General features: G+C 52.2%; 90 protein-coding genes, 4 tRNA genes and 7 pseudogenes (1 of these 101 running past the window's edge). 30 read left to right on the top strand and 71 right to left on the bottom strand.

The genetic code is table 11. The annotated features are described in order from the left end of the window. The 4 genes from BITS_RS05430 to BITS_RS05415 all read right to left on the bottom strand — a co-directional run. On the bottom strand, positions 1-729 hold the 5' portion of the coding sequence (locus BITS_RS05430) for an MFS transporter (protein WP_026642062.1). Its footprint begins 621 nt before the window's first position; the window shows 729 of its 1,350 coding nt (coding positions 1-729); the start codon lies at positions 727-729; its stop codon lies beyond the left edge, outside the window. 54 nt (positions 730-783) lie between these two features. Further along, positions 784-1,752, bottom strand: a complete 969-nt coding sequence (locus BITS_RS05425; protein WP_026642061.1) for a sugar kinase — start codon at positions 1,750-1,752, stop codon at positions 784-786. A 123-nt stretch (positions 1,753-1,875) separates the two neighbouring features. Continuing rightward, complete coding sequence (locus BITS_RS05420; RefSeq protein WP_202961125.1) at positions 1,876-2,478, bottom strand: orotidine 5'-phosphate decarboxylase / HUMPS family protein; 603 nt, start codon at positions 2,476-2,478, stop codon at positions 1,876-1,878. 78 nt (positions 2,479-2,556) lie between these two features. Next, positions 2,557-3,546, bottom strand: a complete 990-nt coding sequence (locus BITS_RS05415) for a phosphotriesterase family protein (protein WP_026642059.1) — start codon at positions 3,544-3,546, stop codon at positions 2,557-2,559. 231 nt (positions 3,547-3,777) lie between these two features. On the opposite strand from BITS_RS05415, the gene BITS_RS05410 reads away from it, so the two are divergent. Continuing rightward, positions 3,778-4,752 carry a sugar-binding transcriptional regulator gene (locus BITS_RS05410; protein ID WP_026642058.1) on the top strand — a complete coding sequence of 325 codons (975 nt, stop codon included), beginning with the start codon at positions 3,778-3,780 and terminating at the stop codon, positions 4,750-4,752. Positions 4,753-5,045: 293 nt separating this feature from the next. Here BITS_RS05410 and BITS_RS05405 read toward each other — a convergent pair. The 5 genes and pseudogenes from BITS_RS05405 to BITS_RS05385 form a co-directional block, all read right to left on the bottom strand. Next, a tRNA-Gln gene (locus BITS_RS05405) sits at positions 5,046-5,116 on the bottom strand. A 286-nt stretch (positions 5,117-5,402) separates the two neighbouring features. After that, entirely contained in the window at positions 5,403-6,437 is a 1,035-nt protein-coding gene (locus tag BITS_RS05400; protein WP_044259566.1) for a ribose-phosphate diphosphokinase, read from the bottom strand. Positions 6,438-6,568: 131 nt separating this feature from the next. After that, the gene (nadD, locus tag BITS_RS05395; RefSeq protein ID WP_229774904.1) at positions 6,569-7,231 is read right to left on the bottom strand and encodes a nicotinate-nucleotide adenylyltransferase; all 663 of its coding nucleotides are present in this window, start codon (positions 7,229-7,231) and stop codon (positions 6,569-6,571) included. 74 nt (positions 7,232-7,305) lie between these two features. Next, positions 7,306-7,793: pseudogene (locus tag BITS_RS05390) on the bottom strand (phosphoribosylglycinamide synthetase). Positions 7,794-7,849: 56 nt separating this feature from the next. Continuing rightward, positions 7,850-9,160 carry a glutamate-5-semialdehyde dehydrogenase gene (locus tag BITS_RS05385; RefSeq protein WP_034533796.1) on the bottom strand — a complete coding sequence of 437 codons (1,311 nt, stop codon included), beginning with the start codon at positions 9,158-9,160 and terminating at the stop codon, positions 7,850-7,852. 232 nt (positions 9,161-9,392) lie between these two features. Between BITS_RS05385 and thrC the strand changes: the two genes are divergently transcribed. After that, a complete protein-coding gene (gene thrC / locus BITS_RS05380; protein ID WP_026642053.1) occupies positions 9,393-10,874 on the top strand; it encodes a threonine synthase in 1,482 nt (493 codons plus the stop codon). Between the two features lie 152 nt (positions 10,875-11,026). Here thrC and BITS_RS05375 read toward each other — a convergent pair whose 3' ends face one another. The 3 genes from BITS_RS05375 to BITS_RS05365 form a co-directional block, all read right to left on the bottom strand. Continuing rightward, positions 11,027-11,674 (bottom strand): HAD family hydrolase, encoded by a 648-nt coding sequence (locus BITS_RS05375; RefSeq protein ID WP_026642052.1) that lies wholly within the window; start codon positions 11,672-11,674, stop codon positions 11,027-11,029. Positions 11,675-11,762: 88 nt separating this feature from the next. Continuing rightward, on the bottom strand, positions 11,763-13,478 hold the full coding sequence (gene recN / locus BITS_RS05370; RefSeq protein WP_026642051.1) for a DNA repair protein RecN: 1,716 nt from the start codon (positions 13,476-13,478) through the stop codon (positions 11,763-11,765). After that, positions 13,471-14,532, bottom strand: a complete 1,062-nt coding sequence (locus BITS_RS05365; protein ID WP_081693513.1) for an NAD kinase — start codon at positions 14,530-14,532, stop codon at positions 13,471-13,473. The genes recN and BITS_RS05365 overlap by 8 nt, the downstream gene beginning before the upstream one ends. Before the next feature lie 126 nt (positions 14,533-14,658). Between BITS_RS05365 and BITS_RS05360 the strand changes: the two genes are divergently transcribed. Both BITS_RS05360 and BITS_RS05355 read left to right on the top strand, forming a co-directional pair. Beyond that, entirely contained in the window at positions 14,659-16,122 is a 1,464-nt protein-coding gene (locus BITS_RS05360) for a potassium transporter TrkG (RefSeq protein ID WP_081890984.1), read from the top strand. Between the two features lie 166 nt (positions 16,123-16,288). Further along, positions 16,289-16,942, top strand: a complete 654-nt coding sequence (locus BITS_RS05355; RefSeq protein ID WP_026642049.1) for a potassium channel family protein — start codon at positions 16,289-16,291, stop codon at positions 16,940-16,942. A gap of 123 nt (positions 16,943-17,065) precedes the next feature. Here BITS_RS05355 and glgA read toward each other — a convergent pair whose 3' ends face one another. The 6 genes from glgA to lepA all read right to left on the bottom strand — a co-directional run bounded on the left by glgA (position 17,066) and on the right by lepA (position 22,832). Then, positions 17,066-18,304, bottom strand: coding sequence for a glycogen synthase (glgA, locus tag BITS_RS05350; RefSeq protein ID WP_026642048.1), 1,239 nt, complete (start codon positions 18,302-18,304; stop codon positions 17,066-17,068). Positions 18,305-18,454: 150 nt separating this feature from the next. After that, positions 18,455-18,805 (bottom strand): DUF2200 domain-containing protein, encoded by a 351-nt coding sequence (locus BITS_RS05345; RefSeq protein ID WP_026642047.1) that lies wholly within the window; start codon positions 18,803-18,805, stop codon positions 18,455-18,457. Further along, positions 18,783-18,971, bottom strand: a complete 189-nt coding sequence (locus tag BITS_RS09105; RefSeq protein WP_156097484.1) for a hypothetical protein — start codon at positions 18,969-18,971, stop codon at positions 18,783-18,785. Before BITS_RS09105 ends, BITS_RS05345 begins: the two co-directional genes overlap by 23 nt. Before the next feature lie 24 nt (positions 18,972-18,995). Next, positions 18,996-19,445 carry a hypothetical protein gene (locus BITS_RS05340; protein WP_026642046.1) on the bottom strand — a complete coding sequence of 150 codons (450 nt, stop codon included), beginning with the start codon at positions 19,443-19,445 and terminating at the stop codon, positions 18,996-18,998. A gap of 129 nt (positions 19,446-19,574) precedes the next feature. Then, entirely contained in the window at positions 19,575-20,834 is a 1,260-nt protein-coding gene (gene hemW, locus BITS_RS05335; protein WP_026642045.1) for a radical SAM family heme chaperone HemW, read from the bottom strand. A gap of 117 nt (positions 20,835-20,951) precedes the next feature. Next, positions 20,952-22,832 (bottom strand): translation elongation factor 4, encoded by a 1,881-nt coding sequence (lepA, locus tag BITS_RS05330; RefSeq protein ID WP_026642044.1) that lies wholly within the window; start codon positions 22,830-22,832, stop codon positions 20,952-20,954. 245 nt (positions 22,833-23,077) lie between these two features. Between lepA and rpsT the strand changes: the two genes are divergently transcribed. Beyond that, positions 23,078-23,338, top strand: coding sequence for a 30S ribosomal protein S20 (gene rpsT, locus BITS_RS05325; protein ID WP_026642043.1), 261 nt, complete (start codon positions 23,078-23,080; stop codon positions 23,336-23,338). An 82-nt stretch (positions 23,339-23,420) separates the two neighbouring features. Here the strand turns inward: rpsT and BITS_RS05320 are convergent, their stop codons facing one another. From BITS_RS05320 to BITS_RS05310, 3 genes are all read right to left on the bottom strand, one after another. Continuing rightward, the gene (locus tag BITS_RS05320) at positions 23,421-24,170 is read right to left on the bottom strand and encodes a trimeric intracellular cation channel family protein (protein WP_044259550.1); all 750 of its coding nucleotides are present in this window, start codon (positions 24,168-24,170) and stop codon (positions 23,421-23,423) included. 422 nt (positions 24,171-24,592) lie between these two features. Beyond that, complete coding sequence (locus BITS_RS05315; RefSeq protein ID WP_026642042.1) at positions 24,593-25,720, bottom strand: branched-chain amino acid aminotransferase; 1,128 nt, start codon at positions 25,718-25,720, stop codon at positions 24,593-24,595. Positions 25,721-25,911: 191 nt separating this feature from the next. Then, a complete protein-coding gene (locus BITS_RS05310) occupies positions 25,912-26,529 on the bottom strand; it encodes a 50S ribosomal protein L25/general stress protein Ctc (protein WP_026642041.1) in 618 nt (205 codons plus the stop codon). A 319-nt stretch (positions 26,530-26,848) separates the two neighbouring features. Here BITS_RS05310 and BITS_RS05305 point away from each other — a divergent pair, with 319 nt between their 5' ends. The 3 genes from BITS_RS05305 to BITS_RS05295 all read left to right on the top strand — a co-directional run bounded on the left by BITS_RS05305 (position 26,849) and on the right by BITS_RS05295 (position 28,885). Beyond that, a complete protein-coding gene (locus BITS_RS05305) occupies positions 26,849-27,208 on the top strand; it encodes a YccF domain-containing protein (protein ID WP_026642040.1) in 360 nt (119 codons plus the stop codon). 165 nt (positions 27,209-27,373) lie between these two features. Then, positions 27,374-27,790: a peptide deformylase gene (locus BITS_RS05300; RefSeq protein WP_026642039.1), complete on the top strand. Its 417-nt coding sequence runs from the start codon at positions 27,374-27,376 to the stop codon at positions 27,788-27,790. Positions 27,791-28,165: 375 nt separating this feature from the next. Further along, entirely contained in the window at positions 28,166-28,885 is a 720-nt protein-coding gene (locus BITS_RS05295) for an alpha/beta hydrolase (protein ID WP_162141986.1), read from the top strand. A gap of 249 nt (positions 28,886-29,134) precedes the next feature. Here the strand turns inward: BITS_RS05295 and BITS_RS05290 are convergent. The 3 genes and pseudogenes from BITS_RS05290 to BITS_RS05285 all read right to left on the bottom strand — a co-directional run. Then, a pseudogene (locus BITS_RS05290) lies at positions 29,135-30,543 on the bottom strand (NAD(P)(+) transhydrogenase (Re/Si-specific) subunit beta). Next, a complete protein-coding gene (locus BITS_RS09350; protein ID WP_026642036.1) occupies positions 30,540-30,863 on the bottom strand; it encodes an NAD(P) transhydrogenase subunit alpha part 2 in 324 nt (107 codons plus the stop codon). The pseudogene BITS_RS05290 and the gene BITS_RS09350 overlap by 4 nt, the downstream one beginning before the upstream one ends. A gap of 24 nt (positions 30,864-30,887) precedes the next feature. After that, positions 30,888-31,997, bottom strand: a pseudogene (locus BITS_RS05285) (NAD(P) transhydrogenase subunit alpha); the annotation flags it as partial. Positions 31,998-32,499: 502 nt separating this feature from the next. Here BITS_RS05285 and BITS_RS05280 point away from each other — a divergent pair. Then, on the top strand, positions 32,500-34,512 hold the full coding sequence (locus tag BITS_RS05280; RefSeq protein WP_154568655.1) for an AMP-dependent synthetase/ligase: 2,013 nt from the start codon (positions 32,500-32,502) through the stop codon (positions 34,510-34,512). Between the two features lie 189 nt (positions 34,513-34,701). On the opposite strand, the gene era is transcribed toward BITS_RS05280, so the two are convergent. The 7 genes from era to BITS_RS05245 form a co-directional block, all read right to left on the bottom strand. Further along, the gene (gene era, locus BITS_RS05275) at positions 34,702-35,655 is read right to left on the bottom strand and encodes a GTPase Era (RefSeq protein WP_034533791.1); all 954 of its coding nucleotides are present in this window, start codon (positions 35,653-35,655) and stop codon (positions 34,702-34,704) included. A gap of 24 nt (positions 35,656-35,679) precedes the next feature. Next, the gene (locus BITS_RS05270) at positions 35,680-37,095 is read right to left on the bottom strand and encodes a hemolysin family protein (protein ID WP_034533789.1); all 1,416 of its coding nucleotides are present in this window, start codon (positions 37,093-37,095) and stop codon (positions 35,680-35,682) included. 48 nt (positions 37,096-37,143) lie between these two features. After that, entirely contained in the window at positions 37,144-37,686 is a 543-nt protein-coding gene (gene ybeY / locus BITS_RS05265) for an rRNA maturation RNase YbeY (RefSeq protein WP_026642031.1), read from the bottom strand. 3 nt (positions 37,687-37,689) lie between these two features. Then, positions 37,690-38,781, bottom strand: a complete 1,092-nt coding sequence (locus tag BITS_RS05260) for a PhoH family protein (protein WP_026642030.1) — start codon at positions 38,779-38,781, stop codon at positions 37,690-37,692. 7 nt (positions 38,782-38,788) lie between these two features. Next, complete coding sequence (locus tag BITS_RS05255; RefSeq protein WP_026642029.1) at positions 38,789-39,127, bottom strand: histidine triad nucleotide-binding protein; 339 nt, start codon at positions 39,125-39,127, stop codon at positions 38,789-38,791. Positions 39,128-39,246: 119 nt separating this feature from the next. Further along, positions 39,247-40,119, bottom strand: a complete 873-nt coding sequence (locus BITS_RS05250; RefSeq protein ID WP_026642028.1) for a TrmH family RNA methyltransferase — start codon at positions 40,117-40,119, stop codon at positions 39,247-39,249. An 83-nt stretch (positions 40,120-40,202) separates the two neighbouring features. Then, positions 40,203-40,290, bottom strand: a tRNA-Leu gene (locus BITS_RS05245). A gap of 94 nt (positions 40,291-40,384) precedes the next feature. On the opposite strand from BITS_RS05245, the pseudogene BITS_RS05240 reads away from it, so the two are divergent. Both BITS_RS05240 and glgC read left to right on the top strand, forming a co-directional pair. After that, a pseudogene (locus tag BITS_RS05240) lies at positions 40,385-41,190 on the top strand (16S rRNA (uracil(1498)-N(3))-methyltransferase). A gap of 422 nt (positions 41,191-41,612) precedes the next feature. Then, on the top strand, positions 41,613-42,857 hold the full coding sequence (gene glgC / locus BITS_RS05235) for a glucose-1-phosphate adenylyltransferase (RefSeq protein ID WP_026642026.1): 1,245 nt from the start codon (positions 41,613-41,615) through the stop codon (positions 42,855-42,857). A 139-nt stretch (positions 42,858-42,996) separates the two neighbouring features. Here the strand turns inward: glgC and BITS_RS09720 are convergent. The 13 genes and pseudogenes from BITS_RS09720 to aroC all read right to left on the bottom strand — a co-directional run. Next, positions 42,997-43,356 (bottom strand): annotated as a pseudogene (locus BITS_RS09720) (metal-sulfur cluster assembly factor); the annotation flags it as partial. Between the two features lie 95 nt (positions 43,357-43,451). Next, positions 43,452-43,563: pseudogene (locus tag BITS_RS09715) on the bottom strand (metal-sulfur cluster assembly factor); the annotation flags it as partial. Positions 43,564-43,577: 14 nt separating this feature from the next. Then, positions 43,578-44,123: a Fe-S cluster assembly sulfur transfer protein SufU gene (gene sufU, locus BITS_RS05225; protein ID WP_026642024.1), complete on the bottom strand. Its 546-nt coding sequence runs from the start codon at positions 44,121-44,123 to the stop codon at positions 43,578-43,580. A gap of 9 nt (positions 44,124-44,132) precedes the next feature. After that, positions 44,133-45,413, bottom strand: coding sequence for a SufS family cysteine desulfurase (locus tag BITS_RS05220; RefSeq protein ID WP_026642023.1), 1,281 nt, complete (start codon positions 45,411-45,413; stop codon positions 44,133-44,135). 131 nt (positions 45,414-45,544) lie between these two features. Further along, positions 45,545-46,324, bottom strand: a complete 780-nt coding sequence (gene sufC, locus BITS_RS05215) for a Fe-S cluster assembly ATPase SufC (RefSeq protein ID WP_026642022.1) — start codon at positions 46,322-46,324, stop codon at positions 45,545-45,547. Between the two features lie 2 nt (positions 46,325-46,326). Beyond that, positions 46,327-47,556 (bottom strand): Fe-S cluster assembly protein SufD, encoded by a 1,230-nt coding sequence (gene sufD / locus BITS_RS05210; RefSeq protein WP_026642021.1) that lies wholly within the window; start codon positions 47,554-47,556, stop codon positions 46,327-46,329. A gap of 6 nt (positions 47,557-47,562) precedes the next feature. Then, on the bottom strand, positions 47,563-49,017 hold the full coding sequence (gene sufB, locus BITS_RS05205; RefSeq protein ID WP_044259559.1) for a Fe-S cluster assembly protein SufB: 1,455 nt from the start codon (positions 49,015-49,017) through the stop codon (positions 47,563-47,565). A 411-nt stretch (positions 49,018-49,428) separates the two neighbouring features. Beyond that, positions 49,429-51,090, bottom strand: a complete 1,662-nt coding sequence (locus BITS_RS05200) for a CTP synthase (RefSeq protein ID WP_026642019.1) — start codon at positions 51,088-51,090, stop codon at positions 49,429-49,431. 150 nt (positions 51,091-51,240) lie between these two features. Further along, positions 51,241-52,203, bottom strand: coding sequence for a zinc ribbon domain-containing protein (locus BITS_RS05195; RefSeq protein WP_026642018.1), 963 nt, complete (start codon positions 52,201-52,203; stop codon positions 51,241-51,243). Between the two features lie 180 nt (positions 52,204-52,383). Continuing rightward, the gene (gene pulA / locus BITS_RS05190) at positions 52,384-57,576 is read right to left on the bottom strand and encodes a type I pullulanase (RefSeq protein ID WP_026642017.1); all 5,193 of its coding nucleotides are present in this window, start codon (positions 57,574-57,576) and stop codon (positions 52,384-52,386) included. A 336-nt stretch (positions 57,577-57,912) separates the two neighbouring features. Then, entirely contained in the window at positions 57,913-58,362 is a 450-nt protein-coding gene (locus tag BITS_RS05185) for a type II 3-dehydroquinate dehydratase (protein WP_026642016.1), read from the bottom strand. A 35-nt stretch (positions 58,363-58,397) separates the two neighbouring features. Continuing rightward, positions 58,398-60,029, bottom strand: a complete 1,632-nt coding sequence (locus BITS_RS05180) for a bifunctional shikimate kinase/3-dehydroquinate synthase (protein ID WP_026642015.1) — start codon at positions 60,027-60,029, stop codon at positions 58,398-58,400. A 21-nt stretch (positions 60,030-60,050) separates the two neighbouring features. Then, a complete protein-coding gene (gene aroC, locus BITS_RS05175) occupies positions 60,051-61,244 on the bottom strand; it encodes a chorismate synthase (RefSeq protein ID WP_026642014.1) in 1,194 nt (397 codons plus the stop codon). A 45-nt stretch (positions 61,245-61,289) separates the two neighbouring features. On the opposite strand from aroC, the gene BITS_RS08930 reads away from it, so the two are divergent. Next, positions 61,290-61,769, top strand: coding sequence for a prepilin peptidase (locus BITS_RS08930; protein ID WP_026642013.1), 480 nt, complete (start codon positions 61,290-61,292; stop codon positions 61,767-61,769). A 98-nt stretch (positions 61,770-61,867) separates the two neighbouring features. Here BITS_RS08930 and mltG read toward each other — a convergent pair whose 3' ends face one another. The 6 genes from mltG to BITS_RS05140 all read right to left on the bottom strand — a co-directional run bounded on the left by mltG (position 61,868) and on the right by BITS_RS05140 (position 67,929). Continuing rightward, positions 61,868-63,043 carry an endolytic transglycosylase MltG gene (gene mltG / locus BITS_RS05165; protein WP_026642012.1) on the bottom strand — a complete coding sequence of 392 codons (1,176 nt, stop codon included), beginning with the start codon at positions 63,041-63,043 and terminating at the stop codon, positions 61,868-61,870. Then, positions 63,033-63,512: a Holliday junction resolvase RuvX gene (gene ruvX / locus BITS_RS05160; RefSeq protein ID WP_026642011.1), complete on the bottom strand. Its 480-nt coding sequence runs from the start codon at positions 63,510-63,512 to the stop codon at positions 63,033-63,035. Before ruvX ends, mltG begins: the two co-directional genes overlap by 11 nt. Positions 63,513-63,523: 11 nt before the next feature. Next, complete coding sequence (gene alaS, locus BITS_RS05155; RefSeq protein WP_026642010.1) at positions 63,524-66,199, bottom strand: alanine--tRNA ligase; 2,676 nt, start codon at positions 66,197-66,199, stop codon at positions 63,524-63,526. A 123-nt stretch (positions 66,200-66,322) separates the two neighbouring features. Continuing rightward, positions 66,323-66,559 carry a hypothetical protein gene (locus tag BITS_RS05150; RefSeq protein WP_026642009.1) on the bottom strand — a complete coding sequence of 79 codons (237 nt, stop codon included), beginning with the start codon at positions 66,557-66,559 and terminating at the stop codon, positions 66,323-66,325. Then, positions 66,560-66,952 (bottom strand): DUF948 domain-containing protein, encoded by a 393-nt coding sequence (locus BITS_RS05145; RefSeq protein WP_026642008.1) that lies wholly within the window; start codon positions 66,950-66,952, stop codon positions 66,560-66,562. Positions 66,953-67,254: 302 nt separating this feature from the next. Then, a complete protein-coding gene (locus BITS_RS05140) occupies positions 67,255-67,929 on the bottom strand; it encodes a histidine phosphatase family protein (RefSeq protein ID WP_026642007.1) in 675 nt (224 codons plus the stop codon). A gap of 88 nt (positions 67,930-68,017) precedes the next feature. Between BITS_RS05140 and BITS_RS05135 the strand changes: the two genes are divergently transcribed. After that, positions 68,018-68,383 carry a phage holin family protein gene (locus BITS_RS05135; RefSeq protein WP_026642006.1) on the top strand — a complete coding sequence of 122 codons (366 nt, stop codon included), beginning with the start codon at positions 68,018-68,020 and terminating at the stop codon, positions 68,381-68,383. Between the two features lie 237 nt (positions 68,384-68,620). On the opposite strand, the gene rpsD is transcribed toward BITS_RS05135, so the two are convergent. After that, a complete protein-coding gene (gene rpsD / locus BITS_RS05130) occupies positions 68,621-69,247 on the bottom strand; it encodes a 30S ribosomal protein S4 (protein ID WP_026642005.1) in 627 nt (208 codons plus the stop codon). A 202-nt stretch (positions 69,248-69,449) separates the two neighbouring features. Further along, positions 69,450-72,158 carry a UvrD-helicase domain-containing protein gene (locus BITS_RS05125; protein WP_026642004.1) on the bottom strand — a complete coding sequence of 903 codons (2,709 nt, stop codon included), beginning with the start codon at positions 72,156-72,158 and terminating at the stop codon, positions 69,450-69,452. A gap of 247 nt (positions 72,159-72,405) precedes the next feature. Here BITS_RS05125 and BITS_RS05120 point away from each other — a divergent pair, with 247 nt between their 5' ends. From BITS_RS05120 to BITS_RS05110, 3 genes are all read left to right on the top strand, one after another. Continuing rightward, positions 72,406-72,987, top strand: coding sequence for a xanthine phosphoribosyltransferase (locus BITS_RS05120; protein ID WP_026642003.1), 582 nt, complete (start codon positions 72,406-72,408; stop codon positions 72,985-72,987). A 176-nt stretch (positions 72,988-73,163) separates the two neighbouring features. Continuing rightward, on the top strand, positions 73,164-74,480 hold the full coding sequence (locus BITS_RS05115; protein ID WP_034533782.1) for a nucleobase:cation symporter-2 family protein: 1,317 nt from the start codon (positions 73,164-73,166) through the stop codon (positions 74,478-74,480). Between the two features lie 141 nt (positions 74,481-74,621). Beyond that, entirely contained in the window at positions 74,622-76,913 is a 2,292-nt protein-coding gene (locus BITS_RS05110; RefSeq protein WP_051264332.1) for a cation:proton antiporter, read from the top strand. 274 nt (positions 76,914-77,187) lie between these two features. Here BITS_RS05110 and BITS_RS05105 read toward each other — a convergent pair whose 3' ends face one another. From BITS_RS05105 to BITS_RS05095, 3 genes are read right to left on the bottom strand one after another with little or no spacing between them, the layout of a single operon-like run. Continuing rightward, positions 77,188-78,435 carry an ABC transporter permease gene (locus BITS_RS05105; RefSeq protein ID WP_026642001.1) on the bottom strand — a complete coding sequence of 416 codons (1,248 nt, stop codon included), beginning with the start codon at positions 78,433-78,435 and terminating at the stop codon, positions 77,188-77,190. A gap of 12 nt (positions 78,436-78,447) precedes the next feature. Continuing rightward, positions 78,448-79,653: an ABC transporter permease gene (locus BITS_RS05100; protein WP_044259545.1), complete on the bottom strand. Its 1,206-nt coding sequence runs from the start codon at positions 79,651-79,653 to the stop codon at positions 78,448-78,450. Between the two features lie 34 nt (positions 79,654-79,687). After that, complete coding sequence (locus tag BITS_RS05095) at positions 79,688-80,659, bottom strand: ABC transporter ATP-binding protein (protein WP_034533778.1); 972 nt, start codon at positions 80,657-80,659, stop codon at positions 79,688-79,690. A gap of 222 nt (positions 80,660-80,881) precedes the next feature. Between BITS_RS05095 and BITS_RS08720 the strand changes: the two genes are divergently transcribed. Together BITS_RS08720 and BITS_RS05085 are read left to right on the top strand one after the other, a co-directional pair. Next, a complete protein-coding gene (locus tag BITS_RS08720; RefSeq protein WP_051264331.1) occupies positions 80,882-82,201 on the top strand; it encodes a sensor histidine kinase in 1,320 nt (439 codons plus the stop codon). A gap of 121 nt (positions 82,202-82,322) precedes the next feature. Next, a complete protein-coding gene (locus BITS_RS05085; RefSeq protein WP_026641998.1) occupies positions 82,323-83,012 on the top strand; it encodes a response regulator transcription factor in 690 nt (229 codons plus the stop codon). Positions 83,013-83,092: 80 nt separating this feature from the next. Here the strand turns inward: BITS_RS05085 and BITS_RS08925 are convergent, their stop codons facing one another. Then, positions 83,093-84,001, bottom strand: a complete 909-nt coding sequence (locus tag BITS_RS08925) for an Rrf2 family transcriptional regulator (protein ID WP_081890983.1) — start codon at positions 83,999-84,001, stop codon at positions 83,093-83,095. Positions 84,002-84,340: 339 nt separating this feature from the next. Here BITS_RS08925 and BITS_RS05075 point away from each other — a divergent pair, with 339 nt between their 5' ends. Further along, positions 84,341-84,970 (top strand): SDR family oxidoreductase, encoded by a 630-nt coding sequence (locus BITS_RS05075; RefSeq protein ID WP_026641995.1) that lies wholly within the window; start codon positions 84,341-84,343, stop codon positions 84,968-84,970. A gap of 230 nt (positions 84,971-85,200) precedes the next feature. Here BITS_RS05075 and BITS_RS05070 read toward each other — a convergent pair whose 3' ends face one another. The 3 genes from BITS_RS05070 to guaA all read right to left on the bottom strand — a co-directional run bounded on the left by BITS_RS05070 (position 85,201) and on the right by guaA (position 88,475). Continuing rightward, on the bottom strand, positions 85,201-86,244 hold the full coding sequence (locus BITS_RS05070; RefSeq protein WP_026641994.1) for a threonine aldolase family protein: 1,044 nt from the start codon (positions 86,242-86,244) through the stop codon (positions 85,201-85,203). 98 nt (positions 86,245-86,342) lie between these two features. Beyond that, positions 86,343-86,693: a GNAT family N-acetyltransferase gene (locus BITS_RS05065; protein WP_202961124.1), complete on the bottom strand. Its 351-nt coding sequence runs from the start codon at positions 86,691-86,693 to the stop codon at positions 86,343-86,345. Positions 86,694-86,912: 219 nt separating this feature from the next. Beyond that, a complete protein-coding gene (gene guaA, locus BITS_RS05060) occupies positions 86,913-88,475 on the bottom strand; it encodes a glutamine-hydrolyzing GMP synthase (protein WP_026641993.1) in 1,563 nt (520 codons plus the stop codon). Between the two features lie 436 nt (positions 88,476-88,911). Between guaA and BITS_RS05055 the strand changes: the two genes are divergently transcribed. The 3 genes from BITS_RS05055 (at position 88,912) to BITS_RS05045 (ending at position 94,663) form a co-directional block, all read left to right on the top strand. Beyond that, entirely contained in the window at positions 88,912-91,389 is a 2,478-nt protein-coding gene (locus BITS_RS05055) for a phosphoketolase (RefSeq protein WP_238556553.1), read from the top strand. A 291-nt stretch (positions 91,390-91,680) separates the two neighbouring features. Next, positions 91,681-93,360, top strand: coding sequence for a phosphate acetyltransferase (pta, locus tag BITS_RS05050; RefSeq protein ID WP_026641991.1), 1,680 nt, complete (start codon positions 91,681-91,683; stop codon positions 93,358-93,360). 73 nt (positions 93,361-93,433) lie between these two features. Next, on the top strand, positions 93,434-94,663 hold the full coding sequence (locus BITS_RS05045) for an acetate/propionate family kinase (protein ID WP_026641990.1): 1,230 nt from the start codon (positions 93,434-93,436) through the stop codon (positions 94,661-94,663). A gap of 197 nt (positions 94,664-94,860) precedes the next feature. Here the strand turns inward: BITS_RS05045 and aroA are convergent, their stop codons facing one another. The 4 genes from aroA to BITS_RS05025 all read right to left on the bottom strand — a co-directional run bounded on the left by aroA (position 94,861) and on the right by BITS_RS05025 (position 99,335). Continuing rightward, on the bottom strand, positions 94,861-96,303 hold the full coding sequence (aroA, locus tag BITS_RS05040; protein WP_026641989.1) for a 3-phosphoshikimate 1-carboxyvinyltransferase: 1,443 nt from the start codon (positions 96,301-96,303) through the stop codon (positions 94,861-94,863). 238 nt (positions 96,304-96,541) lie between these two features. Further along, complete coding sequence (locus BITS_RS05035; RefSeq protein WP_026641988.1) at positions 96,542-97,576, bottom strand: hypothetical protein; 1,035 nt, start codon at positions 97,574-97,576, stop codon at positions 96,542-96,544. Between the two features lie 108 nt (positions 97,577-97,684). Then, positions 97,685-97,981 (bottom strand): hypothetical protein, encoded by a 297-nt coding sequence (locus tag BITS_RS05030; RefSeq protein WP_026641987.1) that lies wholly within the window; start codon positions 97,979-97,981, stop codon positions 97,685-97,687. A 490-nt stretch (positions 97,982-98,471) separates the two neighbouring features. Then, on the bottom strand, positions 98,472-99,335 hold the full coding sequence (locus BITS_RS05025) for a hypothetical protein (RefSeq protein ID WP_026641986.1): 864 nt from the start codon (positions 99,333-99,335) through the stop codon (positions 98,472-98,474). Between the two features lie 564 nt (positions 99,336-99,899). Between BITS_RS05025 and BITS_RS05020 the strand changes: the two genes are divergently transcribed. From BITS_RS05020 to BITS_RS05000, 6 genes are all read left to right on the top strand, one after another. Beyond that, positions 99,900-99,973 (top strand) — tRNA-Pro (locus tag BITS_RS05020). 600 nt (positions 99,974-100,573) lie between these two features. Beyond that, positions 100,574-100,876 carry a hypothetical protein gene (locus tag BITS_RS05015; protein WP_026641985.1) on the top strand — a complete coding sequence of 101 codons (303 nt, stop codon included), beginning with the start codon at positions 100,574-100,576 and terminating at the stop codon, positions 100,874-100,876. 6 nt (positions 100,877-100,882) lie between these two features. Further along, a complete protein-coding gene (locus BITS_RS05010; RefSeq protein WP_026641984.1) occupies positions 100,883-101,314 on the top strand; it encodes a hypothetical protein in 432 nt (143 codons plus the stop codon). A 184-nt stretch (positions 101,315-101,498) separates the two neighbouring features. After that, a complete protein-coding gene (locus BITS_RS09100; RefSeq protein WP_154568517.1) occupies positions 101,499-101,669 on the top strand; it encodes a hypothetical protein in 171 nt (56 codons plus the stop codon). Positions 101,670-101,745: 76 nt separating this feature from the next. Next, positions 101,746-101,943, top strand: coding sequence for a hypothetical protein (locus tag BITS_RS05005; protein WP_026641983.1), 198 nt, complete (start codon positions 101,746-101,748; stop codon positions 101,941-101,943). Between the two features lie 365 nt (positions 101,944-102,308). Beyond that, positions 102,309-102,476, top strand: coding sequence for a hypothetical protein (locus BITS_RS05000; protein ID WP_345914458.1), 168 nt, complete (start codon positions 102,309-102,311; stop codon positions 102,474-102,476). A gap of 245 nt (positions 102,477-102,721) precedes the next feature. Here the strand turns inward: BITS_RS05000 and BITS_RS04995 are convergent, their stop codons facing one another. Both BITS_RS04995 and BITS_RS04990 read right to left on the bottom strand, forming a co-directional pair. Further along, on the bottom strand, positions 102,722-103,816 hold the full coding sequence (locus BITS_RS04995) for a polysaccharide deacetylase family protein (RefSeq protein ID WP_044259542.1): 1,095 nt from the start codon (positions 103,814-103,816) through the stop codon (positions 102,722-102,724). Positions 103,817-103,825: 9 nt separating this feature from the next. After that, positions 103,826-104,212, bottom strand: a complete 387-nt coding sequence (locus BITS_RS04990) for a hypothetical protein (protein ID WP_026641979.1) — start codon at positions 104,210-104,212, stop codon at positions 103,826-103,828. Between the two features lie 193 nt (positions 104,213-104,405). Between BITS_RS04990 and BITS_RS04985 the strand changes: the two genes are divergently transcribed. After that, a complete protein-coding gene (locus tag BITS_RS04985; protein ID WP_051264330.1) occupies positions 104,406-105,629 on the top strand; it encodes a hypothetical protein in 1,224 nt (407 codons plus the stop codon). Positions 105,630-105,857: 228 nt separating this feature from the next. Here BITS_RS04985 and glgX read toward each other — a convergent pair whose 3' ends face one another. The 6 genes and pseudogenes from glgX to BITS_RS04955 form a co-directional block, all read right to left on the bottom strand. Further along, the gene (glgX, locus tag BITS_RS04980) at positions 105,858-107,978 is read right to left on the bottom strand and encodes a glycogen debranching protein GlgX (RefSeq protein WP_026641978.1); all 2,121 of its coding nucleotides are present in this window, start codon (positions 107,976-107,978) and stop codon (positions 105,858-105,860) included. An 85-nt stretch (positions 107,979-108,063) separates the two neighbouring features. After that, the gene (locus BITS_RS04975; RefSeq protein ID WP_026641977.1) at positions 108,064-108,711 is read right to left on the bottom strand and encodes an NUDIX hydrolase; all 648 of its coding nucleotides are present in this window, start codon (positions 108,709-108,711) and stop codon (positions 108,064-108,066) included. Positions 108,712-108,750: 39 nt separating this feature from the next. Continuing rightward, a complete protein-coding gene (locus tag BITS_RS04970) occupies positions 108,751-109,689 on the bottom strand; it encodes a Nif3-like dinuclear metal center hexameric protein (protein WP_026641976.1) in 939 nt (312 codons plus the stop codon). 83 nt (positions 109,690-109,772) lie between these two features. Next, positions 109,773-112,625 carry a DNA polymerase I gene (gene polA, locus BITS_RS04965; RefSeq protein WP_026641975.1) on the bottom strand — a complete coding sequence of 951 codons (2,853 nt, stop codon included), beginning with the start codon at positions 112,623-112,625 and terminating at the stop codon, positions 109,773-109,775. Further along, a complete protein-coding gene (locus BITS_RS04960; RefSeq protein ID WP_026641974.1) occupies positions 112,618-113,415 on the bottom strand; it encodes an ANTAR domain-containing response regulator in 798 nt (265 codons plus the stop codon). The genes polA and BITS_RS04960 overlap by 8 nt, the downstream gene beginning before the upstream one ends. A gap of 487 nt (positions 113,416-113,902) precedes the next feature. After that, positions 113,903-114,495, bottom strand: a pseudogene (locus BITS_RS04955) (NUDIX domain-containing protein). A 505-nt stretch (positions 114,496-115,000) separates the two neighbouring features. Here BITS_RS04955 and BITS_RS04945 point away from each other — a divergent pair. Then, positions 115,001-115,074, top strand: a tRNA-Leu gene (locus BITS_RS04945). The last annotated feature ends 269 nt before the right edge of the window (positions 115,075-115,343 follow it).

Genomic DNA, 115,343 nt, shown 5'->3' with positions numbered 1-115,343 from the left:
GGAGGCCTTCTTATCCACATTGACATGTGGCATTGTACCGACTTCGCTTTCCGGGAGATTCAAAGCCCACGCCAACGACTTGCGGGCTTTGTCTTCTTGACCGTGCAGAAGATAGAAGCGAGGAGATTCGGGAACGGTATGAATCCAAATGAGAAGCAAAACCGATACCAGGCTCAATGAAACCAAAACACGCCAATTGTCTCCGACAATCCTCTGGCATATCGAACCGAGCAGCAGTCCCATCGGGATGAAAACGGAAGCCAGACCCGATAGCAAACCGCGTTGTTTGGAAGGAACGAATTCCTGAACATAGGGAATGGAAGTGATATTCAATCCCCCTACGCCCATGCCCACGCCGACGCGGCACAGTGCATACATCCACCATCCGCCATCCGGTATAAACAAGGTGAGCACAGTGAAGATCAGGAAGAACATAACGCACCAGCGGAATGCACCACGTCGTCCTATGCGATCCGAAAGGCGTCCCCACAGAATCGATCCGGCAACCGTGCCCAAACCGGTGCATGAGGTGATGATGCCGGCTTGTAGACCGGTCAATCCCCATGCGTCGGTCAGAAGGGCGATAACGAATCCCACCATGAAGATATCGAAGAATTCGGCGATATTGCCGACAACCGCCAAAGCCACCAAACTTTTCTGATGTCCTGTCAGCGGACGGGAGTCGATTTGCTCATACGCTGTTAACGCTGTGGTTTGTGCATTGGTCATATTCTCTCCTTTGAGTGATAACCACATACCGTTTTTGCAAGAATCGCGATGCGACTATCGGTTGATATCCGATCCGAGCGGAATCTGCAATTCATCAGGGTGAATTCGGGTAAGGTCACCGGTATGTGTCAGGGCAAAGCTGGATGCACGCTGTCCCCACTTGACACCTTCTTCGATATCGCCGGAAAGATATCCGTGAATGGTGGCTGCGACAAAAGAATCGCCTGCGCCCGGACGGTCGATAACCGTCACCGGCGTGGTCTTGTACTCACGGAATCCTTCCGGTCCGCGCAAATATGGCCCTTCCATATGGTTGGTGGAAACCACATACTTGCAGCCAAATCGCTTGCGCAAATCTGCAGTCACATCTTCAGGTGTACCGGTGATGCCGAATACTTCACGAGCATCGGCGATCGAGCAGAAGAGCACGCTGGTCTGCTTGGCGATGGGTTCAAGGACTTCACGGGCTTTTTCTCCACTCCACAGCTTGCTGCGATAATTGACATCAAGGATGACCTCCACGCCGCGCTTTGTCGCTTCATCCGCGGCATGACGAATGACCTCCGCCGTGATATCGGTGAGCGAAGCCGTGATGCCGGTAAGGAAGATCACCTTGGTATCCAGGATCGTGTCCCAGTCATAGTCATCGACGCCGACTGCTCGGAAAGTGGTCCATTCACGGTCGTAGATCACATTCGCAGGCATTGGATATTCGCCCGGTTCCATGAAATACAACGCTGTGCGGCCTCCTGGCCTGCGCACCATGGCATCCATATGCACACCGACTGAACGGTATTCCGAAAGAATGTAATCGCCGAGATCTCCATTGGGTAGAGCACTGGTCCACAATGCCTCACGGCCTAACTGTGCAAGCAGTCCCGCCACATTTGCCTCTGAACAGGCTGGGTTCATATGCACGTTGCGGGTGAACATCAATCGTTCGCCACGGTTCACGGTAAATCTAATCTGACCTTCGCCGATTGTTGAAATATCGAATTTCGGCTCTTGTGTTGCAGTAGTCATCACACACTTCCTTGTGGTTATGTTGGGTTTTAATTATTGAGAAGAGCCGTTGATTCAGGACCTTTGGTCGCAAGGCGATCGTCCTGAATCAACGGTGAGAATGGCATCTAATGCCTAGGCCGACTATTGCGGCCAAACAGTGTTGATAGTGTTTTTCAATTCCGTAGCCGCAGCCAATGGATCGTCAGCTTTGACAATGCCACGTCCAGAAATGACGACTCCGACCGGAGAGCCTTCGAAGAACGGAAGGTCTGCAGCGTTCACTCCGCCCGTAATGGTGACGGTGAACCCCATGTCATGCAGTTCCTTGATGCGTTCGACGTCATCTTCTCCCCACTTCAAGGTTCCTGCGACCTCGGCGTCACGAGATCTGTGAACGATGACGTGCTTGGCACCAAGTCGCTTCCATTCCCTTGCCTGGTCCGCATCGTAATGCTCTCCAAGTTCGATCTGTACTTCACCGCCGAACTCGTTGGCGACCTTCACTACTTGTTCTACCGTTGTCATCGAAGCACCGGCCACAACAGACACCCAATTGGCTCCCGCCTCGAAGCAATTGCGGGCAATAAGCGCTCCGGCTTCGGCAATGCGCACATCGGCGAGAATCGTTTTATTTGGATACAATGCCCGGATTTCTCTGACAGCCCTCAACCCCTCGGCGATGATGAGAATCGTGCCACACTCGATCACATCAACCTGATCGATGGCTGCATTCAGAGGGCGCAAGGCACTGGCATATCGGTGGTGTCAAGTGCAATCTGCAACCGTGGTCTTTCGAGCTGCGTATTGATATCAGCCATGAGTTCAGCCCTCCTTCTTGAAGGTGAAGAACTCCTGAGCATTGCGCATCAGCAGCTTTTCAACATAGTCACGATCGAAGCCTTCGTCGATCATGCGTGGCCCGTCTACTGCTGGATTGTAGTCGACGCCTGAGGTTGCACCGTATGCCTTCTGATAGCCACGCTTGCCGGAATCAGTGCCCAGCAGGATTCGATCGGCATACCCATCCTCATAGAACGCCTTGAGTTCCATCATGCGGTTGGAATCAGGCTGGTACTTGATGCGGTTAGTGCCGTCGATTTCCAGATAGACCCCGAGTTTGAGGATTTGCTCCAGATAATACACATCGGCATTGCGCTGAATATGGCCGATCGCTATCTGATTTGCCGGCACGCCAAGCTCCAAAAGCGTTTGTGCTTGCTCGAGACCGCATGTGCCATAGGTGGTGTGGGTGTTGATCGGGCATCCGGTCTCGATGGCAGCCAAAGCTGCGGCTTCCATGCACTTGTGCTCGAACGGGGTGATCTTGCCATATGCCGTACCGATCTTGATGACACCGGCCTTGTATTGGGTGCGATTCACGATGGGGCCGGAATAATCATTGGCATCGATGCCTTCGCGGATGTCGGCAATCACCAGCTGTGCAATGTCCTTGACATCATAACGATTGATCCAGTGGGATTGCGTTTCCAGATACACATGCTCACGGTGGAATCCGGTGGCTGCAATAATCTGAAGTCCGTCTACGGATTTGGCCACCTCAGCCAACTTGTTGAGGTCACGACCGCAGTTGATCGGGCACATATCGACAACCGTGCCGCCCTTATCGCTCCACTGCTTGGAAGCCTTGGCAAAATACGTTGCCTCCTCAATTGCCTTGGGCACTGAATCAAGCTGATGGTCGCCGTCAATATAGACTTCGCCAGCTCCGACTCGAATCAGATGATCGTGGCTATCAACCACGCCTAGACTTTGCGGATCGACATCACCGAAAATGGTACGTGCAAAACCCATGATGAAACTCCTTTGTGTATGGGGTACGGCCTCGCGTCCGTTGCGTTATCGCCGTTGACATGGTTCACGATATGTGGTTTGCTCTGCGAAACAAAGGAGTTCCATGTACATATGTTTATGGGATTTTGCGATATGCAATGCGATAAAAGCGAAATAACCCTTAAATATTGCGGTATTTCAGAAGATATCGAACTAAATCAGACCATTAGAAAATAGAGTTATCATGTACATATGTTCAACGATGACATACTGTTAGCTACTCAGGAATCCCGCAAACACGTCGAATTGGTTCTGCATGTTGCCAGGGAATACTATCTGGAAGATCATTCTCAAGCGCAAATCGCCAAATCCATTGGATATTCAAGACCGAGTGTCTCTCGTTTGCTGAAGGAAGCTCGCGAACGAGGTATGGTCCATATCACCATAGGGCATTCATTGGAACGCATGCAGGCCTTGGAGCGCAAGATCCAACAAAGGTTTGGTCTCAAACATGTGCGAGTGGCGGAAGTACGACCTGGTGAAGATCCAGGTGTCGTTGTGCCCAGATATGCCGCCGCATTGTTTACTGAGATCTGCACGCCCGATTCATTGATTACCGTGTCCAATGGACGGGTTGTTGCAAATACCGTTCGCGAGATAATGCCGCAGAATTGGCCTGAAACCAATGTGACGCAAATGATTGGCACACTCTCGCCGGATAACCCCATGACCGATTCGCCAGATATCTGCCGCATGTTAGCGGACAGGCTCGGTGGCACCTACACATTGCTCCCCTGTCCTATGGTGCTGTCTTCACGCGATACGGCATCAGTCATGCGAAAAGAACCGCAAATCGCCACGGCGATCAAATTGGGAGGAGGTGCAGACGTGGCAATCGTTGGCGTGGGTGCAACCACCAGTGAGCGATCTGGCCATATCTTCGACGCCTATGTCGATAAACGTATGTCCGAACACATCCAAGCATTGGGAGCGGTCGGCCATATTTGCGGCCATCATATCGATGTACATGGCAACCATGTGCGCACACCACTGTGCGACCGAACGATCAGTGTCGATCTGGAACGATTGCGCAAAATCCCGAACGTTATCGGCGTTGCCGTTGGAAAGCGCAAGGTTGAAGCAATCAGGGCATGTCTCAATGGTTCGTTGCTGAGTTCGTTGGTCACCGATCATGAAACGGCTCAATTGTTGGCTGAAACGGCATAGGCAAGCCTCCGATATCAATGCGAAGAGCCATCAATGCGTAGGAAAGCTCCATTTTCGATTCCGCACGCAAGCTCATAACAGCTTGGAGGTAAGGCCAAAAGCAACACATCAAAACAATTTCCTCAAGGCCGTTGATACAGGTCCATGACGCATACATGTCAATGCACACGAATTTCGCATGGAAACAAGGCCATTCGACACGGCAGCGATTCAACAAGAACCGGAAATATCAACCTTTAGAGCGGTGCAACAATGAATTCGGGCTTCTGCCTTGCGACAGAAGCCCGTTCGAGCTCCCCCACCTGGATTCGAACCAAGACAAAGGGTTCCAAAGACCCGTGTGCTGCCATTACACCATGGGGGAACGGCGGAACGAATTCCGCCAAGTGTTTATTATGCCATACCATCTGACAAGCGACTTAGATACACGGCTAAATCATTGATATTTCAATGGTTCATAGGCGTGTCAGAAATAAATCCGAGGTATTCGTTTCATCAGTTGCGCATGCAATCAAGTATTCCCTGCAACAAAAGGAATGTGCATCGTTTGCACCTCGAAATACAAAATGGGTGCTGATTCATCACGACGAATGGAATCAACACCCAGCAAAATGACTTTTACTAGATCAAATACTTATGCAACAAGGCTTTTATGCAAATAAGAAGCCCTGACCGTGATGCTCTGGATATGTATCGAATAGCTCGGCCACGGAACCGTCTTCAAATACCGCACGAATCGCACTGCCAAGCAATGGCGAGATCGACAGCACAGTCAACCCGTCCCAGCGCTTCTCTTCAGGAATCGGCACAGTGTCGGTAAGCACAACTTCACGCGCACCGCATTCCTTCAAACGCTCCACCGCAGGGCCGGAGAGCACGCCATGAGTGGCGACAACGGTTACAGACTTAGCGCCAGCCTCTTTCAGTACCTTGCATGCGCCGGCAATAGTTCCCGCAGTATCGATGAGGTCATCTACCAATACGCAGTCTTTTCCATCCACATCGCCGACGACACGATTGGCAACAGCCTGGTTTGGTCTGGTGATGTCGCGTGTTTTATGCACGAATGCCAACGGCCCGCCGCCCAAACGCTGGGCCCACTGCTCCGCTACGCGGATACGGCCGGCATCCGGGGAAACAACCGTCACATTTTCCAATTGATTGGCAAAGCGATCTCGGATATAGTCCACCAAAACCGGCATTGCGATCAGATGGTCAACGGGACCGTCAAAGAAGCCCTGCGATTGTGCTGCATGGAGATCCACGCTCATAATGCGATCGGCACCGGCGGTCTTCAACAGATCGAACATCAAGCGGCAGGAAATAGGCTCGCGGCCGCGATGCTTCTTATCTTGACGAGAATATCCAAGCAATGGGCAAACAGCCGTGATAGAACGCGCCGAAGCTCGTTTCAAGGCGTCGATCATGATGAGCTGTTCCATTATTGACTTATTGATCGGATCGCAGTGGCTTTGCAAAACAAACACGTCCGCGCCACGCACCGATTCGGTATAACGCACATACATCTCACCATTGGCAAAGTCATATGCGGTTGTTTCCAGCACGTCAATGCCGAGCTGTTCGGCGACTGCAGCCGCCAACTTGGGATGTGCCCTACCCGTAACGAGAATTAGGTTCTTGTCCGGCTTACCTTCGAGGATTGCGCTCACCGTATCTCCAAACATCATTCGCTGAAGTTGTCTCGAACCATGGTACCCATTTGCGTTGACTGTAAAGCCCCTACGCTTTGCCGCAATACCAATACTTTCACAGTGCTTGTAAGCTCTTCAACGGCGTGTCAACACCGTCTCGGTTTTCATTGCAAATACAAACCGTGTTTGCCGATATATTGCACCACGCCATCGGGAACCAAATACCATACCGGTTCGTGACTGCTTGCACGCCGTCGCACATCAGTGGAGGAAATGGCCAAAGCAGGAATTTCCAAAGTATCCACTTTCCCATCAGGGATGTGCGCACCCTCAGGGCTGGAATATCCCGGTCTGGTCACGGCGACGAAATGAGCCAGCTCCCACATGCTGGCCGCATCTTTCCATTCCATGATTTCCGCAACAGCGTCGGCGCCGGTTATGAAGAAGAGTTCGGCCTGCGGGTACTGCTCATGAATATCACGCAATGTGTCGATTGTGTAGGTCACTCCTGGCCTGTCGATATCGACGCGGGAGACGGTGAATTTTGGATTTGAAGCCGTTGCAATAACGGTCATCAAATACCGATCCTCGGCATTGGTGACTTTCTTGTCCAATTTGAACACCGGCCTACCTGTTGGCACGAAAATAACTTCATCCAGGTCATACACCCATGCGACTTCGGAGGCGGCAACCAAATGCCCATTATGAATTGGGTCGAAAGTGCCACCCATAATGCCGATTCTAGGCCGGTCATGCCAATTGCCTCTCGTGGATCGCCTGCTGGTAGACGAGGTAACGCCGATACCCGGGACGGGGATCTCCGACATTTTTCGGGTTACCGAGACGTTGCCTTCTTCGTTTTCGAATGCAACATCCAAAGGGTCGTGAACAAAGGCGTCACTCATTGGGACTCCTTGGATTCAGCCTCGGCATCCTTGGTCTCTTCCTCGATCTGTTCTGCGGTGGGATCGTCTTCCTGCGGGTCGATTTTGCCCATATCCTCATCCCATTCTTCCTGAACGACCCTGCGGATCTCAGCAAAGGTCGGCAAAGGGAATCCGGCTGATACATGCGGCGCACTTCTGCCACACGTTCGGTGATACGGATGAGCGTATCGGTCATGCCATCGGCGTCGCCCTCGCGTTCCATCCGGCTGAATGATGCAATGTATTGCTCCATTACCTGCATATATTCCCGAACGGCATGATACTGGTCTTCTTCAATGCGGATTACTTCAGGCGAATCGGCATCCGGCCATCCAATAAGCACCGCATCCGAATACTCAAGCGAAGCTCGTTGTGCAGCCGAGGCAATGCCACCCTCGACCTGAACGAGAAATACATATCGGACGATGCTCAGCCGTTCTGCAGCCACTTTCAACGGCAGCATGGGGTCGTTGACATCGATGCCACGATCCGCTGCCAGTTCTTCAGCACTCATTGAAGTCATGGACGCACCTGCCCCGAACCATAGCCAATCCATTTGGTCGTCGTCATTTCACGCAGCCCCATGGGCCCACGAGCATGCATTTTCTGGGTGGAGATTCCCAATTCAGCACCAAAGCCGAACATGCCTCCATCCGTAAAGCGCGTAGAGGCGTTGGCAAACACCACTGCGGAATCGACACGGCTGGTAAAACGATCAATGGCTTCGTAATCCTGAGACATTATGGTCTCGGTGTGGCCTGTTGAATGCTGATTGATATGCGCAATCGCCTCGTCGATATCGTCCACCACTTTGATACCAATCGTCATGGCAAGATATTCGGTATCCCAGTCTTCATCAGTCGCATGAATGAGGTTGCCCCCATCGATTTTCTCAGCATCGATGATGTCGTATGCAGCCGTATCAGCGTGCATCTCCACGCCAGCATCACTGAGCGCCTTGGCCATCGCAGGTAGGAAATACTGTGCGACTTGCTTGTGCACAATCAACTTCTCGGCGGCATTGCACACTCCGATACGCTGGGTTTTGGCATTGATGACGATTGGAATCGTCTCTTCCAAATCCGCACCGCGATCGACATAGATATGGACATTGCCCGCGCCGGTTTCGATAATCGGCACCTTTGAGTTTCGCACAACAGCCTGAATCAACTTGGCGCTGCCGCGTGGTACCAACAGATCGATATGCCCACGGGCTTCCATCATGGCAGTCGCACCCGCACGTCCGAATTCATCAACCGTATTGACCAAATCGGCAGAGAATCCTTGTTCCGCCAACGCCTCGCGAATCGCATGAACCGTTGCTGCATTCGTCCTCTCGGCAGCGTGTCCGCCTCTGAGCAACACGGCATTGCCTGATTTGAGACACAATGCCGCGACGTCAACGGTCACATTCGGTCGTGCCTCATAGATCATGCCGATAACACCCATGGGCACCCTAATTTGGGTCAGACGAATGCCATTGGGCATGGTGTATCCGCGAACCACTTCGCCAATGGGATCAGGCAATGAAGCGACATGACGCATTCCCTCAGTCGCCTGATGGATTCGTTCTACGCCAAATTCCAATCTATCGATCTTGCCTGCGTCCATGCCATCGGCCTCGGCATCGCGGACATCTGCTTCATTGGCTTCAGCAATATTCCCCGCATAGGCATCAATGGCATCGGCTATGGCCAGCAATAACGCATTTTTGGTCTCACTGACTGCCTGTGCCAAATCTAGTTGGGCATTCGAGGCAGCATCGGCTCGCGCGCATACCTTTTCAAAAAAGTCTTGGTTCACGGCTTCGCGCTCTGCAATATTGGTCATAGCCCACAGATTACCGCAATTTCGGACAATATGCCGTCAATGGAGTGAACACTTCCCATATATGATTTCTCGTACAAAGATGAACCCTGGCTCAATGGCACATGTTTGCACGGCAATACGGATAATTTCCGTGGTCCAATGCATTGCAAGATATGGGATGCCGGTACGCAATGCCCTCGGATACGGCTAGAATGAGGCCAACCCTAGTAACTCTATATTCCAAGGACATCACGTGACCATCTTCCACAGCACGCGCAGTACCACTGACTCCTTGACCTCAAAGCAGGCCATCCGCAAGGGAATCGCCGATGATGGCGGTTTATTCGTGACCGACTCGCTCGGTGAACGACAAATAGATATCGCACAGTTGACCGGCAGGAGCTATCAGGAAATTGCTCTTGACGTGCTTTCAGCGCTATTGCCCGATTTCACGGAAGATGAATTGACTCAGTGCATCCACGACGCCTATGGCGAGCAATGGGCCGATGAAAGAATCACCCCGCTCAAGCCCCTGGGCGATGATTATGTTTTGGAATTGTTCAACGGGCCCACTTCCGCTTTCAAAGATGTTGCTTTGCAGATCCTGCCGCGATTCATGGCTCATACCACAGCTCAACAGGAAAATGAGCGGGTCATGATTCTTACCGCCACTTCCGGAGATACAGGCAAAGCGGCATTGGCGGGATTCGCCGACGTTCCAGGAACGGCCATCACCGTGTTCTACCCAGAAGGAAAGGTCAGTGAAGTCCAGGAATTGCAAATGACCACTCAGTCCGGTAGCAATGTGCAGGTATGTGCGGTTCGAGGCAATTTCGATGACGCCCAGAGCGCAGTAAAACGCATTTTCGGTGACACGCAATTCGCTCAGCAGTTGCGCAGCGAGTCGAATACGGTTCTATCTTCTGCGAACTCCATCAATGTCGGCCGTCTGGTTCCGCAGGTCGTGTATTATTTCGCTGCCTATGCACAGCTCCTGGAACAGCAGGTCATCAATGTCGGCGATGAAGTGGAATTCTGTGTTCCCACAGGCAACTTCGGCAATGTTTTGGCCGGATATTACGCCAAACTTCTCGGCTTGCCGGTCAAGCACCTCATCGTTGCCAGCGACAAAAACAATGTGCTTTTCGATTTCCTGAGCACCGGCACATACAACCGCCAACGCCCATTCTTCCAGACCATCTCACCGTCGATGGATATTCTCATTTCCTCGAATCTGGAGCGCATGCTCTATTACATGTCCGATAAGGACACGCGCCTTATCCAAATGTTGATGAACGATCTGAACCAATGGGGCGCATACGAAGTGCCTGAGGCAATGATGACAAAAATACAGTCGCTTTTCGGCTGTGGATGGGCAGATGAAGATCAAGTACGTGACTGCATCAAGGAATGCTGGGATCGCAACCACTATGTTATCGATCCGCATACAGCTTGCGGATACTTTGTTATGCAGCAGATCCCGCGCGATCCACTGACTCCTCGGGTTTTGCTCAGCACAGCCAGCCCTTATAAATTCCCGCGAGTGGTCAATGAATCTCTGGGTTTGGACACCACTGGAAGCGATTTCGATTGCATGGACGAACTCTCCAAGGCCACCGGAACGAAGGCTCCTGAAGCTCTACGCGACCTCGAACATGCAGAACTGCGATTCAACACAGTGGTGGATATCGACGGTATGGAAGATGCCGTTCATCAGGCGGCTCAAAGGAACTGACTCCCGTCACTTCTGACCACGGTATGACGGAATTGCAACAGGCCGTGTCCCAGTCTCCTCGAGATTGGGACACGGCCTGTTGTTATAGCCAACTTCAACCAGTCCGCTACCGCAAACACAGCGCGCCATGAATGGTCAACCAAGTTAAAAACTCACAAAACCAAAGGTGCGTTGGAAAAATCAAAAAGAACCCCGTCTGCAACTTCGCAGATCTGAGGCCACAGAGCATCCGAAGAATCATCATGCATAGCCCATGCTTTCATGCCAACGGATTGCGCCGCTTGCAACCCGGGAAGAATATCTTCGAATACCGTGCAATGATGAGGTTCAATATTCAATAACGATGCGGCATGGAGATACACATCAGGCTGGTCCTTGCCGACGAATTGGACGTCATCCGTACTGCAGATCTCATCGAAAAACTGCGCTATGCCGACATGGTCCATTGCAGGATCCCTCAATTGCGGCGGCAAGGTCGTTGCTACCGCGAGTTTTGCTCCACTAGCCTTGAGAGATGCCAGATATTCAACTGCATGCGGCTTGACTTCCACAATCGTGGCATACGCCTCGCGTGCCAATGCGTTCCACTCATCCATAAGGTCCTGGGGATCGTCGCTGAGATTGAATCGTGCGATAGTGTAGTCGGCTATTTCGCGAAACTGCATGTGCGAGACGGCTTGGGCATAATCTTCAGGGACGGCGATGCCTCTTGAATTCAACGACACATCGTCCACATGGTCCCACACGCCCATGGAATCAAGCAAGGTTCCATCAAGATCGAATATCGCCGCTTTGCCGATATTGTTGCCTTTCATACAGTCTCCTCGCATGGATTGTTACCTGATCCGCGTATATGACACATTGGTTGGCTAACATCGCACAGCTGAATCATGATGACTGCTTTACAATACTGGATCCAAGCAATTCCTTAGCATGTTCCAAAGATGTTTCCGATTCGGCACCCGACAGCATACGTGCTATCTCCATAACCCTGGCATCGCCCACGACTTGATTGACAGTCGTAGACACAGGGCTGTCACCATCTTCCTGCCCTTTGCTCACCACAAATTGCGACCCTGCCCATGAGGCCACCTGCGCCAAATGGGTGACCACGATGACCTGTGCACTCTGGGCAAGTCGTGCCAGACGTTTTCCCAGCTCAACCGCTGCTTTGCCTCCCACACCGGCATCCACTTCATCGAATATGAAGGTCATGTCCTGATGATCAGCATGTGAATCTGCCGCGGACAGTTCAAGCGCCAACATTAAACGACTGAGTTCGCCACCGGATGCACTCTTCCCCATAGGCAAGCGACCTGCGCCCGGATACGGTGTGAATAAGAACTGAACATCATCAATGCCGTTGGCGTCCAAAGCATTTTCGCCTGTGCGTTGCACGACTTCAATGTCCAGACGAGCGCCTGCCATTGCGAGGGAATCCAATTCCTTCGTTACAGCAGCCGAAAGCCTTGCAGCGGCATATCGACGACTTTCACTCAGCTTTCCTGCGACTTGCACAGCGGTTTCAAAGGCCTTTTCACGCTGTTCGCTCAGCTCTGCCAATTTCTGGGGAGAATCGTCCAAATCCTCTACTTCGAATTGAGCGCGATCGCGCCACTGCAAAACGTCATCCAGACTCGGTCCCCAGCGTCTTGTCAATTCGCCTAATTCATGAATGCGACTGTTGATGCCATCCAGATCATTGATATCACCGTCGATATCATCTTGCTCACTGAGCGAAAACACCACATCCGCCAGTTCATCATTCATCTGGCGGAGTCTTGAGACTGCTTCGTCATATGGTCCCGTGGCATGGATTGATTGCAATGCCTGTATGGCCTGCGCAATCAACTGAGATGCCCCTGGTTCATCCGATTCCGCTTCGACTTGTGATGCGTCCAAAGCAGCCAGCGCCTTATTGGTTCCCAAGGTGATTTCGGCCGCATTCTCTATACGCGAACGCTTGGCCTTGAGCTCATCGTCTTCGCCTGCATGGGGATCGACACGATTGATACGTTCGATGGACTCACGCAGATAATCCGCCTGCTGACGCATCGAGGCTTCTTGGTTGCTCAACCGTTCGAGCCGTTGGTCCAGATCGCGAAGCTCATTCCAAACCTGGGCGTATTGTGCCGTTATTTCAGCGTTATCTGCCACCATATCCAAGAATTCGCGCTGCCTAGAAGCAGATGCGATACGCAACTGGTCAGCCTGACCATGAATGACTACGACTTGTGATGCGATGTCCTGCAATACGGCGCGTGGGACGATATGCCCATTCAGCACAGCACGAGAACGACCACTGGCCGGAACCGTTCGGGAGAGGAATAGTTCCCCATCCTCCACATGCACGCCCGCCTCGATGGCGCTTTGCACAGGTAATGCTTCCTCATCCACACGAAACACACCCTGTGCCCAGGCTTCGTCAGCCCCTGTGGACACACGTCCTGATTGGGCTGATTCACCGGAAATAAGCCGTATTGCGCTCAGCAACATGGATTTGCCAGCACCGGTCTCACCCGTTATTGCAGTCATCCCCTGACTGGGTGCCAAGATTGCATGACGAATGGGGCCCAGGTTTCGGATTTCAAGCTCTTCAAGCATGTGAATTCTCTGCTCCTTGCTCCTCGACATGTGGTTGGCCGCCATCGGATTGATTCGGCGATGTCTCACCAAATGCTCCTGAAGAATCTGGATGCGCTCCGCTCATATAGCTCCGGCATTCACGACCTTGCACATATTTGACACCATTCGCCCTTTGAACCTCAGGAGTCTGCGATCTGACATGTTCGCGCCAACCTATAACAGGCAGATCAAACTTGGTCACCAAGCGTTCGGTGAATGGGGCGTCAGACAATCTGACCAACTGCAAAGTGTCCTTCGATTCTCGTATCTGTACACGCGAACCCTGAGGCAACTGGCATTTGCGCCTACCATCGCAGCTGACCACACCGCTTGTCGCCGATTGTTCCAGAACATCAAGTTCGAATGTGGAACCAGCGCCGACGATCAAAGGACGTGAAAACAGTGCATGCGCAGCCAGGGGCACCAATTGCAGCGCCTTGACATTTGGCCAGATAACAGGCCCTCCTGCAGAAAACGCATAGGCCGTCGATCCAGTAGGCGTGGAAACAATAACACCGTCACAGCCGAATGAGTTCATTTCCACATCATCGACACGGACGGACAGTTCAACCATGCGGTCAAGATCTTCATGCATCAAAGTGACGTCATTCAATGCCCAATCCTGCAACGGTTGGTCCTCTCCGGGAAGCCATACGTCAACATGCGCTATCATGCGTTCGTCGATCGAATATTCATGCGCAGCCACTTTGGAAATGGCTTCGCTGAGTTGGAAACTCTCAAATTCTGCCAGGAATCCGACATGGCCCATATTGATGCCCAGAATTGGCACCTGAGTGCAATGGACCAATTCGGCAGCTCTCAGTATCGTGCCGTCTCCTCCGAGAACAAGCACGAATTCAGTATCCGTATCAACGACAGTGGGTCGAACAGAAAAATCAGGCGCCTCGAGATTGTCGATTATGCTCACGTCAAAGCCGGCTCTTCGCAACTGGTCCACAGCTTCAGAGACCACCGTTCCGCTATTGCGAAGTCTGGAATGGGTTACCACCACTGCTCGTCGTCTTGCATTCATGTCACGCCTCATTTCTGCCAACCATCGCAGCCAGGAACCACCGCTAGGCTATATCCTAGCTGAAACACCGTTACAATAGCGTCAGTAACGCATATCGCCAAGCCGAAGAAGGAGCGTGCCGAGCGTATGGCGAAACTGGCTTTTGACGAGTCCTCCTCGAATAAGGAGACCTCGCGTGGATATGCCTGGTGGTTCTCCGGCGACACCTTTGAGCAAGCGGCCGCCGCCGATCGGAAACCACGGCGTCGAGACTTGCTGACCAATCTGGTCTCGCACCCCGGAAGGTTGACGATACTCTATTTGGTGACCTTAATCGTGATTGCCACTTTCCTTCTGCAATCGCCACTTTCCACACAATCTGGCTTATCCACTTCGGGCATCGTCGCATTTTTCACCGCTGTATCAGCCCTGTCCACATGTGGCATCCAAGTGGTGAACACCGCAACTCACTGGTCGACTTTTGGCCAAGGTGTCATACTGCTCTCAGTCCAAATGGGCGGGCTTGGAGTGATGACATTCGCATCGATTGTCGGCTTGGCTGCGAACAGGCATTTGAAGGCCTCACAAAGGTTGCTGACCGCCAATGAATTGGGCACCAATAAGCTCAGTGAAATAAAAGGCGTATTACGGGTCGTGCTGGGCACGACCTTCATCATTGAGGCCATAACATTCATCGCGTTGTTCCCGGGTTTGTGGCGCATCAATAAAGGCGATCTGATGCATACCTCATGGCAGGCGTTGTTCTTTGCCGTCGCCTCATACAACAACGCCGGATTCACTCCTGATATCGCAGGCCTTCATGTCGACAGCTGGGCCGTTGGCCTGCCCATATTATTCAGCGCATTCTGCGGTACTTTGGGATTTCCTGTGATCCTCAACCTGGTACGCTCAGCGAAACAACATAGGCCGCCTCGTCGTTGGTCCTTGCATACGAAGATCACATTGGCCACCACATTTTCCTTGCTCGCATTGTCTTTGATATGGTTCTTGGCCGTCGAATGGAACAATCCGCAATTATTCCATAATGCCGACGCTCCTCACGACTCCGCATCGCGCTCACCGCTGCGGTTATGCCAAGGACTTCGGGATTCGACCCCCTCGGTTATTCCTTTTGTGAGTGAACCTACCAAGGTCTTTATGAGCGCCATCATGTTCATAGGAGGCGGAAGCGCCTCAACAGCAGGCGGCATTCGTGTGACCACCTTTGCTGTGGTGCTATTGGTATGCCGTTCGGCTTTTACCGGCAAGCAGGATGTGAATGTGTTCCACAAACGCATAGCAGCTCAAACCCGCATGACCGCTGTGAGCGTTGCCGCAGCCTGCTTGGCATTGGTGTATGTCATTTCGCTATCCATTATGCTGGTGACCGGCGCAACGTTCAGCGCCGCATTATTCGATACCTGTTCGGCTTTCGGATTGGGCGGATATTCCGTCGGCGTTGCACAGGCAGGCAATCCTGCCGCATTGACACTGCTCGCAGCAGCCATGATCATAGGCCGATTAGGCCCGATGACAATTGCATATGCCATAAGCCGACCGCAACATTCCGAAGCGGTGCGTTACCCTGTCGAGCCGGTGGTCGTTGGCTAATCGATCGATGACACAAACAGTCACCGATCTTCGATAATTGATTTCCGCAAAATGCTGTCTTCCAGCGCTCATGCCGACGTGTCCAGCGATATGAAAGAATGGAAGCTAGCCACCATGCAGGGTCCCATCCCGGCATGAGTGCAATTGCAATGTGAAAGGCATCGAAATGGCACACACCAATAGAAGCGTACTGGTCGTAGGACTCGGACGGTTCGGGAGCTCAATAGCCACAACGCTGGATGAACAAGGCCAGGACGTACTTGCCGTTGATATCAGCGGAGAAATGGTGAATCGCTGGTCGCCGTATTTCCCGACCGCCCAAGCCGATATGACCGATGTCATTGCGTTGGAGCAGCTAGGCGTAAGCGACTTCGGAACAGCCGTTGTCGCCATTGGTGACAGCATCGAGGCGTCGGTTATCACAGCAGGTAATCTGCTTGATGCCGGCATCAATGATTTATGGGCGAAGTCCGTGTCAAAGGAACACGCACGCATTTTGCAGCGCATCGGAGTCCGTCACATCATCAATGCCGAGATGGATGCAGGCAAACGAGTCGGGCACTTGGTATCAGGCAATTATCTCGATTACATCGAACTTGAAGGCGTCCACTCAGTGGTCAAAATCCATACGCCGGCTCATGTCGCGGGGTACTCGATAGGCGATGTCAAGGTGCTGGACCGTTATGGCGTCACCGTTGTCGGCCTGAAAGCGCCTGGACGCGATTTCGAATACGGTTCGAAGGATCTGGTTATGCATCGCAATGACGAACTGGTCATTATGGGTACGCAAGACCAAATCGATCGTTTTATTCGAGGCTGAATCGGAACCCGTTCTTCAAAGGAATCTGGTAAAGCTATTTTGACTATCAAGCAATTGGCCGATGCCTCTCAATCATGCGAGACAACGGCCAATGACATGCATCGGTAGATAGGTATTTGTCTCCTACTGTTTCAATACCTTCTTGTACACTTCAATGGTCTGTTCCGCGATGCTCTCCCAGCTGAACAGATCGCGTGCACGCTCATATCCCGCCTGCCCCATGGCCTTGGCTCGTTCAGGATCGGACATAATGCGGTTGATGGCATCAGCCATATCATGAACGAATTTGTCAGGATTCGTGGGAGTTCCGGTTCCGTCATGCAATTGCTCGATCGGGACCAGATAACCGGTCACATTGTCGTCCACGACTTCCGGAATGCCACCCGTTGCACTTGCCACAACAGGAAGGCCACAAGCCATGGCTTCGAGATTGACTATGCCCAATGGCTCGTAGATGCTTGGGCAGATAAACGCATCACAGCCATGTTCCAAAGCATTCAATTCGGGCTTCGGCAGCATCTCTTCGATCCATATGATATTGCCTCGCTCTTCATCAAGCTTGGCGAAAGCAGATTTGACCTCTTGAGCAATTTCAGGAGTATCAGGAGCTCCGGCACACAACACCACCTGAATCTCAGAATCGACGAAATGCAGGGCCTGCAAAAGGTAAGGCAACCCTTTTTGCCGTGTAATACGACCAACGAACAGCAGAGTCGGCTTATTCTTGTCGATGTGGTATCGCTCGAAAACCTTCCACCCTTCATCGTCGGCAGAAGGAGTGGCAAAATCACTCAACGTGATGCCATTGTGCACCACATGCACTTTGTCAGGATCGACATTAGGATAGGCTGCCAGAATATCCTGCCGCATACCTGCTGAAACAGCAATAATGCCGTCGGCATGCTCATAGGCATCCTTCTCGGCCCACGAGCTCAGATTGTATCCTCCGCCGAGCTGTTCTCTCTTCCACGGACGGAACGGTTCCAGGCTGTGCGCTGTGATGATGAAGGGGATCTCATGCAATTGCTGCGCCAAGCGCCCGGCAAGGCATGAATACCACGTATGCGCATGAACGAGGTCGGCATCGACATCATTGGCCATCTGCAGATCCACACCGAAAGTCTTCAATGCCGCATTGGCCTGATCCAATTCGCTGACATTGTCATAACCCACCACTTGAAGGCTGCCTTGAGGGTTCTCACCAGGGATGGTGGGAATTTGGTCCGCGGTTCTGGGACCGTCGAAGGCACGTACTGTAACATCGATACGTTCGGCCAATACCTTTGCAAGTTCATCAACGTGAACGCCTGCGCCCCCATAGATATGAGGCGGATACTCTCGAGTTAGAATGTCAACTTTCATCGTGTCTCCTTTGCGAAGAGCTTCTTCGGCTCCCTTAACCAGTGTAGGGCTTCAACTCGTGAAGACCCGCGACTGATCCATAAGGACACTCATTGTTTTTCCTCTATTCGTGTAGATCATCATTGGCGGATTATGGTCATGCCTAAGGATTTAGGAACGCAATACTTTGTCCATTGACTTCCCTTTGGCCAATTCGTCGACGAGCTTATCCAACCATCGTGCCTGTTGGGTGAGCGGATCTTCGATATCTTCAACCCTGATGCCGCACACGACACCGGTTATCAATCCTGCATTGGGATTCATCCTCGGTGCATGAGCGAAAAATGTCCGATAATCCGTTTCTGAGTTGGACATCTGCTCCAACTGTTCCTGGGAATATCCAGTGAGCCAACGGATCACCTCATCAACTTCGTCTTTTGTCCGTCCTTTACACTCCACTTTGGTAACAAGCAACGGATACACCTGCGTGAAGCTTATGTCACCGATCTCTCGTCTTGCCATATTCACCAACTTTCTGTGCTTTTTCGGTTGGTTCAATCATGACAGAAAAACCGGCATATCGCTTGATATCATCTCCTGTTCTCTCACAGGCGATAATCCAGCGAATGCCGGTTTCATATTCACTAGACACAGGTGTTATGAATCGCTCCATCAAGGGAAGTTCCAAGACACCTTGTCTGCTCAGTACGATTCACACAGCCGTGCCATTGCCGTCAATATTGGGATTGTGTTTCGGATCTCCAGCCACAAAGAACAGACTGATCACTGCAACTGCGAAAACCGCTGAAATGGTGATGACCAACCACAAAGGCTTGGTGGGCAACCACATCACCACAAAGAAGCCTATGATCGACAAGGCGATAAGCGTCCAGCTGACGATGCGGAACCATTGACGCACTGAATGCGGCGCGTTCATTTCAGGATTGGCAATGGTAGGATCGCTCTCCTGCGTCGCCACAACCGTACTCGAGCTTGGCTTCCATTCCGCATCGCCATTCTCGATCAAGCGACGAGAACGTTCCTGCAATTGGTATTCATCCAGCATGCCGCTGCGTGCGCGGCCACGAGTCCTGTCATACTGTTGCGGAACTCCCTTATTTCCACCCTTAGCTGCGGCTCTGCGCTCAGCGCGATTCGGCATAGTCTTCTCCTTTGGAACTACCGGTCAGTGTTGCCTGACACCATACTCTACTGCAATCCGTGATGATTGTGCCAACCTCGAGTCGCCAACAGGTCAATGATCGGCAAGAATTCCGACTCATACTTGCGTTTACAAACCACACATTGCGAATAATCGTTCGATCATGCTGTCATTGAGCAATCTTCCGCGCACAGTCGGGATGAGCCTATTGTCATCAATCGTGGCCAATCCTTCCCTGACGAACTCGTCAGCTTGTTCGCGTTGGAATCTCCCGTAGCTGACAGCATCGAGGACGCTAAGATCAAGACCCTCACGCAGCCGGATACCCAGCATAATCGTCTCTTCCAGATGTTCCTTCTCTAATATGCGCTCGCTGCCTGCCCATGGGACATGCTCCTCACGCAGCGATTGCAACCACCAACGCGGATGGGCGATATCCCAGCTTCTCAGCCCATGCCGCATGTCGTTGCCCTGCGAACCATTAGACTCGTTCTTCACAGAGTGATTGACTTCAGTCGTTTCCGATTGCTCATCCGTATCTGGCTGCACTGAACCGTAATGGCTATGCGCCCCTGGGCCGATTCCAGCCCAATCAACATTGCGCCAATATCCCAGATTATGTCTGCTTTCATATCCAGGACGAGCCCAATTGCTTACCTCATACCACTCAAGACCTGCTGCGCTGAATAATTGATCGGCTATTTCATATTTCGCAGCTTCGTCATCATCGTCCGGCTTGGGCAAAATCCCCGCTGCTATTTGCCTACCCATCTTGGTCGTGGGTTCAACCGTCAATGCATATGCGGAAATATGATGAACTTGCAGTTCCAGAGCCGTTTGGACCGAAATACGCCAATCCTCGACGCTCTCCCCCGGTGCCCCGTATATGAGATCAACACTGGATTCCAGACCAGCGCGCCGAGCAGCAGCCACGCCACTGGTCACATTCTCCGGGGTATGCGTTCGATCCAAGGTTTTCAGAACATGAGGTACCGCAGATTGCATGCCGAAGGAAATCCTGGTGAAACCATTGCACGCAAGAGTGTCAATATATTGTTGATTCACAGTATCCGGATTCGCCTCGGTGGTCACCTCCGCATCCGCCTTCACACCCCATATGTTTCGAATGGCATTGAGCATCGCCGCAAGATCCTCAGCAGGAAGAATAGTCGGGGTGCCGCCTCCAAAGAACACCGTGTCGGCGGCAGGTTCTTCAATGCCATGGTCCAATTGCCATCGGCGGACGAGTTCCATTTCCCTGATCGCCTGTTGCGCATAACCTGTGCGAGTGGCGCCGCCACCGAGATCTCTGGCCGTGTAGGTGTTGAAATCGCAATATCCGCAGCGTCGCATGCAAAATGGCACATGCACATACACTTCAAAAACCATAACCATCTCCTTCAAGCAATCGGCAGACATCGATTATGCGCAACAAATAGGCGGCAGAACCAACCGGGCATTGCCCACAGGTCCGCCGCCTTTCCAATGCTGCGTTATTGTCAAGACTCAGTTCTCGCTCTTCTGAGCAGCACGAATCTTGTCTTTGGTGTCACGATCGGAGGCACCATCACTTGTCGCCAATGCCGCAACAAAGGCTTCCTGTGGCACCTCCACATGTCCCAGCATCTTCATGCGCTTCTTGCCGGCCTTCTGCTTCTCCAGCAGCTTGCGCTTTCGTGTGATATCGCCGCCATAACATTTGGCAAGCACATCCTTGCGCAATGCGCGAATATTCTCGCGTGCGATGATTCTCGATCCGATGGCGGCCTGAATCGGTATCTCAAATTGCTGCCGAGGAATAAGCTCTCTCAGTTTCTTCGTCATCTTGACACCGTAGCTATATGCCTTGTCACGATGCACAATGGCGCTGAAGGCGTCGACCTTCTCGCCTTGAATCAGGATATCCACCTTCACAAGGTCGGCTGACTGTTCGCCATCCTCGTGGTAGTCCAAAGATGCATACCCCTTGGTTCGGCTCTTCAACTGATCGAAGAAATCAAAGACGATTTCAGCAAGTGGCATGCGGTAATGCATTTCCACACGTTCTGTGCTGATGTATTCCATGGTGCCCATCTCACCACGATGCTCCTGGCACAGATCCATCACTGCGCCGATGAACTCCTTCGGGGTTATGATATCCGCTGCCACCATGGGCTCCACGATGCTCTTGATCTTGCCTTCGGGGAACTCACTCGGATTGGTCACATGGTGCAATGTTCCGTCTTCGGCAGTAACCTCATACGGCACATTGGGGGCCGTGGAAATCAGATCAAGACCGAATTCACGGCTGAGTCGTTCCGAAACGATTTCCATATGCAACAGGCCAAGGAAACCGCAACGGAATCCGAAGCCCAAAGCCACCGATGTCTCAGGTTCGTATATCAATGCCGCATCGTTGAGCTTGAGCTTGTCCAATGCCTCTCGCAAATCGGGATATTGTGCATTGTCAATGGGGAACAATCCCGCATACACCATCGGTTGAGGGTCTTGATAGCCTTCCAAAGGCTCGTTGGCCGGATTGACCGCCGAAGTAATGGTGTCGCCGACCTTTGACTGGCTGACATCCTTCGCTCCTGTGATGACATAGCCTACTTCGCCGGCGCCCAGGGCCTTGGTCGGCATCATTTCCGGACTGATCACACCGATTTCGATGGGATCGTGTGTCATGCCTATTCCCATCATATGGAGCTTTTCGCGGGCTTTCAGTTCGCCATCAACCATTCGGATATAGGTCACGATCCCTCGGTACGAGTCGTAGACCGAATCAAAGATCAGCGCGCGTGCAGGGGCATCCGGCTTTCCTGTCGGTTCTGGCACCTCCATGACGATGCGGTCGAGCAGCTCTTGCACCCCTTCGCCGGTTTTGCCGGAAACACGCAGCACTTCTGATGGATCACAGCCGATAAGTCCGGCGATTTCCTCAGCATGCTTTTCTGGTTCGGCACTGGGCAAATCGATTTTATTCAAAACCGGGATGATCGTCAGATCATGGTCGATGGCCATATACAGATTCGAAAGGGTCTGCGCCTCGATGCCCTGTGTTGCGTCGACAAGCAGGACCGCACCTTCGCATGCAGCAAGTGCGCGAGATACCTCGTAGGTGAAATCCACGTGTCCAGGGGTGTCGATCATGCCGAGTGTGTATTCCGTGCCATCAACGGTCCAGGGAACGCGCACAGCCTGGGATTTGATGGTGATGCCTCGCTCCTGCTCGATATCCATGCGGTCGAGGAAACGATCATGCATTTCTCGCTGCGAAACGATCCCCGACATTTGCAGAATACGATCTGCAACAGTTGATTTGCCGTGATCTATATGGGCGATAATGCAGAAATTGCGAATCAGCGACTGATCGGTAAAACCTGGCTTGTTCTTCGGTTCAATCACCTAATCCGTCTCCTTTACGCTCGATATGCACAACGATATGACACATTAATTCCAAAGCAACAAGTCTAACTGCCCCCTTGGGCATTGTCATTCCTACGCAGTCCCCTGATGCACTGAAACGAAGCCAGTTGGTCTGGTATTATCCACAAGGAAAGCGACACTCTCTGCCCACTCGCATATTATCCCGATGGCGTGTTAGTATGAACGTTTGTATGTCCTTATAGTAAACGTCGTTTGGAGTAACAGTGGCAAATATCAAGTCACAGAAGAAGCGCGTTCTCACCAATGAGAAGGCACACAAGCGCAATGTGTCCGTGAAGTCCGGACTCAAGACCGCTATTCGCGCAACCCGCGAAGCTATCGAAGCCGGCGATAAGGCCGCAGCTGAGGCAGCTTTCAAGATTGCATCTCAGAAGCTTGACAAGGCTGCCGGCACTGGTGTCATCCACAAGAACCAGGCTGCCAACCGCAAGTCCGGTCTCGCTGTGGCCATTAACGCCCTCTGAGTCTTGGCTCTCGTTTCGGGTTGCATGACCTGAACGAACTTCGCTCCCGCCCCCAAAAAGGAAGCGGGAGCTTTTGTTTGATCTAGGCAGTGATATCGTTCCCTGAATCATCAACCTTTTTCCCGCGGCCGGCTCGCAGTCTGCCGAGCGTGCGAAATTCGCCGGGCAAGTAACTGTGACTGCGGACCACTGCGCCGGGAACGATAAGATCGAATTTCACCGAGATCAAACGCAATGCGACCACTGTAGCAACAATCACCATGTCAAGAATCATTTCTTCTCGAAGGCCCAGCAATCCTGCATTGACGGCCTTGCCGACGAATACGGTGAGTACGCACCCTATCGCCGAAGGAACCGCGTACCAGTGCTTATCTCGCATAACAAATGGGACTTCGTTAAGCAGCATGTCTCGAACCAGTCCCCCGCCCAAAGCGGTGAACATGCCGAGGAAAACCGCCGTCATCCCTGAAGTGTGATGCATCATTGCCTTTGATGTGCCATTGACCGCAAAAAGGCCAAGCGCCAATGCATCGAAGGCGATCATAGACCACTTGAGATGGTCAACCTCTGGATGAATAATAGCGACTGCAACTCCTGAGGCCAATGCAGTAAGCACAAAACCGCGATCTGCGATACCGACGGGCGGCAAAGAACCGAGCATAACATCTCTGATAATGCCGCCGCCAAGGGCAGACATCCATGCCGTGAGAACTATGGCGAAAAGATCAAATCCCTTGCGCACCGCAGCCAAGCCGCCGACCATGCCACAACAGAAAATAGCAGCATATTCTATACCCAGAAAGAATGCATTGCTTTCCAATGCCACTTCCATGCTCACTCCATTCGAGTCATGAACTTCAGGTTCTGTGTTTGCGACCAAGATGAGGGTACATCACCCTGCGGTTCGACGCGCGTAATCCTTGAACGCACATCTGTTGGGTAAGACACCTCATGCACAATCCACCGTTAGGCAGGCACCTCATACACAATGCGGGAAACAGCATAATTGCCCAAGCATTGTGACTTGCAGGATGAAGACAGCAATATTGTCTTTCCCTAATCACTTCAAAGCCATAGAGAACCTGCCTCAAGCATAAAAATGGCAATCTCGCCGAATCGCAGGTATAACGCTTGTTGCAATGCCGCGCTCAATTTCATATTCCAACAACCGGCAATACTGCAAAAAGGCGATATGGAATATCCATACCGCCTTCAACCGTGGACTCAGTCCGAATCAAAGCATCGCTTCTCGGCTCAGCACACCTTCCACATCCAGTTATGCTTGTCTTCGACCTCGCCCAACTGAATGCCCAATAGTTCATCACGCAGAGAGACCGTGAGCTCACCAGTGGCATTGTCGGAAACGGTCACATCGAATTTCTCGGACTTGAAGCGCCCGATTGGGGTGATGATTGCCGCGGTACCACAAGCGAATACTTCGGTGACCTCGCCTGACTTGATGTCTTCAAGCAACTGATCAAGTCGGATCATGGTCTCGACCACATCATGGCCGCGATCCTGAGCAAGCTGAATCAGAGAACGGCGGGTCACACCCGGCAAAATATTGCCGGTCAGCGATGGCGTTTCCAAATGGCCATCCTTGTGCACCACAAACATATTCATGCCGCCCAGCTCTTCCAGATAGGTCTTGGTGGCAGCATCGACGAAGCATACCTGCTCGCAGCCGTTATCAATGCCTTTGTATTCACCCAGAAGCGAAGCGGCATAATTGCCACCGCACTTGGCGAATCCGGTGCCGCCAGGGCCGGTACGGAACCACTTGTCTTCAACCCAAATGCTGACCGGCTTCACTCCACCTGGGAAGTAAGGGCCGGAAGGTGAGGCGATTACACAGTAATCCACCTCTTGCGGAGCGCGAACGCCAAGGAATGGCTCAGATGCGAACATGAACGGACGCATATACAAGGTGTATTCGCGACGGGTCGGAACCCATGCACGATCACGTTTCACCAAAGCCGCCACAGAACCGAGGAAATCCTCGGTTGGGAGCTCAGGAAGGTAGAGGCGCTTGGAGGAATTCTGGAAACGTTCGGCATTGGCATCAGGACGGAACAGCCACACTGAACCATCCGAATGATAGTATGCCTTCAGGCCTTCGAAGCATTCCTGTGCATAATGCAGCACAGAAGCACCCGGGTCCATCTTCAGCGGAGCATACGGTTCAATCCGCCTGTCAGACCAACCCTCGCCCTTCGTCCAGCTCATGTGTGCCATATTGTCTGAGAACACCTGGCCGAAAGCGGGCTTGTCAATCAGTTCGGCACGCTTTGAATCCGAAGCCGGATTGTCATTTGGCAATACGGTGAACTTATCCGCATAGGAATTCAGTTCTTGAGGATCAAGGTGAGATTGTGCTGTCATATTCACTTCTTCTACGTGGGAACCGTGCCAGCGGCTCCATCATCGTTTACCATCGTCAGGGCTTGCCGCCCTTGTCATGCTACTGTTCCACACTTCAGCGGATGAGTAGCCATAAACGTTCACATTATGAAAAGAGGGCCACTTTCGTGACCCCCCTTGCAACATCGTATCAATCCGATGCCGTTAGCGCATTATTCAGCATCTGCCTCAGCTGCAGGAGCCGCCTCTTCAGCTGCAGGCTCAGCAGCAGCGGTGGACTCGGTGGCATCCTCAGGAACCACTACGCTGACCACTGGCTCTTCCATGGCATCGCCATCGAGTTCAACGCCTTCAGGCAGCTTGACATCCTTGACGAGGATCTTGGTGCCGTCGACCATGCCGTCAACGTCAACCACGATGCGCTCAGGCAGGTTGGTGACGTCAGCACGAACCTTGAGCTCCTGCATCTCAACGAATGCAACAGCAGCACCCTTCGGGGTACCTTCAACGAAGACAGGCACTTCGACGTCGATCTTCTCGCCGGCCTTGACCTCATAGAAGTCGATATGCTCAACGATGCGCTTGACAGGGTTGCGCTGCACGTCCTTGACCACCGCAGTGCGCTTCTCATCGCCGAAGGAAATGGTGAACAAAGCATTGGTACGACGCAAAGCCAGAGTGGTCTCACGCATAGGCAATGCGATGAATGCAGGTTCAGCGCCACCAGCGTAGATAGTCGCTGGAATCTGCTGTGCCACGCGCATACGGCGGGCAACGCCCTTGCCGAACTCGGTACGTACTTCACCCTGAAGTGCAATAGTATCAGTCATGATATTCCTTTTATTTAGGCCAACTGATCAAGCTGGCGAAATGTGTTGTTCTGGCGCGCCGACGCGCCAACGGAACACATCACACGGAATACCGCACGAGTACTGCCATCAGCTCAGTCGATAACGGAGATCCCTCTCCCTCGCCAAAGCGCAGCGGATGAAACATCCACCAAAGCAACAGCTCACCAGTATACAGCATGGCCGGACGTGTGGCATCCGAAGCCGTTCCGCTGATGCACCGCTGGGTTGCTTGCTCTCACCTAACTCTTCGCGCGTTGCATAACTTGCAACCTGGAGTTGGCGGCGATAGCGTTGGAATATGAGATTTCTTGGCAATGTGTTGTGGCTGGTTCTGGGCGGATTGTTCATCTCAATCGGCTGGGCTGTCGCAGGATTGGTATTATGCATCACCATTATCGGAATCCCCTCGGGAATGCAGGCTTTTAAAATGGCGAAACTGACGCTTACTCCTTTTGGTACAACCGTGGTGTATGGCGGCGGCACCGGTTCCTTCTTGCTGAATTTGATTTGGCTCGTTTTGGTGGGTTTGTGGATGGCTATCGCCTACGTGTGTGCCGGCTTGTTGAACTGCGCAACGATTATCGGAATTCCCTTTGGCTTGCAATCATTCAAAATGGCGAAACTGGCTTTGTTCCCATTCGGGGCGCAGATTATATAGGGACAATTGTGCCCGACATGACTTCAATTGAATTTGGACTGCACTGGTCCCCTGCTCTCTCCGGGCCGCTTCCAGACATATTCTGGTGATGCTGCAGAAGCTACGAGCCATATGGAGATGGCCATATTCAAACACCATATTCAATTACACGAAGGAATCAGTAGTATGAAGAGACCGATTATGACATCCACAGCCGTATTGAGAGAACCATCCCTCGATGCAACGCCGAATGATGCGGCCGTGGCACGGGATTTGCAGGATACTTTGGCTTCACACGCAGAGGAATGTGTCGGGATGGCAGCCAATATGATCGGCGTGAATAAACGAATCATTGCCTTTCAGGACGATGCACTCAATCGGATAGTCGTGATGTTCAATCCGCAAATCATTCAACAGAATGGAGAATACACCACAGAGGAAGGGTGCTTGTCTTTGCAAGGTCTTCGGGCAACAACAAGATTTCATAACATTACGGTGCAGTATGCTGATGCCGATTTCAAAGAAAAGATTGCACTATACTCCGGTTGGACGGCACAGATCATCCAACACGAAATCGATCACTGCTCAGGCATACTCATCTGATCCTTCCACACTATCCTGCAGCGTTTTCGTTGATTCGCTAGAATGCTGTAGAGGCGAGTTCATTGAAGAATTGAGGGGGAACTGAAATGACGAATAAACGAACGATGGCATTGGGTGCGGTTTTTTTCCACTGCTCTCGCTGTTTCATCGCTTTCCCTTGTTGCCAGGTCACTCTTCGACTCAGTCGTGGACACGCAATCAAGAAAAGTTCAGCACAGGCGTCATCCCCTTGCACCGTCTGCTACGAACTCGAATACTCAAAATACTCGAAACTCTCGTAACCAGCCTTCTCATCAAACTCATCATGATTGGTTTCGTGCGGCAAGACGAGAAGTCGCAATCCGCAGTGAAGACGGCCTTATGCTGCGCGGGTGGATGTTTGATGCGGACAGTGCGCTGGGCAGCCATAATTATGTGATTTGTTGTCACGGTTTCGGTTCATCCCCTGAGGGGATGGCATCTCATGCATATCACCATGCACAATCCGGATTTCATGTCCTGCTGCCGGCATTGCGTGCACACCAACCCAGCGAAGGAAGATATGTTGGGCTCGGTTGGCTCGACAAACGGGATTTAATCCGTTGGATCGATATGATTATCGCAACGGATTCTTGTGCACGCATCATTCTTCATGGCATCTCATTGGGCGCGGCAGGCGTCATGATGTGTGTGGGCGAAGATGATTTGCCGGAAAACGTCGTAGGAGCCATAGAAGACAGTGGATTTTGCAGCGCAGCAGAGCAATTCACACATCTGGCCAAGGAAAACTATCATATTCCTTCACTGCTGATTCCCCCTGTGCTGTCCCGTATCAACAGTCTTGCCAAACGGTACGCAGGCTATGACATCACTCAGATATCAAGTCTGGATAGTTTGCGGCGTGCACGCATCCCGATGCTATTCATCCATGGAGGCAAAGATCTACTGGTTCCTGCGAGTTGCGCGGATCGCTGCTATGAGGCGTGCAGTAGCCCCGACAAACAAAAACTCATCATCCCTGATGCCGAGCACGGTATGGCAGCACTAGCGGTACCAGGCGCATACTGGTTCACCGTTGACCGCTTCATGCGCCGTGTTATTGAACAGTATTCATAGCACTGACCGACCGTGGGTCGAGTCCTTCCCTCAGACGATGTGCAACACACTTATGTTGTCAAACACAATGGGCGTCAAACACAAAAGGGTGGGTGTTCCCATCCTCACATGATAGGAACACCCACCCCAATGAGTTTTCAGGTGCTTATGACCTTGCGGTCATATCGATGCGATTCCTGTATGCACCAGCACATCGACCCTCTCAGCGCTCAAGACCGAGCAGCCAAGCACCTGACAAATGCTTCCTGACTAGGCGATCAGCTCTTTCACCGCTGCAATAACGGCTTGGAGACCCGCCTTTGCATCGCCGAAGAGCATTTGCGTATTGTCCTGGAAGTACAACTCATTCTCAATACCTGCGTAGCCCTTTCCACGGCCGCGCTTCATCACCACGACATTCTGCGATTTGTCGACATCCAATATCGGCATGCCGGAAACAGGAGTGCCGGGACGACGAGCGGCGGGATTGGTCACGTCATTCGCGCCGACCACCAATGACACATTCGTTGAGGAGAACTGAGGATTGATATCGTCCAGATCAATGAGTTCCTCATAAGGAACATTGGCTTCAGCCAACAACACATTCATATGTCCAGGCATACGACCCGCCACGGGATGGATGGCATAAGAGACCTCTACACCATGATTCTTCAATAGCTCGCCCAGATCGGCGAGTTCACGCTGAGCCTGGGCTTGTGCCAAACCGAATCCAGGGACGAAGACGACCTTTTCCGCGTAGACCAACTGAACGGCGACGTCGTCTGCTGTGGTCTCTCGCATGGTTCCTGAAGGACCGTCTGCATCGCCTGAAGCAGCCGAACCGCCACCGAAGCCACCGGCAAGTACGCTCAACAGAGGCCTATTCATGGCCTGGGCCATAAGAATAGACAAGGTCACACCCGCTGCACCGACTAGTGCGCCGGCCACAATCAATGCAACATTATCGATGGCAAGACCGCTCATAGCCACTGCGGTGCCAGTGCATGCGTTCAATACCGAGATCACGACTGGCATATCGGCGCCGCCAATAGGAACGACAAATACAAGGCCATAGATCAAAGCGCACACAGTGGTCAGCACCGACCACAGCAGTCGCTGTTCAGGCTGAACACACAACATGACAAACGAAGCAATGGTCAGGACGATGAATAGCACATTCCATATGCCCTTGCCCGGCAGGCTCATCTTCTTGACGAAACCGATGCCCTGCAACTTGCCCGCTGCGATAAGCGAACCCGTAAAGGTAACCGAACCAATCACCACGCCAAGACCGGCAGTGATCAGTACGACCAAAGAAGGCGTGCCGTCAGTGGTCAAGATATCGTTCAAAGCCACCAAGGCAGCAGCGCCACCACCGACGGTATTGAATACCGAAACGAGCTGAGGCATATCCGTCATCTTGACCTTGACGGCAGAGATGACACCGGCCAAAGCACCGATGACAATACCGACAACCAACACCACAACCGCGGTAACAGAAAGGAAACCCTGCACAAAGAGATGGATAAAGGCCATTACGACGGCCAGTACCATGCCCACCGCTGAAATCTGGTTTCCCTTACGTGCGGTCTTGGGTGAATTCATGAAATGCAGCCTACGACGAAAAGTACCGCAGCCAGCAAATAGGCAAACCATGCAATTATTTCGATGGCGCTCACTTGGCACCTTCCTTATCCTGATCAGCGCCTGCCTTGGAAGGTTTGGAGCTTTTGAACATTTCCAACATGCGATCGGTCACCACATATCCGCCGACCACATTCATGGTTCCCAGCACTGCCGCCAGGAAAATGAATACATATGCCAGAGGCGAATCGGCATGTGCTGCAACGATGACCACACCGACAATGACGATGCCATGGATGGAGTTGGCGCCGGACATCAGCGGCGTGTGCAGGGTTGCCGGCACTTTGCCGATCACTTCCACGCCAATCAGCAACGCCAGCACGAATAAGGTTATGGCAACAACGAGGGTGTTCATGCTACTCGCTCCTCTCTGTGCGTCCGCTACCACGAGCGCATTATCCAATTCATCATCAAGATCCATCGACAGCTTGCCGTCGCGAACAAAATGGGACACGATATCGGCAACATTGCGAGCCAAAAGGTTAGAAGCGGTATTAGCGACCTCGCTTGCCAGATACGGAGCACCGATGAGCGTGACACCACCTTCGGTCTGTGTGGTTCCCACCACTGAGCCTTCGACATTGCCGCCCAGATCACTCGCAGCACAATCGACGATCACGGCACCGCGATGCATGCCGCTGACACCTGCAGCAGTGAGCAGGCATGGGGGCTTGCGCCCCGGAACCTTCGCAGTGGTAATTACCACATCAAAATCGGCTGCCTTCTTATCCACTGCAGCCTGTTGTGCCGCCTGTTCCTCCGCTGTGAGCTGGCGAGCATATCCGCCTTCGCCCTGGCCTTTCGAAAAGTCCAGACCAAGATCGAGGAATTTGGCACCCAAGGATTCGACCTCATCCTTCGACGCCGGGCGAACATCGTAGGCAGTGACGACCGCACCAAGACGCTTAGCGGTACCGATTGCCTGCAAGCCCGCAATGCCTGCGCCTAAAATCAACACCTTTGCCGGGCGGACGGTACCTGCTGCGGTGGTCATCATCGGGAAGAAAGAGCCATACGCATTTGCCGCGACCAGTGCGGCTTTATATCCCATAACGGAATTCTGCGAAGTCATCTCATCCATTGACTGGGCAGAGCTCAATTGACGCGGCAACCGCTCAATGGCGATGCCCACCATTCTCGCCTGCGCAAGCTGAGCGATATAACTGTCGTCATTGAAGGAGTCCAACATGCCGACAATCCATGTCCCCTGCCTCATGCGGGAAACGAGTTCATTACTTGGACGATCGACAAAACCCATCACATCTGCCTGAGCGATGATCTCATCTGCGGCAAGAACCTGAGCTCCTGCTTTGATGTAATCGTCATCGACATAATGTGAGGGCAGACCAGCCCCATATTCGATAAGGCAAGACACGCCCGCCTTGCGCAATCGAGTGACGATATCCGGCGTCAACGCGACGCGGGACTCATACTCCGAGGTCTCATTCAAGACACCGAAGGTCACTGTGGCTTCTGGTATTGCAGCCATGAGAGCCCTTTCTAGCTTCTTTGATATGCGTACACACTTTGTACAAAGCGAAAGTGTAACCGAAGAAAATCACCGATATTGTTTCTATTCCATAACGTGAAGTGCCACCGCCGCTTGTAGCAGCGGGACTTCCTTCCCATAGAATCTTTGTGCGAGTTCGACGAGAAGCACTCATTGTGCAGTACTGGTACATTCATTGGAATTTGGCGCACGAACAATCTTGGACGTATCGTGGCTGAAATCAGGCCTACACATCTACTCCCCTTTGTGCCCAATAAGGCTCCACTTCACTACCCCCACAGGCATCGTTAGCCGTCCGCATTCCATGCTCGGTCTACGCATTGGATTCGGCGTCAAGTTTGCATCCAACTGCTTCGTTTATGAGTTCTCGCTCTCCCCTACGTCACCGTAAGGTGACGGTTGACCAAACTGAGACTATTATTGAAGGGTTGAGAAGCTTACATTCAGGTCAAGGAGCATTTACGTGACCGTCATCACCTCAATGAAAGAACGAGTACAGGAACTTACGCGTAAGGCATTGCGCGTAGGAGGTGACTTTGTACATCCAATCAGCGACGACCGACCTGACAACTGGGGATGGCACGGCACCCCGGATGCCGATGAGGCCAGCACACTTCCACATGTCAACGAATGGGGTCCAGGATTCCCAACCACTACCTTTATCGATCCAGAAACCGGTCTGCTGACCAGCGAAACTGCCGGTAAAGCGCCGATCCCGGATGGCATGTCGATTTACGACATCTATGCCGACCGCGCGGCACGTATGGGAGATGATCCGCTCTACACATTCAAGCGTAATGGCACATGGGAAACGCGCACGGCAAACGAATTCCTCGCTGAGGTTCGCGCCACTGCAAAAGGATTGATCCATATCGGCCTGGCAAAAGGCGACGGCGTTGCATTTATGTGCCGCACCTCATACGAGTGGAATATCGTCGATGCAGCGGTCATGGCTTGCGGCGGTGTATTGGCCACGGTGTATGACACGGATTCTTCCGAACAGATCCGCAATATCGTCAACAATTCTGACGCTCGATTGCTCATTGTCGGCACAACCGACATGGAAGCAAAAGCCGAAGGTGCAGTAGAGGCATGCCCAACCTTGGAACAGGTTATCTGCATCGAGACCGGCGGCTTGGCAGAACTTCAGGCCTATGGCAGCACCGTCAGCGATGAAGAGCTTGATCAGCGCATCGATTCGGTTCGCAAAACCGACCTGTGCTCGATCGTATACACATCCGGTTCCACTGCAGCGCCCAAGGGTGTGGAAATGACCCATGAGCACTATTGCACGACTGCGATGAATCTTCCGGACTATATGCCGGATTTGCTGCACGACCGCAATAACACCGTATTGCTTTTCCTCCCTCAGGCCCACTCCTTTGCCCGCGCCATCAACTACATCGTGGTGGCCAGCAATATGCACGCATATATAGCGCAAGGAATATCCTCACTTATCTCCGACCTTCAGGTCGCCAAGCCCTCGGTCATGATCGTGGTTCCACGCGTTTTGGAGAAGGTCTACAATGCCGCCTCGCAGAAGGCCGGTCATGGTGCCAAGGGAATGGCATTCGCAGGCGCTGTGGTAACCGCGCAGAAATATATGAAGGAGATCAACGAAAACGGCAAAGCACGTGCCCGGACTCGCACCGGACGCATGATGTATGACCCTCTGGTGTACAAGTCATTGCGTCAGGCATTGGGCGGCCGTGCACGATGGATTGTCGCAGGCGGCGCGCCTCTGGATCCTGAATTGCTCGCCTTCTATCGTGGCGCCAACATACCTGTATATGAGGGATACGGTCTGACTGAGACGACTGCGCCTTGCGCATTCAATCCTTTGGGCACCCCGTTCCGCGAAGGATCGGTTGGCATTCCTTTCCCAGGTTTCTCAATCCGCATTGCAGAAGATGGAGAAATCCAAGTCAAGGGCACATGCGTCTTCCCCAAATACCATAAGAACGACGAGGCTACAGAAACCTCATTCACCGAAGACGGCTGGTACGCCACCGGCGACCTGGGACATTTGGATAACGAGGGATTCCTGTTCATCACGGGCCGCAAGAAGGATCTCATCATCACGGCTGGCGGCAAGAACGTCTCCCCCGGACCCATTGAAGATGTGATTCGTCGTTCTGAACTCGTTTCCCAGGCTCTGGTCTTGGGAGACAAGCGTCCTTTCATCTCAGCACTGATCACCTTGGATGAGGATTCGTTGCGTCCGTGGTTGGAATCAAAGGGACTCAATCGAGATATGTCGATTCAAGAGGCTGCGGAAAACGCTGCAGTGCGTGCCGAAGTGCAAAAATACATCAATATGGCCAATGAGGGTGTATCTCGAGCCGAATCGGTGCGCAAATTCATCATCCTGCCTGAAGAGTTCACCCAGGATAACGGATTGCTCACAGCATCAATGAAGGTGATTCGTCCTAAGGTCATCAAGCATTATGCGACATTGCTCAATACCCAGATGTACACAGGCAAGAAGAAGTAACGATAATTCACGCCTAGTCTTCTGAATGCATGGAGGCGGGTGGAACCGTGTTTGAGTGGTTCCACCAGCCTCCGCGCATATTCGATTGAATTATGTGGTACTACTCGGCAAACCCGAAACCGCCCATTCCCTCGCCATAGGCGAATATAGGGAGCGTCGAATATCAGTCCGCGTAGTTTCGATCTATTGTCAGAATCCGAGGCGCTCCAACTTCTTGGGGTCTGACTGCCAACCTTTGGCGACCTTGACATGCAAATCCAGATGCGCCTTGTGCCCCACAATGCGGTTTACGGCAGTACGTAGTTTCTTCTTTACTCTGACCAGATGCTCTGCCTTATGGCCGATGATAATGGGCTTCTGAGAATCGCGCTCCACATAGATCGACACCATCACCTGTGCTTTTTCGGAATCATCCTGAGGATATTCGATATCGTCCACAACGACAGCCAATGAATGAGGCAATTCGTCATCCAGTTCTTCGAGGAATGCGCCGCGTATCAGCTCTGCTATGGTATCTTCCGCTCCTTCTTCACTGATTTGCTCGGCGGGATACATTTGTGGGCCTTCAGGCATATGCTGGATGAGCACCGACTTCACTTCTTCAAGATTGTCGTGTTCCAATGCACTCACCGGCACGATATCTGTAAAATCAGCGAATTCATTGATGGCAATCAATTTGTCGACGAGTTCGGAACGATTTAACTCATCGATTTTCGTCACGATGGCAATCAACGGGACTTTCCAAGTGAACTTCCCGTCATCCTCTTTTTTGGCGAACTCAGAGCGCAGACGACTCAGAATGCGCTTGTCTCCCGGGCCGATCTCCTGATCTGCAGGCAGCAGAAATGCAATCTCATCCACATCGGATAATGACTCGTCTACGACATCATTGAGTCGCTGACCAAGCAAGGTTCGGGGACGGTGAATTCCGGGAGTATCCACCAAAACCAGTTGAGCATGTTCACTGGTCATGATGCCACGAATCGCTTTTCGCGTGGTTTCAGGCCGTGACGAGGCAATGGCAATTTGCGTACCGATCAGTGCGTTGATCAGTGTAGATTTGCCCACATTCGGTCTGCCCACAACGGCGACAAATCCGGATCGGTACGGTGTCTGTTCTTCAGATTGCATTGCTTCGCTCATAGTATCCTTGCAGATTCGATATTCTTATTCTTCTTCATGAGTTTGCGTATGGTCCTGACCAGTACGCTCATCGGTAGTAAGTTCAGTTTCCCCGTCGGCATCGACGTGAGCGGGTTCAACGACGATCGTGGACACCTTTTTGCGTCGACCGGCCGAATCAACGGCTGTGAGTCGCAGGCCTCGGGTTACGGCTGATGCGCCAACTATTGGCATACGTCCGAGCAGCTTGGTCAGCAAGCCGAAAACCGTGTCGACATCGTCTTCGTCGATATCAACTTCGAAGATCTCTTCCAAATCCGCAATGGATGTGCGGGCAGGCATTTTCCATGTGTGCTCGCCAATCTGCTCGGGTTCGCTATGCTGTGTCCGATCGTGTTCATCGGCAAGCTCGCCGACGATCTGTTCGATCGCGTCTTCGATGGTCACCAAACCTGCTATGCCGCCATACTCATCAACCACGACGGCCACATGCTGACGTGTGCGTTGCATCTCGTGGAACAGATCGTCCACTGGCTTGGATTCGGGAACCAGCATTGGATTGCGGACGATGGAAACCACATCTCGTTCAGCCGCAGCAGGATTAAAAGCCGTGGCGCGAACGGCATCCTTCAAATATGCGATACCCAGCATGTCGTCAACGGAATCTCCGATTGCAGGGATACGGGAAAAACCCGATCGTGAGCATAATTTGAGCAGATCCTCCAAGGATTCCGTGCCCTCGATACAAACCATGTCAGTTCGAGGCACCATGATTTCACGGGTAAGGGTGTCTGAAAGCATAAGCACATTACGGAGCATTTCCGAAACTTCCGGATCGAAATCATTGGCTTCGACCAGTCGGTCAATCGTGGCTTTACCTTGCTCGATCTGAATCTTCTCCAAGGCCTCATCGTCAGAAAGATTCGAATCCTTGCTACGTTTGATCGCGGATTGTTCGCTGCCGATATGCGCAAAGGGTGTCAACACAACCGCCCAAGTGATAACACCTGAATATCGCAGCATCACATCGACCGGTTTCAACGCTCCTGCAGACCGAGGGCGCAATAATACGGAAACGATGGCGATTGCCAAAGCAAACACCATTCCTGCAACCAATTGCATCCACAGCGGCAAACCCCACAAGGCGATGAAACTCGCCACGAGAACACCGTCGAGTACATTGCAGGCTATCCGGAAGAAGGTGCAGGCACCGATTGTCGCATATCTGTTGGCGATGAGTTTTTGCACTGAATGAATACGAGAGATTTTCTTCATCCGGACGAAATGGCTCGTGTCAGCATCGGTTTGCACTTCAAGGATCAGATTGTTCAGGCTGGCTCGCGTGACGCGTGAAACCGCTCCTTCCACAGAAGCCATAGTCAAAGACATCCAAACCAATAGCGCAGCGACAACCACCAAAGTCACCATGATGACTATGGTCATCGCATCCAAGTCCGGCATAATAGTCCTTCCCATATGCCTATTCGATATTCGTATTATTCAAACATATCAATGCTTGCGAGTGCTGTTTTCATGCTCGGACTCATAGAGTTCAAGAGCGTCGGGGACGCCTGCAGGCAGGGTCGCCATTTCGATACTGCCTTGGCGAACCGCGAAGAAGGTCAGCAGCAGTTGGCGTTGCAAGCCAAACATCTGTCGCTCTTGTTCAGGCGTGACATGGTCATATCCCAAGAGGTGCAGAATACCGTGAATGGTGAGCAGCAGCATCTCTTCCATGGCGCTGTGCCCGGCAGCCGTTGCCTGTTGCGAGGCCACCCAAGGGCAGATCACGATATCTCCCAGAACACCCTCAACCGTGGTTCTGCCATCCCCGGGACGCAGTTCGTCCATAGGGAAGCTCATCACATCGGTAGGGCCGTCCAGATTCATCCATCGCTCATGAAGTTCAGCAATGGGCTCCGGATCAACGAACATTATGGCTAGATCCGATTGGGTGCTCACCTTCATCTGATCGAGCACCCAGATTCCCAGATCGGAGAAAACCTTTGGGTCGATATCCCATACGGTTTCATTCGATACTTCAACACTCATCTATTATTCCCCCGTAGCTTGCCTTGTGTGATGCTCTCGTTCCGCCGTATGACGGTCATAAGCCTCCACAATTCGGCCGACCAATTCGTGACGCACAACATCTTCCGCATCCAGATGCGCGAAGGCGATACCTGGTACAGAACCAAGGATGCGTTCAATCGTGGCAAGACCGGAACGAGGCACCGTCAGATCGATCTGCGTGATATCGCCGGTGATCACCATCGTGGTATTGAATCCAAGTCTCGTAAGGAACATCTTCATCTGCTGTTCAGTGGTGTTCTGCGCCTCATCGAGTATCACAAAGGCATCGTTCAGCGTTCGGCCTCGCATATAGGCAAGAGGAGCCACTTCGATCGTGCCGTCATCCATATATCGCTTGAGCTGGTCCGCGCCGAGCATATCCGAAAGTGCGTCATAGAGAGGACGTAAGTAAGGATCGACCTTCTCATTGAGCGTTCCGGGAAGGAAACCGAGGTTCTCCCCCGCTTCCACAGCCGGTCGAGTCAGGATGATCCGGCGGATGCGACGATCCTGGAAGGCTTGAACCGCTTTTGCTACGGCCAAATATGTTTTTCCCGTTCCTGCAGGCCCTATGGCAAATGTGATGGTATGCGACTCGATTGCGTTCACATAGGCAATCTGTCCTGCGGTTTTCGGACGAACAGGAAGACCCGCCGCGAAGGTGATCACTCCTGGGACCCGTGGCTTATGCCGCTCATCCTTGGACTCATGCGATACTTTGCGTTCCTGCCCAGGAATGCGAACAAGCTCACGTTTTGACGCCGCTTTGTCCGCAAGATCAGCACGTGCGGGATTGCGCAGAATGCCCTGTTCCAACATTCGTCTTACCGAATCAGCATCCAGAGGCGCGGAATAAGCGGCTTGCACGATGGACTCAATGACTTGCTGAGCCTGGGATGCCTGAGCCTGAGTCTGTTTGGAGCGTGACATTATGGCGACTCGGTTGCCGCGAACAATTATCGTAAGTGCAGGAAAGGCTTTTTCCACTTCGCGGAGCACCTCATCCACAGGGCCCAGTACGGCGACAGGATCGAGTTCGGTTGGGATGGTGACGATACGTGTTGTCGTAGCCACAACGCTCCTATTCGTCTAAGGTTTCGCCGGTGAGTACATGCGCATGCACATGGAATACGGTTTGTCCGGCATCGATGCCGGTGTTGAAGATAAGACGGTATGCGCCGTGGAACTCACGGTCGGCGATTTGCTGCGCTACTTCAACGATATGCCCCAATTGAGCACTGTCTTCACGAGCCAGTTCGGCCACATTGGCAAAGTGCTGCTTGGGAACGATAAGCACATGCACTTTGGCCTTAGGATTGATGTCCTTGAAAGCGTAGGTGGTGTCGTCTTCGTATACCTTTTCGCTAGGAATCTGACCCGCAATGATCTTGCAGAACAGGCAATCATCGGATTGGCTCATCATGCTCCTTCAATCTGTGCCTGCGGCCCTCGCCACAAGCAACCTCTTCCATGCTATTGTGCCGCGAGGATATTGGAAACCAATTCGCTTCGAGCCTAGTCAAGTCGCGCTAGGCTTTCCTATTCTTCATGGACACGTGTGGCATAAAAAGCGACTGCGCTGGAAGCGGCCACATTCAAGCTATCCACGCCATGTCCCATGGCGATTTTCACGGTGAGATCCGCTCGAGCGATGGTATGCGCAGACAGACCATCGCCCTCAGTGCCGAAGATCAAAGCCAGTTTGTCAATATGCTGCGGATCCGACTCAGGAACATTCAATCGACGGGATAATTCGTCCATGCTTATCGAATCATCCTCCAAAGCCATGGCCACCGTGGTGAATCCAAGCTCTTTGAGATCCTGAATTCCTTGGAATGGCCAATAATGCTTGTCTTCTCCGCCAATTCTGGTCCACGGCACTTGAAATACAGTGCCCATGGAGACACGCGCTGCCCTGCGATACAGAGGGTCGGAACATGAAGGGGTAACCAGAACCGCATCGACATCAAGCGCTGCCGCCGAACGCATCAAGGCTCCGACATTGGTGTGATCGACGATGTTTTCCATAACTGCTATTCGGCGCGCACCCGAACACACCTCTTCGACACTCGGCAGAGTCCAACGCCGCATGGCAGCCAACGCGCCACGATGCAATCGATACCCTGTAAGTCGCTTGAGCTGTTCTGCCGTCGCAACATACACAGGGATGCCATTGCCCCATTGGGCGTCAATGGCTTGGAACATATCTGCCATGCCTTCAATCCAGGCTTCTTCGACAAGCAATGATATCGGCTCTCTGCCCGCAACCAATGCCCGCTCAATGACCTTCGGTGATTCCGCAATGAACAATCCCCGTTCAGGCTCCAAACGATTGCGCAATTGCATTTCCGTAAGGTTCACATATGCTGCCACCCTCTCGTCATCCACGGAATCCAAGGTGATGAATTGCATATGCGTTCCTTTCGCGCCTGTATGACAGATTGCCACATACGAAATCGGCCGGTTTCCAACAATCTGGAAACCGGCCTTTTCTGTGTCCGGAGCGGGACTTGAACCCGCACGCCTGTATAAAATAGGCACTAGCACCTCAAGCTAGCGCGTCTACCATTCCGCCACCCGGACAGGTGCCTTTTTGGCAACGTGTAGAACTATATCACCTTTTTCAAGCATGATGAACGGTGTGTCGCGAATTGATGGCACAAGGTAGCCTTGAACCATGACTGATGCCCTGTTTCTGCTCGATACAGACCGTGACGATACGCCTATCAACAGCGATGAACTCCATACCGGATGGAATGTGACACTGCCAAAGCCCGTTCAACGTCATGCCGTGCAAGTGATGCGCTTGAAGTATGGAGATCATTTGCAGCTCTCCGATGGCCGCGGACTGCGGGTTCATGCCGAACTCGTCGATCCTGAACAGGGCATTGCACAGGTTGTTGAATTCGGCAGAGAACCCCAGCCGGTAACGCGTTTGGCTCTTGTGCAGGCACTTGCCAAAAACGGCCACGACGAGCAGGCCATCGATATGGCCACACAAATCGGCGTCGACACCGTCGTGCTTGGCAGGCAGATCGATCTATAGCGAAATGGAAACAAGGAAGGACCGACCGAAAATGGGGTCAGGTTCTTGACGCAGCGACAGAACAGTCACGGCGTGCTTGGAGACCTTCATTGGAAGATTGCGTCTCAAGCAAACAGGTTGTCGCGATATGCCGAAGGGCCAATGTGCACGGCGATCTGGTCATCGTGCTTCACCAAGATGCCACCGCCACCTGGCAGGATGTTGAAAATAATGTGGCGCGACTTTCAGAGCGTTGTCTTGCCGACGGAAAAGCACGAAGCATATATGTTGTTGTCGGTCCAGAGGGCGGAATCAGTGATGATGAAGTGACTCAATTCATTGACGCCGGAGCATTGAGTTGCGTTTTGGGCTCGAATATATTGCGCGCTTCCACGGCCGGCCCCGTTGCATTGTCATTGTTGTCACGGGCTTTGGGAAGATACGACATTCAGGCGTGAAGCTCCATCCGCTGATTCTGGAGTCCTACAGCACGCGGAAACCTCATATCTAATATCATCACCCGGCACAGCGTACGGGAGCTATTCGCCATCCCATACGCTATGCCGATATCTCGAATGACTGAGATCCAAAAGAGACATCCCCTCCAGCATTTCATCCATTAACCGAAAACAACAAACGCCGACCTCTTCATGCCGCACTTGCCGCTTTTGGCGCAACATATCAAGGATTGTTCACACAGTCGCACATAGTGTGTCGCCTATCGCACAAACATATTGTTACATCTCGATGAATTTGTGAGACGCGCGGCAGTGCACCCTTGCATCTGACTTTTTTTGTGGAATTATGGAAATTGTTCGCAACGTAGCGAATGACTGGATGCTACATGACGTCGCAAGACGTCTGACAGAGAGGAACCATTATGGCAAAGAATCCAAAGATTCTCTCGATCGTATTGGCAGGCGGCGAGGGGACACGACTGATGCCATTAACGCGCGATCGCGCCAAGCCGGCAGTGCCTTTTGGGGGTGTGTTCCGTCTGGTCGATTTCCCGTTGAGCAATCTGGTCAATTCCGGTTACCGCCAGGTCGTCGTGCTCACCCAGTACAAGTCACATTCACTCGATCGTCATATTTCACAGGTTTGGCGTTTTTCCCCGCTGCTGGGTTCCTATGTTTCCCCCGTTCCAGCACAGCAACGTTTGGGCAAGCATTGGTATTTGGGATCTGCTGACGCCATCTATCAGACGATCAACATCATCGAGGATGTGCAGCCGGATATCGTGGTTATTGTGGGCGCCGACCATGTGTATCGCATGGACTTTGAACAGATGGTGCAGCAGCATATCGAATCCGGAGCTGAATTCACGGTTGCAGGCATCCGCCAACCTTTGAGCCAGTCCAACCAATTCGGAGTCATCGAGGTTGACTCCCAACACCACAATATGATCAAGAGCTTCCAAGAGAAGCCGGAAACCACTACCGGTCTTCCCGATGCCCCTGACCAGATTCTGGCTTCTATGGGCAATTATGTGGCCAATACCGATGCACTGTTTGACGCTTTGGCTATCGATGGAAAATCCGAGAATACCAAGCATGATATGGGCGGCGATATCGCTCCGTATTTCGCATCACGTAATGAAGCCGGCGTGTATGACTTCAACTCGAATGAAATACCGGGAGCCACTCCGACCGATCACGCATATTGGCGCGATGTGGGTACCATCAAGCAGTTCTACGATGCCCATATGGATTTGATTGCCTATGTGCCGGAATTTAACTTGTACAACACGGAATGGCCTATTTACACCATGTCCGGAAACCTGCCGCCGGCCAAATTCGTTCACGCCGGACGCGACCGGCTGGGACACGCCACTGATTCCATCGTCTCTCCAGGCGTAATCGTTTCAGGCGGTGAAGTGCACCACTCCATCCTCTCCCCCAATGTGCGCATTCACTCGTGGGCTCAGGTCGTGGATTCGGTCCTGTTTGACGGCGTGGTCATCAATCGCAGGGCTCGCGTATACAAGGCGATTCTCGATAAGAATGTCGTGCTCACTGAGAACTCGACCGTAGGCATCGATACGGAGCACGATATGGCACGAGGATTCACCGTCACGCCAGATGGCATCACCGTGGTACCAAAGAATACCGTGGTCGACGATTGATCCCTGAAGTGAGCCATTGGAGGCTCACTGGCACATACAAGTAGTGCCCGCCATCTTCCATATATGAGGATGGCGGGCACTACTTGTATGTGATGCCCATGAAACCTGAGTATCAATCAAGCCTCACGATTGCATATGCCTAATACGTAGGCAGATTATCAAAATTAAATCCAAGAGCAGCTAATTGATCGCGTCCATCAGGCGTGATCATCTCTGTGCTCCAACGAGGTTGCCAAGTCCAATCGATACGGAACTCTTCCACCAATCCCGCCAAAGTGCTGGCACACTCATCCTCTATGAGATCGGTGAGCGGACAAGCCGGAGTCGTCAATGTCATGGTGATAATCGCCCTGCTCAGGGAATCGATTTCAATGCCATACACGAGTCCAAGATCGATAACATCCACACCCAATTCAGGATCAATGACCTGATGCAAAGCCTCTTTGACATCTGCAGCCGTGGCACGCCCGATATCATCCACTGCCTTGAGAGGGATCCCACCCTCGGCCACGCCGGACAGAGAGCTCCCGGCATCCGGGTCAGAACTAGAATCGAGTGATTGCTCATCGCCAGCATTGCCGGTATTGGTCATTGCTGCGAACTGCGGATTTGCCATGACCTTACGCGCCGCAAGCTCATCGCCCATAACCTTGGTCACTGAGTCAAATACACTCGACTCAGGCTCGGGAACCAGATTGTCATTCATGCTTACAACACTCCTTATTCCTGCGCAGCAAGGGCTTTGGCAACCGAATCCTTCATGCCTTCCCAGCCGAGCAACGCACACTTGATACGCATAGGATACTTCGATACGCCTTGAAATACCACAGCATCGCCCAATTGTTCTTCAACAGCGTCATCCTGCAACCCCATGCCACGGGATTGCATAAGCATATGGAAGTCTTGCGAGAGCTTCATGGCTTCTTCCACGCTCTTCCCATCCACCAGATCGACCATTATGGAAAGGCTTGCCTGAGATATGGAACATCCCTGACCATCCCAAACGATCCGTTCGATCGTATGCGGTTCGGATTCACTCACTTCAACACGAATGGTCGCCTCGTCACCGCAGGTGGGGTTGAATTGGTGCGATTGCCCGGGAGTGCAGTATTCATGCTGTGCGCGAACCGTTGACTCCCCCGCTTCGGAGGCATTGTCCGACGATTCCACACGCAGATCGGGAGCAAAGTGCTCTTTTCCGTGTGGATCACGAGCCGCTTCAAGAATTACCTCTTGATACATCTGTTCAAGATCGCTGGTTGCCATCTCACATTCCTAACGTGTCGAAATACCGAAAAATGAACGGATGCCGGAAACGGCTTCCACCAAGGTTGCAGCATCATCGACGGTATTGTATATCCCGCTGGACGCCCGGTTAGAGGCATACACACCAAAATGTCGATGAACCGGTTGGGCGCAATGGTGCCCGACTCGAATAGCTATGCCTTGTGCGTCCAAGTATTGCCCTACATCATGTGGGTGGACGCCCTGAACCTCAAAAGCCACAGTCCCTATGCGATTTTCAGCATTGGTCGGTCCAAGGATCCGGACTCCGTCAATAGTTCCGAGTTTGAGCAGCTCCTGCGTCAAAACCTGCTCATGCGAGGCGATGGCATCCATGCCGATATGCATCATCCACTCAGCAGCCACACCTGCCGCCACAACCTGTGCCACGGGCTGAGTTCCTGCCTCGAACCGCGCAGGAGGCATCATATATTGCGCTGGTTGGTCCATCCAGGCCAGCTCGACCATGGAACCGCCAAAATTGGCCGGATGAAGCGCCTCCAATAAGCCGCGTTTGCCATACAGGAACCCTACGCCTGTGGGACCATACATCTTATGCGCACTCCACACGGCAAAATCAACATCCAACGCGTGCACATCCACAGGAATATGGGGAACGGATTGGCATGCATCGAGCACCATGATCGCGCCAACTTCATGTGCCCGCTTGACTATCGGAGCCACGTCAGTGATGGCACCTGTGGTATTGGACACATGAGTCACCGCCACGACTCGAGCACGCTCATCGATTATGCTTTGAGCATCCTGGGAACGGATGCGCCCATCCTCCTCAAGATCGAACCAGCGTAATTCGGCACCGGTTCTTGCAGCCAACTCTTGGAACGGGAGCAAAACCGAATGGTGTTCCGCGCGAGAAACCACGATATTGTCACCCTTATGAATGGCAAAGCGCTGCGCCGCCTTGCCACCACGTCCCATCGATGCATAGCCAAATGCCGCTGCCAGGAGGTTGAGTCCTGCAGTGGCCCCTGAGGTGACAACGATTTCCTCATTGCCCTCCTCGGCACTGGCTCCCACCAATGCAGCTACTTTGCCGCGCGCTTCCTCAAATGCCATGGTGCTGCGGGCCGCAAGTTCATGAGCGCCACGGTGCACGCCCGCGTTGATCGTGGTGTAGAACTTCTGCTCGGCTTCGACCACAGCCATTGGCTTCTGCGCTGTCGCAGCTGAATCCAGATACACCAAAGGATGACCATGAATATCCTGATTCAGAATTGGGAATTCGCGACGGATGGATGAGAAATCGGTCATACTCTTCCTTGATTGGTTGATGACTGAGTAGTGCGCAGTGGCTATCATCACGCATCAATGTGCCACTGCACACCGCTCCATTGGGTGTAGGTTTCGATGAACAGGCGCCTTATGCTGAGTCGACCTATTGCTTACGCCAGAGCGGATTCTGAGTCAGCGCCTTCTGGCAGATATTCGTCATAACCGTTTTCCTCAAGCTCATCGGCAAGCTCAGGACCACCCGTTTTCACGAAATGACCATCTGCGAAGACATGAACGATATCGGGCTTGATATATTTCAGGATTCGCGTGTAATGCGTCACCATCATGATGCCCAATCCGGTATTCTCCTTGGCGCGGTTCACACCCTCAGACACAATCCGCAGGGCATCCACATCCAAACCGGAATCGGTTTCGTCAAGAATCGCGAATTTCGGTTTGAGCAATTCAAGCTGCAGCACCTCTGCGCGCTTCTTTTCACCGCCAGAGAATCCTTCATTGACGGAACGGGTTGCAAACTTGGGATCCATACGCAGTTTGTGCATGGACTCGTTCAATTCCTTGGCCCATGTGCGGATAGCCGGAGCTTTGCCGTCAACAGCGGTTTTGGCTGTGCGCAGGAAGTTGGTCATCGATACGCCCGGCACTTCGACAGGGTATTGCATAGCCAAGAACAGACCCGCCTTGGCACGCTCATCAGGAGTCATGGTGAGAATGTCCTGTCCGTCCAACAGCGCCTGGCCAGAATCCACTTCATACTTGGGGTGTCCTGCCAATGTGTATGCAAGCGTTGACTTGCCGGAACCATTTGGCCCCATAACCGCATGAGTCTCACCTGAATTGACGGTCAGATTCACGCCTTTGAGGATTTGCTTGCGACCTTCCTTGGTTTCCACCGAGGCATACAGATCCTTTATTTCCAATGTGGCCATGCTTAATTCTCCTCTACTACGACCTGTGCGGCCTTGTCCTCGCCTTTAGCCAAGCGCCGGTCAATAACGTTCATTAAATGCTGTGCAATGCTTTCGATGCCTATTTCTTCGACCAATTCACCGAAGAAACCGCGGACCACGAGTTTGCGAGCCTCAACTTCGCTGATGCCTCGTGACTGCAGATAGAAGAGCTCTTCATCGTCGAATCTTCCCACCGAGCTGGCATGCCCTGCGCCAACGATATTGCCGTTTTCGATTTCCAGATTCGGTTCGGAATCTGCTATTGCGCCCGGGGTAAGCACCAGATTACGGTTCAATTCATAGGAATCGGTTCCTGGTGCGGTTGGTTCGATCAAGGCGTTGCCCACCCACGTGGAATGCGCGTCCTTGCCATCCAATGCACCCTTATACACGACGCGGGACTTGCATTCGGGGTGATTGTGAACCACCATGGTGCGATGCTCAATATGTTCGCCTGGATCCACGAAATATATCCCCAGCATATTGAGATCGCCTTGTTCGCCACCAAAGTCCTGATCCATGCGGATACGCACCACATCGCCTCCCAGTGTGACCACTGAATGACGCAATGATGCACCCTCACCCACATGAATACGCTGGTTGCCGATATGCTTGCTCCCCTTCTCCCATTCCTGGATGAAGGTCACCGAAACATGGGAATCCTTGCCTGTGCTGATTTCGACACCTTCGGCAAGACGCGCCTTACCCGCATGCTCGACTACCACGTCTCCATGAACACGATCCTCCGTGACAATAGCCATATGCAATGCATCGAGTTCAGTCGATTCACCAACGATCCGTATCAAAACGGGCTGATGCAGATCGCGCAGCACATGGACCACCAATGTGCTGGATGCGCTATTCCATTCGACAGCCGAAACGCGATCATTGGGCTTTGCAATGGTTCCTGAAGGAGCCTGCCCCATAGCGACCGTTTCGACACTCACATCATCAGAATCTATCGAGGATCCGTCGATATTGCTCACTTCGACAGCGAGTTTTCCTGCAGGCTGGAAGACTTCGAAAAATTCTTCCATGCGCTCGACAGGAGTGAACCGCCAATCATCCTGCTTGCGCGTCGGAATGGCGAAATCCGCCACATCGAATGAGCGAGGAGCACGGTCAGCGCTGGACGGCATCGCCGCCGGAATCGCATATGGATCGTTGGGATCCGCAGTGGGAATAGAAATTTCCTTACATTGTGATGCCATCTTGACTCAGCCTACCGATCCTTCCATCTGCAATTCCACCAGTCTATTGAGCTCCAAAGCGTATTCCATAGGCAGCTCACGACTGATTGGCTCAACGAAGCCTCGCACTATCATGCCCATGGCTTCCTTCTCTTCCAAGCCACGGCTCATCAAATAGAACAACTGGTCTTCAGAAACCTTCGAAACCGTGGCCTCGTGTGCCATTGACACATCGTCTTCGCGCACATCCACATGAGGATATGTGTCCGAACGTGAGAAATCATCAACCAACAGGGCATCGCACACCACATTCGAGCTCGATCCCTCAGCACCGTCGATGATCTTGACCAGACCACGATATGCACTGCGGCCACCGCCACGCGCAATCGACTTGGCAATAATCGTGGAACTCGTATGCGGCGCCAAATGAATCATCTTTGCGCCGGTATCCTGATACTGCCCCTTGCCAGCGAATCCCAGCGACAGGGTTTCCGCCTTGGCATACGGCTCAGCCAGAATGCAGGCAGGATATTTCATGGTTGCCTTTGAACCGATATTGCCGTCCACCCATTCCATGGTGCCGCCTTCGCGCACATACGCACGCTGGGTCACCAAGTTATACACGTTATTCGACCAATTCTGCACAGTAGTGTAACGCACGCGAGCATGGGGTTCCACAAAAATCTCCACGACACCCGAGTGCAGGGAATCAGTGGAATAAATCGGTGCCGTACATCCCTCCACATAATGCACATACGAACCTTCGTCAGCAATGATCAAAGTACGTTCGAACTGGCCCATATTCGGGGTGTTGATGCGGAAATATGCCTGCAGGGGGATATCGACATGCACGCCCTTCGGCACATAGACGAATGAGCCGCCTGACCATGCTGCGGTATTCAAGGATGCAAACTTATTGTCGTCGCTGGGAATGCATTTACCGAAATACTTCTGAACCAATTCAGGGTATTCTCGCACGGCAGTATCGGTGTCGACGAAGATCACGCCTTGATTCTTCAGATCGTCGCGAATCGAGTTGTAAATCACTTCGGATTCGTATTGGGCAGCAACGCCTGATACCAAACGGTTCTTCTCAGCCTCGGGAATGCCCAATTTGTCATAGGTATTGCGGATATCATCAGGAAGGTCTTCCCAAGTGGCCGCCTGCTTTTCCATCGGCTTGACATAATACTTGAAGGAATCCGCGTTGAAATCGCTGAGATCGACTCCCCAATCAGGCATGGGACGATTGATGAAATCACGGTAGCCTTGGAGTCGTTTCTCCAGCATCCATTCCGGTTCGTGCTTGTCTGCAGAAATCTCACGAACAACATCCTCGCTGATACCCTTTTTCGCAGCCTCGCCAGCAGCATCGGAATCATGCCAGCCGTAGCTGTAATCACCGAATTGCTCGATGATCTGTTCATCCTGTCGCAGTTTGTCTTCGTTGAGATGGGAGCGATCAGCCACATACTGATTCATCTCCACGTCGGCTGCCGCAGCATCATGTGCCGTAGCAACCGTGGTCTCGTCACTCACGTTCAGTCTCCAATCTGTCGAACGCCATAGGCTTCACAGCCACCTGCCTAGCATACTATCGCGAGGCGGTCACGATATCGGCTCAGCGCAAAGGGTATTGCTTTTTCTATGAATGCGCGTATGAGTGGCGCATTTGACCGGCGCTTATGGGAACAAACTATCGGGTACATTCTGTGCCGCATTGTCTGTGAAACAACCACAGCAATGATCTTGATTAATATTCGATCGCATGCCTTCTGACATTGACCATCAAGCAATCTTGTGACCGGGCGTATGTGCCTGCGCGTTCCCGTCTATACATTGGCGGCCCATCCTGCAAAGAATGGGCCGCCATATCGCCGCTATCAGCTCAGGCTATTCTGCCGACTGATGGTCCAAAGCTGCCTTGACCAATCCAGCGAAGAGTGGATGTGGTTTGGTCGGGCGAGACTTGAATTCAGGATGCGCCTGAGTCGCCACATAGAATGGATGCACTTCCTGAGGAAGCTCGACGAATTCGGTAAGCGAGCCGTCCGGGCTTTGGCCGCTGATTCGCAGACCAGCCTCACGCAAGCGATCCTTGTATGCAACGTTCACCTCATAACGGTGACGATGACGTTCGGTCACATGGGTGCTGCCGTAGAGTTCAGCAACCAACGAGCCTTCTTCAAGATCCGCAGGATATGAGCCAAGGCGCATGGTGTGTCCCATATCGCCCTTGCCAGCCACGATGTCCTTCTGTTCTTCCATGGTCGCGATGACCGGATTGGCGCATTCTGGCTCGAACTCCGTGGAATTCGCATCACTTATGCCCAGCACATTTCGGGCATATTCGATCACCATGGACTGCAGGCCCAGACACAGACCCAATGCCGGCAAACCGTTTTCACGGGCGTATTTCAACGCGCCGATCTTGCCGTCAATGCCGCGGATGCCGAAGCCTCCTGGAATAACGATGCCATCAACCTGATCAAGGGCCGCTGCAGCACCCGCTTCGGTTTCACAGGTATCGGCCGCAACCCACTTGACATTGACCTTGGCATAGTTGGCGAAACCGCCCGCCTTGATGGCTTCTGTTACGGAAAGATAGGCATCTGGCAAGTCGATGTACTTACCGACGATTGCGATATTGACTTCGTGCTTGGGATGATGCACTCGTTCGAGCAGATCTTCCCACTCGTCCCAATCTACGTCGTGGAAAGGCAAGCCCAGCTCACGCACGACATAAGCGTCCAATCCCTCGTCGAATAGGATCTTGGGCACATCGTAAATGCTGCGGGCGTCAACGCAATTGACCACGCCTTCTGCATCCACATCGCACATCAGTGAAATCTTGTCCTTGATGGACTGGCTGAGCGGACGGTCGGAACGCAATACCAACGCATCGGGTGAGATACCAAGCTGTCGAAGCATCATCACAGAATGCTGAGTCGGCTTGGTCTTGAGTTCATGTGCCGCCGCGATGTATGGGACCAGGGAGACATGCACGAACATGCAGTTTGCCGATCCCAAGTCACGGCGCACCTCGCGTGCGGCCTCGAGGAATGGCTGGGATTCGATATCACCAACGGTTCCGCCGATTTCAGTGATGATCACATCGACATCTTCAGAAGCCTGTGCGCGCATACGCGCCTTGATTTCGTTGGTGATATGAGGAATCACCTGCACGCATTCACCCAGATATTCACCGGCACGCTCCTTGCGAAGCACTTCCTGATAGATCTGTCCGGTGGTGACATTCGCCTTCTGGCTCAGGAACACATCAAGGAAACGCTCGTAGTGGCCGATGTCAAGATCGGTTTCAGCACCGTCTTCGGTCACATACACTTCGCCATGCTGGAATGGGTTCATGGTGCCCGGGTCAACATTGATATAAGGATCGAGTTTTTGCTGCAGAACCCTGATGCCACGGCTGCGCAACAACCGTCCGAGCGAGGATGCAGTCAAGCCTTTGCCGAGAGAAGAAACAACGCCACCTGTGACGAAAATATGCTTGGTAACGTGCTCTTGAGAATTGCCATGTTTTCTTCTAACCATGGAACTCCAGTCTAACATTTCCATCTGACGCGGCGTGTTTTGTTATGCTTCAAGGAAATCGCATATATCCAACACGACCATGTAGACGCAAAGCATGAGGCGGATCTTGCAAACTTGGCAAGCATCCGCCCTCATGAAATTGGATTACCCTTACCTGACCTGAGCAGGTTGTTGCGGATGTACCACTTGGGCCACCTGTGGCTGCCGAACAACCACCAATCTCAATATCGCAATGATTGCAGTTGCCACCGAAACGACCAACGCTATCCATGTCGAAGTCGATACAGTCACAAAGGAGCTGAATACACTGGATATCATGGCAGCTTGGGAAGACCCCGACGATTGTGACATCTGGATAGCCTGCGCTATGAATGAGGATATATTCGAAGCCATCACCAAAACGATCACACTGGCTGCTGCAATTGATGCTGAACTTACTGCGAGCACGATTTGTGACCACTTAATTCGCATGACATACAGGACGAAATACGCGCCGATGCCAACTGCCCCGATAATCGAGAATATCTGATAGAACATCACCGCGGTGCTCACTCCGGACAATGCCGTATTCGGATTGAACATCATGTCGGAGCTACTGTCATATCCCATAGAATCCATGACCGCATACATAATCGTGGTGGCGAGGTTTTTCAAATGAGGTATGGATAGCGATAATCCACCTAACGAAATGCTGGCAGCCAATACCGCCGTGGCACTGCTGACCCCGCCTATTCCTTGCAATATGGAAAGCGCTGTGCCTATCTGCTCACGATCCTTGGGTGACTGTGCAGATCGTTGAGGCATGGGAGAAACAGATGGAGCTTGGAATGGCTGCACTGGGTTGGGCATGGACTGAGTGTGCTGGTACGCAGGGACGGCGTGCACAGCCGGCGTCGCATTCGGAGCAAACGGCGTGGTTGCATCTGACACAGCCGCAGGGGTAGACACAGTCGGTGAAGCAGACGGCACCGGAGCGCCATTGTTGCTGGGTGTTGCTCCCGTATGAATATCTGTTTGCACTTTCGCATCGGTTTGTGATGCCAGAGGCTTGCCGCAGTTAGCGCAAAAAGCCGCTCCCTGAATATTGGATGTACCGCAATTAGGACAAATCATTACTCTCCCCCTCATAGATTTTGAATGAAGCATCATGCCTCATCTCGCATTGTACTCCTGCGCAATGTGAAGCATCGCACATGTATCGCGACGTTGAGAGTACTTGGCAATCCCGAAAACGAAACAAAGGTGGGTGCTGATCTTGCACAGCATCCACCTTTGCATTCTTGAATTATTTCATCACCTCCTTGTGCGCGAGCGCATAACCCCCAAACCAGCAAAACTTATGAGCGTCACAGCAAGGACAAGCATTGCGGCCACGGATGTGCCAGTGTTTGCCAGCATCTTGACCTTCTGCTGCATTGCTACCTCATTGGCATTGGAATTCCCTGAATCGCCGATTGAATGATCATCTTCGGGGCTGTTGCCGTCAGGAGATTGGTTTACGTTCTCTTCACTTCCACCATCGCCTGTTCCATTACCTTGTCCGTTTTCGCCACCGTTATCACTCGGCGGGACGGTCGAAGACACCATTCGGAGCACCGTGGCGCTCAAGCCTCCAATGCCGAGCGTTCCATGCGAGACGGTTACGGTTGACGAATCTCCATCTGCGCTGTTGACGCTTGCGGTTCGAACCTCAGCATCCATGGCATTTGCATGAACCTTTCCATCACTGATCAGTGTGGAGTATTCACCATCCTCCAGGCCGGCGAGCTGTGCGGCGTCGGCATTCGCATTGAACGCAACCACATAGGTTCCACTATCTTCTGTGATCTGGTATGCGACCACGCCGTCTTCGGCTTTGAGCAGCTTGATATGCGCATTGATCTCATCGTAATTGCTCAATTGCAAGGACTTGATCTGCTTGCGCAGTGCAATAAGTCCTTTGACGTAGTCCACTGAATCTGCGTATTGTGTCGTGCGATCCCAGTCGATGGCATTCATGGCATCGCCGGTATTGTAGCTGTTGCCATTGCCGCCTTTGGTACGCAGGAACTCCTGCCCCAATTGGATTGCCGGAATACCAGTTGAAAGGTAGATCACCGAATCCGCGAGTTTGGCACGTGCCACAGTGGTCGCATCGTCATCCGTAGGCACAGAAGCCCGCAGCTTGTCGTACAGGGTCATATTGTCGTGGATTTCAGCATAATTCACGATCTGGCCTGCATCCGCATAATGATTCTGCGCATTGCCGTTCCAACATGTCGTTGTCGCTTTCTCGTCATATTGGCATCCCAATGCGTTATGTGCGATAAGCGCTTCCTGGCCGCTCTTTCCGGAAACAAAGCCGGTATCCGTATCAGAGAATACGGAACCCTTCAATCCATCACGCATGGAATCGTTGAAGAATGCAATACCGTTATTGTTCCCATCGGAAGCCACTGCATAAGCGTTGGTTTGAATGGTCATGGCACTTTTATCCATGGTGGTATTCATATCCCAGCCTTCGCCTAGGATGATAATTGAGGGATCGATGTCATCGAGTGCCGCACGTACCGCATTCATGGTGTCCACATCGATAAGACCCATCAAATCGAATCGGAAACCGTCAATGTTGTAGTTCTTTGCCCAATACACCACCGAGTCCACGATGTATTTGCGCATCATGGCACGCTCTGAAGCCGTGTCGTTGCCGCAACCGGAATTGCTCACGAGGGAACCATTGTCGTCATACCTGAAGTAATAGCCAGGAACCGTCTTGTTGAAGGAATGGCTTGCGGCATTGTATACATGGTTGTACACCACATCCATGATGATGCGAATGTCATTATCATGCAGCGTGCGCACCATCTGCTTCATTTCGGTCACACGAGAGCTTGGATTACTTGGGTCCGAGGAATATGAGCCTTCTGGAACATTGTAATTCTCTGGATCATAACCCCAGTTCTGCGCTCCCGACGCCCCGTAACTCAGGTCTCCTGTCTCATCGACAGAACCGTAGTCATACATCGGCATGATTTGCACATGGCTTATGCCAAGCGACTTGAGATAATCCAAACCGAATGTGGCACCTTGTGGCGTCGTGGTTCCTGTTTGAGCGACGCCGAGGTACTTTCCTCGCTTATCCACATCAATGCCGGAATTGGGACTGATCGAAAAGTCTCGGATATTCATTTCGGCGATGCTTGCCTCAGTCGATTTGCCAAAAGCCGGCATGCGCTCCCCTGCCGATCCCATATCGCTAGGAGACAACACCACTGAACGTTCACCATTGGCCACAGCCGCAGTCGCGTACGGGTCAGCGGATACATTCACACTGCCATCCGCGAAGGTGAGACGGTAGTCATAGGCGGTTCCGGATGCCAATGAGTCAACCGAAGCGCTCCACACGCCCTTGTCTCCCCTCACCATGGCAATGCTTTGCGTCTCTTCGGAATCGGGATTATCAGAGCCGAAAAGGACCAGCTGAACTTCTGTGGCAGTGGGTGCCCACAGTTTGAATCCTGTGTGCTCCTGTGAATAGCTCGCTCCCAAATCCTTTCCGTCATATGCGTTTTCCTCATCGAAACGATCCGTCCTCACCACAGCGCCGGCAATGGCGGTTTGCACACCGAATCCTTCGATGGCTACGGTGTATTTCCCTTGCACATCCAGATCCTGTGACACTGCGATATGCACGGTATTGCCATCCACCGTCACATCATCCACGGCAATATTCTTGCCACTTGCATCGCTTACGGTGACCTTGTTGCGGACTTCTTCCGCTGTCACTTGCTTCGAAAGCTTGGCGTTCAATTCTCGGTACTGAGATATTTCCGCGGATTTGATCGAAGCGCCCAAGGACGGACGCGAGGTGTACACAGTGGCATCGCCGGAGACAAGCCAGATCTCAGCCTTGGCATTTCCATCTTGATCGAATACCAGGGCATTTGCGGGGATCTTATGGTCGGCATCATCCGGATCCTTGCTACTCCAGGCGTCAGCGCCGTATCGTCTCAGCATGCCGATATCGGATGCGCTATCCGACTGATAGTAGGTGTAATTGTTGAAGGAATATTCGGCTATTGCTCCCCAATCATCATGTCGGGTGAAGGTCGCATTGCCGCCGTTCCAATTTGAAGACCAAGTCCACAAATCCCATCGGGGATTCTTTACAGAGGTGTCTTCTGCGTTGTAATACAATCCATCATCGCGATAGTAATGGACCGTTACCTTCACGGTTTGTGCAGTGCAGGAATAATCCGAAGGCGGCATATCCAAGGTTTCGGTTTCAGAGACCTCTCCTTGATCCTCATGCTTGGTTCCATCGATCCAGACTTCTGCGCTGCCGTCAGCGTTGACCGTCGCCTTCCTGTCTCCGCCGTATTTATTCCATCCGTCGGTTGTCACGATGAAACCAAACTCGGTATACTGGCCGTCGAATGTGAGTTCTGCGGTCTTGCCCCAGCAATCCGTGCCGGTGAAGGCATGATGCTCGGCTGACATGGAACTTCCGCTCGTGTCGGTGCCCCACACATACACGCCTCTGTTGTCATCGGCATTCGCAGGCTTATAGTGAACCAGCAGTCTTGTCTGAGCGCTTATGGTTTCGGGATTGCCTATGCTTGATGCCTGATCGACTACGCCTATATGCGTGATACCTGCATTGGCGTGGTAGTTGCCTCCACCTTGCGGGTTTTCCCATTGGTCGCTTTGCGTATCGTGGAAAACAAAGTCGAGGGCCTTGCCTTGGGTATCAATCGTTGCCGTGTAATAGCCCTGCGCGTCCAAAGTCATTTCGGCTTCAGGCTGGTTCCAATCATCGCCCAGTCCGTAATGCACCTTCGGCGCAGTCCAGGACGTATCAGCCGGCTTGTAATAGATGGTTATCGTCGTATCTGTGGGCGCATTGTCCGCACCTGTCTGCTGCGACAGGTCAGGATCGGATGGATCCGTGGTCATATCGGCCTGAGGATGGGATCCCTTGGTGGCCCCTGCATACAACGCAATCGCAGAGTGGGCGGGAATCGTTGTGCTCACCTTGCCACCCGAAACAGTGACCGTTGCAGAGCAGTCCATTGCGGCGTACACATTGCAGTATTCTCCGTCAGCCAGTGATGTAGAGTATTGCACTTCCTGTGCTTGGCTGGCATTATTGATTGCGATAAAACCGCGATCCTGCCTGGAGAAGGCGATATTGCTGTCACCGTCATCCTGCCAGTCGGTTACGGCAGCGGTGCCGACATAGTTATGAAATGCGATCATTCCACGAGTTGAGGTCCAGCGCTGTTGGCAATTCCATGCTCCGGCATTGGAGGAACATTCCTCATCCATATCCACATCCGGTACTGACGTCTCACTGGCTCCAGGAGCACCTGAATCATTGTCATCCCAGCGATAATCGGAAATCAGTCTCGGAGTGCCGTAATCATATGCCAGCATGAATGCATTTGCCAGTTGGTATTGGGCACCGTCCTTGTATGTCAGCGCTCCCTGGTTCCTAGCCGTATCCCAATTGGTCACGAACACATTGGCATCTTCAGATGGTATGTCTGCGCCCAACCGATCTGAAAGCCCTTTGAGTTTGGCGATTTTGTCTTTGAATGCCTGATTCATCTCGCTTTTGAAGCCGAATTGCGTGACCGTGCCGTTTTGCAGATATTCGCTCGGTTGAATGCCCGCAGCCTCTGAAGCATTGCCTATGGTTTCTTGTATCCAATATATGTTCTGGGCATCCACGCCGATCTTCTGGGCGAACCGCTCTTTTATGGCATGAAGGCTGTCGGTGTCGATATGCTTTGTCGCATCCATGCGGAAGCCGCGAATACCGGCATTCCACAAAGAGACCAGATAATCCGATTGAATGTCCTGGACCTTTTCGCTTTCGGAATTGAAATCCCACATCGAACTCAAGCGGCATTCCTGCACCTGTTGCTGGTTCGTGTAGTCGGAAATATTGCTGGTGCATGAGTGGAAATCACTTGCATCCACACCCTCGGGATATTGATCCGTGGCAAACCCGGTATATGTTCCTGTCGAACCGTTATATGCAGTGCCGGCCACGCCCTTCTGATCGCCATCGGCAACATCCGAACCGGTGGTCTGATTGAGTACGACGTCTGCAATAACACCGACTCCGGCAGCATTGCATTGCTGGATCATCGAAGTGAACTCAGTTTGTGAGCCAAGCTTCGAATCCAGCGCATAGCTCACCGGTTGATAGCTTGTCCACCACTGAGTGCCCTGAATGGATTCCTGTGGCGGCGATACCTCGACATAGGCCACTCCTTCAGGGCCATAGGTGTTGGTGCACTCCTTGGCGATGGTATTCCATGTTTGCTGGAATGCGATGACCTGTACATCCTTCACAGTGGATGCGGATGTATCCGTCGATATAGAGTCAGATTGCGCCAAAGCCGGTGGCGCAGCGGTAAATGTGGCACACATCATTGCGGCAACTGCACCCATTGCAATAATGCGTCCAACCGGTCGGTTCACACATTGAACGACCATGGTTCTCCGTTCTCATCAATGAGATCAGCCTGAGTTCCCTTATAGGGAACCTGATCTTGATAACGTATGCGCCATGTATTTTGCGGATAAGCAAACAACTTAAGGCACACTCTGCGATGAATGTGCATACGTTTGCACCTCAAGCTGAGGCAAACACTACCACCGTCATTGCAGCCGGCAATGAAACAGCGAGTTCCCTAGTGTTCCCGACACAATCGCGAAAGGACTCTCGGCGAAACTGAAACAACCGGTCAGAATTTGCTGCAAATGGACTGCAACATCATGAAACGGTTTTTGAGGACGCCTTCATCATGCGTCCTCAAAAACCGTTGCTCCCTACTGTTCTTCTAAGAGATGGGCCACGGCCTCCAGCGCAAGCCTATAACCATACAAGCCCATGCCGGTAATGGTTCCGGTTGCCACAGGAGAGATCACCGAATGTTTGCGGAATTGATCCCTTGCCGATGGGTTTGAAATATGCACTTCCATAAGCGGCAAACCGGCATCCTGCACCATATGGGCGGCATCTGCCAAGCCATAGGAATAGTGGGTGAACGCCGCAGGATTCATCACCACTGGCGTATGCTCATCAACCGCCTGATGCATCCAGCCGATCATCTCGGCTTCGTCATCGCTTTGGCGCACCTCGACATCCAACCCTAAATCCTGTCCCCACTGCATGCACAGTGATCGCAATGTTTGCAGATCCTGCCGCCCATAGACATCCGGCTGACGCACTCCCAATCGTCCAAGATTAGGCCCATTGACCACTACGACTTTGACCATGACACACTCACTTTCCTCGCCACTTGTTCAAGTCTTTACTGCTGAATGCTGCGGAACGCCTCTTCCACCGCTTCAACAGGTGGATTATCCAAATGCACAGGATGTCCAATATCGTACAGGATTACGAAACGCAGGGCGTTGCCGCGAGCCTTCTTGTCTCTGTGCATCAATGCGAGCACATCTTCCCATGATCCGTTATTCCATGAGATAGGCAAGCCCAAAGACGAGAGCAATGAACGGTGATAATCGACCAGATCGCGGTCGATATAGCCAAGGATATACGACAATTCAGCCGCAAAAACACAACCAACAGCCACCGCATTGCCGTGACGCCAGCGGAAATGTTCCAGCTGCTCGATGGCGTGTCCCAAGGTGTGGCCGTAGTTGAGGAATTCCCTCAATCCTGCCTCTTTGAGATCTGAGGAAACGTGATATGCCTTCACCCGAACCGTTCGTTCGATAAGCTCGGCAACGATTGCTTTGAACTCTTCCGACTCAAGTGACTCTGCATTGTATTCGCGAAGAGCCTGTGCATGGTCTTCCAGAAGGTCGAGTATCTTCTCATCCATGATGAAGCCCGATTTGGCGACCTCACCCAAGCCTTCGACGAATATGTCATTCGGCAGTGTGGACAAGGATCTCATATCAGCCAAAACGCCCGCCGGGGTGTAGAACGATCCCACCAAGTTCTTGCCCAATGCGGTATTGATTCCTGTTTTGCCGCCCGTCGAAGCATCGACCATCGCCAGCAATGAAGTCGGGCAGTTCACATAGCGAATGCCTCGCATCCAAGTGGCAGCCACAAAACCCGCCACATCAGTCGCAGCACCGCCACCCAAACCGACAATGGCATCGGAACGGGTGAAGCCGGCATCGCCCAAACGATCCCATACACCGCCGGCAACCGCGATTGTTTTGCCCGCTTCTGCATCCGGTATCACAATGTCAGTCACCTGATATCCCGCCTGACGCAACAGCGCCCTGGCTTTGTCGCTATGACGCTGCACCGGCTGGGTGTGGATCAGGGCGACTCGTACAGGTTCTTCTCCCAAAACCTGAGACAAATGGTTGATTGCACCGTCGCCAATAAACACTTCATAAGGCTCGATTCCCGAACCTTCGATGTGGACATCCTTTTCGCTAATCATGTCAGCCAGCTTTCTTGCCGCCATCTGCGGCGTTGAGCCATGGGTACGAATATGCGCATTGGCCAATGCTGAAAACACCGGATGCCGTTGCTTGAACAGACCTTTCCAGCGTTCATCGGCATCTCCTGCAAGCATGGGCCTATTGCCACCACGCCTTGCACGTTCCATCGCCTCTTTTGGATCGGCTTGCAAATAGATAACCCTGCCACCACGCTCGATATATCGCAGCAATTCCTGCTGGATTCGTTCCGTCATAGGGGCTCCTCCGCCCAATGACAGCAACTCTCCGTCCAGGCTACTGAGCAAATCGCAAACCAACTCGCTTTCAGCACGACGGAACTCCGCTTCACCATACTGTTCGAAAAACTCGGGAATCTTCATTCCCATATCATGTTCGAACTGAATATCGGCATCGGTGAACCCGACATGCAGTATCGAGGCGGCTTCTCGTCCCACCCGTGTTTTGCCAGCTCCTGGCATGCCAATGATAACCGCCCAAGGCATCGCTGTGTGTCCCATGACAAACCCTTCCGAGCTCGCTTAGCGCATATGCTCAGGCCAGGATGCGAGGTATTCTTCGGCATTCCGACGGATTTCTTCAATATTGTCTCCTCCGAATTTCTCGAGCACGAAACGAGACAAGGTCAGTCTCACCATGGCCTCGGCTACGACTGATGCAGCAGGGACTGCGGTGCTGTCCGAACGCTGATTGATGGCCTGCGCGGCTTCGCCATTGAGCACATCCACCGTGCGCAAGGCCTTGGGAATGGAAGGAATGGGCTTCATGGCGACGCGCACGCGAATAGGCTCGCCATTGGACATGCCGCCTTCTATGCCGCCTGCACGATTGCTCAGACGCGTTATCCGTCCGTCCTCACCCGGCACCATCTCATCATGCGCCTGTGAACCTGGACGCACGGCCTCTTGGAAACCGTCCCCGATTTCCACTCCCTTCATGGCTTGGATGCCCATAAGTGCCGAAGCAAGTGCGGCATCAAGTCTGCGATCTGATTCAACATAGGTGCCCAATCCTGCAGGAACGCCGTAGGCGATCACTTCAATAACACCACCCAGGGTATCCGCTGAAGCTTTGGCCTCGTCGATGCGCGCCACCATACGCGCCTCGGCATCCTTGTCCAAAGTCCTCACCGGAGAAGCATCCAAGGTTTCGACATCTTCAGGTGTGGGCAATACGCGATCGGCGTTGTCATCAATTCCCACTCCTCCTATGGAAATCACATGTGCCACCGTACGGATGCCAACCGACTGCTCAAGGAATCGTGCCGCCACTGCACCTAATGCGACACGAGAAGCGGTTTCCCTTGCGCTTGAACGTTCCAATACCGGACGCGCATCGTCGAATCCGTATTTGCGCATACCCGTAAGATCCGCATGGCCTGGGCGAGGGCGGCTCAAAGGCGCGTTACGTCCGGTATCCGGCAACTCATGATCGAGTGGGTCAGCGCTCATGACCTCAGTCCACTTGGGCCATTCGGTATTGGCTATTTCCACGGCGACCGGCGAACCCAGTGTCTTTCCGTGACGCACACCGGTGAGCAGCCGGACCTTGTCCTGTTCGAATTTCATGCGAGAGCCACGGCCATATCCCAAACGACGCCTTGCCAGAGCATCAACAACATCAGAGCTGGTGATCTGGATGCCCGCAGGCAGCCCCTCGATCATGGCGACCAACGCTTCGCCGTGCGATTCGCCTGCTGTCTGCCAGCGCAACATACCGTCTCCTTTAAGATTGTGGTCAACTTCGACTATTTTACTGTTATGGCCTACATTGCGGTATCGCCAAGTCTTCTATGTGGACTCGCCCTGTGCTATTACGACCTACGCACACGAACGGTGCCACGAATTTGGGTGTGTATTGGTGTGCTGGTTCAACTCGTTGTTTTCCTTTCAACAACTGTTATGCCAGCGTTTCACGCTGGAAGTGCAACTCTTCCTCGTCTGGCCATGACACTGCTACTGGCATCCATCTCCGTCTCGGTGCAACTAGCATTGGCCCTATGCAAACCAGGCGCTTTGGGATTGGGAGATGTGACCTGTACGGGATTGATCGCCCTCGCTGTTGGGTGGTTCGGACTATTGACCATTGTGACATGGTGGGTCTTCATGGGATTCATCGGCCTCTTCTGGATGCTTGCATGGCCTCGATTCCCTCATAACGACACTGCTTACGCATCCCGGGTGCCTTTTGTCCCTGTCATCGTCACGGCTGCCTTCTGCGCTTTGCTCATTACAGCATGACGATACCGAGGTGACAATATGTGCCGGACAATGCAGTGTGCGGCTGAAATTGACCATCAGCCGCACTCTGCATCACTGTCAAAACCACTGCCTAGCGATTAATTCGCATTCTCATTCGAGCTCTTGTATTCATCGCGTATCTTCCAGAACTCTTCTTCTGTTGTGGCAAATTTAGTCTCTCCGGTTTGCAAATTCGTGGTCACGAAATACAGCCAGTCGCCTTCCGGCGGATTCATGGCTGCGCTTATTGCATTGTCTCCCGGATTACTTATCGGCGTTGGAGGAAGACCGGCGTTGACCCTGGTGTTGTATGGGTTGGAGGCATCAGCGAGCATTGCGTCAGTAAGTTGACTTGCAGATATTCCCAATCCATAGGCCACGGTCGTATCCATACCCAAATTCATATTGGCATTCAAACGGTTGAGAATGACGCGCACCACCTTGCCGTAATATTCCTCGGAATTGACCTCTGATTCTGCGATGGATGCAATAATCAGCAGTCGCTCGCGCTCTGATCCAGTAGGCGCTCCCATGGAATCCAACTTGGTGATGCGTGCCTGCACCATTTCATTGAGGATTTCACTGGCAGAGCTTTTTGACTTCACATCATAGGTGCCAGGTTCGAACCAGCCTTCGAACTTTCCGCCAGCCTCATCTGGAAGGATTCCCGTGCCGCCTTCGTCGATTATGCTCTGGAACTCCGTTTGTGCAATGCCGGAGATCGAAGCCGCATTCGTTATGACATCGGAAACACGCTCCCCTGAGCGCACTTCGAGGAAACCGCTCGCCTTGCTTTGGTCGGACAATATGGCAACGACGTCAGCAGCTGCCATTTGTTTCTTCAGATCGTATGTTCCCGGATACAAGGTGACATTATTCGCTGCGACCGCACTGGTGAATGCAGACTCAGACTTGACAATATCCTGGGCAACAAGATTCTTGGCGATCTCGGCTGCTCCCTGACCGGTTTCAACGGTGAATTGGATTTCCTCGCCGCCAGGACCTGGATAATCCTGAATCACGGTGCTTTGGGTACGGTTTGAATACCATGATTTGAACTGGCGGTATCCGAAGAATCCGGCTATACAGATGAGTGCGATAACCACCAGCACAGCCACTAGAGTCACCATGGTCTTACGCTTGCGTCTGTTACGGCGCCTGCGCATTTCCTTGCGTGATCTCGGTGGTTGCGGTGGTTGGGAAGCCGCAGGATCGACATGAGTGTCTGTCCATCGCGTATTCTCTTCAAAAAAATCTTGGAGGTTATCGGCCAAGGTGATCGCTCCTATGCTGTTCTCTGCGGTCCAACGCCGACTGCAGAATCACCACTGCAGACTGCTGGTCAACCACTGGACGATGCCGTTTTCCAGACACCTGTGCCTGTAAAAGCTGCCGATGTGCGCTAACCGTCGTCAGTCGCTCATCTATTAATGATACCTGCGGCACACGCTTCAGCGTAATCTCGCCATTTTCTATTAAAGTCGTTATTCGGGTTTCCAGATTTTTCACCCAGCGTCGGGCCTTCTTGGCACTTTTCCCCTCAGTGCCGTTCAATTGCAATGGCAAACCGACTACGACATGTTCCACTGATTCGCTTTCAATGACATCGATGACATCATCAAGTGCATGAAAGGAATCTCCATATGCCTGCACATTGCCGGCAGGGTGCGCAAAAGAGAGCTCAGGGTCAGACAATGCGAGTCCAACCCTGGCGTCTCCTAGATCAACTCCTAGCCAAACCATGGATAATTGGTTCAGCCGTTCATCACCTGAGCTTGCAGAGCCTGCAATGCTTCATCGATCTTATTCGCGTCTGCGCCGCCGCCCTGAGCGAAGTCTGGCTTGCCGCCACCGCCTCCGCCGAGCACCTTGGAGGCATTGCGCACCAAGTCTCCGGCCTTGATTCCCTGCTCGCGTGCAGAAGCATTGGTCGCCACGGCGATCATCGGCTTATCATCCTCACTCAAGCCAGCCAAAGCCACAACCACAGGTGAGCCCTCGCCCAATCGACCGCGAATATCGAGTACGGTCTTTCGCAAAGCGTCGAAGGAACCGAAATGACCGACATTCTTGGCTGCCAGCTTTATGGATGCAGCGCTTGTAGCTGCCTGCTCGACCAATTGAGGTACGGATTGTGCAAGCTGCGATTCATACATCGAAGCCAGGCGACGATCTGATTCCTTGAGCTTGTTGAGGAGCATATTAATGCGCTCAGCCAACTCGTCAGGACGTGCATTCAAGGTATCCGAAAGCTGGGAGACCAATGCGTGCTCGCGTGCATTGAACTCGTATGCTCCCTGTCCGACAACCGCGTCCACACGACGAACGCCGGAACCGATGGAGGATTCGGACATGATATTGATCGCACCGATCTTGCCGACGTGATCGACATGCGTGCCGCCGCACAGCTCTCGGCTCCAACCGTCTTCACCGATGGACACCACACGAACGATATCACCGTATTTTTCGCCGAAGAGATGCATGGCGCCCAAAGCGATAGCATCGTCAAACTTCATTTCCTGCGTGGTTACCGCGAGATTGTCACGAAGTCGGTCGTTGACGCGTGCTTCGATGGTATTCATCATATCCTTGCTGGGAGCCTTCGACCATTGGAAGTCGAAACGCAGACGATTCGGGGCATCTTCAGAACCACGCTGGGTTGCCTGAGGCCCGAGTTCTTCTCGAAGAGCCTTGTGCACCATGTGGGTCGCGGTGTGGGATCGAGCGATGGCTCCACGACGATTCACATCGATGCTTGCATTGGCTTCTGCGCCGACAACCAAGGTTCCTTCAGTCAAACGGCACTGATGCACGATCAGATCCTTGATGGGCTTTTGCACATCATCCACTTCGAGCACTGCACCGTCATCAGAGATGATCTCGCCTTGATCGGCAAGCTGGCCGCCGGCCTGCGCATAGAACGGCGTGCGGTCCAGAATCACTTCTACGGTTGCCGGAGCCGAAATCGCCGGAACAGAACCCTTGCCCTCTTGCATAATGCCCAAGACCTTGGAACGGCTTGACATATCAGTGTATCCAAGGAAGTCGATCGGGCTTTCCAGGGTCTTCTTGAAATCGTCATACACGCTCAGATCCACATTATGACGCTTCTTCAAAGCGTCAGCGCGTGCACGGGACTTCTGTTCGTTCATAAGCTCACGGAACTTCGCCTCATCGACCTTGACTCCCTGTTCCTGAGCCATTTCAAGAGTCAATTCGATGGGGAAACCGTATGTGTCATGCAGGGTGAACGCATCTTCGCCTGAGACTTCCGTATCCTGCTGCTTTGCCTTGCTGACAGCAACGTCGAGAATGGTCGTGCCATTTTCCAAAGTGCGCAGGAAGGCATCCTCCTCGCCATATGCTGATTCGCTGACCTCATGGAAGGTTTGCTCAAGTTCAGGATAGCTTGCGACCATGGCGTTCTTGGACACAGGGAAGAGCGTAGGCAATACGGATTCGCGCACACCCAGCATACGCATGGAACGTACTGTTCTACGCAACAAACGACGAAGCACATAGCCACGGCCCACATTGCTCGGTCGCACGCCATCGCTCATGATCATCAGTGCAGAACGGACATGGTCAGCTGCGACGCGGAACCGAACATCCGCATCGGCGTTCTCGCCATATTTCAGACCGGTGAGTTTCTCGGCCGCTTCGATAACCGGATACACCTCATCGGTTTCGTAGATATTCTGCTTGCCTTGCATCAGATAGGCCAAACGTTCGAGTCCGGCTCCGGTATCGATGTTTTTCTGCTGAAGTTCACCGACGATATGCAAATCCGTCTTGGACTTGACATTGTCGACCTCGAAGTTTTCAAACACCAGATTCCATACTTCGATGAACCGTGTTTCATCGGCGGATGGGCCGCCGTCCTTGCCGTATTCAGGACCACGGTCGATATAGATCTCAGAGCAAGGACCGCCAGGACCGGGACCTCCGGTTGTCCAGAAGTTGTCTTCCATGCCGAAAATCTGCATATGCTCGGGATCGAATCCCTCGTTCTTCCAGATTGCGCGAGCCTCTTCATCGTCGGTGAAGGTGGTCACCCACAACTTGTCCTTGTCGATGCCGTATCCGCCCTGATCTTGCGGCAAAGTCAGCAATTCCCATGCATAGTGAATGGCTTCCTCGCGGAAATAATCACCGAAGGAGAAGTTGCCGAGCATCTGGAAGAACGTGCCGTGTCGAGTGGTTTTGCCCACTTCATCAATATCCAAGGTACGTACGCACTTCTGGTTTGACGTCATACGACGCGAAGGAGGAGTCTGCTCACCAAGCAGATACGGAATAAAAGGCACCATGCCGGCGATGGTGAATAAGGTTGTTGGATTCGGCGAAATCAACGATGCCGAGGGGACGACCAGATGGCCGTTCTTCTCGAAATAGTTCAGAAAGCGCTTTGCGATTTCGGAAGTGCGCATCTTAGTGACAGCTCCTTGATTGTGTGTGCGACCACCCGTATCGGCCGCAAATGATGAATACCACGGCTTGACGCATACTGCCGTGAGGACGGCAGACATTTCCGTCCATTATGAATGATGTGTTCAGTCTTCGTCGTGGGCGTATTGACGGTTGAGTTCCTCCTCGCGCGCCCTTCGAGCCGCATTGAAATCACTCACCAGCCCTTGCAATGTGCGCACGGTAACGTTCTCTTGATCGGGGCCGAGAATGAATTGACGGGCGGCATCCGGCGTATTTGCCTTGACGTATGCCTGCGCCTTGGAAACGACGATCACACCGGCGGCCATGCCGAGGGCGAACCAGAACAACCTCTTAAACATTTACTCTCCCTTAGCTTGGGTCGAAGTGGATGAGGCATTTTTATTGGACACAAAGGAACGAGCCGTTGACTTGACCGCATATGCCGCAGCAGCCACCTTGATCAGTGGCTTCGCCAAGAAGGATCCGTACAGGTCGGTGAGCGCGCCGACATTGTTTGCCGTTGTGGACGCCGCCGATGAAATCTTGTTCACATCTTCGAGTGACTTATTCACCTGGCGCACCGTGGTCACACCCTCATCCAATGCAGGAATGGCGTGTTCGCCTGATTGCTTGACCGTATCAGCAATCTGGTCAAAAAGCTTACCCAAGCGAATCAGAGGATAGATCAGGAAACCTGCAAGTACTGCGAATGCAATTGCGGCGATTAGACCGGCGATTTCTCCAACACCCATCATTAACCTCTTTCTGCATTGCGAGACTCAACCCGCGTAATACCGTCATAAGAGTAGCTAAATCCCCCGACTCACTGCCAGAAGTCAACTCCTGTCCTCGCAATACGCTTCAAACACCGAAAGCTGGATCGAGAATCAGATGCCATATTCGCCACTCGACATAGTGCCACTTCCCCATCGTACAGCCGCAATACATGGATTGCATCGCTCCATATGTAAGCCGATGCATGTTTACAGTAATTGCGATTGTTATGCCCGCTTCAATGCATAGCCAAATTGACCATTCCACCGATTATCACGGTTCACTGATTGTAGGATACGACGCGAATGGCTTGTTCGATGGGCTTCTCTGTGTCGAAATCCAGTCGTGTGACGCTGCCGTTTGATGGTCTCTCGCTCAGATCGTAGCCTTCAGATGCAAAACGGTGCATAAGGCTCAACAATGTGTTGCCATGCGAGATTTGCAGAACATTGCTGCCATCATGCACGTTGGGATTGGAGGCAATGAGCGCGAATCCGGCTTCGACACGATCCCAATATTGGCGATCCGATTCCGCATCATGAAATGGGTCTGCCTCATGAAGAAAATCCCTAGTAGCTGCGAGGCCGAATCGCTCGACGATCGCGTTATATGTCCCGGCTCCGTGTGGCGCTCCGGCCGCCCACCATGCCTGAGCCATGTCCTGGCCTTCAAAATATCCGTAGCATTGCTCACGAAAATGCATATTGCTGATGAGCTGGGGACGCTTATTGCCGGCTTGTTCGTTGATCTCCAAAATGCGTCGGGCAGTGACCTCCGCTCTTGTGGTATCCGAACAATAGGCGGCATCAAACGCAATGTCGGCAAGCTTTGCTCCTGCCTTATTTGCATCGGCAAACCCTTGCTCGGTCAAAGGGGAATTCGACCATCCCTGCAAGCGGTTATATCGATTGAATACGGTCTGCCCATGACGGACTAAATACAGATGAAGGATCATGCTTCGATTATTGCACCGTACGTCGCGGATTTGTGGATATCGATGGAAAAATCGCATATCACGATGATTTCAATGGTTGACTATCGACATGACACATTTCATTTCGAGGTGGCTTGTATTAACTATCGCCGCTGCCGTAATGGTCGCTCTGTTGCCCAGTATGCAGCCTATCGGCGATCCGCCCATTTTCGGGGTTGCGGCCTTCGCTTTGTTCATGGCTTTGATCAACGCATCCATCAAGCCGATTATTCAGATTCTGGCAATACCGCTTTCGTTACTCACTTTCGGTCTTTCCGCATTGATTATCAATTGGATGTTCATGCGGTTGGCGTCATGGCTCGCAGTAGCAACTTTCGGTGTAGGCGTCACAATAAACGGATTTGGTCAGGCGATGCTGGGTTCCCTGATTATGACCATTGTGGCAGGCATTGTCAGCTTCATCATCGGCGAATGAGCCTTTCCCAGCTCAGAGGAGTTCACGTTGTCCTGCCGACTATCGCTCGTGGCACAAGGGCTGCACAGTGAGCAACACTGTGCAGCCCTTTTCTGAAACATGAGATATTCCAGGAATGTCGCAACTCGGATATGCAGGTCTGCGCTCGAATCATGCCTAAAACGCATGAACCCCGCGTCCCAAGCGGGAGCGGGGTTCAGCGGTATGTCCTTTGAAATAAAGGGAAAAGGATCCAGCTTAGCGAGCGTAGTACTCGACGACGTACTGGATGTTCACCTGAACCGGAATTTCGGAAACTTCAGGCTTACGGGTCAAAGTGGCCTTCAAGGAAGCCAGGTTCACATCGAGATATCCAGGAACCGCTGGCAGCACATCGCGGTGCACGCCTTCGGCTGCGATCTGGAATGGAACCATGGTCTGGCTCTTAGCACGGACCTGGATGGTCTGTCCTGGCTTGACGCGGTAGGACGGACGATCCACGATGTTGCCGTCCACCAAGATGTGACGGTGCACCACGAACTGACGAGCCTGTGCGGTGGTACGGGCAAAGCCGGAACGCAGCACCAAAGCGTCAAGACGGGTCTCAAGATCGGTAAGCATCGCGTCACCGGTCTGGCCGGTGGTGTGCGTGCCCTTTTCATAAACGGCGCGAAGCTGCTTCTCAGACACGCCGTACTGGGCGCGCAGACGCTGCTTCTCACGCAGACGTACTGCGTAATCGGACTCAGTGCGACGACGGGTGCGGCCATGCTCACCTGGAGCATAAGGACGCTTCTCGAAAATGCGCTGAGCCTTAGGAGTCAGTGCGATGCCGAGGGCGCGAGAAAGACGCACCTGACGGCGAGAACGCTGAACGTTAGTCATTCTTGTTCCTTAATTCTGTCGTTATCTGAACGGAACGCGGGTATCCCGCGCTGAGTCGGCCTCTCCAGTGCTTCCTCATGCAATGCATGAACGGCGTAATGCCGCCGACCCACTGATGGGCTAAGACTCCAGATAGTGCCCGCCTTGTGGAAGACACAATCGACCATTCTACACAAGCCCTATGGACTTCATAGGCATAGCCTCAGAGTTTTTCAATAGGTGCCACTCGCAACATCAACCGCTTCACTCCGTTTGAGCCAAAGTCGACTGTTATCACCGAGTTTCTGCCCTTGTCTTGTGCATCGGTGACCGTGCCAAGACCGTACTGATCATGGCTTATCTTGTCGCCGATATGGAAGTCATTGATATTGAGATTGTTGTCAGCATGTAATGAAGAGGAAGATGAATTCGCTCCCCCGGTTGCGGCCGAACGGCTGGGCTGCACCCGTCTGGTGGTCACTTTGCCATTGCGTGGTGTATGCGAGGATCCTGAACCATACGACGAACCATATGATCCAGAACCGTACGAAGACCCCGACCCGTAAGAACGCGAAGAACCGCTACGAGAGCCAAACGACCGTCCCGATCCGTATGTGGTTTGCGAACCACGTGAAGATCCTGAGCCTCGAGATGATGAAGTTCCAAACGATTTGGATCCATATGAAGACCCGGATCCATACGATGACCGAGAGGACGAACCGAAACTCGAAGATCCGTATGAACGGGAGCCAAATGTGGAGGAACCTCCGAAACTCGATGATCCGAAGTCATCGTCTTCGGACCAGCCTCCGAATTCATCATCGCCCCACTGCGCACGCATACGCTCCACGCTGGCCTCGCGACGTTTCCATGACACCAAACCATCTGGTATTTCGTCAAGAAATTGGCTAGGAAGCATTTCATTGGCCTGACCCCATTGGGCACGGACAGCAGCACGCGTCACATACAAGCGTTGTTTGGCTCGGGTTATGCCCACATAGGCCAATCGCCGCTCTTCGGAAAGTTCGCTGGTGTCCTCCAGGGATCTGGAATGCGGGAAGGTTCCCTGTTCCATGCCTGTGAGGAACACCACTGGATATTCCAAACCTTTTGCGGTGTGCAATGTCATCAACGTGACTTTGCCGCTATCTTCGCCTTCAGAAGGCAATTGGTCCGATTCCGCAACCAGCGCCGTGGTTTCCAGAAAATCGGCAAGCGTCGCATCCGGGGTATTCTGTTCGAATTCAGCGGCCACGGACTGCAGCTGGGAAAGATTCTCAACGCGCGAGGCATCCTGTGGATCTACAGAACGCTGGAGTTCTTCCAACAAACCACTTTGCGAAAGCACGTGAGCCACCACTTCTGACGGCTTGTCATCATGCTCTTGGGCGAACAACGCCAACTCGGTCATCATCTCACGGAACTCTCGCAGCTTCGTCGCAGTGCGCGTAGGCATTCCCTCAATTTCGTCCATATGGGTGATGCCGGACCAAAAGCTCGTGCCATGAATATCTGCATAGGAGGCCACCAAAGCCTCCGCCCGAGCACCCAGTCCTCGCTTGGGAACGTTCATGATTCTGCGCATATTCACGCTATCTGAGGGATTGACAATGGCCTGCAAATATGCGACGGCATCCTTGACTTCCCTGCGTTCATAGAATTTTGTGCCACCGACTAGCTGGTACGGAATCCCGGCATTGATAAGCGCTTCCTCCAAAGAACGAGATTGCGCATTGGCGCGATACATAATTGCCATATCGGAATAGCGAATGCCTTCCTCGCCGGCCAACCTCGCGATCTCACCTGATACCCAGGCGGCCTCCTGCTGTGCATTATCCGCGGCATATCCAACGATGGGCTCGCCTTTGCCAGCAGCGGTCCACAGCTTTTTGGGCTTGCGTCCTTGATTATTGGAAATAACCGCATTCGCGGCATCGAGAATCGTCTGCGTGGAACGATAATTCTGTTCCAGCATGATGGTTTTGGCGTTGGGAAAATCCTTCTCGAAATCCTGGATATTCCTGATATCCGCACCTCGGAAGGCATAGATGGACTGATCGGAATCTCCTACCACGGTTATCCATGCGGGCCCGAACCTGCGTGTCATACCAGTCGGTGCCGGATCTTCTTCGTCGGCATCCACACCAGCCAGCTCCCTGACCAGAACGTACTGCGCGTGATTGGTGTCCTGATACTCGTCGACAAGGATGTAGCGGAAACGATGATGATAATATTCCGCCGCTCGTGGCACAGTTCGCAGCAATTCCACAGTGCGCACGATCAGATCATCGAAGTCCACGGCATTCGCCATTGCCAATCTGTGTTGATATTCCGCATAGACCACGGCATACAGCTCTTCAACATTGCCGTATCGTCCCAGCTGATACCCGCGCTGCCCGGGCTTGTAATCGGCAGCGTATTCCTTGAGCTGATTCTGCCATGACTGCAGATTGTTCTTGTAATCCGAAATTCGAGCAAGAATGCTGCGCGGGGTGTATCGTTTCACGTCAATATTCAAATCAGCGCAGATCAATTTGATCAGACGCTCACAATCAGTGGTGTCGTAGATGGAGAATCCTGAGGCCAGACCGATCTCCTTGCCATCGCGACGCAGTATTCTCACACAGGCGGAGTGGAATGTCGAAACCCACATATGTTGTGCAACAGGCCCAATAAGCGAGGCGAGACGTTCGCGCATTTCCGCCGCTGCCTTATTGGTGAAGGTTATGGCCAAAATCTGGCTTGGCCAGGCACCGAACTGGCTGAGCATCCAGGCGATGCGTCTGGTCAGTACCCGTGTCTTGCCGGATCCCGCACCTGCACCGATGAGTAGCGCAGGGCCGCGATACTGCACTGCCTGTGACTGTTGAGGGTTGAGATCGCCTACCAGCTCCTCGGCGCTGCGGGCAATGACTTCAGGCTCTTCGTACACGGTTACCCCTTTGCGATAGTTGCGAGTGGCACAATGAACGGCATCCGATGAGATGCATACCTCAGATGCGCGCATTCATGTTTATCACATGGTTCAGTCAGCATCCCAATTCCTGCATATGAGTAGGCCTGCTTCAAAAATCGTGGGTAGCTACATCGCAAGGCCTGTCTTTGTCACGGGTATGCTTGAGCCCATATATGCCACATGGAGCATCGTCATCAGTTCATTTCGATCATTGAGGAGTGTCATGCAGGAACTCGAAGAACGTATTCGTACCGAAGGAACAGTCAAGCCGGGCAATGTGTTAAAAGTCGATGCGTTTCTCAATCATCAATGCGATGTGGCGCTCTTCGATCAGATGGGCAAGGCATGGGCCGAGCACTTCGCAGGAAAACGTGTTGACAAAATTCTGACAATCGAGGCTTCCGGTATCGGCATCGCCTGTGTTGCCGCCCGTCATTTCGGCAACGTTCCCATTGTATTCGCCAAAAAGGCACAGTCCATCAATCTCGATGGCGATCAATATGTCACTACTGTGTATTCCTTCACCAAGCAGCGCGAATTCCCCGTTATCGTATCGAAGAAATTCCTCAATGAAGGCGAGCATGTGTTGCTCATAGACGACTTCCTGGCCAATGGCAAGGCACTGCGTGGCCTTATAGACATATGCGATCACGCCGGCGCAACGGTGGCTGGTATCGGCATTGCCGTTGAGAAGGGCTTCCAGGGCGGCGGTGATCAATTGCGAGCCGATGGTTTTGATGTCGATTCGCTGGCTATTGTAGAGTCCATGGACGCTTCCACTGGTGAAATCGTTTTCCGCCATTAGATTTCAACGCTCGGTAACCGTCAACGAATGGAATCATTGAAGAGGCACTGCATCGACCAATCGGACTGCTCAGCAGAAGGAATTGTATTGTGAACTCATCGAGGCAATCACAGACCCCATCATCCCCCGAAGTGAAATCCCCCACTTCGGCGTCTTCGCAATCGCGAGGCATCTCCATGGAAGCTTTAACGAGTCTGGACGCTCCGGTCTCCTTCTGGAAAGGTATTCCTTTCGGATTGCAGCATGTCATGGCCATGTTCGTCGCCAATCTCGCCCCTATATTTCTTGTGGCGAATGCTGCTGGAATGAATGCGGCGCAATCGACCATCGTGATCCAATCAGGTCTGCTGGTTGCAGGCCTCGGCACATGCCTGCAACTGTATGCAATTTGGCGGATCGGTTCAAGATTGCCCATGGTCACAGGTATCTCATTTACCTATGTTGCCGCTGCAATCGCAATCGTCACCAATAAGGGTTATGGCGCCGTGGTTGGTGCGGTGATCGTCGGAGGCCTGCTGGAATTGGTTCTTGGGCTCACGGCACAATACTGGAGACGATTCGTACCACCAATTGTCTCGGCAATCGTGGTGACCGCAATTGGGTTTTCATTATTGTCTGTCGGAGCAACCTCATTCGGAGGAGGTTCCGGCGCTACGGATTTCGGCAGCTGGCAGAATCTTTTCTTGGGATTGCTTTCGCTGGTCGCCTGCCTTGCATTCCAATTGCTGGCCAAAGGCACAATCAAACAACTTTCGGTGCTGTTCGGCTTGTTGATCGGCTATGTTGCCGCCATAGCCATGGGCAAAGTCGATTTCTCCGGGTTCGCAAACCTCAGCATCGTAAGCCTGCCACATGTCATGCCATTTACACCTGAATTCGATGCCGGAGCCATTATCTCGTTTGCACTGCTGTATGTCGTCTCCTCAGTCGAGGTACTTGGTGATACCGCAGCATTGACCAAGGTCGGCTTGAACAGGCTTCCGACCGAACGCGAAACCGCCGGCGCCATTGCAGGGGACGGATTCATATCCTCGATTTCGGGAATATTCGGATGCCTGCCGCTCACCTCTTTCGCGCAGAATATCGGACTGGTCGCCATGACCAAGGTTGTGAACCGCAAGGTGATTCTCTCAGGAGGCCTGATCTTGGTCCTGGCCAGTTTCGTGCCCGCCGTAGCAGAAGTGTTCAACTCGCTGCCACAGGCTGTTTTGGGCGGCTGCACCATCATGATGTTCGGCAATATCGTGCTCTCCGGTTTCCAAATGATTGCCGAAGCCGGATTCACTCAACGCAATATCACCATCGCCGCATTGAGTCTCACGATAGGTATCGGCTTTACACAGGTAAGCGATATCTTCGCTCAATTCCCTGCGCTATTCCAATCGATTTTTGCCAACAACCCCATTGCCGTGGCATTTGTGGTTGCCGTGATTCTCAATCTCGTATTGCCCAACGAAAAGCGCTTTCTCTCAACACCTCAGCAAAGCGATTGAGCAGCATTCCAGGCATTGATGGGCAATGTCTGGAATGAGCCCTGCGAGAACAGCGATATTGTATTATTCCTTTGCATATCCTAGAGATAGTGCTATGGGAAATAAGTCACTGAATCGTTGACAAGTTGGGAAGAGGATCGCATGCAGCTTTTGGAAATCGCTTTGATACTCGTAACCGTCGTTCTGGTTTCCACGATTGTCGATCAGGTCCTCCCCCGCGTATCTTTGCCTTTGATCCAGGTGGCCGTTGGATTGGTCATTGCGCTGACCTTCGGCTCCGGCATTGACATCCAAATGGATTCCGAGCTGTTCTTGGTGCTCTTCATTGCGCCACTGCTCTTCGATGAATCACAGCATGTGAACAAGCGCGAATTGACCCAACGGTTGGGAAGCATCCTTTCCTTGGCGATCGGCCTAGTCGTGGTTGCAACACTTGCTGTCGGTTTCCTCCTGCATTGGCTGGTCCCTTCCATACCCCTCGCCGCAGCCTTCGCTTTGGGAGCTGCGCTGGGGCCTACGGATGCCGCTGCGGTCTCCTCCATGTCCGGATCAGTCAAGCTCAGCGAACGTCAGGAATCCATTCTCTCCGGAGAAGCTCTCTTCAATGATGCCTCAGGCGTTGTATCCTTCCAATTCGCCGTGGCAGCCGCCACAACTGGTGCATTCTCGCTTGTGGACGCCTCAGAGTCATTTGCTCTGTCTTTCGCAGGCGGTCTACTGCTTGGAGCTTTGCTTGCCTTGGTCTCTATCTTTGCATGGTATGTGGTAAAGGCCACGGGTTTGGAAAACACCTCTTTTGACGTGATATTCGAACTTATGCTGCCCTTCTTCGTGTTTCTGTGCGCGGAAGCGCTGCATGTAAGCGGCATTCTGGCTGTCGTTGCAGCCGGCATGATCGTTGCATGGGTGCCAAAACCGAAGACTCTTGCCAATGCCAATCGCCAGTTGGTCGTTTCCGGATTGTGGAATACCATCACCTTCATGCTCAACGGCATTGTTTTCGTGATGTTGGGTATGGAACTGCCTCTGGCTTTCCAGGAATCTGCATATGGATCCCTGCATCCGATTGCTCTGGTGTTCATTGCACTGGCGGTGACCGTCATGGTCACGGTTTCGCGTTTCCTATGGATTTGGGCTTTGGAATGGTTCATTCCTTGGAATAACAATCGCAAACGAGAGCATGCAAGTGAACGCAGACCAGGAAGAATCAATTTCATTCCGAATGAAGAGCATCTCTCAGCCAGTGAAAAAGCCTTGAGCGCCTTGGTCATGACACTCAGCGGACCGAAAGGTGCCGTAACGCTCACCATTGCCTTCACATTACCCGCATTCATCGCGGATGCGGTCCCCTTCCCCTTCAGAGACGAACTGATATTCATCGCATCCATCGTCGTGGTCACCACACTGTTGGTGGCAAACTTCATTGTTCCTCTTATCTCACCTCAGCCAAGCCAAGAGGATGATTTGGTATTGGTCAGCGCCGCCAGGGATGCATCCCAGCATGTTGTTGACAGGCTGCAGGCACGAATCACCGAGACGGAAAACCTGCGTGACGCCTTCGCGCTGAGTTTCGTGGCAAGGTCGTATCTCGCGAAAATCCGAGATATGAATAACACCTTGAATCCTGAGATTTCTTCGTCGCTCAACCAACTGGTCAAGCAGATGAACACCACCCAACATGAGTTTCTCGATCATGTGGCGCAAAGCGACGAATACACGCAGGAGACAGTGGATGCGTGTAGCCAGATGTTGGACAGGAATACGCAATTCGTCGAAAACGAACGTCATCCGAATTCACCATGGAGATGGGCAATCATAACGGTTCTGAAGGTCTTGGGCAAATCCCCCTTCAAACAGAAGCTCGGTTTCGACGAATTCGATATTCCTTTGGTTGACCAGGACGCCTTCATGAGGCTGTATACCCTCATGTTCAATAAAGGCAATGCGTGCCTGGAAGAACAAATGGCCAACGCCGATATCGAAACAGAGCAGGGTGCAGCTACCATCCAGGCGGCCCAGTATCTGCTCTCGCAAAGACAATCACTCACCGTCTTCGCCGCCGCCAAAACGATGCGACAGAATGCTTCACAAACAGCGGTTTTGGAAGCAGCGCCAGAATTGGCGGGTGCAGATCTGTCATCCCAATCATCTGAAGCCATCGAGCGACGCCAAGACGAGGAGCTGGCTCCACGACAGAAGTATGAGCTAGATCCGGATGCAAGTTTGTGGACGCCTCAAACACGAATGAAAAGGCAGGACGTCACCGACTTGCGCGTCCGAATCAAACAGGTTGAAGAGGAAGCCCTCATGATCAAACTCGATGCCATTGCCACCATGGTAGAGTCTGAGAAAATCACCAAACAACAAGCGTCCCAGTTGCGACGTGGAATCTACACCATGCAGCTCGCGTCTTCTTTGGAGAGCGTTGGCTAAACGGAATTCCGTGATTCGCAATCGCATCGAGGCCGCCCATGTTTTGCGAAGGCTCAAGGCGGCTGGAAAGCGCTGAAAATATTGAAACGATTGTTCCCGGAACAAGCATGATCTGATATCTGCGGCCTGTGCGATCCTCGTCTACCGCAACGAAGAAGGCTTGTTGTCTGAACGAAATACCTCGAATTCGTTCAGACAACAAGCCTTTCTGTTAAGCCGCCCCCCACGCTCTGCTACGGATCAATTCATGTATGCCGCTCGCACCAATACGTATCTATTGCGTGGAGCGCGATCGCAATCTGCCCACTGCAAGTCCTACGCATAGGAATCCGACGGCGAACAATGCCAACAAACCTACTGATGACGCCCATTGTGAAGTATATGGATGGGACACAAAATTGCCCTCCGCATCTCCACCGAATGCGCGGTAGATACTGCTGACATACCACCATCCAGGAAGCAATTTGGCGATAAGCGCCACACCTTGCGGAAGCATGTATTGCGGCAACCACGCCCCGGAGAGGAATGCGCTCGCCATACCGAAGGTGTTGGCAATCGTGTCCGAAGCCTTGTTGGATACGCCGAATTGCGACAACATGAATCCAAACGACATGCAGCAGATCGTCAGCACCATCAATGATGTGAGTGCCATTGCCACTGAATCCAACGGCAAGGCGGATAATCCTTCGCCCACAGAAGCCGTCAAACCAACGCTCAAAGCAGTGCACCACAGCCAAACGACGATTGCGAACACTCCACAAGCAAGCCAGAGCTGCACGCCCAAGCCTCTGGGGCTGATAGGCGCCGTAAGTACTCGCCGCCTCCTCTCCAACTGAGCGAAACCCGACATGACCAGCGTTATCGCAAGAGTCATCACCACCATAATGGAGTAGGACATGGCATTGAGCACTACCACCATGGCAGTTGACGAGGCGTTGAACGGGGTCTCCTCCTTTTTGGTCTTCACCACAGACACCGTGGAAGCTTTCGAATGATCAACCACCGTTTGCAAGGCGGATGCGATGCCGGTATCCGGGTCAGCAATCAATGCGCTATGCACAGATCCGAGAAAGCCTTCGACTTGCATATTCACCGTGGCAAATGCTGCCGACTGAGTTCCTGCAATGTCGAGTTCCGATATGTCATTCCCCTGTCGGACCGCTTCTTCGAGAGAATTTGCATATCCTTGGGGCACAATGATTATTGCGTTGACATATGAGGACATCAATGCATCCTGAATGCCGGATTCGGTATCAGTCACATCCTTGACTTCGGCATGGGTGCCGAAATACGTTTTCAAAGCACGTCCCACTTCGTGCGCGCCGTCTGCATCTCTGTCAACCACCGCAACCGCGGGCTTATTCGCGATGAACGCGGTATCTGTATTTTCAAGGGAGGAACGCAATGCCTGCACAACTCCATATGACACTCCCAGACCCACGAGACTGATGATAAGAAGGTAAATAACGATAAGTTTGCGATGTGTCACCAGCACACGCAACGCCGCCTTAAAGGTTGTCATATCGCTCCTTCCCTAGAACAATGACGGAAATAATCGTGCCGCAAACTCCCATGGCCATGCAGATTCCAACCGTTGAGGCAAAGGGGGCAAGGGAATCGAAATAGAGCAAATCGATGAATAGATTGCTGACTTGCTTAACGGGATTGATGACATGCAACCATGGCATATTCCTCTGGATCGCATCGCTGAGTGCATGGTGCCTTGCAATCCTGCAATAACGGAGAGTGCAAGGGATACTCCCACGCAGATTCCGCGTTTGGCATCCGCCGTGAGCTTTGGCATGACGCCGAATAGCAAACCCAGCCCTTGCGAAGTGAATGATGCAACCATAATGGCCAGTATTGCGAGCGCATCCCTGCCGCCTATGGTTATGCCAAGGACAAACCGGATGTAGACGAAGACTACGCTCAAGGTCAGGAAATTGATAAGCCCTGTGCTCGCCAGAAGCGAGAGGATCTTCGACGTGCGCGTCATGGGAGATGCATACAGCCGCATGCCCCGAAGCGATTCATTCGGTTGGAGATTCGCCAATGCCTCAAGCGAGGTTATCATGCCCATCATCGCCATAAGGCCGATTACCGTGAACATGTATCGAGACATATCCGGCGTGTCATCGACATGGAGTACCGAGACCTCTTTGACATAGCTTTGGTTCCTGTCGGCACCGATCACCGCGTTCAAGTACTCGCTGTCCGCCAATTTGGAAGGATCTTCTTGCATTACCCTTTGCAATGTTTCGCCGATCACCGCACCGCGCTCATTGAACTGATCGATGATCGTATGCAGTGCACTCAGCGCCCAGGACTGTGAATCGCCGCCGTTGGCATCAGCTGCAGCCATGGAGGCAACCGTTGCATCCGAGACCGCCATGGAAATATCATCAGAATCCTCTGCGAACACGTATGCCTTGACATCACCGCTGCGAAGGTATCGCTCTGCATCTTCGCGACTTGCGACTTCGCGAGTCGATATCAGAGCAGATCGTTGGCTTGAATCCTTGGATAATGTATCCATGAGATCCTGGGCCCCTGCCAGGGATTTCCATGTAGTATCAGCGACTACGGCAACGGGTTGGGACTGAATGGTCACCGATTCCGCAAGATTCCCATACACGTTGTAGATCAACGTGCTGAGGATAATCGGGAATGCAATCATCCAGAACAATGCCTGCGGATCGCGAAACATCGTTTTCAGCTGCATTATGAATGTGCTCAGCATGGTTTTCACCTACCCTTCTTCGTCTCGGTGACATTCAGTCACGTAACGCTTTGCCGGTGAGTTCGAGGAACACGTCATTCAAAGTCGGCAATTGTGAAGTCACATGTCCCGCTGTGGCACCTGAACGATTGATGGCATCCAAAACGTCGAGCAGGTTGTGATCTCCTCGCTTGCATTGCACCTGCAACAGTGTGCCGTCATATTCGACATCGATTACGCAATCCATGTCTCGAATGATGCGCAGACCTTGCTCACTGAGATCCATCGTTTCAATGCGGATGCGCTCGCCTGCCCCCACCATTTGTTTCAACTCATCGGATGTCCCGAGGGCCAGATGCCGACCGTGATCCATGATGAGGATGCGGTCGCAAATTTGTTCGACCTCCTCCATGTAATGACTGGTGTAGACGATCGTGGAACCATTGGCATTGAGTCGTTTGATTCCTTCCAGAATGGCGTTACGACTCTGTGGGTCGACCGCCACCGTGGGTTCGTCAAGAAACAGAAGTTCAGGTTTATGGGCGATTCCGCATGCGATATTCAATCTGCGCAGCAAACCGCCGGAAAGTTTCTTCGGACGATATTTGCGGAATTCCTCCAACCCGACGAATTCAATGGCCTCGTCAACCAATTCACGACGGGTTTGCTTCTGAGGAACATACAACGAGCAAAAGTAGTCGACGTTTTCTTGCACATTGAGCTCGTCTATTACCGCCACATTTTGCGGAACAATCCCGATGCGGCGTTTCAGGTCGTAACTGTTGGAACGCATCGACTTGTCGAAGACGCGCACGCTTCCGGAATCATATTCAATCAGTGCCAGAATGCAGTTAATCGCCGTTGATTTTCCTGATCCATTGGGGCCGAGAAGGCCGAAGATCTCACCTTGGCGCACTTGCAAATCGAAGTCGTCCAAGGCAAGCACCTCGCCATAGCGTTTGACCAGGCCTTGCACCGAAATGGCGGATTCGGTTTGGCCCGTTTGAGTGTGTTGTTGTGCCTTCATATATCCATTGTGACAGCATGAAATCCGCAACACGGGTGAGTTTTGTCATGTCCGCCACGCCTGCGCATGTCAACAGTGACATTCCTCATGTACGGACTTCGAAGGGCATAGCCGATTCATGAAACGACCTGTCATATCAAGCAAAGGATCGCAAATCATCATGGAATCGACGATGAATTGACAATATCAGGCTGAGACTGCTGATATTGGTGTGTGGTGAATATGAGATTGTACGATCTGGGCAGAGTCGGTTCAAAAATACTCTTGCTCGCAGTCGGCTGCGCCATTACCACCGCTTTTCACACACCAGAAGGCGGCCTGTACACCGGAATCCTTGCCTCAATGCTCTGTGCCACATCCTTGAGCAGTCTTGTCGAATGGCGTTTTCCTGCGTCTTGTACTCGAGTGTTCGTGTATCTGTTGTGTATTTCGTCCTTGATGTGGACCACATTGCTCTTCACAATCCCCGTGATTGCCATCGATGCCGGCAGACTTGCGCCAACACCGCAATTATGGGGCATGAAGCATACCGATAACCGATATGCCAAGCGCATTGCAGAAGTCACGGTTTCCTCCGACACCAAACCTGCCTCAACCAAATCGATATTGCATATGCTCAAGGATTGGGCAATACTCGCAGCACCTATTGTGCCAATAGCGGCGCCTTTGTTTTCGCAAGCCCTCATTCAAGGTGCAGGAGCTGCCTTCCCGGACTTCCTCACTACTCAGATCACTTGGTACGCATCGGAAATATTCGTTTTTGCCATACTGATTGTGATTGGACTGGGCATTGGCATCGTCACCAATTATTATGCAAAACTCTGGCATGCATTCCATAGCGAAACGGATCTGAGGAGTGCGGAGCGTCGAGCCGCATACGCGAGGATAAGCGATGCCGAGGCATTTCGCATTCAAGCGGTCCGATCAGCCACTCTTTCGGAGCGCACACGCATTGCCAGGGATATCCATGACAATGTAGGCCATGTGCTCACACGCGCCATAATGCAAACCCAAGCGGCTATGACTATTAATACCGTCCAGAACGACACAGCCAACGAACAGCGACTCCAGGAAATTGCTTCGACATTGAATGAGGCGATGTCAACCATCCGAGCATCCGTCCATGACATGGATGATGACGGCACCGATTTCACTTCAATGATTACAGCAGCCGCACAAGGGTTGCCCGAACAGCGTTTCACGGTTACGCTCGACAATGGCATTAGCCAGGCACCCGCTGCAATAACCCGTTGTTTTTCTGCAGTGATACGCGAAGCACTGACCAATGCCGAACGACACGGCAACGCTTCCCATATTCGCATTGCATTGCGGGATATGCCGGCCCTGTGGCAATTGGTCATTCAAGATAACGGTAACGCTTCTCATCCAAGCAATCGGCAGGGGATGGCCACAGCAAACAAACGAGGCATGGGGCTGGAAGACATCGCTCAGCGAGCGCAAGCGCTTGGTGGCACCTCACTATGCGGCTTCAATGACACAGGCTGGCGAGTATTCGTATCCATTCCCAAACGCGCCAAATAAAGCCGAGTTTCCATACATCCTTGGCGAACGTAAAATATGCCGTATAGGTTGCCGTGACAGGAATATTGAGGCAATGATTGTTGAGGCAAGAACCGGAGAAAGGCATGCCATGAGAACAATGATGACCGTTGCCGTAGTCGATGACGACCCCATCGTATGCTCTTCGCTCACCACGATACTCGAGGCTACGAAAACAGCGGCAGTCGTGTGGACTGCGCAGGATGGACAGACGGCAGTAGCCAAATACGCCAAGCACTCCCCTGATATCCTGCTGATCGATGTGCAAATGCCCATTATGGATGGATTGCAGGCGGCGAGACTCATTATCGAACAGCAGCCGGAAGCGCGCATATTGTTTTTAACAACATTCGCCGATCAAGCATATATCGACGATGCCCTGGCACTCGGCGCTCGCGGATATCTGATCAAACAGGATATTTCCTCGGTGGCACCCGCGCTGCATGCTGTGATGTCCGGGCAGATTGTCCTTGGCGCGGAAGTGCTTGAACGGATTACCGCAAAATCACAGGCGCACGCCGACTCCAAAGGCGTCGCATCTTCATCGGCCTACGCCAATCCCGAATCGAATGCTTATACATTGTTACCGGGTGAGCTTGACGCCCGCGAATTGGCACTCAGCGCGTTGGTTGCGCAAGGTTTGGATAATCGTGACATTGCCGGCCATTTGCATCTATCCGAAGGCACCGTTCGCAATAAAATCACCAGAATACTGGATAAAACAGGCTTCACGAACCGCACGCAATTGGCAATAGCCTATATTCACGCGGGTGGGCAAAACACAGACCTCTGATTTGCCATGCCCACATTGCTGATTCATGACGGAATTAGTGCGCGCCTTTTGTGTTCAAGACCTCCGGATGGCGCGGTATGTTACTCGCGCGTTATGAGTCTCCAACACATATGAGCACGCCGAAATATGGCGGCGAGCAAAAGCCCTCCCATAACAGCCAAAATCGTGACGTCAAATCCCCTGCTGCCTTTGAAATTCAGATACATCACCATCGGCAAAGCGAGCAATGACACCATATCCCTGAATCCAATGAACTGCGACTTTTTGAAAATTGTGCTGCTTATGAACCTCAATATTATGCCAAGAAAACACAGCACCATAGCCGCAAGCCATACCCTATAGGTCCAGGTCGACTCGATGGCTATGCTCAGCGAAGTGAGAGCAATCGAGAGAAGGGAGGCAATATCTATGAGATATATGAATATAGACATGGCCGACCTTCTTCCTTGTACATCAGCTCTCTTAATTGATACCAGCTTATCGTACGGAGTAAGGCTTCCCACTTCCCTGTCGTCAGTAAGACTCTTCGGTTGATTCCAACCGCTCGTCACCACCGCATATCTATGCCAGTTCGCGTCGAGATGATCCACAAGATCCTGCAACGTCGTAGCCTCCAGACGCCGCTCAAAGGCTTTGCGAGCCGCTTCCAATTCCCCATCCAATATGGCATGGATATTGCGCCCAACTTCGCAATTCGGATTAGGGTTGTCATGGAAACGGAACATTTCATAATCCTCCCCTTCAACCGCACTGAACACATCGAGTAATGTGATATCGGCAGGATTGCCCACGATTGACGCACCACCGACTCCCGCCTCAATTGAGACGATATTGGCATCCTTTAACTGCCCAAGAATTCGTCGTATGACGACAGGGTTGACATTGACGCTTTCCGCTATGAATGCGGAAGTAACCTTGTGTTGTTTGCCAAAATGCTCAATGCACACCAAAGCATGCGTGGCTATCGTGAAGCGTGATGATATTCGCATGATTGTCTCCTCATCTCAAGATTCGAAGGCAGCTGGATATTCAGTAGCATCCGTTGTTGAGGCTGCCAGTAGTTGTAACTCATCTAAATACATCAATATAGCAAATAGTATGTATTTACATATGGAAGCAAAGCAAAAGAATGCTGGATGATTCGTAGCAACAAGAGCAAATTTCAATATATCTGCGTCCTACAACAGGCAAAAATCTTTACCTATAAGGTAGCTTCATTTTACGACACGCCCACGAGTTGAAACATTTGACATTACAACTGTACTCACATATTGTTAGCGCCAGATGTAAACGTAACTATTACATCAAGCGAAACGAAAGGACCATTCATGAAGATTGCAGTCATCGCAGCAAACGGAAAAGCAGGACGCCTTATTGTCGAGGAAGCGGTCAATCGCGGACTTGACGTCACTGCTGTTGTGCGCAAAGAAAACGCCACCGTGGCACAGAAGGCGATTGTCAAGGATTTGTTCGATCTCAGTTCAGAAGATCTCAAGGACTTCGATGTGGTGATCAGCGCATTCGGCGCTTGGGGAGACAATCTACCTCAGACCAAGCAGTCCTCGGAGCATCTGGCCGAAATTCTCTCTGGAACGCCGACCCGTCTGCTGATCATCGGCGGCGCAGGAAGCCTGTATGTCAACAAAGAACACACCATGGCCCTTCAAGACACTCCTGATTTCCCCGAGGAGTTCAAGCCTGTCGCAGCCGCTGCAGCCGAAGCTCTTGCCGCACTGCGCAAGCATGACGATGTCAATTGGACTTATATCAGCCCTGCTGCCGATTTCCAGGCTCAGGGAGAACGCACCGGAGATTACATCGTTGCCGGCGAGGAATTCACCACCAATGACAAGGGCGAAAGCCGCATCAGTTATGCCGACTACGCAATTGCCATGGTGGACGAAGCGACCAGCGAGCACCCACACATCAAGCAGCGCATTTCCTTCCTCGGCAAATAACGCCCACAAGAATAACGCTCACGAGGCAGGATCTTCCAGATCTGCAGCCATGCAGTTCCAGGAATTCTCGCGTATTGTATCCCCCTACCTTATCTTCGTGAATGCCGCCACACAAAACTCTGCGTGGCGGCATTCTCTGCATATATGGCCGAAGCACTTTCCTTTCAGCACTTTCCTTTCAGCACTTTCCTCTCAACACTTTCCTCTCAACACTGCACTGCACTGCAAAGTTACAGCAGCTCAATAAGTTTGTTCACATCCTTGTCCTGAGTCGCCCAACTGGTCGCAATTCGCATGACTACATGATGCTCATCCAAGCGCTCCCAGAATCCCAATTCCACGAATCGAGACAATTCCTCAGCTTTTCGATCGTCCAAAACGATGAAGATTTGGTTGGTAGGCGTTTCGATGGCAAACTCATATCCTTTATTTGCCAAAGACTCTCGTATGATCTCAGCTGTTTTAATGCCACGCCTGCCAAGCTTTTCATACAATCCATCGGTAAAGAGCGTCTCGAACTGGATGCCGCAGAGTCGACCTTTGGCCAGCAAGGCCCCATGCTGCTTGATGATGGTAAAGAGATGCGGAATGTAGTTATGCCGCGGAATCACCACCGCTTCGCCAAACAGCGCACCGCATTTGGTCCCTCCGATATAAAATGCGTCGCATAATGCGCCGATATCTTTCAGCGTCACATCATTTTCGGGGCAGGCCAATGCATAAGCCATCCTGGCTCCGTCCAAATACAGCGGAATATTGTTGGCACGGCATACCTCGCTTATGGAACGCAACTCATCCTTGCTGTACAGGGTGCCGAATTCCGTAGGCTGGGAAATGTACACCATGCCCGGCATCACCATATGATCATGATTGGCGTCCTGCCAATAGCATTCAACGCATGATTGAATGTCCGCGGCCCTGAGTTTGCCGTCATAATGCGGCATTTGAAGCACCTTATGTCCGCCAAATTCTATGGCACCCGCCTCATGGACACTGATATGACCGGTTTCTGCGGCAATAACACCCTGATATGAGCGCAGCATCGCATCGATCATGGTCGCATTGGTCTGGGTGCCGCCCACCAGGAAAAAGATATCAGCATCAGGCGTCGAACATGCCTCCCTGATTTTCGCCTTGGCAGACTCAGAAAACTCGTCCAAACCATAACCTGCGGTCTGCACCATATTGGTTTCGACAAGACTCTCAAGAATTTGAGGATGCGCGCCTTCCATATAATCCGAAGAGAAGGACAGTTTGTTGTTTTCCATATGCATTCCTATCGTCGATGTGTTGTCCAGCATATTGCACCTCTATTGCTGCACAATGCTAGAGCCTCACAAGTATTACTCAGGGCTGCTTCCAAGGCTGTTGGCTATTCAAGACTCATCAAGAGCAGAGGATATGGGTTGCCTTGCTCATCCAAATCCGTTCTTCCAGCGACCACAAACCCCATTCTCTCGTAGAACTTTCTCGCATCCGGATTGTGTTCATTGACCGCCAGCCGACGAACGCCGTACTGGTCGACACCCGTGCGCAACAGCTGCTTTCCTATTCCCCGACCTCTGAAACCATCAGCGACAAATAACATTTCTAAAGTATCGCCATCAATGCCCATAAACCCAACAAGTTCATCGGCTGCAGATTTAGCAATGATCAATATAGGAACGTGCGCCAAAGCTTGCGGAACATATTCCTTGATTTCCAGTATTGCTTGTGCAATCAAAATGAATGGGCGGCCTCAACCGATGACTGCCACACTTCCACAAGCCGGTCGATCAGGGATTCCGAACGGTCACATACTTCTTCAAGTTCTGCATTTGCCATCATGCAAACCCAACTTTCTTCGCCGGAAGCTTTTCCACTAACAATCGAGCAGTGAAAAAGAGAGCCCGGGCGACACAATCACCTAGGCTCTCTCATGCGGTATTCATCAACCGGCGGATTACTCCCACTCAATGGTTGCCGGCGGCTTGGAAGTCACATCCAGCACCACTCGGTTGATCTGCCTGCACTCATTGGTGATGCGGGTAGAAATCGTGGAAAGCACATCATAAGGAACGCGTGACCAATCGGCGGTCATGGCATCCTCGGAGCTTACAGGGCGCAGAACGATAGGCGAACCATAGGTGCGCTCATCGCCCTGGACTCCCACTGAATGGACATCGGCCAACAACACGACCGGGCACTGCCAGATATCGCGGTCAAGCCCTGCTTTGGACAGCTCTTCTCGAGCGATTGCATCCGCTTCACGCAGCACGTCGAGGCGTTCCTTGGTAATTTCGCCAACAATGCGAATTCCAAGTCCCGGACCCGGGAATGGCTGACGCCATACCATTTCCTCAGGCAGACCGAGCTCGGTTCCGATGGCACGGACCTCATCCTTGAACAAAGTACGCAATGGTTCCACGAGTTCGAACTTCAGATCCTCGGGCAGCCCGCCCACATTGTGATGAGACTTGATATTCGCGGCTCCATCTCCACCGCCCGACTCCACCACATCGGGATACAAAGTGCCCTGAACCAAGAACTTGACCTCGGCCCCCTTGGCACCTGCCTCTTCGATCACCTGACGCTGTGCCTTTTCGAAGGTGCGAATGAACTTTTCACCGATAATCTTGCGTTTGCGTTCAGGCTCGCTGACACCCTTCAACGCTTCGAGGAAGTCCTCGGCAGCATCCACAGCAATCAGCTTGATACCGGTCGCTTCGACGAAATCGTGCTTGACCTGCTCGACTTCACCCTTACGCAACAAGCCGTGATCCACGAAAACGCAGGTGAGCTGATCGCCGACCGCCTTATGCACCAATGCCGCCGCGACAGCGGAATCCACACCGCCGGACAATCCGCAGATAACCTGCGCATCCCCCACCTGTTCGCGGATTTTAGCCACCTGGTCCTCAATAATGCTTGAGGCATCCCAGTCATTGTCCAATCCAGCGCACTCATGCAAGAAGGTTTCCATAAGATCCTGGCCAAGCGGAGTGTGCTTGACTTCAGGATGCCACTGGACGCCATAGAGCTTGCGGAATGGGTCCTGCATGGCAGCGACCGGCGCACCTTCTGTATGAGCCAAAACAGTGAAACCTTCAGGCGCTTTCTCCACTGCAACACCATGGCTCATCCATGTGTTCTGTTCACTTGGGGATCCGGAAAGTATTCCCTCTGCCTTGTCTATGACGGTATCGGTTTTGCCGTATTCACCCAATGCAGCCTTATCCACAGTTCCGCCAAGCTCATGAGCCATGACCTGGAAGCCGTAGCAAATGCCTAAAACCGGAACCCCGGCCTCGAAAATCTTCTTATCCAGGCTCGGAGCACCCGGTTCATAGACCGAAGCAGGTCCGCCAGAAAGAATGATGGCCTTGGGATCCTTGGCCAACATCTCATCCACAGGCATGGAATGGGGTACGAGTTCGGAATACACATTCGCCTCACGCACACGACGTGCAATGAGCTGGGCGTACTGAGCGCCGAAATCAACGACGAGTACGGGGCCTGTTGCCATGGGTTCTCCCTTATATAGTTTGTGGTTGATCAATGCTCCTATTGTGGCCTTGCAAGCCGACATTAAGCTCAGCGCAACGTGCACGGAGCAAGGTAACAATCTTCATGTGCAGAAACGAACAACACGCCGCGTCAACTTCCTGCAAAACGAACGTGATTTATTTCATATTTCTGCCATTATTGGCTATATATTGCGGTTTCTGGGCAGTATTTCTCACAAGGCGACCTTCACAAAACGGACGCCAAACACAAACATTTCCTCAAAAATACATCACAGTTTCGCACACAGATGCAAAAAAACGGCCAAAAGTCTCCCACCCAACATAACATGGGTATCGATTGGTCTTGGAAACCGCGAAATCGCAAGGTTTTGCGGGGTTCAACACCGAATGATAAACAATCGATTGCACAATATGTGCAGGAGTACAGGAGTACACATGACGAGTCCTGTTATTGGCACCCCTTGGAAGAAGCTTGACGCTCCGGTTTCCGAGGAAGCCCTCAACGGTGTAGACAAGTACTGGCGTGCAGCCAACTACCTGTCCATCGGTCAGATCTACCTTCGCAGCAACCCGCTGATGAAGGAGCCTTTCACCCGCGAAGACGTGAAGCACCGACTCGTGGGCCACTGGGGCACCACCCCGGGTCTGAACTTCCTCATCGGCCACATCAACCGTTTGATCGCCGATCACCAGCAGAACACCGTGATCATCATGGGACCGGGCCACGGTGGCCCAGCAGGTACCGCACAGTCCTATCTGGACGGCACCTACACCGAGTACTTCCCAGAGATCACCAAGGACGAAGCTGGTCTGCAGAAGTTCTTCCGCCAGTTCTCCTATCCGGGCGGTATTCCTTCCCACTATGCACCTGAGACCCCAGGCTCCATCCACGAAGGTGGCGAGCTTGGTTACGCTCTGTCACACGCTTACGGCGCTGTGATGAACAACCCGAGCCTGTTCGTGCCAGCCATCGTCGGCGATGGTGAAGCTGAGACCGGCCCTCTGGCCACCGGTTGGCAGTCCAACAAGCTCGTCAATCCTCGCACCGACGGTATCGTGCTGCCGATCCTGCACCTCAATGGTTACAAGATCGCCAACCCGACCATTCTGTCCCGCATTTCCGACGAAGAGCTCCACGAGTTCTTCCACGGCATGGGTTACGAACCATACGAGTTCGTCGCTGGCTTCGACGATGAGGATCACCTGTCGATCCACCGTCGTTTCGCCGAGCTGTTCGAGACCGTCTTCGACGAGATTTGCGACATCAAGGCTGCAGCTCAGACCGACGATATGACTCGTCCGTTCTACCCGATGATCATCTTCCGCACTCCTAAGGGCTGGACCTGCCCGAAGTTCATCGATGGCAAGAAGACCGAGGGTTCATGGCGTTCCCACCAGGTGCCGCTGGCTTCCGCTCGCGACACCGAGGCTCATTTCGAAGTCCTCAAGAACTGGCTGGAATCCTACAAGCCTGAAGAGCTGTTCGATGCCAACGGAGCAATCAAGTCCGATGTGACCGAGTTCATGCCTGAAGGCGAACTGCGTATCGGCGAGAACCCGAACGCCAACGGCGGCCGTATCCGCGAAGAGCTGAACCTGCCGAAGCTCGAAGACTACGAGGTCAAGGAAGTTGCCGAGTACGGCCACGGCTGGGGACAGCTCGAAGCCACCCGCGCTTTGGGTACCTACACCCGCGACATCATCAAGCTGAACCCGGATTCCTTCCGTATCTTCGGACCGGATGAGACCGCATCCAACCGTTTGCAGGCTGCATACGATGTGACCAACAAGCAGTGGACCGCCGGCTATCTGTCCGCTCAGGTGGACGAGCACATGGCCGTCACCGGTCAGGTCACCGAGCAGCTGTCCGAGCATCAGATGGAAGGCTTCCTGGAGGGCTACCTGCTCACCGGTCGCCACGGTATCTGGAGCTCCTACGAGTCCTTCGTGCATGTGATCGACTCCATGCTGAACCAGCACGCCAAGTGGCTCGAGGCCACCGTGCGTGAGATCCCATGGCGCAAGCCGATCTCCTCCATGAACTTGCTGGTCTCCTCCCACGTGTGGCGTCAGGATCACAACGGCTTCTCGCACCAGGATCCGGGTGTCACTTCCCTGTTGCTGAACAAGACCTTCAACAACGATCACGTGATCGGCATCTACTTCCCAGTGGATTCCAACATGCTGCTCGCAGTGTCCGAGAAGGCCTACAAGTCCACCAACATGATCAACGCCATCATCGCAGGCAAGCAGCCTGCAGCCACCTGGCTGACCCTCGACGAGGCTCGTGCAGAGCTCGAGAAGGGTGCTGCCGAGTGGAAGTGGGCATCCAACGCCAAGACCAATGATGAGGTCGAAGTTGTGCTCGCTGCTGCTGGCGATGTTCCTCAGCAGGAACTCATGGCCGCTGCCGACAAGCTCGACAAGATGGGCGTGAAGTTCAAGGTTGTCAACGTTGTGGATCTGCTCAAGCTGCAGTCCGCAAAGGAGAACGACGAAGCCTCTCCGATGAGGAGTTCGCTGAGCTGTTCACCGAAGACAAGCCGGTGCTGTTCGCTTATCACTCCTATGCCCCACGACGTGCGTGGCCTGATCTTCGATCGTCCAAACCACGACAACTTCAACGTCCACGGCTACAAGGAGCAGGGTTCCACCACCACGCCTTACGACATGGTGCGCGTGAACGACATCGATCGCTACGAGCTGACTGCTGAAGCTCTGCGCATGATCGACGCTGACAAGTACGCTGCTGAAATCGACAAGCTCGAGGCATTCCGCAAGGAAGCATTCCAGTTCGCTGTCGACAAGGGTTACGATCACCCAGACTACACCGATTGGGTGTGGCCGGGCGTCAAGACCGAGATGCCAGGTGCTGTCACCGCTACCGCTGCAACCGCTGGCGATAACGAGTAAGTTCAGACCTGTCTGACCTAAGAAGGGTTCCGAGTTTCGCTCGGAACCCTTTGTTTATCTTGATATTGTTGTTCCTTTTTCGTTATCCAGTTATCTTGTTCTTCCAATTACCTTATCTATGTGGCAATCGACAGAGCCTTCTGATCTGCATGTGATTCCTTGCTCACAACGTCAGGCTCTCCGTAGACTGACACACCAAACACTTAGGTTGAACGCTAACAAAAACGCACTAGAATGGCTCACGGTATGAACATAGACGTCATACCCCTCATCACTTGAACAGGAGACAACGTGAGTCTTACCAGCGTTACCATCATCAGTCCAGAAGCCGCCAATGGCCGCAACGTCGTCGCTTTGGGCGTCGTCAACGCTTTGGCTTCAATCAATACAACCGCAGTTTTTCGACCAGCCTCCTGTAAGCACAGCGCGATAACCGACATCTTGCTCAATGCAGCCAATGCAGGGCAGGATAATGCCCATGTTCGCGGCACCTGCATGTGCCATGTGCGTGAAGACAAAGAAGCCGTTCGCGCAGACATCGTTGCCGCCTATGAAGATATCGTTGAAGAGTACTCCCCCGAATCCATGGTGATTGTCGGCACTGATCGATCGGCGGTCTATGACCCTGACCTCTTTGCATTCAATGCCAATGTTGCGGCCGATCTCCGTTCGCCGGTTTTCCTCGCCGTTTGCACGATCAATCGAACACCAGAACAGGTAAAAGCCACGGTGAAAGCCTGCCGTGCAACGGTTGAAGATGCTGGCACTGCTGTGCTCGGCGTGTTCATCACCGGTTGCAAAGAAGAGAGCCAGCACGCTCCATTGCTCGAAGCGTTTGACGGATATGACATTCCGGTGTGGACCATCCCCTTTGTGGATTTCGATGAGGATAATGCGCCGGAACTCGCAACGCGTGCCTTCGCAGATCATGTGCCCACCGAGGAACTCATGGATGCCTTGCAAGCCCCGTTTGCCGCCCCCACCACCCCATACGCTTTCCAATACAGTCTCCTAGGCAAGGCGAAGAAGAACAAGCGCACAATCGTGCTTCCAGAAGGCGAAGAAGATCGCATTCTCAAGGCAGCCGATTATCTGCTCGAAAGGGACATCGTCAATCTGATCATTGTCGGCGAGAAGGAATCGATTCTGAAACGAGCTGAGGAGCTTGAGCTCGAATCCTTGGATAAGGCAACTTTCCAAGCGATGGATGATGAATCAGTGCTTACACCAATGGTTGAGAAGCTATGCGAATTGCGCGCCAAAAAAGGTATGACCGAAGAACAGGCACGTAAGCAACTCGCCGATCCAAGCTATTTCGGTACTATGCTCGTGGTGCTTGGCAAGGCTGACGGCCTGGTGTCGGGATCCGTGAATTCTACGGCCAATACGGTTCGCCCCGCGCTACAGGTGATCAAGACAAAGCCTGACGCTTCGCTGGTTTCCGGCTCATTCATCATGTGCTTCAAGGATCATGTGGCGATCTTCGCCGACTGCGCCATCAATCTCAACCCCAATGCCGAACAACTGGCCGATATCGCCATCCAATCGGCGGCTACCGCACGATCCTTCGGACTTACTCCGAAAGTTGGTATGCTTTCATATTCAACTCTGGGATCCGGAAAGGGGCCTGATGTCGACCTGGTTGAAGAGGCTACCAATATTGTAAAGAGCAAAGCACCCGATCTGGATGTGGTGGGATCCATTCAGTTTGATGCCGCCTGGTCGCCTACTGTTGCCGCTACAAAAGCACCGAATAACGATGTTGCAGGACATGTCAATGTGTTCATATTCCCCAGTCTTTGTGCGGGAAATATCGGTTACAAGGCAGTTCAGCGTTCCTCGGGCGCGCTGGCAGTCGGACCTATTTTGCAAGGCTTGAACCGACCGGTGAACGACCTATCCCGAGGAGCACTGGTGCAGGACATCATCAACACCGTGGCTCTCACTGCAATCGAAGCACAGTCTTTGTAGGAAGCAACGAGTAACCTAGACACTGGAAAGTCGCGTAATAGCGAACGTTCAATAACCCATGGAGGATGCCACAATGGCGAAAACCGTCCTTGTTATCAATTCTGGTTCCAGCTCGATCAAGTATCAGCTGGTCGATCTTGAAACCGGCGAGGGCTTGGCTTCTGGTCTGGTGGAGAAGATCGGTGAGCCGATCGACGGACACTACAAGCACGAGTTCAATGGCGAAAAGCACGAGCTTGAAGAGCCCATTCACGATCACGAGCAGGGCCTGAAGCGCGTACTCGGATTCTTCGATGAATTCGGTCCAAAGCTCGATGAAGCAGGAATCGTCGCAGTCGGACACCGCGTGGTGCAGGGTGGCTCTGTCTTCCCGAAGCCGGCTCTGGTGAACAACAAGACCATCGGTCAGGTCAAGGATCTGGCTGTTCTGGCACCGTTGCACAATATGGCAGAGGCCATTGGCGCTGAAGTCATGCGCGAATTGCTGCCTGACGTTCCTCAGGTCTTCGTCTTCGATTCCTCCTTCTTCTTCGCTTTGCCGAAGGAGTCGAGCACCTATGCTCTGAACAAGGACATTGCAGATCAGTATCATATCCGTCGTTACGGCGCTCACGGCACTTCTCACGAGTTCATCGGTTCCGTAGTGCCTGAAATCGTCGGCAAGCCTGCTGAAGGCCTCAAGCAGATCGTACTGCATATCGGCAATGGCGCTTCGGCTTCTGCACAGATCTCCGGCAAGCCTGTCGAGACTTCCATGGGCCTGACCCCGCTTGAAGGCCTCATGATGGGTGGCCGCACCGGCGATATCGATCCTGCTGTGGTCTTCCACTTGATTCGTAATGCCCACATGAATGTGGATGAGTTGGATACCCTGTTCAACAAGCGTTCCGGCATGATGGGCATGACCGGTTATGGCGATATGCGCGAAGTGCATCGTCTGATCGAAGAAGGCAATGAGGACGCCAAGCTCGCTCTCGATGTCTATGTGCACCGTATCGTCGGTTATATCGGCAACTACACCGCTCAGATGGGTGGCGTGGATGTCATCACCTTCACCGCTGGTGTTGGCGAGAACGACGACATCGTACGCGCACGCGTATGCGAGCGTCTTGCCGCATTCGGCGTCAAGCTGGATCTGGAGAAGAATGCCGTTCGCTCCAAGGAACCACGCATTATCTCCACTCCTGACAGCTCGGTCATCGTCACCGTCATCCCGACGAACGAAGAGCTGGCCATCGCACGCAAGTCCGCAGCTATTGCTGAGGCTGGCAAGGATAGCTACGGTCACGAATTCACTCGCTGAATTTCAGGTTGAATTCACTTATGCAAACCGCAATAATGCGCTTGCATAAGTGGTGACGCAATACAAAAGGCTGGAGTCCTCTACGAGAGAGTCTCCAGCCTTTTGTCATATCTTGATTCATACAGAATATTGCGATACTGCACGATTCACGCTGCACACAATCTATTCCTCAATAGCCTTATTTCGTGCACTTTGCGCTACTGCTGATCAAGCATGGATCGCCACATTCCCGGAAAATCAGGAATGGTTTTTCTTGTCGTTCCGATATTGACTACACGCGTACCGGGGATCACCAATCCTAACATCGCCGCAAATGTCGCCATACGGTGATCCGCATAAGATTCCATGACTTCACCATGAAGGTCAACCCAATCCACAGGCTCTATTGCAATGCCATCTTCCAATTCAGTCGCTTTTCCACCTAGGCGATGAATCTCATTTACCAAGGCTTCGAGTCTATTGGTCTCATGGCCACGGAGATGGCCTATTCCTCGCAACGATGTGGGTTCTTGTGCCAATACTGCCAAAGCGGCAATGCTGGGCGCAATCTCCCCCGCTGCTGCCATATCGTAATTTCCTAGACCGTGGATGGTCCCAGTACCGGTTACAGTCAGAATGCCATTGTGAACTTCCGTGCCACTGGGTTCTGGACTCACAACATCAGCAGCAAAGGAACCATCGTCATGCAAGGGCTTCCCATCAAGATCGACTCGAGCACCCATAGACTGCAAAATACCGGGAAGCAGTCCCCCAGGTTGCGTTGTGCGCACAGGCCAGCGGGGTATGCTGACACTTCCCCCGGCTATCATGGCCGCTCCCAAGAACGGCGCTGCATTGGATAGGTCTGGCTCAATAGTAATGGTTTTCGGAAGCTGCAACGGCTTTGGCTCGACAACCCAAGTCTTAGTAGCATCCATATGAATAGATCCGCCTGCACCATTCACATCGCTTATGGTCATCTGAATATGAGGCATACTTGGCACATGTTCACCGATATGGGTCAGACGGAGACCATGAGGCAACCTGGAGGCCATCAAAAGCAGACCTGAAATGAATTGCGAAGAGGATGAAGAGTCGATAGAAACCTCGGCATAGGCAACTTCCGCCATCTGCTTGTCTTGAATCGCAAGACTCGGCGGAGTCACGGTAAAAGGAAGGCACCCTTCCTCGCCCTCATATTCAATGCTGGCACCAAGTTGTTCCAGGCCATCGAGCACAGGCTTCATCGGCCGTGCATATGCCTGCTTATCACCGTCAAAATGCACCGGTCCATCTGCGAATACTGCCAAACCAGGTAGGAAACGCATCACCGTCCCAGCCAGTCCGCAGAATACTGAAGTATTTCCACGGAAGTGACCATCTGCAGGTGGTGCGATCTTCACAATCGTCTCGTCCGATGGATCGGGGAATTCGATGCTCACGCCTAAGGCCTCAAGCCCTTTCATCATCAAAGATGTATCGCGCGAGCGCAACAAGCCATGGAGTATCACGGGCTTGTTTCCCAGCGCCGCCAGGATCAGATATCTATTGGATAGCGATTTGCTGCCTGGCACCATCACCGTGGCATGTAAGGGCTTGATCGCCTGTGGTGCATCCCAGAGATCAGCAGATTCAACATTGTCGGTATCGCTCGCGTTCATAGTGTCATCGTATCGTATTGGCTCCTCGTAGAACGTATGAACGTCCAATTCCATAAATGCGCTTATATGGCAACTTCACTAGCAACAGAAACAACTAACTCAGACCTGAAACCAATATCGACGTATAACAAAGCAGCGGTCCGGAACGACCGGAACCACTGCTATGCCGTTACTAGGACATCCTTGAGGAAACTCATGGAAGCATTTGCCAAGAATGCATGATCTATCGACCCATCGATCAGCGCTTTGCTTCCTGGATCTTCGTGCCGAGCAAATCCTGAACCGCTTGCAATTCGTCAGAAGGATCAACCTTGTTGAGCTCATCGGAGATTGCGGACTGGAAATCTGAAGTCGCTTCGTATGTCGATGGCAACTCGTAATACTCATCCACAATATCGCTGAGCTTGTTGTATTGGTCTGACCCATACTCGATGTCATCGATATTGCCCAATTCCTTGAGTTGGTCAACGATATCCGAGAGCTTGGTGGCATATTCGCTCATGCTTGTGGCAAAGTCCTTGATCGATTGGACATCGGTATTGGACAGCGCCTCAAGCTTGGTCTTGCATGAGGACAGGAATGTGGAGTATTGATCTGCGAAGTCACTGTCATACATCGAGACATATGGAGTATCACCGCATGATGTTTCCACAGCCTTCAATGCAGGATATGCTTCAGCTACTTTGAGCATATAATCGGTAAACTGCTTGCTGCTTGCAGTGTAAGTATCATATGCCTGCTTGACTTCGTCATCCTTATACGCCTTCAAAGACGAGAATTCGCCTTCGATTTGCTGCAGCTTGGAGATGCCGTCTTTCAGATCGGAGACACTGCTGTTCACATCACTGTCATCGTAGTATTGCATCTGACTCATATCGGAAGTGACATCGTAATATTCGCTGCTGATGTCATCAAGCTTGGTCGATGCTTCCAAATAATCCTGAGCGGTCAGAGACGGCTTGAACAGGAAGAAGAAGACACATGCCGCAATGATGGCTATTACGATGACGCCTACGATAATACCAATAATGACACCAGAGCCCTTCTTACGCTTCTGCGGCTGGCCAGGCATCGGTGCACCGTACGCTCCTTGCGGGGGCATACCCATAGGAGGAACCCCTGCTGGGACACTGCCGAGAGCGCCCGACACTCCCTGAGGACCAGTGGCGCCGGAAGCAACATACTGACTGGGCTGATTGCCATTCTGCAGATAAGCGTTCTGATCGACCGGCTGCTGTGTCTGCGGCGCATTGATCGGCTGAGCATTATTCACAGGATAGGTTGATGTCTGTGCGACTCCAGGAGCGTCAATGGTCGGGATGGATTGCGTAGGCTGTGCCTGGTTCTGATCCGCTGATGGCTGCCATTCTGCCGCTTGCTGCTATGCCGAGACTCCGTAGCCATTGGGATCTTGCTGCCATGTTTGTGTCGGTTGTTGTGAATATTCCACTGGCGCCTGCTGATATTGCACGGTTTGTTGCGGATCCATTGGCGGCTGCTGAGACCCATACTGGAATTGCTGCGTTGCGGCTTCCTGAACAGGTTCCATTTGCGGATCTACCGGTGCTTGTGCTGTTGCAGAATCGACTTGCTGCGTCTCTTCCGGTGTCTGCCACGATTGCTGGCCGTTGGGATCATAAGCTTGTTGACCGTCTTGACGGTATTCTTCACCACTCACGAGGGTTCTCCTTCGCTCTTTCACTCTTCATCAGAACTGGTAAGCTGCCGTGACGACGTTGTTACGGCAACCTCACCGACTCGACTCGCTTGTCTCAAATGTACCATTAGAAGCTTGGATGAAACGCCTTCAACGAAGCCAAATAGGGCGTGTCTCAATGTATTGTGCGGAGAATTAACCGGAGATTCATTTTCGTTCTGGAGATCATGGATTCTTGGCTACTTTGTTGTGTCATTACGAGGTTCCAAGCGAGGCAGATTTCAAACAGACTCATCGGGAACGATTATCGATCCGCATGATATTGCTCACCGACATGATATCCAAGTCGCAGCCTCCGTATGCAGTATTGTGTCTGTCTCAAACCCGCCGTCTATTTTTGACGTAAGTTATGCCGATACCCCGTGCAATAACAAAATACCGGTCACATTACCGCAACCGGCATTTTGGTCTAGCACCTCACTATTTCGCTGTGAAGCGAACAAAATGGTTATCAAAGGAAGAAGAAACCTGCAATCACAGCTGCCACGATAATGACAGCAATGATGATGCCGAGTATCAAGCGGAACTTTCTGCGACGCTTGTCCTCTTCGTAGGCGTGGATGTCTTCCTTTGGCGTCGCCGCTTTCACCACATCAAATGCCTTGGCGGTGGCTTCGATTGTTGCAGTATCCTGCTCAGCCTCCTGAAGCTTTTGCCTGGCAACATCGATCAGCTCGGTATTGGCTCGCTGCTGTTCAATGGCATCCTGCAGAGATTGGATTTCCTGCTCGTGGCGTTCCACGACCACTGTGACATCAGCTGCCGCACGCGCAACCTTGTCGACGAAATCGCGTGCTTCTTTTTCCTTGTCAGGATCGCATGTGATGGTCATGGCGTTATTGGAAGTTCTCAGGGTTATGAAGAGGTTCCGGCTATCGTGCGCGGTGCCGTTGACGTCCACGGTGTTACGCTTGCCTGCAACATCCGCACCTTCCATGGCATCATCGCTTGCGATGACAGTAGCAGCCGCACTGGCTGCCGCGATTTCGCTGTTTGTGGTTGGCGCAGTATAGCTCACACCAGATGCATTGATTTCGACAAGCATGCCTTCTTCAAGGGAAATAGAGGATTTGCCATCCTCGACATGATCAGGGAACAGCTTTGTTCCCGCAAAAGTGTAGGTGGGTTGAGCAAAAGCCTTCTTGGCATCGGCGAGATTCTTCTCAGCTGCCGCTACCGCCTTGGCATGTTCCTTCTCTTCCCTTCGCACCGCATCCTGAGCTTGGGAAACTGCTTTGTCATGCGCTTTGACTGCATCCTGGTGCGATTGCTCTGCATTTCTCAGCGCTTCCATTGCCGGAGTGGTATTGGCCATTGCAAACCCTTTCTCTTCGATGGCCGAGTAATACGGTCGGCGCGCTCGACTTGTGAATGCGGAACATTGTGTGTTTGTCCGCTCTCTTAGCCGAACATTCCCTGTACAACACATGATTGCTCACCTACCAATATATCGCCGATTGGTGCCAAATATGGCATAGCGAAATATTCGATTTTATGGTTTCATCGGTGGATACAGATGACCATTTATTGTTGCCTGCGTATAGGTATCGTTTCATCAGCTCAATTACGAATGACGAGAAATCCTTTGCATCGCAACATTCTTGGTAATCTGATCTTAGCTAAGGCAGACTTTCACTCGGCTGTTTGGCGTAATCGACCACAAAGTGATTCGAATCTAAATTGTTGAAACAAGGCACAGAGCTGTGAGATAAATTACTCTGATTTGTCATGCTTGAGTCACAAGAAGAGCATTTTAATTACATAAACGATGACTGCGTCACTGTCATCGCGATTCGACGCGCTAAACGACATGCCGGTGTGTGCTGTCCATGACTTGCGTGTATAGTAGTCACTCGTGCGTTGAGCAATCATCACACATCGGGCTGTAGCGCAGTTTGGTAGCGCGCCTGCTTTGGGAGCAGGATGTCGCAGGTTCAAATCCTGTCAGCCCGACTTTTTTATTTTTGCTAGCGACGCTTTCAATGCGCGTTTCTTTATTTTTTCACCTTTCAAGTTCTGTTGCCTTGGTTTGAGAAAAATTTATCTGATCTCTTCAAGCACAAATAGGTAACGATAAAACTTCGCTGTTGGCGCCAACCGTATAACCGTCCCTCACAATCAGGTTGTCGTTAACGAATCGTATTCAAGTCCGACAATGAGTTATTAATATAGAAAATCAGTCAGTTCTTCTTCGGGGAGAAGGTCATTGGTTATGGATGAATGCAAAGACGCATTTCCCGTTAGTTCGAATAAAGAGGTTTCCAAGATTTTGTTGTCTATACCCCCCATAACCCCATTGGCATTCTTATTATGCAAAATCCCCGCAAGAATTGCTGATTTTGCCAAATTTGTCACATGGTATCAGGGCGAAAATGACCCTCCGAAGTCCCCATAAACTGCTCTGAGCGCAACCAATGGAAAGCACCAAAGTGCAGGCACCGATTCAGAGTATCACCTTTACGCATGAGTTTGGCGTTCGGACACCCAATTTGCCCCTTATGCGAACCCGGTCGATTCGACATCTCCTTCAATTTAGGATGTTGCGCTCTGGCTATGCCACCGAAACAAGCTCTGTTCCTCTCCGCACCGCCCGAAGAAGCTATCGGCAAAGCGACACGATGGATTAATGGCCATCGTTCTACAAGTCAGCCGCTTGTTTCTTTAAAAACTGTCCGTAAGGCATACGAAAAGAAAACTGGCATGAGAGTATCCGTCGTGATTCACGATAATAGACCAGTGTTGCAGCTCGTCCATAGATTAATCGATACAATTTTCGACAAAATTGGTGCCATCGACAAAGCAGCAGAATCTTTGGCCGAAGTAGAGAAGAAAACGCCGAAACAGATGAGAAAATGAGATAATATGCCGCCATGCATCTTGGTGCCAGGCGTCAAGAACCCGAAGCTCTTGCAGGGGCAGGAAGTGAAAGGCTCATTCGAAAAATATATAAATAAGACGCTGCATGAAATTACTTCACTGGCTGTGATTATCAATGCTCGAGGCATACTTCCTGATAATTTCGAACTTGATGCCTGGATACCTGATTTAGGTATTGCTTTCGAATGGGACGCTGGAGGCGAATCCACTCATCCTCTGGCACACCGTGAATACAAGGACCGTCTTGCAAAGCAGATGGGCATCACTGTGTATCATGTAAATCCTACAAAACGATATCCAAGGCAGTTCATTACCGCAAACATGAAACGTATCGTGCGAGCGGCAGAGAAACGCCTCCTGCAACGACTTATCAACGATCAGAATAGTGAGATCGGATGGCTTCGAACCCATTCGTAGGCGTGGAAAGCTGTTTAAGATTTAACCATATTATGACAACCTTACGATATCTGAAGTAGATAGTGATTCAATTGGGAACTTGTATCATCAGTTGATTTCTTTGCGAGTGCGCTCATGTTTTTCGCAGACAGCGATAACGTCCGAGATCTTGCTCACTTTGTGATTTGAGTCCTTGAATGTGAACATGGCCCGTGTCGTGTACGATTTTCAGCCGCCAAACATTGAAAACCGCGATAGGAAAGAAGCACGGTCCAAGTCCAAGTCCAAGTCCAAGTCCAAGTCCAAGTCAATGATACAGTTCGATGACGTCATGTTCGAGTCCAGGCTTGACGCGATAGTGCGCGAGAAGGTCTGATAGATCGTCAACGCGATGCTCGACGCGGAGGCCGACGGGATAGCCAATCCACATCAAACAAGGGAAAGAAGAAATCATGACTGCAGTAGTTTTGTTCACAATCGCCGGATTCCTGATAGGCGCAGTGATTGCATATGTAATCATCTACTACGCAATTGCCGGCGGTCTCAAAGAGTCAGGACTAGTGCGCAAAGCACAGGATGTAAATGATCGCCTTTACGATATTCAATTACGTCTCGATCGATTGGAAAAAGCAAAGGGCATAGAAGACTGAAACTGAACCAAATGATCGATAATATGGAAATCGACCGATTAAACGTTGCACGATAAGTAATTGTGGTTCGAAACGATAAGTTAGATTGCATCAGTTTATTAGGTCTAGACCATAGCTGCACCCATCTTTGGTTTAGACCTTTTCTATTTGAATGAAATATTCATGCGCGCATTAAACCAATAATTGGTATCAGCAGAGTATTCATAACTTTGAGCTCAGCCAAGACATCTCCTATTCGCATACAGTTGATACAATCTTGACGAATAAGACAACCGGATACTCTTTCAAAACTCTAGAGAAATTTGGCCGATAAACTGGGACATTCCATACCCACTGTGAACTATTATCATGATTAGCACTTTCACTTGAAAGAAGATGATTATGAGAATTGGAATGAGAAAACCTTCTTTAACTCGCAGCATCAAGGCAAGAACCACATCGAAGTGGAAACGTCAAATGAAGAAGGCATTAATTCCAGGCTATGGGAAGAAAGGCTTGGGTCGGATGAAGAATCCGCGCAAAGCGTTGTATAACAAGGTATATCGCAAAACCTCATTCTCATTTTGGGATTTATTCAAGTAAATTGCTTGTGACCTTGGCGCACAATATCCTTGAATGACAATCCACGTATCTTATAACGCAACGCTCGAGTCATATATTCCAGTTACACACCTCACAGCTCAGAGCGACAAGCTCTCGATTCAATCAACACAAACCTTATGCCGCTTTCACCGCAGCCTCAGACCATCACACAGTTTGACCGGCGCCCCAGGAAGCCTCACATCCGCAGAATATTGGTACGGGAGTAGTAGATCGCACCTGGCCTCGGGTATTCGCCTGTGAGTTCGGGAATGGTCACCAGAGTAAAGCCTCGATCTCTCAGTTTCTGCAGCAACTGAGCAATGCCTTCTGCTGTATCCTCCTGAATGTCATGCATCAGAATAATCGAGCCGGTCCTCGCTTGCGCAAGCACTTTCTTCTCGCTGCTCTGCGAAGTTGCACCCTCTGCCCAGTCATAAGAATCCATGTCATACAAGGCGAATGCGATGCCAAGTTGATCGGCGATGTATTCACGGCTGGCCTCATCGACTGGGCCGTGAGGCGGCCGGATCAGATTGACAGCTCTACCCGTTGCTTGTGCAATGGTTGCACTGGTTTGGTCCAATTCCTGTTCCTGCAAACCTTGTTCCATGATCTTGGGCAGATCGATATGCGACCAAGTATGGCTGTCAACTGCATAACCCTTCTCGATGGCGGCACGCAAAATAGCTTTCGTTTCATCAGTGACGCTACCACCCATCGCGAAGAATGTGGCATGAACATCGGCCTGTTCTAACGCATCCAATATTCGTGGCGTGGTCTGCGTGCTAGATCCATCGTCAAAGGTCAGGGCAACACATTTCTCAGTTGCGCAATCAATACCTTGCGCAGCATTGGAAGCCTGAATTAATGCATCTGCAGCGCCCAGCATTTTTTGTTGCTCTGCAATATATGTATTGCGATCGAATGACTGGCCTACCCCATTCGCAGTTGAGCCATTCTCGCCGAAGGATTCATTATATGAATCGATCACTTGCTGAGCGTTTTCCAAGGCCTGGGACACGGACCGATCGGATTGGTCACCGACTTGTTTGATTACGGCCCCAGCATATTCATCGGCATACGTATTCTCACATGCAGTCTTGGAAGACGATCCCGATTCTGCAGAATACTGCTCAATCATGGAGTTCAAACCAGAAGCCACCGACTGCAGCTGACGCTGCACGATTGAAATTTCAGCGGCATCATTATTGAGCACTGCATCCCGCACAGTATCTATGGATTCATGCAAAGAGACGATGCGCTGTTCAGATTGTTCCGTCAGCTTCTTCAAATTACTGGCTTAGTCAGAAAGAGATTTTGGCAGTTGCTTTGCAGCGCATCTGCTTGATTCCAATATTTCATTCGCCTGATTTTCATCCGCACTGGCTGAGCTATTCAGCTGATTGAGCACACCGCGTATTGCATCAGATGAAGTGCCATCACTGCCTTGAGACGAGGCTGATACACCAGCTTCATTCAGCGCGTTCTCGGCATCTTGAGCCAAGGCAGAGAAACGTTGCTGAGACAATTCATATGAATTGGACCATTCAATGCAGTCGGCGAGGGACCTACGATAGTAATCATAAACAGGTCGATATGCGGCGAATGCCATAATAATAAGCAGTGCCAAGACCACGCCAGAAGCAATCAAACCATGCCAGAGACGTTTCGATTTGGCAATGCTCATCCATACCTCGCTTGTTTGGCTTCTGTTCGAAAATGTCATCCTGGTGACGGCATAGCCTCTTCTCTGCACAGCCAACCCCAAGCACCCAAAATACAACAACAGACGTACTGAAGCTTCATGACAATTCGAATTCAACGGTCACCCCCCTCCCTCGGCATGCCTGGGATTAGAATGACCAACGGAAAGGAGCGGCATGGGACGTCATCAGAGGGCAGAAACTTCAGGACTGGTTTCATTTGTCCTGTGCGCTGGAGTAGCCGCAGTGGCCATAAGCCTCTACCTCGACTATGCTCCCGCAATCTGGCAGGTCACGCAGCGACTTTTCAGCGTATGCGGCGGCATCGTTGCAGGATGCGGCGTCATATCATTCATAATCGGCTATTCACGGCATTCCGCCTCATTCACACTTCAGCGAGGCTGGCTGGTTCCACTGCGAAGAATCTTAGAGATCTTGTCACTTTCAGCCGTGTATGCCGCAACGATATTCCTCTCGGTCTTTGCTCTGCTTGGCATCATGAACGGCGTCATGGGACTGATGTTCATGGATTACATCTCCACGGTTTGCGGAGCCATCGCTGGAGTCGTCGGATACTTAACCTTCGTCCAGGCGGAATTACTCGATTCAAAAACAATCGCATCATTGCTGCCTCTGTTCGTCATATCAGGTGTTGCCACAGCCGGACTGACATCGGATGACCCCAATTGGTATCACAATAACTTTTCCCAACTCGGCGACCGCACCACATTCGCCGCCCGCATGTTCAACTCCACACTGATGCTCGCCGGACTATGCATTATCATCATCAGCTACTTTGCAATTTCCGAGCTCATCACCACATACCGCATGCATCGTGACTGGCAGGATGAACGCCGCAATAGCGACACCGAATACATTCCCCATTTCAAGGTTCGTATCGTGTGCCTGGCCATCCTGCTCACCCTTTCAGGCATCGCTTTTATCGGTATCGGCATGTTCCGTTATTCACCACATCCCATTCTCCACAACGTTTTCGCCCGAGGACTTCCCGGCCTCATAGCCGTGCAATTACTAGCACTCCCCTGGCTGGCACCGCAACTTTCCAAAGCCACATTTGTGATCTCTGATGTTGCAATCCTCCTCTGTGCAGCCGCTGGATACAACTGGATGCAGGGCGGTGACACCCTGACCAATGTCGAAGCCCTTGTAGGCATGCTCTATCTTGGCTGGTTCATTGTATTCTCGCGCCAAATCGCAGCCATCGAAGCGGACCGCGTACAGGCGCAGCTATTGCATTCTCAGATGAAATCATCCACTCAAGATGACAAAGAGGCAGCGACTATCGAGGCCACACAAGCGAGCGCAGAAATACTATCGACTGCACTGGCACAGGATGATGAGCAGGCTCAGCTTGCATCGAGGCTTTCAGCAAGGAAATAACAGGTATCAAATACATGCGGTATCACGATGCGGATATGCCATCCGCTATGAAGGCCGCATATTCAAGGCGCCCTAACGTCCGGATATCGCGATGGTGGGTGTGCACTCCGCATCGGAATGCGCACCCACTATCACCTGCAGCGTCAATGTGTATTAAGCTAGTCGACCGTCTCATTGAGCTGAAACCAGCACAAACACTCACCGAGCCGACCTAAATCCCACAATCCACTAGAACTGCAATGGGCTTTCCGGCTTCGATTCGCTCATCAACAGCAGGAAACTTCTCGACTGTGCTGTGATATTGAATCCCGCCTCGTAAATCAGCTCCGGACCTTGCGGATTATTGGTGTCGACGACGATTCTCCACTTTCGCCCATATCGCTCATCCGGAAGTGTAAAGGTTATCGGCTCATAATGCGCATTGAATATGAGAATGAAATCATTATCTACCATACGGTTGCCATACCAGTCGCTTTCTGGAATATCGGAGCCGTTGAGATAAATCATCATCGAAAACGCATGGGTATTCGACCAATCCTCCATATCCATTATGGAACCGGTGTGGTCGAACCATTCCACCTGTGGAATAATCTCAGAATCGTCACCAGGCTGCCTTCCGGTGAAGAAACGCCTTCTGTGCAACACAGGGTGATCCAAGCGCAGGTGGATGAGCTTAGACACGAAATCACACATTTCCTGCTGCGCTTCACCCAAATCCCAGTTGGTCCATGAAATCTCGTTATCCTGGCAGTAGGCGTTATTGTTGCCCTGCTGTGTGCGCATGACCTCATCACCGCCGCAAATCATAGGAATGCCCTGGCTGAGCAAAAGCGTTGAGAACATATTGCGCATCTGACGCTGGCGCAGATCATTCACATCATGAATGGTAGTGGGACCTTCCACCCCGCAATTCCATGAACGATTATTGCTTTCACCATCACGATTATCTTCGCCATTGGCCTCGTTATGTTTGTCGTTATAGCTCACCAGATCATTCATGGTGAAGCCATCATGAGCGGTGACAAAATTCACCGAAGCCACAGGACGTCGACCGTTTTGCTCATACAGATCAGAACTACCCATAAGTCTGCTGGCAAATTCAGGCAGCGTCGAAGGCTGCGAGCGCCAGAAATCGCGCACGCAATCACGATACCGGCCATTCCACTCAGACCAGCTTGAAGGGAATCCGCCGACCTGATATCCACCAGAACCCAGATCCCAAGGCTCCGCGATCAGTTTCACCCTTGAAATAACAGGATCTTGCTCAACGATATCGAAGAATGCAGAAAGCTTGTCCACCTCTTGGAACTGACGAGCCAGTGTGGCGGCCAAATCAAAGCGGAAACCATCCACATGCATTTCCTCCACCCAATACCGCAGACTGTCGGTGATCAGTCGCAGGGCATGCGGCGAGCGCATCAAGAGCGAATTGCCAGTGCCAGTGGTATCGAAATAATGCAATTGATCATTGTCCACCAAGCGATAGTAAGCCTGATTATCAATGCCTCGCAGACTCAGAGTCGGTCCCTTTTCGTTGCCTTCCGCAGTATGGTTGTAGACCACATCAAGAATGACTTCCATTCCTGCATGATGGTATGCCTTCACCATGGATTTGAATTCATTGACCTGTTCGCCGCGCTCGCCCGAGCTTGAATATGAATTTTGCGGAGCGAAGAATCCTATGGTGTTGTAGCCCCAATAATTGCTCAATCCCTTTTCCTGAAGGAACGAGTCATTGACGAATTGGTGGATTGGCATCAGCTCAATGGCCGTCACGCCAAGTTTCTTCAAATACTCGATGACCGCAGGATATGCCAGCCCTGCATAGGTGCCTCGAATATCCGGCGGAACATGTTGGTTGAGATTGGTCATGCCGCGCACATGTGCCTCGTAAATCACGGAATCGTGATACGAAATGAACGGATGCTGGTCGTTGCCCCAATCGAAATACGGATTGATCACCGCGGATTTCATGGTATGCGCACTGGAATCCAGATTATTCATATCATTGATGTCATCCGGATTGGCGAACCAATAGGAATACAAGCTCTCATGCCCATCGATATTGCCTTCAATGGCCTTGGCGTATGGGTCAAGCAGCAGTTTGTTGGGGTTGCATCGCAAACCGTTGGCGGGATCATACGGTCCGTACACGCGGTAGCCGTAACGCTGCCCCGGCTGGATGCCTGGAATATAGTTGTGCCAAATGTAGGAATTCTGCTCGGTCATGTTGATGCGTGTCTCATTGTTCTCTTCATCGAACAAACACAGCTCAACGCGTTCTGCAACTTGGGAGAACACAGCAAAGTTGACGCCAGCGCCATCGTAGCTTGCACCGAGCGGATACATGGATCCTGGTCTTATTTGCATACTTACAGTATGGCACGAAAGGTATGAACGTACTGTGTACTTGGGGTTATGCGATATTTCTTGCTCAAGAATTTTTGATGGAAAGGCGCCGCAGTGCCTCATGTTGTATGGCAATAACGGAGTTTGACGCACTGATCGGCATTTTTTGCAATTCCGACCAGCTGACCCAGGCCATTTCCACATGCTCATCGGCGTCAAATGATCGTTCGCCCATCTTCCACTGGCGCACATGCAGCACCATGACATGAACGAGTTCTTCGCTCATGCCTTCTGTGGAATAGAAATCTCCGACATGGTCGATTTCGATGTCCTCTGGATTCGCACAAATACCGGTTTCTTCCCGCAATTCTCGCAAAGCGGCGGTCTCCGGCGATTCTGGCCCATCCATTATTCCCGCCGGCAAACCGTAGGCGAATGCGTGCATGCCTACGCGATATTCTCTTTCGACGACATATTGGTCGCTCTCAACATCATGAACCAACATGACCACGCTGGGCTCATGCCGGATGACCTGCCTGCGGATCACTGTTTGCCCGCCATCTGAGGTGCGCAAGGCTATTGTGCTGTCATCAACACTGAAAACGGCGCCACGATATCGTTCAACATTGGAAATGACCTGTGGAACGGCTTCCATGTCAACACCGCCATGAGAGGCAGCCAACCTGGCGTTGATACGGCGCCTTTCCTCTTCATTCCACTGGCCAAATTGCATTGTTGAAGATCTCCTTGCCGTTGTTGCTGTATCGAAATATCACGCAGTGACTATGGAAAGATTCCATGGGTCAGTGTTGATATTCAGCCATTGCATATCAACCTGTTCACCGGTGATCTTGGCAATCGCCTGCGGAATGTCTTCCACTGCGTATCTAAACCATATTGACTCTATTGCAGAGTGAGGTGTGTTGATCAAGGCGGGTTTCACTTGTATTGGCGTTGGCCCATCATGCATATTGTCCGCCGATTCATGCGCCGATAGGCCTCTATCAAGCTCAGCTGCCATACGCATTCGTGCTTCGTGACGTGCCTGTTCCATTGCATCGGTTGCTGGATGGTGCCTGAGATCACTGGTGACATACACATCAACGTCCGCAGCGCAAACTTCGTCGAAGAGCGAATCACCGGCTCCCGGAAGCACGGCAATCGAACGCACCATGCCATCCAAATCACCGCTCACCTGCACACCCAGATGAGTTTTTGGCAATTCACTCGCAACACGATGTGCGAAATCGTGCAGCGTAACCGGCTCGGACAGCACTCCGACCCTACCCAGACCCACTTCATCATCAGGACGCTCGGCATCCGATATGGGCACCAGAGGATGCTGGTCCACCATGCCGAATGCGTCCGCCGCGGCTTGGGCCACTCCACGAAGTGCAGCGTCGGCATTGGTATGCCCCACCCACAAGGCGCAGCCGTGGCGATACAGCTCGCTGACTATGGCACCACGCACCGTCTGGGAAGACACCGTATGCACCGCGCGGAAATACAAAGGATGGTGACACACCAGCAAATCGGCATGTGAGGCTATTGCAGATTGAACAACATCCCATGTGGGGTCAGCCGCACACACAATATGGCGTACCGGTTCGTCCAGATCTCCGACAATCAACCCCGGTTCATCCCAATCCTCTGCGTATCGCAAAGGATATAGACTCTCCAAGGCCTGCACTGCTTGACGCACCGATACCATGATGCAACCCTTTCACTTCGCTTTATGCAAACTTCACTGAGTTCGACGAGTACCGCACGTCAAACATACTGCGCAGCACCGTATCAATGCGCCGCCAACTGCCAATCCGCGCCCACGCCGATGGACACATCCAAAGGAACTGCAATGTCCACTGCATGTTCCATGGCGTCCTTGACCAAGGCACTGACTTGCTCGGTTTCGCCCGGTGCAACTTCGATAACCAATTCGTCGTGGATTTGCAGGATGATTCGGCTTGCACAGCCGTTTTCCTGCAAGGCCCTGTCGGCTCGAATCATGGCAAGTTTCATGATATCCGCAGCAGAACCCTGAATGGGAGCGTTCAATGCACCGCGTTCAGCGGCATCCCTCACCGTCCTGTTTGTCGAGGTCAGTCCGGGGAAATATCTGCGGCGTCCGAACATGGTTTCTGTATATCCCTTGCGACGCGCCTGCGATACCAAGGATTCCAGATAGTCATGCACCTTGCCGAAGGTTGAGAAATATTGTTCCTTGAGCACATCGGCCGCTGCAGGGCTTATCTTCAATTGTTGAGCCAGGCCATATGTGCTCAGACCGTAAGCCAGCCCGTAGCTCATCGCCTTGACGTGGCTACGCTGATCAGAATCAATCTGATCAACGGGAATGCCGTATACCAAGCTAGCTACATACTTATGGAAGTCTGTGCCGGATTTGAAGGCTTCGATCAAAGCCTCGTCACCCGACTGCTCGGCCATAATACGCAACTCAACCTGCGAATAATCGCAGCTCAAGAGGCTGGCATACCCCTCACCCGGTACGAAAGCCGAACGAATCTCCCTGCCGGCGGCATTGCGATTCGGTATATTCTGCAGGTTCGGATCCACCGAGCTCAAACGGCCAGTTGCTGCCACAGTCTGTTCAAAAGTCGTATGAATACGACCGTCTTCCCTATTGACAGCATCGAGCAGTGTTTGCACGATCTGCTTGAGCTTATTGGTCTCACGGTGGCGCAACAACGCCCCGAGGAAGGTGTTTGCTCGCTCGTTATTGGCCGATTTCACATACAAATCCTGCAATACGGCAGCATTGGTGGTGTATCCGCCAGACTTTGTGCGACGTGTGGGTTTCAGACCCATATCCTCGAAAAGCACTGTCTGCAATTGCTTAGGGCTTTGCAGATTCACCTGAGATCCCGCTTGCTCCCACGCAATTTCCTGCGCTTGACGAGCTTCACTGCCGAATTGCTCTCGCATCTCGGTGAGCCGGCGCATATCAATGCTCGCCCCTGCATGTTCCATGCGATACAAGGTTTGCGAGACTGGAAGTTCGATGGCTCGAAGCAGACCGAATTGACGCCTTGCATCGACCAAAGGAGCCAAAGTCGCGGTCAATGCCGCAATAATCGAGACATGAGAAAGCGCCTGATCGAATTCGGTATCCGATTCAATCTGCTCTTCCAAATCCAGCTGGCCTTGCACCTCAGGTTTCGGTTCATCGATGTGAATATCAAGGAAATGCGCAGCTGCCTTTTCCAAACTATCGGCATGGAAATCCGGATGGATCAAATAGCCGGCCAATTTGGTATCGAATTGGGGCATCGGAAGTTCCATATTGACGGCATCAGCCATATGTCGCATTTCCTTATAGCCATGCATGACCATGCTTGAACGGTGTTGCTTGGCAAAATCGAGGATGGATTCGCGAATGCTCGCATCCTGCATGGTTTTCGCAGTGATGATAGCTGCTTGGGAACCAATGAGCAGTGTCACATTGTCGAGTCGCGCGCGCCCGGGTCGGTTGTCACCCTCGATATTGAGCACCCACGTAGTTTCCAAAAGCGGCGAGCACTGCATATCGTGGTTGATCTCTGCATCAATGGATGCATCGCTAGCGGACGAAGACTTTTCATCGTCTTGATTAGGGAGATTCCCAGCGTACGAAGCCATCCATGATTGCAATGTGGCTACGTCCTCAATAACCGTAGATTCTGGCTTGTCAACCGATGCCGGAGCCGGTGCCTGCAGCTCTTCTTGTGCCACTCGCCCTGAATTAAAGGTCTTAAGCACTCGACTCTTGGTCCTGACACCGAATTCCAGCTTGGAGAACAGCGTCTGCACTTTGCCTGCGTCAACGCCTTCCAAAACGCATTCTTCGAGATTCACATCCAGGTCTAGATCTCGGACCAAGGCATTGACCTTGCGGTTGAGCAACACCTGATCGATGTTGTCACGCAGTGCTTGTCCCTTCTTGCCTTTGATTTCATCTGCATGGTCGACAATGCCCTGCAAAGAACCGTATTGATTGATCCACTTGGCTGCAAAGCCGTCACCTACTCCTGGGACCCCGGGTATGTTATCGGCGTTCTCACCACGTAGCGCTGCCAAATCCGGATACTGCTGCGCAGTGACATGATACTTTTCGACGATTGCCTCAGGCGTCATATGCTTGAGGTCTTTGAAATGGTGTCCAGGATACAGCACCGTGATATCCTCATCCACCAATTGGAAGGCATCGCGGTCGCCAGAGAGAACCAATGAATGCATTCCTGCAGCTTTGCCCATCGTGGCTAGCGTGGCTATGACGTCGTCGCCTTCATAACCAGGCTTTTCAATATAGGTGACTCCCAATGCATCGAGCATTTCTTGTATCAGGGGCAGCTGTGAAAGCAATTCCTCCGGAGCAGCATCACGAGTGCCTTTGTATTGAGGGAGCAGCTCCGATCGGAAAGTACCGCCTTTGACATCGAAAGCCACGGCAAGATGGCTTGGATGTTCCGCCTCGATCACCTGGGAGAGCATGGTCGCAAATCCCCAGATGGCGTTGGTGGGCTGTCCGTTGGACGTGGAGAAATTATCTACTGGAAGCGCGAAATACGCGCGAAACGCCAATGAGTGGCCATCGACCACCAGCAGTGTTTCGCGCGTATTTTCGGCTTGTGCTATTGAGTCATCACTCATTATTTGATTCCGGTTTGGTGTCACCATACTTGGCGATGATGGCCATTGCCAGTCTCTTCTTAGGAATGCGCTGATCCATGGACGTCTTCTGAATCCAACGGAAAGCACCCTGCTCGGAGAAATCGGCCTTGTCCATAAGCAGGCCCTTGGCACGATCTACCAGCTTGCGCTCTTCCAAAGTATCTTCTGTTTTCTTCAGCTTTTCTTCGGCCTGCTTGAGCTGCTCCTCCGTTTGCTTCAAGCGGTTCTCACTACGCTCGACACTATCAAGCAAATCGTTGATTTCAGCGAAGCGACCCATGGCAACTTCCAAAGCAGGCAGAAGCTTGGACTCTTCATATGGCTTGGTCACATAAGCCATGGCACCTGCACCAGTGGCTTGCTTGACCAAATCCGGCTGTGAGAATGCCGTGAGCATTACCACAGGGGCAATATTCTCATCGCAAATGGTCGCTGCAGCGGTAATGCCATCCATACGAGGCATTTTCACATCCATGCAGACAACATCTGGACGAAGCTTGCGGGTGAGTTCAATGGCCTCCTCACCGTTTGCAGCTTCGCCGACAACCTTGTAGCCGTTGTCTTCAAGCATTCCAACCAGATCAAGGCGATTAACCGATTCATCCTCGGCGACCACCACAGTCCGCTTGCGCGGCTCAGAGGACTTCTCCTCGTCCTTCGGTGCAGTCTGTTCCAGAGACGTCGCCCCCTCGGCGACAGCCTTCAACTCTTCAGCAGTGAGTACATCTTCCATAGGTACTTCCGATTCGTGTGTATTGTTTACAGTCATTGTACCCTCTTTCCACGTCATTTCCGATGCTCCGGTACAACCCTTGCAATACGCCATCAGCTGCCATCCGCTCGCCTTGTGATTCATACGACCGGCCCAATGGCTCTGCACCTTCGATTGCTCATACCCTAGTCACGGCAAAGACCATCGTTGTGCAAGGCACAGGGTTGCACCAGCAAACATATTCGACTGGATGTTAGCCTAAGAACGGTTCGATAACAAGACACTGTGCTCATAGCGTGTCGGCACAATATCGTTGTGCATACGATGTCTTACATCGTATGAGTGCGACATTCGGCTCTGGTCTTGCCGGAATCGGTCGGGATTGCTGCGCTGAGCCAAGTACTCTGCATGAGTTTGGCACAATCTCACAGAACGCCTGTGAACGGGCAATGCAAGTTCCAACTTGTTTTCAGTCCCGTTCACAGGCATACGATATATGCTGCAACCTCAAGGGTCTGAGGCGTTTGCATCATCGGGGTCTTGATCAGCGCTCTTCTTCCATTCCGCAACGCAGACGCATCAGGGCAATAATGGTTTTGGCATCAACGATCGTGCCATTGATCACCATACGATACGCCTCATCAGGAGTGAACAGGCGAACTGCAGAACGAGGTGTCTCCGGGCCGATGACATCTCGCGCAACCGCGGTCAACCCAGTGGCGTGAAAAAGAGCCGTATGCTGTGTGGAGAAACTTGGCGTATTGATAAAGCGACTGAATTGCGTAAATTCCTTCGCCTCGAAGCCCGCCTCTTCACGCAGTTTGCGCACTGCGACTTCAAGAGGTCGCTCACTGGCGTCCTTCGCATGCCCTGCAGGAATCTCCAAAGTCCACCTATGCGTTGGAATGCGGTATTGTTCGACAAGCGGGATTCGTCCGTCATCAGTCTCAGCCAATACTCCGACTGTGTCGCCGTTACGCTCTCTTAAAACATATCGATCAAACTGTTCGGCATCACTCGTAGAGAATGTCACGTGATCTACATCAAAATAATGTGTTTCTACGATTTTCTTGCGTGTATCCTCACGAATGGGGCTGGACGCCAGGGATCAAATCGACGGTAAGTTTTGTCACTCATATGCCCTCCTCAGGGACGCGTGCATTCTCAACCATTGTATGTCGCCACCAGCATCATTTCTGATAGCGATTCTGTCGTACCCTTGAGGCAAATACTGCAATAATGCGAAAGACGCAAATGTCGCGATAGCAATTACCGTATGTGACATTGCTTCGTGGACCTGTAAGCGATCAAGAACCTGAAGGTGACCGAGGACCAACAGGTGATATTCAGCAATCCAAGCCATATTCATGACGACACTATATCCATGAGTTCCTTCATTATGTTGTTCGCCATTTTTCGGAATGTGGTCACAAACCCAGAGCTATGCCATATATTGCAATGTGCAACGATAAACAGGACAACGAGTGATGTGAACCACTGCAGGACACTGTTGCGAAACGCCGAAAAATACCAAGATTGCCAAGGGTTTTCATCAACTTGCACACTTGTAGTTTGCAAACAAAAACAGTTATGGTATTCTATGTGAGGCGTGAAGACGCGGAGACGTGTTGGATCACTGATTGCCCCTGTATCCCAATTGGTAGAGGAAGCAGCCTCAAAATCTGCGCAGTGTGGGTTCGAGTCCCACTGGGGGCACGGTTAAGGCACCGTCTGTTGACGGTGCTTTTTTGGGTTAATGGACAAAATGTGTGTCTAATACGGCGTGTCAGAGTGGTCGTCCTGCCCATCCCTTTCTGATGCCGAAACCTCCTTCCCATGCATCGATTCCGGGTGCCGGCCGTTGCACTTCGGTATGGTCCGTGCGGGCGACGGGATGCCGTGCCAGTTCGGCAGTCGCCCGCCCCCATAGCTCCGGGGTGACGAATCGTTCCGGCCTCGGATCCGCGGTCTTCATGTAAAGCACC

The sequence above is a fragment of the Bifidobacterium tsurumiense genome, from assembly GCF_000741765.1.
Taxonomy (GTDB): domain Bacteria; phylum Actinomycetota; class Actinomycetes; order Actinomycetales; family Bifidobacteriaceae; genus Bifidobacterium; species Bifidobacterium tsurumiense.
The sequence above is the reverse complement of the archived record's forward strand: the minus strand, read 5'-3'. Positions and strand labels throughout refer to the sequence as shown.

Coding starts and splice junctions, on each gene's coding strand:
- BITS_RS05425 (WP_026642061.1), bottom strand. CDS start 1,752: ATGACTACTGCAACACAAGAGCCGAAATTCGATATTTCAACAATCGGC.
- BITS_RS05415 (WP_026642059.1), bottom strand. CDS start 3,546: ATGGGTTTTGCACGTACCATTTTCGGTGATGTCGATCCGCAAAGTCTA.
- BITS_RS05410 (WP_026642058.1), top strand. CDS start 3,778: ATGTTCAACGATGACATACTGTTAGCTACTCAGGAATCCCGCAAACAC.
- BITS_RS05400 (WP_044259566.1), bottom strand. CDS start 6,437: ATGTTTGGAGATACGGTGAGCGCAATCCTCGAAGGTAAGCCGGACAAG.
- nadD (WP_229774904.1), bottom strand. CDS start 7,231: ATGTCGGAGATCCCCGTCCCGGGTATCGGCGTTACCTCGTCTACCAGC.
- BITS_RS05385 (WP_034533796.1), bottom strand. CDS start 9,160: ATGACCAATATTGCAGAGCGCGAAGCCGTGAACCAAGACTTTTTTGAA.
- recN (WP_026642051.1), bottom strand. CDS start 13,478: ATGCTTGAAGAGCTTGAAATCCGAAACCTGGGCCCCATTCGTCATGCA.
- BITS_RS05365 (WP_081693513.1), bottom strand. CDS start 14,532: ATGAATGCAAGACGACGAGCAGTGGTGGTAACCCATTCCAGACTTCGC.
- BITS_RS05360 (WP_081890984.1), top strand. CDS start 14,659: ATGGCGAAACTGGCTTTTGACGAGTCCTCCTCGAATAAGGAGACCTCG.
- BITS_RS05355 (WP_026642049.1), top strand. CDS start 16,289: ATGGCACACACCAATAGAAGCGTACTGGTCGTAGGACTCGGACGGTTC.
- glgA (WP_026642048.1), bottom strand. CDS start 18,304: ATGAAAGTTGACATTCTAACTCGAGAGTATCCGCCTCATATCTATGGG.
- BITS_RS05345 (WP_026642047.1), bottom strand. CDS start 18,805: ATGGCAAGACGAGAGATCGGTGACATAAGCTTCACGCAGGTGTATCCG.
- BITS_RS05340 (WP_026642046.1), bottom strand. CDS start 19,445: ATGCCGAATCGCGCTGAGCGCAGAGCCGCAGCTAAGGGTGGAAATAAG.
- hemW (WP_026642045.1), bottom strand. CDS start 20,834: ATGGTTTTTGAAGTGTATGTGCATGTGCCATTTTGCATGCGACGCTGC.
- BITS_RS05320 (WP_044259550.1), bottom strand. CDS start 24,170: ATGGAAGTGGCATTGGAAAGCAATGCATTCTTTCTGGGTATAGAATAT.
- BITS_RS05315 (WP_026642042.1), bottom strand. CDS start 25,720: ATGACAGCACAATCTCACCTTGATCCTCAAGAACTGAATTCCTATGCG.
- BITS_RS05310 (WP_026642041.1), bottom strand. CDS start 26,529: ATGACTGATACTATTGCACTTCAGGGTGAAGTACGTACCGAGTTCGGC.
- BITS_RS05305 (WP_026642040.1), top strand. CDS start 26,849: ATGAGATTTCTTGGCAATGTGTTGTGGCTGGTTCTGGGCGGATTGTTC.
- BITS_RS05300 (WP_026642039.1), top strand. CDS start 27,374: ATGAAGAGACCGATTATGACATCCACAGCCGTATTGAGAGAACCATCC.
- BITS_RS05295 (WP_162141986.1), top strand. CDS start 28,166: ATGTTTGATGCGGACAGTGCGCTGGGCAGCCATAATTATGTGATTTGT.
- BITS_RS09350 (WP_026642036.1), bottom strand. CDS start 30,863: ATGAACACCCTCGTTGTTGCCATAACCTTATTCGTGCTGGCGTTGCTG.
- BITS_RS05280 (WP_154568655.1), top strand. CDS start 32,500: ATGAAAGAACGAGTACAGGAACTTACGCGTAAGGCATTGCGCGTAGGA.
- era (WP_034533791.1), bottom strand. CDS start 35,655: ATGAGCGAAGCAATGCAATCTGAAGAACAGACACCGTACCGATCCGGA.
- BITS_RS05270 (WP_034533789.1), bottom strand. CDS start 37,095: ATGCCGGACTTGGATGCGATGACCATAGTCATCATGGTGACTTTGGTG.
- ybeY (WP_026642031.1), bottom strand. CDS start 37,686: ATGAGTGTTGAAGTATCGAATGAAACCGTATGGGATATCGACCCAAAG.
- BITS_RS05255 (WP_026642029.1), bottom strand. CDS start 39,127: ATGAGCCAATCCGATGATTGCCTGTTCTGCAAGATCATTGCGGGTCAG.
- BITS_RS05250 (WP_026642028.1), bottom strand. CDS start 40,119: ATGCAATTCATCACCTTGGATTCCGTGGATGACGAGAGGGTGGCAGCA.
- glgC (WP_026642026.1), top strand. CDS start 41,613: ATGGCAAAGAATCCAAAGATTCTCTCGATCGTATTGGCAGGCGGCGAG.
- sufU (WP_026642024.1), bottom strand. CDS start 44,123: ATGGCAACCAGCGATCTTGAACAGATGTATCAAGAGGTAATTCTTGAA.
- BITS_RS05220 (WP_026642023.1), bottom strand. CDS start 45,413: ATGACCGATTTCTCATCCATCCGTCGCGAATTCCCAATTCTGAATCAG.
- sufC (WP_026642022.1), bottom strand. CDS start 46,324: ATGGCCACATTGGAAATAAAGGATCTGTATGCCTCGGTGGAAACCAAG.
- sufD (WP_026642021.1), bottom strand. CDS start 47,556: ATGGCATCACAATGTAAGGAAATTTCTATTCCCACTGCGGATCCCAAC.
- sufB (WP_044259559.1), bottom strand. CDS start 49,017: ATGAATCAGTATGTGGCTGATCGCTCCCATCTCAACGAAGACAAACTG.
- BITS_RS05200 (WP_026642019.1), bottom strand. CDS start 51,090: ATGGTTAGAAGAAAACATGGCAATTCTCAAGAGCACGTTACCAAGCAT.
- BITS_RS05195 (WP_026642018.1), bottom strand. CDS start 52,203: ATGATTTGTCCTAATTGCGGTACATCCAATATTCAGGGAGCGGCTTTT.
- pulA (WP_026642017.1), bottom strand. CDS start 57,576: ATGGTCGTTCAATGTGTGAACCGACCGGTTGGACGCATTATTGCAATG.
- BITS_RS05185 (WP_026642016.1), bottom strand. CDS start 58,362: ATGGTCAAAGTCGTAGTGGTCAATGGGCCTAATCTTGGACGATTGGGA.
- BITS_RS05180 (WP_026642015.1), bottom strand. CDS start 60,029: ATGGGACACACAGCGATGCCTTGGGCGGTTATCATTGGCATGCCAGGA.
- aroC (WP_026642014.1), bottom strand. CDS start 61,244: ATGTTGCGCTGGCAGACAGCAGGCGAATCGCACGGCGAAGCGTTGGTC.
- BITS_RS08930 (WP_026642013.1), top strand. CDS start 61,290: ATGGCCTACATTGCGGTATCGCCAAGTCTTCTATGTGGACTCGCCCTG.
- ruvX (WP_026642011.1), bottom strand. CDS start 63,512: ATGGTTTGGCTAGGAGTTGATCTAGGAGACGCCAGGGTTGGACTCGCA.
- alaS (WP_026642010.1), bottom strand. CDS start 66,199: ATGCGCACTTCCGAAATCGCAAAGCGCTTTCTGAACTATTTCGAGAAG.
- BITS_RS05150 (WP_026642009.1), bottom strand. CDS start 66,559: ATGTTTAAGAGGTTGTTCTGGTTCGCCCTCGGCATGGCCGCCGGTGTG.
- BITS_RS05145 (WP_026642008.1), bottom strand. CDS start 66,952: ATGGGTGTTGGAGAAATCGCCGGTCTAATCGCCGCAATTGCATTCGCA.
- BITS_RS05140 (WP_026642007.1), bottom strand. CDS start 67,929: ATGATCCTTCATCTGTATTTAGTCCGTCATGGGCAGACCGTATTCAAT.
- BITS_RS05135 (WP_026642006.1), top strand. CDS start 68,018: ATGACACATTTCATTTCGAGGTGGCTTGTATTAACTATCGCCGCTGCC.
- rpsD (WP_026642005.1), bottom strand. CDS start 69,247: ATGACTAACGTTCAGCGTTCTCGCCGTCAGGTGCGTCTTTCTCGCGCC.
- BITS_RS05120 (WP_026642003.1), top strand. CDS start 72,406: ATGCAGGAACTCGAAGAACGTATTCGTACCGAAGGAACAGTCAAGCCG.
- BITS_RS05115 (WP_034533782.1), top strand. CDS start 73,164: ATGGAAGCTTTAACGAGTCTGGACGCTCCGGTCTCCTTCTGGAAAGGT.
- BITS_RS05110 (WP_051264332.1), top strand. CDS start 74,622: ATGCAGCTTTTGGAAATCGCTTTGATACTCGTAACCGTCGTTCTGGTT.
- BITS_RS05105 (WP_026642001.1), bottom strand. CDS start 78,435: ATGACAACCTTTAAGGCGGCGTTGCGTGTGCTGGTGACACATCGCAAA.
- BITS_RS05100 (WP_044259545.1), bottom strand. CDS start 79,653: ATGCTGAGCACATTCATAATGCAGCTGAAAACGATGTTTCGCGATCCG.
- BITS_RS05095 (WP_034533778.1), bottom strand. CDS start 80,659: ATGAAGGCACAACAACACACTCAAACGGGCCAAACCGAATCCGCCATT.
- BITS_RS08720 (WP_051264331.1), top strand. CDS start 80,882: ATGAGATTGTACGATCTGGGCAGAGTCGGTTCAAAAATACTCTTGCTC.
- BITS_RS05085 (WP_026641998.1), top strand. CDS start 82,323: ATGACCGTTGCCGTAGTCGATGACGACCCCATCGTATGCTCTTCGCTC.
- BITS_RS08925 (WP_081890983.1), bottom strand. CDS start 84,001: ATGCGAATATCATCACGCTTCACGATAGCCACGCATGCTTTGGTGTGC.
- BITS_RS05075 (WP_026641995.1), top strand. CDS start 84,341: ATGAAGATTGCAGTCATCGCAGCAAACGGAAAAGCAGGACGCCTTATT.
- BITS_RS05070 (WP_026641994.1), bottom strand. CDS start 86,244: ATGCATATGGAAAACAACAAACTGTCCTTCTCTTCGGATTATATGGAA.
- guaA (WP_026641993.1), bottom strand. CDS start 88,475: ATGGCAACAGGCCCCGTACTCGTCGTTGATTTCGGCGCTCAGTACGCC.
- BITS_RS05055 (WP_238556553.1), top strand. CDS start 88,912: ATGACGAGTCCTGTTATTGGCACCCCTTGGAAGAAGCTTGACGCTCCG.
- BITS_RS05045 (WP_026641990.1), top strand. CDS start 93,434: ATGGCGAAAACCGTCCTTGTTATCAATTCTGGTTCCAGCTCGATCAAG.
- aroA (WP_026641989.1), bottom strand. CDS start 96,303: ATGAACGCGAGCGATACCGACAATGTTGAATCTGCTGATCTCTGGGAT.
- BITS_RS05025 (WP_026641986.1), bottom strand. CDS start 99,335: ATGGCCAATACCACTCCGGCAATGGAAGCGCTGAGAAATGCAGAGCAA.
- BITS_RS05015 (WP_026641985.1), top strand. CDS start 100,574: ATGCCACCGAAACAAGCTCTGTTCCTCTCCGCACCGCCCGAAGAAGCT.
- BITS_RS05010 (WP_026641984.1), top strand. CDS start 100,883: ATGCCGCCATGCATCTTGGTGCCAGGCGTCAAGAACCCGAAGCTCTTG.
- BITS_RS09100 (WP_154568517.1), top strand. CDS start 101,499: ATGGCCCGTGTCGTGTACGATTTTCAGCCGCCAAACATTGAAAACCGC.
- BITS_RS05005 (WP_026641983.1), top strand. CDS start 101,746: ATGACTGCAGTAGTTTTGTTCACAATCGCCGGATTCCTGATAGGCGCA.
- BITS_RS04990 (WP_026641979.1), bottom strand. CDS start 104,212: ATGAGCATTGCCAAATCGAAACGTCTCTGGCATGGTTTGATTGCTTCT.
- BITS_RS04985 (WP_051264330.1), top strand. CDS start 104,406: ATGGGACGTCATCAGAGGGCAGAAACTTCAGGACTGGTTTCATTTGTC.
- glgX (WP_026641978.1), bottom strand. CDS start 107,978: ATGTATCCGCTCGGTGCAAGCTACGATGGCGCTGGCGTCAACTTTGCT.
- BITS_RS04975 (WP_026641977.1), bottom strand. CDS start 108,711: ATGCAATTTGGCCAGTGGAATGAAGAGGAAAGGCGCCGTATCAACGCC.
- BITS_RS04970 (WP_026641976.1), bottom strand. CDS start 109,689: ATGGTATCGGTGCGTCAAGCAGTGCAGGCCTTGGAGAGTCTATATCCT.
- polA (WP_026641975.1), bottom strand. CDS start 112,625: ATGAGTGATGACTCAATAGCACAAGCCGAAAATACGCGCGAAACACTG.
- BITS_RS04960 (WP_026641974.1), bottom strand. CDS start 113,415: ATGACTGTAAACAATACACACGAATCGGAAGTACCTATGGAAGATGTA.